Here is a 115,343-nt window from a genome sequence, read left to right on the forward strand (position 1 = left end):
ACTTTGATAACTCCATAAGAATTAAAAGCTAACTTCGGTTCCGTTCAACAGGCTTTCATCTCATGCCCTCCGGGCTAGACGAAAGCTTAGTTATTAGCCGTAGTTTTTTATTTCACTATCAATTTGAATTATTTTATTTACTATATATTGTCCGAACTCTGGTGTTAATTTAAGTTTGTCAGCACCTCTCATTAAGCTACCAAAACTATTTTTCCCACTTGGAGTTATGTCAAATAGTACTTTGTCTAAGACTTCATTTTTTTGATTTGTAATTGTTATATTTTGTTTACTCCAATTTTGTCCGTAAAAAGGTGTGAGGTTTTCTCCAATAACATAAAATGGCCATCTATCATTTTCAATTTCAGTATTTTTAATTTCTGATTTAACTCTGTAAATTGATAAAATGTTTAAGTGTCCAACTGCGTATGTAATTAAAATATCATTTTTTTTCACTCCTTTTGGTTTAAGTTTAGAGAAATGCAAATCGCTATCTACTTCATCAAATACTCTGTCTATTGAAATTAAGTCATTACTTACTCCAATTGGTTTTAGCCAAAATGTTGCATTATTTTGTATTTGAAATGGATTATTTTTAATTACAAGGTTCTTACTTAAATTCAAGTTTGGTAAGTTATTTCCAACTTTTGGCAAAGGATTTTCTTGAAGTATTTTTAGAAAATCATCTACTTGATTTTTGCTGATAGGTATATGAATTACTTTTCCAATAATACCGATTTCAATTTGGTTTATTGTTTCAATATCTTCAATTGTTGTTCCCCATTCATTATTTAGTCGTAACCCATTATTAGTGAAATTTGCAGAAGTAATAATTGCTTTTGCACTTTTATCTGAATATTTTGAAATATATATTTTTCCGTGCAGTGAATTTTCAATTAAAATAATTAATTCAATATTTTGAGTTTCAAATTTTGTAAATAGCTCTTTAAAAAAAGGGACTTTAGTATATTGGTCTAAATCATTAGGTTTTAACGTAGTTACAATTGTAAGTTTTTGAAGATTTTTTATCTTATCAAAAGGGAAAAAATTTGTGGAGTTTGAAATAAATGGACTGATTATAACCACTTCGACAGCATTTTCAAAATTGTTATTCAATTCAGAAAAATGATTGTTTCGCGTCAAATTGTTTACTATTCGGTTTGTCTTCATAAAATTACGGCTAACGTTTTGGGTATTGCTGAAGGGCGGAATTTCGAAGCACTTCAGTTCAGCTAAAGTACAAAAGTTGATAGAAGTACACAAGTTCAAATTATAACTTCAAACCCGCCTTTTAGCAATACCTTGTTACCAGCAGCGCCTTTTTCCGCCCAATAGGTTCAGTTTTCCAATAAATTCGGTCATTTTTTCATTTTAAATTCACAATTTTCCATTATTTAGTTTTGTTAAATTCGGAAATTTTTCAAAGTTAAAATTCAGTGTTAAATGTCCAATATTCAGAACGCTATTTTATTCAGAATTTTGTCAAATTCGAGTGTTTTTAGGTTCGATTTAGTCAATTTTCGTCATAAAAGTAGAGTAGATGTTGTCAAAATCGTTACCGAAATTGTCATTGATGAATTTTCGTTAGTTCAACGTTTTGAAATTTAGTTCAGTTTTTTTTCATTCCAATAGAAAATGAATTCAGACCTTTTGCGCAAAGAAAGTTAGGTCTGGATTTAGTTTCTTTTAAGCGTCAAATTTGTTCAATTCAGAGTCGTTAATGTATGCGGAGTCGTCAATGGCAGTTGCTGGTAACGTTATTATATGTGCAATATAGTCAATTTTATTAAATTTAAAAACAACAATATAAACCATTAAATAACAACGTATTAAATAATTTTTCAGATATGCGTATTTTGTGTTATCTTTAATATATAATAAGTATCTATAATACAAAATGCGTATGTTTTATTTGGCCAATTATCAATTTAGTTTTGGTGTACATCGTAATAGAAATATAATTTTTATTCGTTTTCCAAAAAATCAAGAACTTATTACTGATTTAAAAAATTATACGAAATATGTAAAATATAGTAGTACATACAAAATGTGGTATACGCCTTACTCTACTTATTTTTGTAATTTATTTCAATTACCTATTCAAAATTATCAAGGAAAACAGTTATTACAATATATAGATGCTATAAACCAAGAACAATTAACCTTATATATTCAAGAGCTAAGATTACGGGCTTATAGCGAAAATACAATTAGAACGTATACGATTGAGTTTGCGCAATTATTATATTTTATAAAAGATGAACCCATAGAAAATGTAACACCTCAACAATTAAGAAGTTATTTATTGTATTGTTTTAAAGTACTTGGTATTTCAGAAAATCAAATGCATAGTCGTTTAAATGCTCTTAAATTTTATTTTGAAAAAGTACTAAAACAGCCTTCCTTCTTTTTTGATATTCCTCGTCCTAAAAAACCTTCAAAATTACCAAAAATTTTATCACAACAAGATGTTATAAAATTATTTGAAGTGACTGATAATTTAAAACATTTGATGATTTTAAAATTGTGTTATGGTTTAGGATTACGGGTTAGCGAAATTGTGAACATAAAAATTACTGATATAGATAGCAAAACAATGATGGTTCATATACAAGCTGCCAAAGGTAAAAAAGATCGTTATGTACCCTTACCAAATTCTATTTTAGACGAACTTCGCGAATATTATTCTACCTATAAACCACAATTGTATTTGTTTGAGGGGATTTATAATTCAGCGTATGCAATTCGTAGTGCACAAGCCGTTTTTAAAAATGCTTTGAAAAAAGCTAAAATCAATAAACCAATTGGTATACATGGTTTACGTCACAGTTACGCTACTCATTTGTTAGAATATGGTACGGATATGAGTTTTATTCAAAAATTATTGGGCCATAATAATATTAAAACAACCCAAATTTATGCAAAAATAACCAATACTTTTTTAAGTAAAGTTATAAGTCCGTTGGACGAATTAAACTCAAAAAAATAGAAAATTAATCCAACAAGCACTTCTCTCCTACTTATACCAACTGCTGTACATCAAATAATTATTCGCAATACGCGCTATCTCGCCTTCTTTTAAACTTTGCGGAACATCTTTTATTTTTTTTGCAGGAATACCAGCCCATAATTCACCTTCTTTTACATGCGTTCCTTTGGTTAAAATAGCACCAGCAGCTATCAACGAATTAGATTCGACAATGCAATCATCCATCACAATTGCGCCCATACCAACCAACACATTATCGTGTATTGTACAACCATGCACAATCGCATTATGCCCTATCGACACGTTATTACCAATTATTGTTGGTGATTTTTGATACGTTGCATGAATTGTTGCATTATCCTGAATATTTACTTTATTTCCCATTTTTATAAAATGTACATCTCCTCGCACCACTGCCGAAAACCAAATCGAACAATCATCGCCCATTTCTACCTCACCTACAACTACTGCATTATCAGCTAAAAAACAGTTATTCCCAAACTTCGGAGCGTGTCCATTTAATTCCTTTATAATCGCCATAACAAAATCTATAATTCTAATGATAAAGATACATATATATACCTTATTTTTGTAGAATTATGAGAGTACACGAAGAAATTACACCTAATAATAATGTGATGAAGTTCGTTTGTGACGTAACTTTAACACAAGGAGGCGTAGAATTTGACAAAGATTCTACAGCTTCAGAATCTCCTTTAGCACAAGTTTTATTAACTATACCATTTATCAATAAAATCTTTATTACAGCTAATTTTGTAGCTATTGAGAAGATTGATTCAATTGATTGGGCTGATGTTGTAGACGATTTAAAAGAGATTATTAACGATCATTTAGAAGAAGATGCGATTCTTGCGCCGATGAAAAAAGCGCCAATTTCTATCTATGCCGAAATGACGCCAAATCCTGCTGCAATGAAATTTGTATCAACTACAATGCTTGCGCCAGAAATTATCGAAATAAAATCGAAAGACAAAGCTGCTGGTGTGCCATTGGCTGTTGCTATTTACAAAGAATATCCATTTATAGAAGAAATTTTTATCGTAGATAATTACATTTCTTTAACTAAAAATGATTCAGAAGATTGGTCTTTATGGGCAATGGACGTGCGTTCTTTTATTACACATTACATACAAGCTGGCGGACCTATTTTCGAAGAATTTTACGAATTTACGACTGAAGTTCCAGAGCATGTTACAATAAAACCACAAGAAGAATTTTCATCTGTAGAGCAACAAATTAAAGCTATTTTGGACGAATATGTTCAGCCTGCTGTTGCAAATGATGGTGGAAATATAGAGTTAATCGAGTTTGATGAAGAAACGCGTACAGCAAAAATGTTGTTACAAGGTGCTTGTTCGGGATGTCCTTCATCTACGGCAACACTTAAAAACGGTATCGAAGGTATTTTAAAACAAATGCTTCCTGATGTTGTTGACAATGTAGAAGCTGTAAATGGTTAAAAAAATTATTTAATTAATAGTATAAAAAATCGCGGCAATTGCCGCGCTTTTTTATTGAATATCTTGTATTGTTTTATACTAGTATAGCTTATTTTATTTTGGTCATAAAAGTTCCTTTTCCTCTAAAATAAGTTGTATCCTGTTTATTTGAAATATTCATGGTATAAAAATATAATCGTCCAAAAATACTATCGCCTACTTTATAATTAGCTTTATTAAGACGCAATTCTTGTTTCAGTACAATGCTTTTTACCTTCTCTTTATTTTTACTTACATCGGCATGATAAAATGGTTTTGTTGTAAATTTTTCTTTATTTACATCAATCAATAAACCATCAGCAGAAACTAAATTTCGATATTCAATTGTAATTGTTAAACTATCTGGATGATGCAAATTTGCTTTGCAATTAAAAATAGTGTCCTTATATGATTTCGAAAAATCTTCGGAATCACTGGTATAAAAATCAATAATTACAGATCGTTTTGCTGTTGTATCTTTTTCATCCTGAATGTCTAAAATTTCTGGTTCATGAATCATTCTATCATAAATCTCATTTTTATTAAGATAAGGAACAACTTTTACATCTGTCCAAACAATCTCATTCTTTGTATCTACGTTTGAATTTTCTTTTTTGCTTTGACAAGAAAAAAGAAACGTAATTAAAGTAAATGTATATAGTAGGTAATTTTTCATAGAAAGAAACGAAATAATATTAATTACTTAATAAGTAGATATAAAATAACATTTGTTACTAAATTTATTGTTTTTTATTCGTTAAAAAAATCAATGGAACGACGATAATTGTACAATAAATGTCTGCGACGCGCTTCTAAATCATTTACTCGAATAGACGAAATATCATCAATCTGAAAATACAACGATCCTTCGTCAGTACCTTCAGAACCAATGCATTTTAATTCGAAATCATCTTCGGTAACATTGCGAATAAAGCCCGAAAATCGACTATCATTATTTAGTTGAATACGCGAAACATAATCAGCCTCACCATCCAATTCATTCAAAATTTGAGTCATCCAATTTTCTTCGCTTGTGGCAGTTAATTGTATCTTTTTTTCTTCGTCTAACTCGTGATAATGCTCTTTTAAATAATTCAAACATTTGCAATAATCATCCACATCAATACGATTTATCTTGAAAAATGGCTCCATCAAAATTCCATCTTTGTGTCCATATTTCGAAATATGTTGCATTGTAAAATATTCTTCATTAAAATCAAGAATATAACCTGCCCAAAAATTATCTCCGCCCGCATCATTATATATCGCAATGATAGATTGATTGGCCTTTGATTGTTCTAATATTTTATAAAAATTTGAATTCATATTATCGTTGATAAGAGATTGAAATTACAACACTTTTGGGACAAAAAAAAGGTTCTTGTTTTTTTCAAGAACCTTATATTGTGTATTAATTTGCTTTTCTGTAAATAGTTGCTTCGTAAGTAAATGATTGCCAATCACCTTTCTGCAAATTGTCTAGTTTTATTTTTTTATAGACATTTTCTTCACTTGCAATTGTCATGGTAAATTGATTGCGATCCATAATATTTTTCTCTGATAAGGAATAACTTACATTAAACTTCTTTTTTGTTAATTTTTCTACAATCGGACGTAAATATGCATCTACAGCTTCTACGTTTTTGAATTGTTCATTCTTTGGAAATTGTACTTCAAAATAACCTTCGTACGTAAAATCTGGTTCATCAATAATCAAATTATAAGGATCAGCAAATAAGGCTTGACGCTGTTTTTGATATTCTTTTTCAGTTTTGAATTGACGTTTATCTTCTGAAAAAATCAATGGATATTTATCTGCAATTACAGCCAATTTATCTGCATCGTATGTGTAAGCAACGCCGTCTCTAAAAACATTATAAAACATTGGATTGATTAACCATTGATCCACAATTTTTTTATCTTTTACCATATAAACCATAAATCCGTTGTCTTGCGCCTGCATGTTAGAAGACTGATAACCGTACTCTAACAACGGTTTTGCGAATTGTATAGCTGTAGAATTTTCTAAACTAAAATTGTATTTATTATATGTTTTTGCTTCATCTGATAAAGAAGCCATACCATAAACTTTGGTTGATGCGTCTACATTTTTAGCATCAATCATAGATGTAACTTGCGCTGTAGCAAATGAAGAACAAGCGATTGTAATTGTAAGTAATAATTGTTTTATCATGAGTTATTTTTTCTTTTTATAAAATTCTGCTTCCAAATTTATTGATAAATTTCGATAGTTACCTTCCCCGATGCCGTAATACTTCCGCGATACATTCCTGCCGTATTAAAAGGAAAACTTGCTTGACCATTTTTATCTAAAATAATCATTCCGCCGTCACCGCCCATTTCACCTATTTTTTTGATAACTTCTATCCCTGCTTCTGCAGAAGAAATTTGCTTGTATTTGATAAGCGCCGCAACATCATAAGCCGCAATAGCTTTTATAAAATATTCGCCCCAACCTGTGCATGATATTCCAACTTCGTTGTTAGCATAAGTTCCTGCACCAATAATTGGAGAATCTCCTACTCTACCAAAACGTTTATTTGTCATTCCGCCAGTTGAAGTTCCTGCAGAAATATTTCCTTTATTATCTAATGCAACTGCTCCAACAGTTCCAAATTTTTCGTCTACAAAATTAAACGGAACATACGCTTGCGAATTTTTAGCATCATGATCTAATTCCATTTTTTCTTTGTCTTTTTCTAAAACTTTTTGCAAAGAATTCCAACGATCTTCTGTTTTAAAATAACTTGGATCTACAATTTCTAAACCTTGTTTTGTTGCAAATTCTTCCGCGCCTTTTCCCATCATCATAACATGATCCGAATTGGTAAGTACAGCTTTTGCAGCTAATATTGGATTTTTAACCGTTGTAACACCTGCAACTGCGCCCGCTTCTAATGTTTTACCAATCATCAACGAGGCATCCATTTCGTTTTTACCTTCATGTGTAAAAACTGCACCTTTACCTGCATTAAACAAAGGTGAATTTTCCATTACTTTTATAGCTTCAATAACGGCATCTTCGCTTTGTCCACCATTTTTTATCACGGCGTAACCTTTTTGTAGAGATTCTGTCAACGCATCGGTATAAGCTTTTTCTTTTTCGGCAGTCATGTTCTTTTTCAGAATTGTACCAGCACCACCGTGAATTACCAATACCACTTTATCTTGTTTCTGGGCGTTAACAAACATAGTAAAACACAACAATGTTAAACCAACTATTTTTTTCATGTGTAAAATTTTAATCAACAGTTAAAATTAGAAAAGAAAAAGCAATAATATTGTATATTAATAAAAGTTTAAAAAATCTTGAAAACCAATCATTTTTAGCATTGATTTTGATTAATCAATTTTAACACTCAATAAACTATAATAAAAACCTATGAATACGAACAAACATTATATTTCGAACAACGTGCTTCTGCAAATTGCTTTTATCCTGATTATTTTAATTGTTTTTGGATTAATTACCAATAATTTATTAAGTTTTTTTCCTGGATTTTTAGGAGCAATCTGTTTATATGTACTGCTTTATAATCCACTACAATGGATGTTAAAAACAAAAAAATGGAACAAATTAGGAAGTGTTATTTTACTAATGGTTGGTAGCGCAGTTTTTATAATTGGCCCATTGTATCTCTTAATTAAGATGTTAACAAATAAAGTTTTAGTCTTGTTAAATGATACTGCACAAATAAAAACGGACGTCAATAAAATAATAGAAATGTTGCAAACAAAATTTCATATTGATGTTTTTAGCGCAACAAATATTGAAAAAATAACACAAGTTGGAGGTAAATTATTAGAAAAAACCCTAAATGCGTCTATGGATATGACGGTACAATTAGGTGTTGCTTTTTTGATTTTGTACTTTATGTTAATGAATCATCAAAATCTAGAAAATTGGTTTTATAAAAATATTCCTATTCGTACCAATAATCTAAAAAGAATGAACAAAGATTTGAGAGATTTAGTGATTTCTAATGCAGTTGGTATGCCATTAACAGCCTTTATACAAGCAATTATTGCCTACATTGGTTATTTAATTTTTGGTGTAGATGATGCTTTTACTTGGTTTATATTAACAATATTTGCGGCCATGTTACCTGTTGTTGGTGCAGCTTTAATTTATGTTCCATTAGGTTTATTTCTTTTAGCAAAAGGCGATACAGGAAGCGCGGTTGGCTTACTAATTTACTGCTTTGTGGTAGTTGGTTTATCAGACAATGTAATTCGTTTAGTTTTACAAAAAAAGATGGCAGATGTACATCCTTTGGTAACAATTTTTGGTGTTATTGTTGGACTTAATTTATTCGGATTTATCGGAATTATATTTGGACCAATCTTATTTTCTGTCTTTTTCTGGTTGATAAAATTATACAAATACGAATTTATTGATCCAAATCCCGAAGATTAACAATAAACCCTTTTTTAAAATGAGTATAGAAAATTTCAAATTCTTCAAACCATTAGAACTTCGTTGGAACGATCTTGATCCTATTGGTCATGTAAACAATGTTTTTTATTTTGAGTATTTCCAAATCGGACGTGCTTATTATATGTTAGACGCAAGTAAACAGTGGGATTGGACAAAACATATGTTTGTGATTGCACATATGGAATGTGATTATCAAAAAGAATTAACCTTAACTGCAATTAACCCAAAAGTAGGTTTACGTGTTACAAAATTTGGAACAAAAAGTTTCGAGTTTGAGTACATTATTACAAGTACAAACAGAAAAGGTGAAAACGTTATTCACGCCATCGGAAAAAGTACACAAGTAATGATTGACATGCAGCAAGGAAAATCAATAGAATTACCCGAATGGTTAGTTGAAGATTTTAAACAATACGAGCCAAATATATAATTGTACCTGATAAAATATAGTTGCAGTAGTTAATTTTTTTGAGCAATTTTCATTAAATTTAACTACTGTTTTTTTATTATTAAAATTACTGCTTTATGAAAAATCTATTTTTAATGCGTCATGCAAAAAGTCGTTGGGACGAAAATGTTTCGGATCAATTTCGCTCAATTACAGAAAATGGAGTTCATAAAACAGAAAAAGTAGCTCACTTTCTCCAAAATAATTACGATTTACAATTTGATAAAATCTACTGCAGCAAAGCTGTTCGTGCAAAAGAAACGTCAGAAATTGTTCGTCCAATTCTTTTTCCAACTCAAAAAATAGAAATCGAAGAAGATCTTTACACCTTTTCTCATTATTTATTGGATAATTGGATCAGAAAATTAGATAATCAATTGCAAAATGTTCTTATTTTTGGACACAATCCTGCTTTTACAGATATCATAAACCAATTAGGAAACGAGATGATTTACAACCTATCCACTTCTGGATTTGCTTGGATACAATTTGATTCGACGAATTGGAAAACTATCGAAAAAGGCAAAACCATGAAAATAATATTACCGAAAGAAATCGAATGAAAAAATATATAAATAGAGAGATTAGTTGGTTATCATTTAATGCACGCGTTTTACAAGAAGCCTCTGACGAAACTGTTCCACTGATTGACAGAATCCGTTTTTTAGGAATTTATTCTAACAATTTAGACGAGTTTTACTCTGTTCGCTATTCAGCCATTTTACGCTCAATTCAATTAAAAGATATCGAAAAAGTATATCAAAATATCGTTCCAGAACAAACTGACGAAGAATTAATTGAAGAAATAAATGAAATTGTTCGTCAACAGCGCGAACAATATGATGAATTGCACAATCAACTATTTAAGGAATTAGAATTGTATAAAATATTTGTTGTAGACAATCAATCTCTTCCCGATATTTTTGTAGAATTTATTTCCGAATATTTTTACAACGAATTTATACATACTGTTGGAGTTTTTATTTTAGATGATATCAAAAAAGCACCTCCATTACGCGATGGTTCGTTTTATTTGGCTGTAAAAATGCAGTTAAAAGAAAAAATACAATATGCATTATTGATTGTGCCTACGCATCTTTTTCCACGTTTTATTATCTTACCAAACAAAGACGGAAACACGTATGTAATGTATCTCGAAGATATTATTCGTTATCATTTAAAAGATATTTTTAAGATGTTTGACTTCGAAAAAATTGAAGCACATTCTATAAAAATCACACGTGATAGTGAATTAGATTTTGACAACGATTTAGAACATAGCTTATTAGAAAAAGTGATAAATGGTTTAGAAAATCGTAAAAAAGGTGTTCCGGTTCGTTTAGTTTACGATTCTGAAATTGCGCCAGATACTCTAAAATTTTTCCTTAAAAAACTACGCTTAGACGACTACGATAGTATCAATCCTGGTGGAAAATACCACAATAAACGAGATTTGATGAGTTTCCCAAATTTTGATATTGCTGGCTTAACTTACGAAAAAATTAAGCCGATTATGTTAAAAGGTCCATTTAAGTACAAAAGTTATTTTCAAGCTTTTACAGAAAAAGAGGAAATGATGATGGCGCCTTATCATGATTATTCGTTGTTATTAAAATTTTTACGCGAAGCTGCTATTGATCCTAAAGTAACCAAAATTAAAATTACGATTTACCGTGTTGCAAAAGATTCGCAAGTCATGCATTCCTTGATAAATGCGGCAATGAACGGTAAAGAAGTAACAGCAGTTTTAGAACTTCGTGCACGTTTTGATGAATCAAATAATGCCATGTGGTCGAGAAAATTACAAGAAGCAGGCGTTAATGTTATTTTTGGAGTTCCGGGTTTAAAAGTCCATTCAAAAATTGGTTATATAGAACGTAAACCTGAAGGAAATCTTGCCGAAAAATATGTTTTTGTAAGTACAGGAAATTTTCATGCAGGTACAGCAAAAATTTATACAGATTACACATATTTCACAACAAATCCCGGCATTACAAAGGAAGTTGAGCAAATATTTAAGTTTTTTGGAGCAAATTATTTAAACCAAAGTTACAGTCATCTTTTAGTTTCACCTTACGGAACGCGACGTAAAATTGTCAAAATGATTAAGAAAGAAATTAAAAATCATCTTGCTGGTTTACCTGCCGAAATCAACCTAAAATTGAATAGTTTTAGTGATAAACAAATTATTGATTTACTGTATAAAGCATCTCAAAAAGGTGTAAAAGTAAGATTGGTAATTCGCGGTATAAATTCGTTAATTCCAGGTGTAAAAGGCTTATCCGAAAATATTGAATGTGTTAGTGTGATTGATAAATTTTTAGAACATCCGCGTATTTACTGGTTTAAGAATGCTGGCGACGACAAAGTTTACATTTCTTCGGCTGATATGATGGAACGTAATTTGGACAGTCGCGTAGAAGTTGCTTGTCCTATTTATGATCATAATTTACGAAAAATAGTAATGGATACATTCGATTTAAGTTTTAATGACAATGTAAAAGGCCGCCAAATAACTGCTAAATCAGCCTTAGAATATAAAAGAAACAACCAACCACCAAATAGGTCGCAGTATACGACGTATGATTATTTTAAGAAATTAAACGACGAAGATAATGAAGATTAGAAAATTGGGTGCAATAGATATAGGTTCTAACGCCATGCGATTATTGATTAATTATGTGTACGAAGAAGAAGGAAAAGCACCAATATTTAATAAAACAAGTATTGTGCGCATGCCAATTCGACTGGGACATGATGTGTTTATAGATGGTGAAGTCTGCGAAAATAATGTAGAGCGAATTTGTGATGCCATGCAGTCGTATGCACTAATGATGAAGGTTTATGACATCGAAATTTACAAAGCTTATGCAACCTCAGCCATGCGCGAAGCAATAAATGGAAAAGAGGTTGTAAAAAGAGTTAAGAAAAGATCAGGAATAACAATTGAAGTTATTGATGGTAAAACGGAAGCCGAATTATTATTCAATACCGAATTAGGTGATTTTATAAAAGACGGAAAAACATATTTATATGTTGATGTTGGCGGTGGTAGTACCGAACTTACTTTGCTAAAAGACAGTAAAGTTTTTACATCAAAATCCTTTGAAGTAGGAACTGTTCGTTTACTCGAAAATAAAGTTGAGCCGCATACATTTGATGAAATGAAAAAATGGTTGCAAGATAATATTGGAACTGAAGAAATAGAACTTATTGGTTCGGGCGGAAATATTAACCATGTTTACAAATATTCGGGCGTAAAATTAGGTTTGCCTTTGAGTAGTTTATATGTTAAAAAACAATATCAAATTATGCAAACCATGACTGCCGAAGAACGTATGCAAAATTTTAACATGAAACCCGATCGCGCTGATGTGGTAGTTTATGCTTTAGAAATTTACAACAATGTATTAAAATGGTCGCATGCCAAAAAAATACATGTTCCTAAAATTGGATTATCTGATGGTATTATCCGAAAAATTTACAAGGATTTAGAGAAATAAAAAAGAAGCTTAATTGCTGATTTGGTCAGAAGAAATTCTGACCTTTTTTATACTTAATTGATAGGTTAAAACTATTTAGCAAATTCATTTTATTTTTAATATCCAACTTTTTTCTTCAAAATCTATTTTCTACTTTAGTTAAATAATTAACACTATATTTAAAATGAAGAAAAATTTAACGCTGATATTTTCTGCGTTTGTTTTGTCTATGTATGCGCATGCCCAAACAGCAGAGCAAATTGTAGACAACTACGAAACACAGGCAATAGCAAGCAATGTTGAGTATAAATTTGCTCAAACGATTGATGATGATGCTACGCAAAGAGTTTACACTCAAAGAACATTTCAAGGAATTCCGATTTACAATAGCTACTCTACCTATGTAATCAAAAACAAACAAGTTATTTCTAAAACTGCGTCAGAAAATTTTAATATTTCATTAAAAAATGCTGCCGTTTCTCCTGCTCTTAGTTTTGATCAAGTTATAAATAAAATTGCTCAAGCTGAGGGATTAAAAGTTATTGCTGATACAAAAGTTAATCAAAACGGAGTTTATATTTCGAAAGATGACGCTGCTGAAATAGTTTACTATATTAATAACGAAAATCAAGCTATTTTAAGTTACGCTTTTAGTTATCAGTTAGTAAAAGAAAACCAAAACGATATCATTCATGTTGTTATTGATGCAATAAATGGTTCAGTTTTAGAAAAACACAACAATACATTAAGTTGTGGTCATAATCACGGATCATTTCACAACGAAAATTTAGCTACTTTTAATAAAGCTGACTGGGATTGGTTATATGATGATGCCGTAAATACTGCATCGCCACAATACAATGTATATCAATTACCTTTAGAAGCGCCTAATCGCGGAGCAAGAACATTTGCAGACCAAGCTGTATCTAACACAACTGCATCTCCAAATGGTTGGCACAATACCGCTGAAGGATCAGTAAAAACAAGAACAGAAGGAAATAATACAAGAACAGCTAGAGATCATGAATCTAAAGGATATCAGACTTATAGTTCAAGTACAAATACTGTAACAATTAAAGATACTGATTATGCTGATGGCGGAAGTGCTTTAAATTTTGATTTTCCAATAGATTTAACTAATCATCCATATACAAACTGGGAAGCTGCAACTACAAATTTGTTCTACATGAACAACATGATGCACGATATTTTCTATAATTACGGCTTTACAGAAGCTAATGGGAATTTCCAAAAAATTAACTTTGACAAAGGTGGTACAGGAAATGATGATGTTGTTGCACTAGCACAAACAGGATTAGCATTAGGCGCAGTTAATAATGCAACTTTTGCAACACCTGCAGATGGTAAATCTCCTCGTATGGCGATGTATTTATGGAACAAAACACCAGAACCACTTATCATAAATAGTCCTTCTAACATTGCTGGTAATTACCAAGCAACAATTCCTACTTGGGGCGGAACATTAACTTCTACTCCATTAACAAAAGATTTTGTTCTAATCTTAAAAAGTGAAACAACTGGAACACCATACGATGGTTGTGGAACTTTTACAAATACTGCAGAAATAAACGATAAAATTGCAATAATCTATCGTGGAGATTGTCCTTTTGCAACAAAAGTTAAAAATGCACAAAATGCAGGTGCAAAAGCAGCTATAATTGTAAATAATGTCGACGGAATGATCAATATGTCTGGTGACGATACAACAATTACTATTCCTGCATTATCAATTAGTAAAGCAGACGGAGATAAAATAGTTAAAGAATTACAAAATAAAGTAATCGTTAATGGTTCTTTAGTTAAAACTGAAGTTTCTTACATTGATGGAAGTTTAGATAACGGTATTATCGCGCACGAATATGGACATGGAATTTCTAATCGTTTAACAGGTCCTATTACAAACGCAAACTGTTTAAATAACCTTGAACAAATGGGAGAAGGTTGGTCAGATTTCTTCGGATTAATGATTACACAACTTCCAACAGATAAAAGCACTACAAAAAGAGGTATTGGTACTTTCGCAACTAATGATGCTATAGATGGATCAGGAATTCGCGCTACTGCATATTCTACAGATATGACGGTTAATCCTGCCAGATATGGTTTCTTAAAAACTTATGGAAACTCAGATTCGCCTCATAATACAGGATACGTTTGGGCTTCTATGGTTTGGGATTTAAACTGGAAAATGATTGACAAATATGGTTTCTCTCCAGATTTATACAATGGTAAAGCGGGTAACAACATGGCATTACAATTAGTAATGACTGGTCTTAAATTACAGCCTTGTTCTCCTGGTTTTGTTAGTGGTCGTGATGCAATTATTATGGCTGATGAACAATTAAACGAAGGTGCTAATAAATGTGATATTTGGTCTGTTTTTGCTCGTAGAGGTTTAGGTTATAGTGCTCTTCAAGGAAGTACAAACAGTAGAACTGATGGTACTGAAGCTTTTGATATGCCTCCAGTTGAGGTTTTAAACTGTGAATTATCTACAAGTGAATTAAAAGATTCAACTTTCCAAATCTACCCAAATCCAACAAAAGATGTGGTTTATATTGTGGACAAAACAATCAAAAATGATATCAAAGTAGATATTATTGATATGGTTGGAAAAGTAGTTTCTACACAAACTGTTAAGTTTGATGGGCAAAAAGGTAGTTTAACAACTAACAATTTACCTAAAGGTATTTACATCTTAAAATTCAAAACGGATAATGGTACAATTACTAAAAAATTAATTAAAAACTAATATTTAATTAAGTCATATAAAAAAAGGGATTTCGTAAGAAATCCCTTTTTGTTTTAATCATTTATTAATGTTGATGATTTGTATGATCTTCTTCCTTTTTTGGAGAAGTTTCAGTTACATGTTCACCTTCTTCCTCGTCGCGCTCATACAAACAACAAGAGTGTAAATTATCATATACTTTATCGTCAGCACGTTTATCATTTGTATCGTGACCAGCGGCTACAACTGCATTTTCTACAGCATCAACCTTATTTTTTGTTTCATTCAAAACAATGTGTAAGTTATGCGAATCCACATCCCAAGTTGCCACTTTTACACCTTTTACAGCATAAGCAGCTTTCTCAATACGCTCTTTACATTGTTCGCAATTTCCTTTTACATGTAAATCATGTTTTGCGTTTTTATTTTGTGCTTGTGCGCTTATTCCCAAAGTCGCTACCAAAGCAAAAGCTAATAAATTTTTCATTCTATTATTCTTTATGGTTTTTATTTTAAACTAAATCTTAATCCTGCATAATACATCTGTCCAAAAATTGGTGCATAAACGATAGAACTATCGAAATTTGATCCAAAAGGATCATCTGCACCTAAAATTACACGATGTTGTTGATAATTTGATACATTTTCTCCTCCAACATAAACTTCAAATCTTTTTGAGAAAACACGCGTAATCTGAAAATTAATTGTTCCGAATGGATTCGAATATTCTTGTAATTGATTTTCGGGTAAATTATCCGAAGTATTTGGTAAACGTTGCTTTCCAATCCAATTATACGTTACATCAAAACGCCAATTTCTGCCATTTTTCTCATGTGTTTCGTACTCTAAATTCGTAAAAAAACGATGTTTTGCTTGTAATGGACGTTCTAATTTTCCGTTTTCATAATCAGTTTCTATATCATAATGTTTGTATGATGCTCTAATTTTGAAATGCTCAAACGGATTATAATTAAAGTCAAATTGAAACGAATTTGCGTAAGAATCTCCCTCTAAATTATAAAATCTAACCTGACGAGCAGAATAATCAATATCTGTTACAATTTGATTTTCGAAAGATGTTCTATAAAAATCTGCTGTTACATCTGCTTTTTTACCGAATAATTTAAATTCTTGCGTAACACTGAAACCATAATTCAAAGCAATTTCTGGATCTAAACCATACGTTTCTCCGCCATTCCCGATGATATTAAACTGTCGTGAAGACGCAAATAAATTTTGATTTTCTGCAAAAATATTGTTGATACGCTTACCACGTCCAACCGAAGCTTTTATCGTAGTTCCATTCCAAGGCGTGTAACGTGTATGTAAACGCGGCGTTAAAAAGAAGCCCATTCGGTTGTGATAATCCGCGCGTAAACCAGCTATCATATTAAAATTCTTTGAATTATCGAATGTATATTCAAAAAAAGCACCAGCAGAATTGTCAACTCTATTGTAATTTGCATCAGTTGGCAAGGCTACAAATTCTTTAAATTTATCATAAGTAAAACTTGCTCCTGTCGAAAATTTATTCTTTGTATTACTTATAATTGAGCTAAAAATATAGTTTGCATAAAAACTTTGTTGCTCGATATCATATTGATTTAATCCGAAATACGAATCTTGTTTATGGTAACTAAAAGCCGTTTGTAAACCCATACTTTGATATGGCATTTCTGGAAAAACATACCCTATTTTAGAAGATAAATCGACACGATTTGTATTAATTTCTGATCCCCAATAATTTTTTGTTAATTTATCTCGGTCTTTATCAAAATCGATTTGACCAGCTTGTTTTTGGTCATTTAAATAACGTGCAGAGAAAAATCCAACCAATCCTTTTTCTAAATTTTGGTATTGCCAACGATTCATCACATTAACTTGATGACCTAGCGGATTGTCTAAAAATCCATCATCATTCATATCATTTTTAGCTACACGAGCGTTTCCATGTAAAAAAAGTGATGAACTCCATTTGTCGTTCAATTTCTTATTTAAATGTACATTTCCTTCGAAACGAGAATCTGTCGAACCATAAAGATTGACAAACAAAGGCACATCATTCGCAGGTTTTATAAGCTCTGTATTAATTTGTCCCGAAATACTTTCGTATCCATTAATAACCGTCCCCGCTCCTTTTGTTACCTGAATACTCTCTACCCAAGTTCCTGGCGTAAAACTAAGCCCAAAAGCTTGAGAAGCTCCACGAACAGACGGTATATTTTCTTCCGCAATCAATATATAAGGCGATGTAAGTCCCAACATTTTGATTTGTTTATTTCCTGTTACAGCGTCCGAAAAATTAACATCAATAGAAGGATTTGTTTCGAATGATTCGGCAAGATTACAACAAGCTGCCTTCAATAACTCTTTTCCAGTCATTGTCGTCATGTTGGTTGCTAGCTTCGATTTTTTTAAAGAACTACTTCTATCTTTTACAACAACTTCGCCCAATGCTGTGTCTCCAAAATTATCTTTTACTTGAATCGTAATATTCTGAAATTCGTTTTTTAACTCGGTAAAAGTTGTTGTTTCATTTTCATAAAACACACCCAAAGTTGATGTAGTTTGATAATTTTCGATCTCAAAATCACCTTTTTCATCTGTTATTACAGAAATATCTGTTGATTGCCAAAAGACTTCTGCACCAATAATTGGTTGATTATTTTGATCTGTAATTTTTCCTTTTAAAGTAGATTGCGCGTATGTTAACGCTGCACTTAGTATAAATACTGAAGTGAATATTTTTTTCATTTTTACGATATAATTTTAAACAATAACATTTTGGTTCTGATTGATTTAATCAAAATAAAACGGTTATTATCCTTCGTAAAAAGTTAACTGAGAATTAAATATATAATTTGGTGGAGCATTAGACTCGACATAAGAATCTAATAAAAAAAGTGTTTCCTCAACCTTAAAATCTAAGATAGGAGTTTTAAGCTGTAAAACCTCAACAGCCAAAAAATCTATCGGAACAAGTTTTAAAACTTTTACAACTTGTTTCTCTGCAATTTTATCAGAATATGAAACATCTTTACAACAATCGTCTTGTTGTTTTGATTCGCCATCTGCAATTTCGCAATGATTTTTTTCTGACTTCGGAGGACAACAAGAAGTTGCTGTCTCTATTTCGCATGATTTATTATCAAGATGATTCATCTTAATTTCTTCCATCGCGCCTTGACAAAAATGCATAGAAAATGCCACGCTAAGATTCGAAAAAATCAAAATCAGCGATAAAACATATCTTATGTATTGTTGCATTTTCATTGGCTACAAAAATAAACAAAAAAAGAGAAGTACAAAATGACTTCTCTTTTATATTAAACTTTTAACTATTTAATTTTATAAAATTACTTTCTTCATTAACTCTTTTCCTTCTTTTGTTTTTGCTTTCAAAACATATACTCCTTTTGGTAAATCTGTTGGAATTACAAATTCTTTTGTTGACATCTTATATGTTTTTACTTTCTGACCACCAATTGAATATAAATTAATTTCGGTCATCAAATCAGTACTTAAAACAACATTTTCGTGATTTCTTTTTACGATATTAAAAGTTGATTTCACAACTTCTGTTGTTGCTAGTTTATCGCCTATAATGATTGTATAATCTTCAATTTCTCCAAAATCTTCGTCCTCACAAATTGCATCATACGTAATATCTGGCTGATCACTACCTGTTGCACGTATACGCAAACGCATTCTTGTTGCTCCATTTAATGCATCTTCTGGAATTACAATTTCATTTTTAAGTTCAGCTGTTAAACCATTATTACTATTTGATGGATAAACATGAGTTCCTATTAATGTAAATTCGTTTTCTGTAAAAACACCATCTTGGTTATAATCAATCCACGCAGCTACAGATTCGTATTTCCAACCACTACCGATAACAACAGAAATAGGATACGATTTTCCTTTTTGTACTTGTGTAGATTGAGTTGTATAATCAGAAATTCCACCTTCTTCGCATGTTGATGAATTATTTATTGTACCAAAAGTTACTTTATGTATCGCATCATCATCATCGCACATAATATCAACTGGCGCGCAATATGTTATTTCTTGTTGCTTTGTAATGTTTACTAAATAATCTTCTACCTCGCCAAAAGGCCATCTAAATTCTACTTGTCCTTCATCATCCCAAAAATATACATCGCACGAAAAACTCGGATCTTCGTCTAATCCATCCAGAATCTTAACTCGCATTCTGTATTGACCTTCTTCTACAGTTGATGGCAAATTAATCGCTTTAGAAATTGTTTTGGTTTCTCCAGTTCCATAATCTTCGAACTCGGCAGCACCAATCAAAAAATATTCGTTTGCATCAAAAATATTGTTCTTATTAAAATCAATCCAAACCATTACAGTTTCTTCATAATTTCCGTTTTCTACTGTAATATCAAATTGATTAGTACCTCCAGCCTTCAATTCAAAAGGCATTACAGAAGTTGTATAATCCTGATAACCATCGTTCGAACAATCAGAAGTATTTTCTAAATTATTGATTTTTACATTTGTTAATTTATCTCCAAATTCACAAAACAAAGGTTCTGGTATACAATATTGTGCATTTACTTGGAAACCCGAAATACCCAAACATAATACGAACATACCTTTTAAAAAAGTAGAGTTTTTCTTCATAATCTAATCTATTTGTGTTAATTATTTTAAATCTACAATAATACTTTGGCTTATAAAAAAAGAGAAGCCTAAAAAAGCTTCTCTTTTATCAAATTATCTTAATTATATTCTAATATTTATCGTTTCGCTTGTTTATTCGTCGGAATATTGATAATTCCTGAACCATCTACAAATGTTTTATTATTTTCGTTTACCACTTTTACAGCAACTTCAAAATCTGCCCAATCAATTCCAGAAAGAGTTACAAATCCATTTTTTTCGTCAATAGATTTTATTTTAAAACCTTTATCCGGATAATCTTGTCCATCGATAATTGGATCAAAATCTAAACCAACTTCTGGCTCAGCTTTATTCGCAGAATCAATAATTGTTTTGTATCGATCTTTAAATTGTTGAGTAACAAATTTATTTTTCTTGACAAATTCATCATCCGAAATTTTTCCAATTGTATCGCTTATATAATCAACATAATTATTCATGAAATTTACAGCAATTGTATAATCCGTCTTGGTTTCAGCGATTTTTGATTGATTATTTTCGATCGTTTTTTTATTTTCTACTTCATTTTTTGAACTTGTATTACAACTGCACAAAACAATTGGTATAAGCAAAGCATAAATTATTTTCATCGTTATTTTAGATTAGATTATTAACTAATTTAATAAAATCACGCGATAATTGTCTGTTTTTATCAAAATATACCTTTTTAGTCGTCAAAAATCATTAAAATTGCACTTTAAAATAGAACACAAATTATTATGTCAGAAGATATTTTCAAGAAAGTAATTTCGCATGCAAAAGAATATGGATTCATTTTCCAATCGAGTGAGATTTATGATGGATTATCAGCCGTTTATGATTACGGTCAAAACGGAGCTGAGCTAAAAAATAACATCAAACAATATTGGTGGAAAGCAATGGTACAGATGAATGAAAACATTGTCGGCATTGATTCTGCTATTTTTATGCACCCAACTACTTGGAAAGCTTCTGGACACGTTGATGCGTTTAATGATCCATTAATCGATAATAAAGATTCTAAAAAACGTTACCGCGCTGATGTTTTAATCGAAGATTATTGTGCTAAAATTGAGTCTAAAATTGATAAAGAAGTAGAAAAAGCGGCAAAACGTTTTGGAGAAGCTTTTGATAAAAAAGAGTTTTTAGCTACAAATGGTCGTGTGGTAGAATATCAACAAAAAATTGATGCAATTTTACACCGCATGGGTCAATCTTTAGAAAAAGAGGATTTGGAGGATGTAAAAGCTTTGATTGAAGAATTGGAGATTGCGGATCCTGTAACTGGTTCTAAAAATTGGACAGATGTTCGTCAATTCAATCTAATGTTCGGAACAAAATTAGGTGCAACTGCCGATCAAGCAATGGATCTATATTTACGCCCAGAAACTGCGCAAGGTATTTTCTTAAATTACCTAAATGTGCAAAAAACAGGACGTATGAAATTGCCTTTTGGAATTGCTCAAATTGGTAAAGCTTTCCGTAATGAGATTGTTGCGCGTCAGTTTATTTTCCGTCAACGTGAGTTTGAACAAATGGAAATGCAATTTTTTGTAAAACCAGGAACTGAGTTAGATTGGTATGCAAAATGGAAAGAAACACGTTTACGTTGGCACCAAACTTTAGGTTTAGGAAATGACAACTATCGTTTTCATGACCACGAAAAATTAGCGCATTATGCAAATGCTGCGGCTGATATTGAGTTTAAATTTCCTTTCGGATTTAAAGAATTAGAAGGAATTCATTCTCGTACAGATTTCGATTTAAAAGCACACGAAAAATTTTCTGGTAAAAAATTACAATATTTCGATAACGAAACTAACGAATCTTACACGCCTTATGTTGTAGAAACTTCTGTAGGTTTAGATCGTATGTTTTTATCTGTTTTCTCAAACTCTTTGAAAGAAGAAAAATTAGAAGATGGTTCTGAACGTATAGTTTTAGCTTTACCACCAGCTTTAGCACCAATAAAAGTTGCTATTTTACCTTTGGTTAAAAAAGATGGTTTACCTGAATTTGCTGAAAAAATTGTTAAAAAATTACGTTTAGATTACAATGTAATTTACGAAGAAAAAGATTCTATCGGAAAACGTTACCGTCGTATGGATGCAATTGGTACACCTTTTTGTGTAACTGTTGACCACGATTCTTTAGACGATAATTCGGTTACTTTACGTCACCGTGATACAATGGAGCAAAAACGTGTAAACATTGACGAATTAGCTGCAATCATCGATTTAGAAGTTAATATGAAATACCTTTTCGAGAAATTATAATCGAAAAAATAATATAATTTTAAAAGCTCAGATATGTTCTGGGCTTTTTTATTGCCCTATTTTAGGCTATTTCAAAAAAAAATCAATATTAATAGCGCAAAAAACATAATTTGGCAAAGCTTTTGTATTTCTTAATTTAATTAACAATTAAAAATATAAATTATGAGCTTTATTATTAATCTTTTAGTATCAGCATTAGTCGTTTTTGGATTAGCTAATATTTTACCAGGTGTATCTATTAAGGGTTATGGATCTGCAATTATTGTAGCATTAGTAATCGGATTATTAAACGCTGTTGTAAAACCAGTTTTATCATTCATCAGCATACCTGTAACAATCTTAACTTTAGGTTTATTTTCATTTGTAATAACGGCTATCATTATTTTATTAGCCAGTGCAATAATGGGCGATAGCTTTCATGTAGATGGCTTTTGGTACGCATTGATATTTGGTGTTGTTTTAGCAATTGTAAATTCTATAATTGGTGGAATGTTAGGAGACTAATTTTCTACTTAGATCATAAAAATAAAAAGCGTTTCTAGTGAAACGCTTTTATTTTTGTCCGTACTTAGAATATATTTTTATTGCATTCTCTAATCTTCTTTTGATATTTCTTTTCAAAATTCTTGGCGCAAGTATTTCTATTTCTTCTCCAAAACCTAAAATTTCGCGTTCTAATTCATAATTATGCACAACATCTATCGTAAACAATGTTCCATTTTCGTTAATTTCAATTACTTTTTGACTCGCATGAATTGGTTTTGTAATTACATAAGGTGCTAATTTTTTTGTGACACGAAAAACCACACGTTGTTCTCTATCTTTTTGCGTTTTAGTAACACCCAAAACATTATCATAATAATGTTCAAAATTTATTTCCGAAGCATCTACAAAAGGTTCATTTGCTAATTCATAAAAATCTACAATACGATCCAAAGCTAGTGTATAAAGCACTTTATCTTTTTTGGCTTTACACAACAAAAACCATCTGTTTCGGTATTCTTTTAATAAATACGGGTAATAAATGCCTTGTTTTGGCTCATTTGTTTTATTATTAAAAGATAAATAACCAATTAACAAAGGTTGTTTTTTGACAATTATTTGATACAAACGATTCAAATGCTCTAAACCTTTTAACAACGGATTTTCTTCGAACTGAATATAATTGGGTTGTTGATGATTTTGCTTGGATAAATTATTTTCAAGTCGCGTAATAATCTCATTCATATCATCAAAATAATTGAAACCATTTAACTGTTTCATGACCGAAATTACTTCTTTCATTTTATCTAAATCAGCCGAAGAAACGGGCGAATTATTAATTGAATAATCTTTTTCCTCGTATTCATAATACTTTCTGTCAACCACAATTATTGGCGCATTATACCCCAACTTATCACTTCGCATTACCTGAATATCGCCTTGTATTGTTCGTTTAGAAATACCCGAAGTTATTCCTTCATATTCATACAAAGCTTCAGAAACCTTTTCAATTAAATCCTCTAACGTCCATTTTCTGAAATGATTTTGCAAACATTTATCAATTGTTTGATAACGAATTAACGCAATTTTATTGGTTGACATAGTATTTTCTTTGCTTTAAAATACAAATTTCATTTATAACTACGCAATCTATTTGCGCATAAAAATGATATTTAAAAATAAATGAAAAATAATTACAAATCAAAATAATGATTATCAATTAAATAAAATAAGTTTTATAAATATTTTAAACTACGCAGATTACACGCGCACTACTACTCCAACTTTGTCAAAGGTTTAACAACCAAACGGTTTTAAAGTTCCTTGACAAATGTTTCAGTATAGCATTGTAGTAGAAAATGTATCATTACTTCTATTCTGAATTTTAAAATCTTTAATTGATGGGTCGTGGGTTCGAATCCCACTTTCAACCAAAAGTTGAAATAACTCAGTGGGTAGAGTAATCAAAATTATCAGACTTTAAATCTGTATTAAGACGCCTTCGGGCAAAAACAAAAAAAGCTAAGAAGTTTTCTTTTCTAATGATTCGTTTATTTCTCTGGAGTAAATGAAAAATGAAATCAAAAACTGGCTTAAAACCTGAATTTAAAACTTTAAAAGATGATTGATTTTCAAGTTTAATACTTCATTTCAAAATTAAAAGAATTGATTAAATAAGAATCTCAAAATAAGCTTTTCAAACTTCAAATTCCGTTTTAAAAAAGGAAAATGATTTAGCTTTTTTATTAAAGTAAAAAATATCATTCTGAATTGATTTTCAGAATAAAATATAAATAAGATGAGATGTTGAAACAAACTCAACATTGCAACAAAAAATTCCGTCATTCTGAACTTGTTTCAGAATCGCATAAAAAATATAAAAACCTAAAAAAAGACAATAAAATGAAAAAATTAGCAATAAATAACCAAGAAGTTGGAGTATCAATCAAAAATAACGAAGTAAATAAAATTTACACAAAAGGTAATTATTGGATTTTCTTCAATAAACAAACTACAATTTTTAATGTCAACGAAATTATTGATGAAAAATGCCATTCAATTATTTTAGAAAATGAAACATTAAAATCAATGGTAGAATTTATCGAAGTTTTACATAATGAAGTTTTAATTGTTTACAAAAACAATCAGTTTCATCAATCATTTGTAAACAAAAATGTGATGATTTGGAAAAATACAACTCAATTAAAAACGTCTAAATTCGATTTAAACGCAACAGATTTAATTACAAATTTGTCAAAACGAGATTTAGAAATTTTGAAAAAAGTTAGTGCTTTAAAAACAATTTCGATTGCGCCATATTTCGAAGGAATTTTGTTTAAAGACAATCAATTTGATCAAGTTTTAAAAGCAGGTGATTATATTTTTTATAACAACGAAACTAAAACTTCGGTTGTAACATTTGATATGCGTCCGCAAACAATTGAGATTTCTGGACAAGAAATTTTAACAAAAGATAAAGCACAATTACGTATCAATTTTATGGTTCAATATCAAATTATTGATTTAATAAACGCATATCAATCAAATAAAGATTTTGAAAAAATGATTTATCAAGCGATACAACTTGGTTTGCGCGAATTTATTGGAAATATGAATTTTGATGATTTGATGTCGGATAAAAATTCGGTTTCGGATTATATCATTCAAAAATATCAAACTGAATTTGCAAAAATCGGTTTAAACTTGAAACAAGCCGGAATGAAAGATATTATTCTTCCAGGTGAAATTCGCGAAATTATGAATCGCGTTTTGATTGCAGAAAAAACTGCACAAGCCAACTCAATTATGCGCCGCGAAGAAACAGCTTCGACAAGAAGTTTGTTAAACACAGCGAAATTGATGGAAGAAAATGAAACTTTATGGAAATTGAAAGAGATGGAATACATCGAAAAAATTGCCGATAAAGTTGGAGATATTAGTATTTCTGGAGGATCAAACGTATTAAATGAACTAAAAACAATGTTTACAAAATGAAACCAATCATCCTAAATAAATTAAAACAAATAGAAAACGATTATAATATTGAAATTCTTTTTGCTGTAGAATCTGGAAGTCGCGCTTGGGGCTTCCCTTCTACAGACAGTGATTACGATATTCGTTTTATTTACAAACGAAAATTAAATGATTATTTAAGAATTGAATCTTCTGATGATTTTCTTGATTTTGAAGTGCAAAACGAATTGGATTTTAAAGGTTGGGATATACAAAAAGTTTTACGATTAATGTTAAAATCAAACTCTAGCATTAATGAATATTTACAATCGCCTATCCATTATATTGAAAATAAAAATTTCGAAAATGATTTATTGAACTTAGTTATTTCTCAATTTAATCCATCTAAAGTTGCGATGCATTATTTAGGAATTACGACAAAAAGACTCATTGAATTAGAAAATGTAAATCAAATAAAACTTAAAAGTTTATTTTATGCTTTACGCTCAGTTTTATCTGCAAAATGGATTGTTGAAACACAAACAATTCCTCCGATGGAGTTTAAGAAATTAATTCATTTGATTGATGACAAATCAATTGCTAAACAAATAGAAAAGTATAGATTACTAAAAGAAACTGTTGATGAAAAGTTCTTAATTACAAAAGATGATAAAATATTCAATTGGATTTTAGATTTAAAGGAAAGCTTAAAATCAAGAACAAACGAACTTTCAAAAGTTGAATTTAATAAAGAAAAAATCAATGATTTCTTCATAAAAACAATAAAATAATATGTTAACAATAGAAATACTAAAAAAAGAAAATTTAATTCTTTTTGAGTGCATCAGCGGAAGCAAGGCTTATAATTTAGCTACAGAAAATTCTGATACAGATATTCGTGGAGTATTTTATTTACCAAAAAATAATTTTTATGGATTAGAATATCAAGCACAAATTAGTAACGAAACCAATGATATTGTGTATTATGAAATTGGACGATTTATAGAATTATTACTAAAAAACAATCCATCTTGTTTAGAACTTCTTGCGACTCCAGAAGAATTTATACAATATAAATCGCCGTTGTTAATGGAATTAAATTATACCGATTTTATATCAAAAGATATTGAAAAAACTTTTGTTGGATATGCTTTAAGTCAAATTAAAAAAGCAAAAGGGCTAAACAAAAAATTTCTAAATCCAATTGATAAAAAACGAAAAACTGTTCTTGATTTTTGTTACTGTATTGAACACGGAAAAACAATAAAATTAAGCGATTGGTTGGACAAAAATAACTTGAAACAAGAGTTTTGTGGGCTAACAAAAATTGCACATGCAAAAGATTTATTTGCTTTATATTATAGTCACAACAACGCATATAGTGGTATTGTAAAAGATGAAACAAATGATGATATTAGACTAAGCAAAGTCCCTAAAACAGAGAAACCTATTGTTTTATTAACTTTTCTAAAAGACGAATATTCTAACTATTGTAAACAGTACAAAGAATATTGGGAATGGATAAATTTGAGAAATGAAAATCGTTATACTACAAATTTAGATCACGGAAAAAATTACGATAGTAAAAATATGATGCACACAATTCGTTTGCTAAAAGTTGCAAAAGAATTATTAGAAACAAGTGTGCTAAATATCAAAAGGATTGATGATAGAGCAGAATTATTAGCTATCAAAAATGGTAAATATTCTTATGAAGAAATTATTAAAATGGTTGATATTCTTCAAAAAGATATTGAAAAATTATCTCACAACAATAAATTACCAGCCACTATCAATCAAGCTAAAGCGTTACAATTTTTAATCAATTTAAGAACTAAACTTTATGAATAATATAAACAACAAACCAATAAATGGAAATGACTTAATTACTTTAGGTTATCCAGAAAATGAAATATTAGGTATTGCCCTAAAAATCAATAAAAAAAGAACAGGTTACACAAAAACTGAAATGCTTGAAAAATATACTCAACTATTAACTTCGCCACAAGATTTTATCGAGGATAAAGTTTTCAAAATACTTGCCGAAGCTTTTGCAAAAGGTGTTCATTTACCAAAAGAAGGAGAAACAATTATTCCTTTAAATGAAGAAATAAAAGCATTTAAAATTTATGGTGCAGAAAAAATTGAAGACGGCGCGTTAGAACAAATGAAAGTTGCCATGCAATTACCCGTTACAGTTGCTGGCGCTTTGATGCCCGATGCGCACCAAGGTTATGGCTTACCAATTGGAGGTGTTTTGGCTACAAAAAATGCGATAATTCCGTATGGTGTTGGTGTGGATATTGGCTGTAGAATGGCTTTGTCTGTATATGATTTGCCTTCGACTCATTATTTCGAAAATCACGATTTATTAAAAAATATTTTAATGAAGAACACAAAATTTGGAGCTGGACATGGATTTCATGGAAAATATAAAGCAGAGCATCAGGTTTTAGATGATTCAAAGTTTGAGACAAACTCATTCATTCAAAATCTAAAAGACAAGGCTTGGTCGCAATTAGGTTCTTCTGGTGGTGGAAATCATTTTGTAGAATTTGGTTTAATTGATTTTAAAGAAAATGATGATAAACTAAACATCAAAAAAGGCACTTATTTGGCATTATTGACACATTCTGGTTCACGAGGTTTTGGCGCTACAATTGCGGGTCATTACACACAAATTGCAAAAGATATTTGTAAACTTCCGTACAAAGCAAAAAACTTAGCATATTTAGATTTGAACTCGGAGGCTGGACAAGAATATTGGCTTGCCATGAATTTGGCTGGAGAATATGCGTCGGCTTGTCACGAAATTATTCATCAAAAAATAGCGAAAGAATTGGGTGCAGAAATTTTAGCTAAAATAGAAAACCATCATAATTTTGCGTGGAAAGAAATCTATAATAATGAAGAAGTTATTGTGCATAGAAAAGGTGCAACGCCGGCTTCTAAAGATTTGATGGGAATTATTCCGGGATCTATGACTGCCCCAGGTTTTTTGGTTAGAGGAAAAGGTGAAGAAAATGCAATAAATTCGGCTTCGCACGGTGCTGGTAGACAAATGAGCAGAACGCAAGCGATAAAATCGTTGTCACAAAATAAGATAAATGATTACTTAAATGATTTTGGAATTACGTTGATTGGTGGTGGAAAAGATGAGGCACCAATGGCTTATAAAAACATTCACGAAGTGATGAATGCGCAACAAGATTTAGTAGATGTTGTAGCTACTTTTACACCAAAAATGGTTAGAATGGCTGATGATGGATCTAAAGAAGATTAAAAAATCCTCTGTTCTGATGAACGGAGGATTTTTTAAATTAATATACTAAGTGATTAATACTTTTATTTATAACAAAAGGTAAGTGAAAATATATTGATGTATTATTTCCATCTTTATCGATTGAAGGAATAATTTTTTTCTTCTTTTTATTTAAGGAATTTAGATATTTAATAAATGCTTCATTCACTAATTCTTTTGAAAAATTATTTCCTATAACTTCAAATTTATCAAATTGACCATTAGCATCAATATTAAATTTTATTTCAGAGGAAAGTTCTATTTGTCCTATTTTCTTCTTTTCCAACACAAATAATGATTCATTTCCTAACTCTTCAATTATCTTTTTTATAAAGCAATCTTTTAATTTATCATTTCCTTTTTTCTCGAATTTTTCACATCCAGGATAAATCATCATTTTAGCTTGTTCCTTTTCTTGCGCAAAAAGTATAAAAGGAAATAATATTAAAAGTAGGTTTTTCATTATTTATTTAATTGTAACAAAAATATAGATTTATAAAACACTAAATTATAATCATTAACTATCAATAAATCATAACTAATCAAAATAATCTATATAATTAGACTTTTATATTTTCTTATCACAAACAATTAAAACACTAAATATCAATAAAATAATTAATAAAAATATTTAAATCATTGTTTATTTATTCATTCCAATAGTTTGCATAAAAAGTTATCAACAATATTATTCACAAATCAAATCTTTACCTACATTTGCAGAACATTTATAACTAAATAGTACAAAAAGATGTCACAAAACGGTATACCATCAGTTAATTTAGCAGATTTTTTATCTGATGATCCAGCAAGAAAACAAAAATTTGTCAACGAAATTGGAAAAGCTTACGAAGAAATTGGATTTGTTGCCTTAAAAGGACATTTCTTATCGGATGAGTTAGTTGATAATTTATACAACAGCGTTCGCCAATTTTACGCTTTACCTACAGAAACTAAACAAAGTTATATTGTAGAAGGTATTGGTGGTCAACGTGGTTACACAGCTTTCGGAAATGAGCATGCAAAAGGTAGCAAAGTTGGTGATTTAAAAGAATTTTGGCATTTTGGACAATATGTTTCGGAAGAAGACAAAGCAAAATACAATTATCCTGAAAATATTTCGGTAACAGAAGTACCAGCTTTTACAGAATATGGTGAAGAAACATACAAACAATTAGAAAAAACTGGCGTTTACGTTTTACGTGCTTTAGCAATTTTCTTAGGTTTAGATGAATTTTATTTTGATGATAAAGTGAAAAATGGTAATTCTATTTTAAGAGCTATTCACTATCCACCGATTACAGAAGAACCTAAAGAAGGTGCTGTACGTGCAGGTGCGCATGGCGATATCAATTTAATTACTTTATTAATGGGTGCGCAAGGTCGCGGATTACAAGTACAACGTCATGACGGAACTTGGGTTGATGCAATTGCAGAAGAAGATGAATTAGTGATTAATGTTGGAGATATGTTATCTCGTCATACAAATAATCGTTTAAAATCGACTATTCACCGTGTTGTTAATCCAGATCGTGAATTATGGGGATCTTCTCGTTTTTCTATTCCTTTCTTTATGCATCCAGTGTCTGAAATGGATTTATCTGTTTTAGAAGATTGTATTGATGATAAAAATCCAAAACAATACGAAGATATTACAGCCGGAGATTTCTTAACACAACGTTTAAGAGAAATCGGGTTAATTAAATAAGACTATTTAATCTATTATTTCAATAAAAAAAGAGGGTTGATTTTTATAATCAATCCTCTTTTTCTTTACATGCCTTTTACGTACATGTTATAATTAAAAATATCTAAACAAAGCAATGTATACTTATAATCGCTCTTATTTATATTAACTTCTAAAATAGGTTCTGAATTATAAAAACGTATTTTTAAATTGTCATTTTTGTCTAATAATAAATAGATTGAAGAAATTGTTGGTCTAATTTCGCTCATCCAATTTCTTAACGAGTCCGAAGAATCTTTTATCAACTGAAAACGCTGAAAATAATCTTCAAAAAACTTTTCCATTCGTTGCACTTGCGTCAACCGATCTAGTTCACGATACAAATCTATAAAAACGCATAATTTTTCGCGTTTCGGACAAACACAAGGAAAAGGATGTTCTTCGTTATAAAACCATTTCTGCCACTTTTTACACGTTGTTTCATCAATCGCTTGCTTAAACTGGTCTTCATACTTTAGCAGCCACCAATTCATGCGACAAATTCTAAGATTACCTTTAGATAGTTGTAAAAGTTCGTCAATATAAGAACCTACATTTAGCATTGATGATAAAAATTAATAGTTAATCGTATTACGCTAATTTACAAAATTATAACGGAAGATTATGGTTTTAAAAATAATTTTTCGAATTTAATAATCTTAAATTTTTCATCAATCGCAAACTGATAAAAATAAAATTGCTCTTTCATTATCTTATCCTTCATGCGCACATTACGAACTGGAATTAACAAGCTAAATTGAAATGATTTTGGTTGCTCAAAGTGATTAACCGCCGAATAATAAATAAGATTATACCATTGATCTATTGGCGCATAAATACCATAAAAATCTGGATACAAACCATCTTCGTGGTTTTTATAAACATTGGTTAACGTAAAACGATCAATCTCTATTTTTTCGACACATTTAAACGGAGAAGATTTACCACAAAACTTAAAATCTTTTTCGTATTTCACCGAATCTAATTTTAATCCAAATTCATCCATCTTATAATCCTGAAATTTATTTATCGTAGGATCTATCACAATTTGTTTGTTTGGATAAGCTAAATTTTGCTTGTAAATATCTTTCAGAATTGTATCATAAATTTTTACACGAATTTCATTTGGATTAACTTTCTGCGCATCAACACATAAAGAAGCAACAATAAAAAAAATACTTAATAAATACTTCATTTCAATAAATTTGGTTCAAAGTTTGTAAATATATAAAACAACTTTAAATTAATTATCGTTCAGAATTCACTTTTAAACCTATAAAATTCAACTTAAAACAATTTTTGAGTTTATTACATTGTTAACCTTATGTTAAAGTAAGGTTTTTAATAATATTCTGAAACGGATTATTGTTTCATTTCAATAATCTAAAAATCAATCACATAAACGAATACAAATAATTACGATAGATTTTAACTATTATAGTAATAGATAAAACCTTTTATCATTTCTTCATTTCAGACAAAAAAGTTGGACATTTGCAGTGTCAAATAATTTATTCATAGATAGTAATACAGAGTACAAACGAGTGAAGTGAAATGGATCATGAAGTTGAATTAACTCGCACTCTTGTTTACTTTTTAGAGTTTTTTATAGTAGTTTAGGTTGGTTAGTAATCCGTTCTTTTTAGAACGGATTATTTTTTTATAAACTATTTATAAAATCTTTCAACAAGTTAAAAACTTTTGGCGAATAATCCAAATTTAAATTTTCTACTTTATCATTTGGATCATGATAATAGCCCTTTCCTCCCAACGTATATATAAAAAACGACGGAACGCCTTTCATATAAAAAGGACAATGATCAGAATTACACGATTCTCCTCTAATCTTTATTTCTTTTAAATCTTTATTTTGAGAATTTAAGTCAACCAAACGATTAAATTGTTTACGATAAACACTTCCATTTACCACTTGTAAACCCTGATCTCCAGCTCCCATAATATCTAAATTAACTAAAAATTTAATTTTGGATAACGGAAATAATGGATTATTTACATAATAATCTGCACCCAAAATTCCTGCTTCTTCTGCTGCAAAAGCCATAAAAACTATTTTATATTTTGGTTGATTTTTGACATAATATTTCATCAAATTTAATAACATCGCTGTTCCGCTCGCATTATCGCTAGCGCCAGGAAAAACGACATTTGATACTTTTCCTAAATGATCGTAATGCGCAGAAATAACAACAACGCTGTCATTATTTTTACCATTTATAGCGCCAATTATATTTTTTGCTTCAAAATTTGGATTAAGCTCTGCTTCAACCGAATAATTATTAATTTTTAAATGATTTGTATAATATTTTGCATCAATTACAAACTCTGTAATAGTAGATTGACGTTGACTTAAACTCGAAATTAATTTATCAGATGTAAACCGAAATATAGCTCTACTTTGCGTTTCGTCTTTCTCATAATTATTCGCCCATTGCTTGTAATATTGTGCGATAGAATCAACCTTTGTATCAAGCGGCGGAAGTATAATATTTTTACCTTGTTGCAATTTTGTATCATTTATTACAAAATCTCGTGTTTTATTTTTTGACTGAAAAGATTCGATATAAGTTTTTGTATCAAAAACGTAAAAAGGCAATTTAGAATTTACAATTGATTTAGAACTTGGTTTTACAATAAAATCTGTTCCATATTTCAATTCTTTTCCATTAATTGTTAATCGTGCATTTTTGATAATATTAATCGGAAACTGAAATTTTTGTTCATAATTGCTTGCATAAGGTTTCGCTCCATTCTTTATAAATTCATTTTGCAAATAATTTGCAGCTTTATCCATGCCTTGCTCCACATAACCTCTGCCTGCCATAGAATTTGACGTTAATGTATCCAAAACTTCTTTAAAATACTTTTTATCAAATATTTGTGCCTGAGCAACTAAAATTCCTATCAACCAAAAACTTACAAATAATTTTGTTTTCATCTTCAACATTTTTCCGTTATCATCATTTTAAAAATGAATGATTCAAATATAATTATCATTTTGATAAAAAAAATCAATTATCTATATATAGAATGCAATAAAATTAAATATTCATTAAAAACTAGGTTTAATTAGCACATTCATATTTTTTATATCTTGCATTTTAAGAAAATTATAAAACTACAAATCACAATTAAATGAAAGAAGTCGTTATTGTTTCAGCTGTTCGTACAGCAATGGGATCATTTTTAGGAAGCTTATCTACTGTTCCTGCTACAGATTTAGGTGCTACAGCTATAAAAGGTGCTTTAGATAAAATTAACCTAGATGCGTCTTTGGTTGATGAAGTATATATGGGTAACGTTTTACAGGCTGGTACTGGTCAGGCTCCTGCAAAACAAGCAATGATAAAAGCTGGTATTCCAAATACGGTTCCTGCTACTACAGTTAACAAAGTATGTGCTTCGGGTATGAAAGCTGTTATGTTTGCTACGCAAGCTATTCGTTTAGGCGATGCTGATGTTGTGGTTGCTGGTGGAATGGAAAACATGTCTATGGTTCCTTTTTATTCTCCAAACATGAGAACTGGTAATAAATACGGAAATACAGTTTTGTTAGACGGAATTGTAAATGACGGTTTACAAGATTATTATAGCAAAGAAATGATGGGTACTTTTGGTGATTTATGCGCAAAAGAAAACAACATTTCTCGTGAAGAGCAAGATGAATTCGCTATCAACTCATACAAAAAATCTGCTGCTGCATGGCAAGCTGGTAAATTTGATAATGAAGTAGTTCCTGTAGAAATTCCTCAACGCAAAGGTGATCCAATCATTTTTAAAGAAGATGAAGAATACAAAAACGTAAACTTTGATAAAGTTCCAGGTTTAAGAGCTGTTTTTACAAAAGACGGTACTGTAACTGCTGCAAATGCATCTACTATTAATGATGGTGCTTCTGCTTTAGTTTTAATGTCTTTAGACAAAGCAAACGAATTAGGTTTAAAACCACTTGCAAAAATCGTTGCTTACGCTGATGCTGCTCACGAACCAGAAAGATTTACAACTGCACCAACAAAAGCAGTAGAAAAAGTACTAGAAAAAGCAAATATTGCTGGTACTGATGTAGATTTCTGGGAATTTAACGAGGCATTTTCTGTTGTCGGAATCGTAAATACAAAATTATTAAACTTAGACCCTAATAAAATTAACGTAAACGGTGGTGCTGTTTCTATTGGTCATCCACTAGGAAATTCTGGATCAAGAATTTTAGTAACGTTATTGAATGTTTTAGAGCAAAATGGCGCTAAAATTGGTGGTGCAGCTATCTGTAATGGTGGTGGTGGTGCATCTGCAATGATTATCGAAAAAATGTAATTCAATTCAGAATATAATAAAACGTCTATTCTTTGGATAGACGTTTTTTAGCTTTTGAAATCAAATTAATTGGAAAAAATCTGAAAAACATTCGACATTTATTATAATTGGCTTAAAAACCTTTTCTATATTTGTTGGATTGAACAAACACTTTTGTATGGAATATTTAGAATTTGAACAACCTATCAAAAATTTAGAAGAACAGTTACAAAGCTGTCAAATAGTTGGCGAAGGAAGCGGAGTTAATATCAAACAAGCTTGTGTTGAAATTGAAATTGCAATTGAAAATAAAAAGAAGGAAATCTATGGTAGTTTAACTCCATGGCAACGTGTACAACTATCTCGTCACCCTTCTCGCCCTTATACTTTAGATTATGCTTACGCAATCACAGATAATACGTTCATCGAAATACATGGTGACAGAACATTTGCTGATGATAAAGCAATGGTTGGTGGTATAGGAAAAATCAATGGTCAATCTTTTATGATTATTGGTCAACAAAAAGGAAAAAACACGAAAGAAAGACAATATCGTCGTTTCGGAATGTCTAATCCAGACGGTTACCGCAAAGCTTTACGTCTAATGAAATTAGCCGAAAAATTTAACATTCCTGTCTTAACTTTAGTCGACACTCCTGGTGCATATCCTGGTTTAGAAGCAGAAGAACGTGGACAAGGTGAAGCAATTGCAAAAAACATCTACGAAATGCTAAAACTAACTGTTCCTATTATCACTATTGTTATTGGTGAAGGAGCTTCTGGTGGTGCATTAGGAATTGGTGTTGGTAACAAAGTTTTTATGTTAGAAAATACGTGGTACTCTGTAATTTCGCCAGAAAACTGTTCGACAATTTTATGGAGAAGTTGGGATTACAAAGAACAAGCAGCTTCGCAAATGAAATTAACTGGTCTTGACATGTTAGAGTTAGGATTGATTGAAGACATTATTAAAGAACCGCTTGGAGGAGCGCATTACAAACCAGAAGTTGCGTACACTAATCTTAAAAATAAAGTGTTAGAAACGTACAATGAATTGAAAAAATTATCTCCAAAAGAATTACAAACACAACGTCAAGAACGTTTCATTAATTTCGGAGAATATTCAGGATAATACCATTTTTACAACAATAGTTATTGTAGAATATAGCAAAATAAAACGAGATATAAAATTACTTATATCTCGTTTTTTTATCCTAATTTTGAACCTCTTATGGAACAGGCAAATTATAATCCCGAACAATCAGCTAACATGCGCAATGTCATTGGTTTAGAGAAAGGAAAACTTCCTCCTCAAGCTGTTGATTTAGAGCAAGCTGTACTTGGTGCGATGATGATTGACAAAAAAGGTTTAGATGAAGTAATCGACATTTTAACACCTCAAGTTTTTTATCGTCCAGAACACCAAGCGATTTATACTGTTATTCAAAAATTATTTAATGATTCAGAACCAATTGATTTATTAACGGTTTCGAATGAATTAAAAAGTGAAGGAAAACTAGATCGTGTTGGTGGAGATTATTACTTGATTCAATTAACGCAGAAAATATCTTCTTCTGCTCATATCGAATATTATGCACGTGTAATACAAGAAAAATATATTTTACGTCGATTAATCGAAATATCAAACCAAGTTATCGAAAAATCTTACGATGATACGGCAGATGTTTTTGATTTATTAGACTATTCAGAAAGTAAATTATTCGAAATTACCGAAGGCGGAATAAAACGTAGTTATTCCGAAGCAAAAACTTTGGTAACCGAAGCCATCGATAAAATTAAAGCACAGTCTACCAAAGAAGGTATGAGTGGTTTAGCTTCTGGTTTTACGGAAATTGATAAAATTACAGCTGGTTGGCAAGAATCCGATTTGATTATTTTAGCCGCTCGTCCTGGTATGGGAAAAACAGCGTTTATCTTATCTATGGCAAAAAATATGGCTGTAGATCGTGATATTCCTGTTGCGGTATTTTCGTTAGAGATGTCTTCTGTTCAGCTAATTACACGTATGATTTCGGGTGAAACCGGAATTCCTGGTGAAAAATTGCGTAAAGCGAAATTAGCCGATCACGAATGGAAACAACTTTATACAAAGGTAAAAGGTTTAGAAAATGCACCATTATATATTGACGACACGCCTGCCCTATCAATTTTTGATTTAAGAGCAAAAGCACGTCGTTTAGTTTCTCAGCATGGTGTAAAAATGATTTTGATTGACTACTTGCAGTTAATGACTGCGGGTGGAAAAGCAAATGGTAATCGTGAACAAGAAATCTCGATGATTTCGCGATCATTAAAAGCAATCGCAAAAGAATTAAGCATTCCCGTTATTGCATTATCGCAGCTATCTCGTTCGGTAGAAACACGTGGAGGAAGCAAAAGACCTTTACTTTCGGATTTACGTGAATCTGGAGCCATTGAACAAGATGCAGATATCGTTTCATTTATTTATCGTCCAGAATATTATAAATTAGAATATTGGGACGATGACAACATACCATGTGCTGGTCAAGCAGAATTTATTATTGCAAAACACCGTAATGGTGCGTTAGAAAATGTACGATTACGCTTTATTAACGAACAAGCAAAATTTACAGATTTAGAACCAACTTACGGAAGCGATTTTGAAATTCAAAGTTCGATGAATAATGGTCAAAACAACCAAAATTCTCCAAGTGAAATTAGTAGTTCTATGAATTTAGCTGCAATAAATCCTTCGGATGCGTTTGGAGATATGGGCGAATTTACAAGTGCAATGAACAATGATGATGATAATCTTCCATTCTAATCAAATAAATTTTATTTAAAATATATCAAAAAAGGAATTGAACGCTCAATTCCTTTTTTTTATCTCTAATTATCTAAACAATCAATCAATTCTTCAATTAAGATTAGTTTTATTTATATCAAAAGCTTTTTTAGGAACAAGAATTGCTACAAATTTGTAATATAAAATATAAGTCAAAAATGGCAAGTTCAATCAGAACATTAAATCCTGCTACAGGAAAAATAGAAAAAGAATTTCAAGCCTATACAAGCGAAGAAATTAATCAATATATAGACGACGCACACAATTTATATCAATCTTGGAGATTTGAATCTTTCGAAAATCGTAAAGCCGTAATGAAACGTGTTGCAAACGAAATGCGCAAACAAAAAGCGCGTTTAGCAGCATTAATTACAACGGAAATGGGAAAACCATTACACGAAAGCGAAATCGAAATTGAATACAGTGCAAATATCATCGATTATTATGCAGACAATGCCGAAGAATTTTTGGCTGATGTTACCTTAGATACAGAGAAAGGAACGGCTTATGTGGTTTCGGAACCAATTGGTGTTTTATTAGGTGTTATGCCTTGGAATTTTCCTTTTTCTCAAATCGCTCGTTTTGCTGGACCGCACATTATGGCTGGTAATACAGTTGTTTTAAAAACGGCTTCTAATATTCCTCAATGCGGTATTGCATTCGAAGAAATGTTTATCGCAGCAGGCGCGCCAAAAGGTGTTTACAAAAACTTATTGGTTGCTGGTAAAGACACCGATTCTATCGTAGAAAATCCAAAAATTGTAGGTGTTTCTTTAACTGGTTCTGAAGCCGCAGGTGCTTTAGTGGCAAGTTTAGCTGGAAAAAATATAAAACCTTCTGTTTTAGAATTAGGTGGATCAGATCCGATGATTGTTTTAGACGATGCTGATATCGAAAAAGTAATGAATGGTACAATTAATGGTCGTTTACGCAATGCTGGACAAGCATGTACTTCATCTAAACGTATTATTGTACAAGAAGGTATTTACGATGAATATTTAAAGCAAATTACGGCTTATGTAAATAACATGAAAGTTGGTGATCCTACGCAAGCAGATACAAATATGGGACCTGTAAGTTCGGAAAGTGCTTTAGAAAAATTACTTGATCAAATTAATCAATCAGTAGAAAAAGGAGCGGAAATTATTTCTGGAGGAAAACGTATTGATCGTGATGGTTTCTTTTTAGAACCAACAATTTTAACAGAAATAGAACCAGGAATGAAAGCCTATGACGAAGAAATTTTTGGTCCAGTTGTTTGTATTTGGAAAGTTAAAGATGCCGAAGAAGCATTAAAAATTGCAAATGACACGCCTTTTGGTTTAGGTGCATCTATTTATACTGAAAATGTAGAATATGCGCAAAAATTGGCTCGTAGAGTAGATTCGGGAATGGTTTATGTGAACAAACAAGTTTCATCTAGCCCAGAATTGCCTTTCGGAGGAACAAAACATTCTGGTTACGGACGAGAACTTTCTAAAGCTGGAATTTTAGAGTTTTTAAATAAAAAATTAGTGATGATTGCAAAATAAATGATTGCAATTAAGTCAAGAAATATTTCCAATAAAAAAGTGCAACTAAATTAGTTGCACTTTTTTATTGAATAATTCGTTTATTTTGATCCATTTGATCGATTTTGAAAAGAATCAAATCGCGCATAATTTTTGCTCTATTTTTAGCTTCTTTCGCTATTTCTCCTTCAAAATTTTCATCAATAATACCATTCCATAATTCAATCCAACGATCAAAATGATGTGGCATTAACTTTTCTTTTTTACTTAAATTAAGATGTTTTCGCATTGGCCAACCTTCAAAAGTTGCTTTACCTAACAAGACCGTTTCCCAAAACTGAATCATGTGTGGTAAATGTTCGTTCCAATTTACATTTGCAACATCCGAAAAGAAATAACCAATTACATCATCTTTTTGCACTTTATCGTAAAATGTATTTACCAATAATGCAACATCTTGTGAAGTTTCGATATCTTTTTTCATCCAAGCAAATTTACAAAGAACTTAATTCAAAAAATCAATGTTTTTAATCACGAAAAAATGCAGTAATTTTACAGACTTAATAAATTAATAAAATTTTGGATAGCAATAGACAACAAAAAGTAAGTAAATTATTTCAAGAAGAATTAGCCGAAGCTTTTAGAAAATGGGGAGTTAAAGAGTTTCCTGGAAATTTGATTAGTGTAACAGAAGTTAAAGTAACACCAGATTTAGGAGTTTCTAAAGTTTATGTAAGTATTTTTCCAAGTACAAGAAAAGACGAAATTTTTAAGGAGATTAGAGTTAATACACCATTATTTAGAGGAATTTTATCAAAAAGTGCTTCAAAACAAATGCGTATTACACCAGAATTAGTTTTTATTTTGGACAATTCTTTAGATGAAATTGATAAAATAGACAAAGCTTTAAAAGGCGAAGGAAATAATCCTATTTTGTAATGAAAAACATTTCTCTTTACATTGCTAAACGCTACATTTTTTCTAAAACAAACACAAATGCTGTAAATATTATTACATCTATTGCGGTTTGTGCAATTTTAGTAGCAACTGCCGCATTATTTATTATTCTGTCGGTTTTTTCGGGTTTAGAAAAAATGAACCTGAAATATTATAGCAATGTAAATCCTGAAATTAAAATATCGCCTGCAAAAGGTAAAGTTTTAGACAGCACGACTTTTATCGTAGATGTTTTAAAACAACAAAAAGATGTAAAAGCTTTTTCTAAAGTTATTGAAGAAAAAGTCTATATCGATTATCGCGGAAAGCAAGATATTGCCTATTTAAAAGGTGTTGACGAGAACTTTACAAAAGTTACACGTTTAGACACTGTGATTTATGGTGGACAATATTTAGATTTTAATCGTGATGATAATTTTATCGTTTCGAACGGAATTGCAGAACGTTTACAATTGTACATTGACCCAATTACGCCAGCAGATTTGATGATGCCAAAAGCAGGAACTGGTCTGATAAAGCAAGAAAGCGATGCTTTTACGCAAAAAGATGCGTATAGTATTGGTGTTTTTATGTTGAATGAACAATATGATAAACATATTTTTACGACTTTAAATTTAGCACAAGAATTACTTCAGTTAAAAGACAATCAATCTTATTCGATTGAGGTAAAAACAACTGGAAAAAAATCGTTAAATGAAGTTAAAAACGAACTAAAAAAAGCACTTGGTAATCAGTATAAAATAGAAACGCGTCAAGATTTAGATTCAGCTTTTTTGAAAGTGATGAATATGGAAAATTTGATTAGTTATCTTATTTTTACATTGGTTATTATCATTGCTTGTTTCAATTTGGCAGGAACTATAATTGTTATCATTTTAGATAAAACGAAAGAAATACAAACGATGAAAAGTTTTGGTTTAACACGTCAAAACATCAGAAATATATTCTTTTTTACAGGTTTAATTATTACAAGTATTGCCATGTTTACGGGCTTATTAATAGCTTCTGTAATTGGTTTATTACAAATGAATTTTGGTTTGGTAATGGCTTCAGAAACCATTCCATTTCCGTTTTTATTCTCTATAGAGAATTTTATAACCGTTATTTTAACCGTTTTAGGACTTGGTGCTTTTGTATCGTGGTTAATGTCGAGACAAGTAAAATAGTAAAAAATATAGCATAAAAAAGCCTCACAAATTGTGAGGCTTTTTTATGTTTAATCCCAGCGATTCCAACGAATATAAGTTGGTTTACTAAAATCAAAATCCATCATTTGATAATCGCGGTTATCTATTAAATTCGTTTTTATCATATTATCTCCATTACCCGGAATAGTTGGATAATAAGACAACGAGAAACGTATATTGTTAAATACAAAATAATCATTCGTTAACATTACACCCAAGCTAAAACGTGTATAAACAGGATTACTATTAAAAATAAACTTCTTATTATCTCCAATAATTCCGACCATTGTATTCAGAAATGGAGAAATACGGAAACCTAAAAATTTGTAAGGTGTATAAGATTGCAATTGATACTCAAACATTAATTTTTGCTCACCAATTAAACTTCTATCCGAGCGAAAACCAGCCATTCCTAAATAATCATGTTCATGAAGTGATAATTGATCAGCAGGCGAATCCAAGCGATCATGGCCTAATAAATAGTTCATTTTTGCAAAATTTCTGAAATGCCAACTTCCCAAAGTTATCAATTTTGACATGTATTGCGCTTCTACAGAAAGTGTTTTTTGTTCGAATTTACTTTTATTAAAAAATCCTCCAAACTCTGTACTAAGTCCCCAAAAACCAGTGTTTATAAAACCACCAATAGATGCTTTTCCGCCTACATAATAGCGATTACTTTGCCTGATATGTTGTTGACCAAAAGTTAATCCGAATGATTTTCCTATCGCAATATCTTCGTCAATATCATAATTAAAAATATATCTTGTTTTGACATAACGTCGCGACGAAATACCAATTCCGACCATATAATTTGTTTGATCTGAGAAAAAATGAACGGGATCATTTTCTTCTGTTGGCGTTTCTTTATAAGTACGATCATAAAAACGCGCAGAAACTATAAAATTTGTAATATTTTCTGAGCGATGATCGTCAATTCTAAAAGCTCGTGCCAACCAATAATCTTGGTAATTGTACTTAAAATTATTATTAACCAAAATAGGTTTTTGAAAGTCTAACGAATCTCTAAAAAAGACTTGTCCAACCGAAACTCCTCCAGCATAATGCGCCAAAGGCGAATAAAAAGGACGTATAAAACTAATTGACTTTGTATAATGATCGTCTTCATTTTTAAAATAACGAACATTTCCTTGAATACGAGATTTTAAAATATTTGGAACAGTGTAACTAAATTGATACAACGAATTTCCGGTTTGATAATTATGACGATAACGGTTATCCATCACATGCCCAATACCTAGAAAATTTCGTTCTCTGACGCGCAAACCAATCTTAGAACTAGATGCGGAACCAGTAATATACATACTCCACGAATCAATCGAATTAACATATAAATCAATAGAATCATTGCCAACGGGCTGACCAACAATTTCTACTCGACGAATAGAACGATTGGTACGAATTAAACGTTCGGACTCCGAAACCTTAACCGAATCGTATCGATCACCTGATTTAAAAAGTACATTTTGACGAAGCACAAATGGTTTCGATTTTCCGTGCAATGTATTACCCGCACGCTCAATCCATTTTTCTGGTTTCTGCGTAGTATCATTTAATGAATAACCAAAAGGATCTTGTGTTTTGTAATGAATATTTCTGATAATTTTTCCTTCAAAAAGATCTTCTTGGCGAGAACTTGTCTGTATTGGAAAAGTTGTTTTCTTTTTTTTGAAGAGAATTCGTTCATAAAATTTCCTGAAATTAGTATGCTCTTTCGACTTAATTTTAATCGTGTCAATTTTAACACTATCAATTTGAGCACTTAAGGATGTTGGTGTACTTAAAAAAAAGACACCGAAAAAAAATAATATGAATATTTTAGTTGCTTGCACGCTTCAATTTATAAAAGTCTTACGGCTTTTACAAATCTAGTTTTCCAATAATTTTCATCAAGCGACGAAATCATCACTCCTTTTGAGGTTGAAGAATGTATAAAATTGATTGAGCCATTGTTGTTTATGCTCTCTACAATCCCTACGTGCGATATTGAATTACCTGAAGTATTAAAAAAAATTAAATCTCCAATTTTAACATTTTCCACTTTAATTTCTGATCCATAACCAGCTTGATCGCTTGATTTACGTGGCAATTCTAAATTAAGTTCTTTAAAACTGACATAAACCAATCCCGAACAATCGAAACCTGTATTGGTTGTTCCGCCATATTTGTATGGTGTTCCTAAATATGATTTTGCTGTTTTTACCATTTTATTGACATCACGAGAAGCCGTCATATCTGTATTTTTAGAATGGTAAACCTCCGAAGTATCATTAGATTTTGCTTTGTGAGATGAAGTGTAGACTTTTTTTGAGCCAACTTTTTTATAAGATGATACTTTGTTACTGCCACAAGAAGTTAACAATAAACCGCCTACCAAAATTACTGCTGTATAAAAATTTGTCTTCATTTGTACTCGATTTGAAAAGCTCTACAGTTTTTTAACGCTTAAAATTACTAAATATTATTTTGCATAATCTCCATTAACAATTGTTTGGCACGTAACAAGCGAACTTTAACATTTGGAAGAGTTAAATTAAGTTCTTCTGCAATCTCTTTATACGTTTTATCTTCGATATAACGCAACTCAATAATCTTTTGATAAGGATCTCTCAACTTCGCAATTGCTTTGTTAAGCTTATCATTATCTTGCTTTAAAATCAAATATTCTTCTGGCGAAGGTTGATCCTCTAAAATTTCTAGTAAATTAGTTTCATCATCAATAGAAATGCTAAGTTTTGGCGATTTCCTGATATGATCAATCATTGTATTGTGTGCGATAGAAATAACCCAAGTTGTAAAATCAAAATCTTCGTTATACAATTTTAGTTTTGTAAAAACCTTTGTAAACGTTTCTATGGCTACATCTTCTGCTTCTTCTTCGTTTCTTATTTTTCCATAAACATAATTATATACTTTGTTCCACAAAAGCTCTATCACTGCATTCTGAGCATTTCGTTTTCCTTTTCTAGCTTCTAAAATTATGTTTTCTAATGTCATTTTATAACTCACTTACTATAAATATAGCAAATTAATACATATAAAAAAAGCTTCAATATAACTATTGAAGCTTAAAATCGTAGACCCACAGGGATTCGAACCCCGACTGACGGCACCAAAAACCGATGTGCTACCGTTACACCATGAGTCTGTCCATGATTTATATAAATTGAAAGAAAAAAATTGTAGACCCACAGGGATTCGAACCCCGACTGACGGCACCAAAAACCGATGTGCTACCGTTACACCATGAGTCTGACTAAATTTTTATTTCAATTGCAACATTATCATTTCAGATAAATAGATTTAATAATTACTTATTAAAAATTAAGACTTTTTGTAGACCCACAGGGATTCGAACCCCGACTGACGGCACCAAAAACCGATGTGCTACCGTTACACCATGAGTCTTTGCCTTAATTGCTGTGCAAATATAGAAAGGTTTTTTTATTCTCCAAAACTATTTTTACAAGTTTTTAGCTAAAACAGACGTCTATTTAGATAAAGGATTGAAAATGAATTTTAAAAAAAGATTAAATTTCTTAAAAAAAATGAATTTAGATCTTCATTCTTATAATTTCGCTCTTAAATTTACGTTTTAAATCTTGTCCGCAATCATAAACCATTTGTTCATTTGATGGAAATGGCGCTGTTTTTCTGTCTAACATATTTATATAATTTCGATCTAGTGAACGACGATCTCCAGAAAAACGTCCATACGAATCCGAAAAAACAAATTGGCTAACCAAGTTTTTAGATTCTATTGCTTGCTCTTTTTGATTATCAATCAAAAAATATTGCGCTGTTATTGCCGCTTCTTTTATACGTTGCGTTTCCTCAAATCTACTTTTTACTTTTATATAACGGTCAACCATCACAGGTTTTCCATCTTTATCTTTTACAACAACTCCATTTTGCACTAATTCTTCTTTGCCGTCTACAATTTGTTTCTCAAAATTATGAACTTCTATTTTTTCTCTTTCGGGAGAAACATTTATCGTTTCAAAACTTAGTTGAATCACATAATCGTACGATTTATTTACTTTTCCGGTATAAAATTCTGTCCATTTAGAATCCAATCCATACGAATTAAAATCTAACAAATCTTTCTCTAACATTTTCGGAATAATCGTTTCGGTATTATTTACTAATTGAACCAAAACCTTGTACATTCCTTTTGTTTGAGCAGAACTCATTAACGATTTTGTATTTTTATAATTCGGATAAATTGACTCTAATGTCACAAAACGATCGTAAGCCGTTTGTGCATTTATTTTACCATCTTGATTTAGAAATGAATTGGCTTCATTGTATAAAAATCCTGCATATTTTTCTTGAATCGAGTTATAAGCTTGCGAATAATCTTTGATTTTGAATGAATATTTTGTACCATTTACAACGCGTCCATCCAATCCTTGAATTGCTTTTTGACGATTTTGTAAAGTTGTAATCAATTGATAAGCTTCTTTGTATTTTGATGGATTGCTTAAATTTTCAATCTCTTTCAACCGTATTTCATCAGCTTGTTGACCTTTATTATATGCCTCGTAAATTAACGGAACATATTTTATTCCATTTTTTTCCGAAGGATTTTTGATATAAGCTTGATAAGATTGCTCAAAAGCTTGTTGAAAGTTACCAGAAATTAACGCTGCATTTGCTTCTTTATATGTATTGCAATTTGCTAAAAGTAATAATATAAATGATAAAGTAAGTAGTTTTAGTTTCATTCAAATAGAGTTTATATTCTGTGGCAAATAAACAAAAAGAAAGCCAAATAAATTTGGCTTTTCGTTTCTATTCTTCAAATTTGATTAAATCGTTTCCTAAAGTTTTCACTCTAACCAACGACTCAACTCTAATATTTTCGTTTAATAAACGATCGCGTCCTTCTTGAAAAGATTTTTCGATAATAAATCCCATTCCCAAAAGATTTGCTCCAGCTTGATCAATTAAGTTTTTAACACCCAAAGCTGCATTTCCGTTGGCTAAAAAATCATCAATAAAAATAACGTTATCATTTTCATTTAAAAATTTATTGCTCACACAAACATCGTACGTACGGTCTTTTGTAAACGAATATACTTGTGTCGCCAACATATCCGACATTGTTTTAGGTTTCGCTTTTTTAACAAAAACAACAGGCAATTCTAATTCCAAACCAACCATAATTGCAGGTGCAATTCCGCTGGCTTCTATGGTTACAATTTTATTGATGTTTAAATCGGAAAAACGTTTTACAAATTCCGACGCAATTGCTTTCATTAATATCGGATCCATTTGATGATTGATAAAACTATCTACCTTCAAAATTCCTCCATCGAAACTTTTTCCGTCCTTCAGAATTCTTTCTTTTAAAAGTTCCATTTATCTATTTAGTTTTTAAAGTTTACAAAGAAAAAAGCCAGCACTTAGGCTGACTTTATATATTTTTTTAGTTTATTCCCACTCGATAGTTGCAGGTGGTTTTGAACTGATATCGTAAGCTACACGGTTAATTCCTTTCACTTCGTTGATGATTCTATTCGAAACTAATTCTAAAAATTCGTATGGTAATTTTGACCAAGTTGCAGTCATAAAATCAATTGTATTTGCAGATCGTACAACCGCAGTATATTCGTACGTACGCTCGTCTCCCATTACACCAACTGATTTTACAGGTAATAAAACTACGAATGCTTGCGAAACTTCGTCGTATAAATTATGTGCATATAACTCATCAATAAAAATTTGATCAGCTTCTTGTAAAATTTTCACTTTTTCTTCGTCAACTTCCCCTAAAATACGGATTCCTAATCCTGGTCCTGGGAAAGGATGACGGTAAACTAATTCGCGTGGAATACCTAATTCTACTCCAACTTTACGAACTTCGTCTTTAAATAATTCGCGTAAAGGTTCTAGCAATTGCAACTTCATATCGTCTGGTAAACCACCAACATTATGATGCGATTTGATTGTTGCAGAAGGTCCTTTTACTGATTGCGACTCGATAACATCAGGATAAATAGTTCCTTGCGCTAAGAAAGCAGCGTCGTCAAAAGTCTTAGATTCTTCATCAAAAACAGCTACGAAATCTTTACCAATAGCTTTACGTTTTGCTTCTGGCTCGTCGATACCTTTTAAACTTGTTAAAAAACGATCACCAGCATCAACCATTTTGATGTTCATGTTGAAGTGTTTTCCGTAATTTTCCATTACTTTTTTTCCTTCATCTTTTCTCAACAAACCTGTATCAACAAAAATACAATTCAATTGATCTCCAATTGCACGGTGAATTAAAACTGCAGCAACAGAAGAATCTACTCCTCCCGAAAGACCTAAAATTACTTTTTTGTCTCCAACTACACTTTTAATACGCGCTATTTCTGTATCAATAAAATCAGAAAGCACCCAATTTTTTTCTGCATTACAAATTCCAAAAACAAAGTTTTCTAACATTACAGATCCAAACTCAGTATGTGTAACTTCTGGATGAAACTGAACTGCGTAAATCTTACTTTCTTCGTTTGCTAAAGCTGCTATATCAATATTTGATTTTCCTGAAACTGTGAAACCAGTTGGCACCGTCATTACTTCATCAAAGTGACTCATCCAAACTGTTGATGTTTCTGGAACACCTGTAAATAAACTGTTTTGTGTTAAAACTGTTAATTCTGATTTTCCATATTCACCTTTTTCACCTTTTTTTACTTCTCCTCCTAATAAGTGAGAAATCAACTGCATTCCGTAGCATATTCCTAAAACAGGAACGCCTAACTCAAACAATTCTTTATCAACTAAAGCTGCCTCATCTCCAAAAACTGAAGAAGGACCACCTGATAAAATAATTCCTTTTGGATTGTGTTTTTTAATTTCTTCGATTGAAGTATTGAAGGGAATAATTTCTGTGTAAACTCCAAATTCTCGAATTCGACGCGCAATTAACTGGTTATACTGCGAGCCAAAATCTAAAATAATAATTCCTTGCGTCATTGTGTTTGTCTTTGTGCAAAATTAATAGGAATTCGGCTTTAATCCAATTTTATTGCAACCAAAATTTATCATGCTTAAAATCCTTCGGTAAAAATCATCAATTCGCCTCAAATCTTAATTTTAAAGTCACTTTTAATTGAGATTTTAACGTTATTTTCGAAAATCAAATATATCACATGAAAAAAATTATATTTACCATCTTAACCACTTTTACATTAACAACTATGGCAAATGCTCAAAAAATAATTGCACATCGCGGACATTGGAATACAGAAAATAATGCGCAAAACTCAATAAAATCACTAAAATCTGCGCAAGAAATAAATGCGCATGGTTCTGAATTTGATGTTTTGATTAGTGCTGATGATGTTTTGATGATTAATCATGATGATCATTACCAAGGTCATACAATTGAGAAATCTACGGTTGCTATTTTAAAGGAATTGAAATTACCAAATGGTGAAAACATGCCGACTTTAGACGATTATTTTGCCCAAGGAAAAAAAAATCCTGATGTAAAATTGATTTTAGAACTAAAACCACATAGTTCTAAAATAAATGAAGATCGCGCAGTAAAAAAAGTGATTGAAACTATTGCTAAAAATGATATTCATAACCAAATTGAAATTATATCGTTTAGCCAAAATATTTGTAATCAATTTACAGCTTTAGCTCCTCAATTTCATGTTTCATATTTAGCTGGAGATTTGTCGCCAAAAGAAGTGAAAGAAAAAGGTTGGAACGGAATTGATTATCATTATAGTGTATTTCAAAAAAATCCGAGTTGGGTAAAAGAAGCCAAAGAATTAGGTCTTTTAGTAAATGTTTGGACGGTAAATGAGCCAAAAGTAATGCAAGAAATGATTGATTTACAAGTTGATTATATTACAACAGATAAACCTTTACTGTTAAAAGAAATTTTAGATGAAAAAAATTAGTACATTTCATAAATATTAAAAATTATTTAATGTCCTATAACAATTCGTTCGAAATTTATTCTTTCACGCAATTAAATGAAATACATAAACAATCTATCTATAAGCTTTGGAACGCAGAATATCCAGAAAAATTAGGCTTTAAAAATGATGATGAATTAAATAATTATTTGAGAAATTTAATCAATCCTATGCATTTTTTTATGGTTGATGAAAAAAGCCAAATACAAGGTTGGTCCGTAATTTTTGAAAGAGATTATGAGAAATGGTTTGCTATAATTATTAACAGCGATTATCATAAAATTGGTTTAGGTAAAAAGATGTTAGACCGCTTGAAAATATATACGAACGAACTAAATGGTTGGGTTATTGACCATCAAAATGAAGTAAAATTAAACGGTGAAATTTATAATTCTCCGTTAAATTTTTATCTGAAAAATAATTTTAAAGAAATCACCGAAAATCGATTAGAATTGGATAAAATTTCTGCCGTTAAGATAAATTGGAAAGAATTACAACAATAAAAAAAGAGAAGCTGATTAGCTTCTCTTTTCTATTTTATTCTCCAATTACTTTTTCTAAATCTGCACTACCTTGTATATTTCGCATTTGTCTTTCGATATGACTCGCGCGTTTACTGATAAAAGGTGAAGGTGGATTTACATTATATTTTCGAGGAAGTGGCAAAGCCGCCGCAATACGAGCCGCTTCGTTCTTCGTTAAATCTTTTGCTGGTTTATTAAAATAATATTCGGAAGCTGCTTCTACTCCAAAAACACCAATTCCCATTTCAGATGTATTTAAATACATTTCTAAAATGCGTTGTTTTCCCCAAATTTTTTCAATCATAAATGTAAAATAGACTTCTAAACCTTTTCTTAGCCAAGAGCGACCTTGCCATAAAAAGACATTTTTAGCTACTTGTTGAGAAATTGTAGAACCTCCACGCAATTTTTTTCCTTCCTTATTTTTCTCAATTGCTTCTTGTATTCCATCTATATCAAAACCATTGTGAACCGGGAATTTTTGATCTTCGGAACCAATTACAGCCAATTTTATATTTCGTCCCATTTCGTTATACGAAATATAATCTCGGTTAAATTTACCTTGTTCGACCATTTGTTGAACTTGTGTAATTGTAAAAGGTGGATTAATCCATTTTAAAACAACTATATATAATAGATGTGCTACAAAAAGATAAAGAATTACTTTACGAATAAATTTAAACATTATTTGATCTTAAATTGAAAGCAAAGTTAGCGGAAAATCTGAATTCTTAAAATAAAAAATGAAGTGTTTTTAGATTCTTAAATGTAATAAAATTATTTATTCCGCTTAAATTATTTCATAAAAAAAGCAGCCAATTGGCTGCTTTTAATGTATATTATTTTTATTAAAAATTAGTTTCTCAATAAAGCTCTTTCTCTTACTTCAACCAAAACTTGTTCTGCTGTTTTACCAATATAGCTACCTTCTTCTACGATAGGATATAATTGATCGTAAGCCATAACTTTTGTATTATCGATACGTAAATTAACGTGCGCACGGTTAAAATCACGGTGAGATTTTACACCCGTAGCAGAAATTAATTCAGATAAAATATGCATTGTTTTCTTGTGGAAATTATACATACGAACAGATTTATCTTGTACATCTAAACCTTTCATCAAATCACGATCTTGTGTTGCCACACCAACCGGACACGTATTTGTGTTACACTGTAAAGCTTGAATACAACCAACAGCCATCATCATAGCACGAGCAGAATAAACTAAATCTGCACCAATTGCCATAGAACGCGCAATATGGAAAGATGAAATAATTTTACCTGAAGCCACAACACGAATATCTTTTTTTAGATTATAACCACGTAATGTGTCAACAGCAAATGCTAAACCATCTAATAAAGGCATTCCTAATGAGTTCGAAAATTCTACAGGAGCTGCTCCTGTTCCTCCTTCACCACCATCAATTGCGATATAATCTGGTTTGATCCCCGTTTTTATCATTGCTTCACATATCTCTATAAACTCACGCTTGATACCGATACATAATTTAAAACCAACTGGTTTTCCTCCTGATAATTCTCTTAATCGCTTAATAAAATGTAACATACCCTCTGCATCAGAAAAAGCTGAGTGAGATGGAGGCGAATCTACAGTTGTATATGGTTCTACAGCACGAATTGCTGCAATTTCTGGTGTATTTTTATTTGCTGGCAAAATTCCTCCGTGACCTGGTTTTGCACCTTGAGAAATTTTTAATTCAATCATTTTTACATTTGGTAAACTTGCACGTTCTACATATTTATCTGGATCAAAACCACCATCGGCAGCACGACATCCAAAATAACCTGTACCAATTTGCCAAATTAAATCTCCACCTGGCTCTAAGTGATAAGGAGAAATTCCTCCTTCACCCGTATTGTGTGCAAAGTTCCCCATTTTAGCACCTTTGTTCATTGCTAAAACTGCATTTTCACTTAAAGAACCAAATGACATTGCAGAAATATTTAATAAACTTGCTAAATAAGGTTGTTTACATTCGCTACCACCAACTTTTACACGAGGATCATCAGCATGTTTGATTTTTCCTGCATACATAGAGTGATTCAACCATTCGTAACCTGGTTGATAAACGTCCAATTGTGTACCAAATGGAACAGTGTCGATTACATTTTTTGCACGACGATACACCATACTACGCATCAAACGATCAATAGGTTTACCTTCAGTATCCGTTTCTACGAAATACTGCATAATTTCTGGACGAATGCTTTCTAACAAATAACGTCCATGCCCTACAACAGGAAAATTTCTTCTAATTGCATGTTTTGTTTGCGTCATATCCGCAATACCTAATCCAATTACAGGAAGAACTATGATTAACGACCATAAAATGCCTGGCCAATAATAAGCAATTACACCTATTGCAATAAGGGTAATAATAGATCCTACTACGAAAAGTTGTCTTACTTTCATGAGTAAAAATTTAAATGATTTTGATTAAAAATTTGGTTTCAAATATATCTAAAAAAACTTGGTTTAAGCCTTTAATTTTGAAAATAATTTCTTTTAATATCTTGATTTCAAACGTTAGAGAAATAGATCGATTTTAGATTAAATAACAATTATCTAATGTCGTGAAATAAAATGAAATTTAACACGATTTTCTTTAAAAGATGCTCAACATTTTAACGAGAACTTTAAACGAATCATTCTTTATAAACTCTCGTCAAATCCAATAATTTGATTGGTCCCATCGAAAAATTCTTTACATTTTTATTCAAAAATAACGTTGTTTGATCATAAAATAAAGGTAAAATTGGTGCAGTCTGCATCATTATCTCATCCATTTGTTGATAAGTAGCTGCTCGTTCGTCAGGATTATTGATTAAAAATGATTTTTCGTACAACTGATCAAACACTACATTTTTGAAATGTGAGTAATTTGGACCTTCTGGCGCAAAGTTTTTACTATAATATAAAGACAAAAAGTTTTCGGCATCCGGATAATCTGCACCCCAATTGGCTCTAAATAATGTAAATTTACCAGTCGCTTTACCATCGCGCATAGTTGGTCCAGGCACAACATTTACCTGTATTGGCAAACCAAGTTTTGCCATTTCTGCTGCAATATATTCGCAAATATCTACATATTCTTGCACAGTTGTCAATTCAATCGGTTCAATTTTTCCTTTAGCTTTTTTATAGCTATTGATTAACTCGCGTGCTTTTTCGGGATTAAATGGATAACCACTTTTAGCTGAATAACCTGGTAAGCCTTTCGGAATAAATCCGCCATCCGCAGGAAAAGCTTGTCCTTTCATCATATACTTGATAATTTTGTCTTTATTAATGCCATAATTTAACGCTTGACGCAATTTTAAATCTATTGCATTTGGTGCATCAAGGTAAAAACATAAATAAACTGTACTTAGATATGGAACTTTCTGAATGATTAAACGATCTGCATATTTTGGATTAAGATCTCCAATTGGATTTAGAATTTCGTCTTTGTACGATGGATCTAAATCTGCCATCATATCAAGATTTCCTTTAATTAATTCTAAAAATTCTGAATTTTTTTCGGGTAAAAAAGTCAAATTAACAGCTTCTAAATATGGTAAACGTTGTCCTTTTTCGTCATATTCAAAATACAACGGATTTTTTCTGAAAACCATTTTTACATTGTCCTCCCAAATTTTAAACTGAAAAGGTCCAGTTCCGATTGGATGATTTAGAAATTCTTTATTTCCGTTTTTAAATAATTCTTTTGGTACAACCGAAGCATATTTCATCGATACTAATCCAAGAAATGGAGGAAAAGCTTCTTTTAATTTTATCTCAAAAATTGTATCATTTACAGCTTTATACGAATCTATATTATTCATAATCCATCCGCCAGAACCTCCAGCTTTTGGATCTTTTAATCGATCAAAACTAAAAACAAAATCATTTGCATTGACAAGTCGCGTAGAATCTTTTCCGAAAATTGGATGTTTGTGAAAGTAAATATCATTGCGAAGTGTAAAAGAATATGTTTTTCCATCTTCCGAAATTTCCCATGATTTGGCTAAATCTGGTTGAATTTCTAATTGATTATCAATTTTAACTAAACTATTGTAAATCAAATTACAAGCCCAACTATTGGCTTGCGTACGCGCATTGATAGGATCGAGCGACGAAATATTATCGTAACGATTTAATTTAAATACTTTTTTCTCATCAATTTCGATTTTCTTAGAACACGAAAAAGCGGTAAACATTAAGAGGATGTAAATAAAGTATTTAGTCATGATGAAAAGCTGATTTTTTTATGTTTCAAAACTATGGATAATTTCTTAAATTTGCAGCTATGAATAATCAAACTAAAACAGTTGCATTTCATACTTTAGGATGCAAACTTAATTTTTCTGAAACCTCGACGATTGCAAGAAATCTAAAAGATAGTGGTTATCAGAAGGTTGAGTTTACGGATCCTGCAAATGTATATGTTATCAACACATGTTCGGTAACTGCTAATGCAGACAAAGAATGTAGAACAATTGTAAAAAATGCCATGAAAGCAAATCCAGAAGGATTTGTGGTGATAGTTGGTTGTTATGCGCAATTGAAACCGCAAGAAATTGCGGAAATGGAAGGAGTAGATTTAGTTTTGGGTGCTGCAGAAAAATTTAATATTGCAGAATACTTAGACGATTTAAATAAAAAAGAAGAAACAATTGTACATTCTTGTGAAATTGAAGAAGCTGATTTTTACGTTGGTTCTTACTCAATTGGCGATCGTACGCGTGCTTTTCTTAAAGTGCAAGATGGTTGCGATTACAAATGTACATATTGTACAATTCCTTTGGCACGCGGAATTTCGCGTTCGGACACAGTAGAAAATGTGATAAAAAATGCAAACGAAATTGCAGAAAGAGGAATTAAAGAAATTGTTTTGACTGGTGTAAATATTGGTGATTATGGAAAAGGTGAATTCGGAAATAAAAAACACGAACATACTTTTTTTGAATTAGTACAAGAATTGGATCAAGTTGAAGCAATAGAACGTATTCGTATTTCGTCAATTGAGCCAAATTTATTGAAGAATGAAACAATAGATTTTGTTTCGAAAAGTAATCGATTTGTTCCACATTTTCATATTCCATTACAATCTGGTAACGATGAAATTTTGAAGAAAATGAAACGTCGTTATTTATCTAATCTTTATTTAGATCGTGTTTCAAAAATTCGCGAAGTAATGCCACACGCTTGTATTGGTGTTGATGTAATTGTTGGTTTTCCTGGAGAAACAGAAGAATTGTTTATGGAAACATATAATTTTATCAACGAATTACCAATTAGTTATTTACACGTTTTTACTTATTCGGAACGTGATAATACAGAAGCTATCGATTTTGAAGGTGTTGTAGACCAAGGCGAACGTAAACGTAGAAATAAAATGTTGCGTATTTTATCTGAGAAAAAACGTCAAGCATTTTATCAATCTCAATTAGGTTCTACGCAAAAAGTATTGTGGGAACATGATAATAAGGATGGAAAAATGTTTGGTTTTACAGAAAATTATGTAAAAGTTCAAACCGAATTTAATGCAGAATTTGTCAATCAAACACATTTAGTTGATTTGGTTAGAATCAATCATAACGGAATAGTTGAAGTTAAAATAAACGAATTAGAATTAGCAAAATAATTTGTAAATAATAGTTAAAAGAAGCCCAACATAATTGGGCTTCTTTTTTTTGTACTAACTTTACATTTAGGAATAATTTTTGTAGATTTAATAAAAAAATTAATAGTCATGAAAATCGTACATTTTGCTTTTATAGTTTTACTGTCCTTATTTGTAACAAGCTGTAGTACAGTACAAGTAAGCACAGATTATGATAGATCAGCTAATTTTTCAACTTATAAAACATATTCATACCACGAAAAAGGTTTGGATAAATTAAAAGTGAATGATTTAGATAAAAGACGTTTGCTAACTGCAATTGATACACAAATGGCTGCAAAAGGATTTACAAAAGTTTCTTCTGATGCAGATTTAGTTGTCAATGTATTAACAAGCACAAAAGAAAAAATATCGGTATCTAATAATAATTGGGGTTACGGACCTTACGGTTATTACGGTGGATATTATGGCGGAACAAATGTTTCGCAATATCAAGCTGGTACAATTGTTATTGATATAATTGATGATAAAAAGAATGTATTAGTTTGGCAAGGCGTTGGTGCTGATCTTAATTTGAGTAATATTAGCGCAAAAGCTGAAAGAATACCAAAAGCAGTGGAAGAAATTTTAGCTAAATTTCCACCGCAACCAAAAAAATAAATAACATAATAATTATATAAAAGCTCTTCAGATTGAAGGGCTTTTTTTACGGAATGAAATTTGTATTAAAAAAATCTTTAATTTTGTTAAAGAAAATACAACAACTTATGAAAAATATGAAAACCAACATTTTTAGTCTAATCTTTTTAGGATTATCTACATTGTCTTTTGCCCAATTAGAATTTGGTGTAAAAGGAGGCGTAGGAATAAGTAATACAACTATTGTACATGGTGTTTCGAAAGAACGTATCGGTTTTTTAGCAGGTGCAGTTGCTAAATATCCATTAACAACTAGAAATGAAAATCATTATATACAAGCCGAAGTTTTATACACAAACCAAGGAGAATATTCTTTACCAAAAGAAAATGGACATAAATACAAAGCCTTTTTAAATTATATTAATATTCCTATCATGTATAAGTATTACTTTGATGATCAAGGGAAAGATTTCTTTTTAGAAGCTGGACCACAACTTGGTTTTAAAGTTTCAGAAAAATTTGATGAAGGAGAACCAGAAATAGAAAATAATATTCCTAAATCTTTTGATTTAGCTTTTAATATTGGTGGAGGTTATTCTATAGATCGTAAATTTGAAATTAATTTAAGATATCAATATGGCTTAATTGACACATACGATTATGTAAAATGGGATAATAAAACTAACAGAACATCATTACTATCATTAGGAGTTACCTATTTCTTTAAATAATATATGAAACCGCTTTTTAGCGGTTTTTTTATTATCTTAACTGAAAATACATTTGCATGATTTTCAAAACTTTTTTGTCGATTCTACTTACTACTTTCTGTTCGGTTATTTTTGCTCAGAATATCATTAAGGGTTCTGTTTTAGACGAGTTTTCGAAACCTATTGTTAATGCTACTATTTATGTAGATGGTTCTACAATTAAAACGACTACTAATCAAGAAGGTGTATTTGAAGTAAGTCTTCCAAGTGGACAATATAATCTAATTGCAAAAGCAAATAATTTTGAGAATTTCATTTTATCAATCAATACAAATGATAAAAAGATATATAAAATTGTTTTAGATTCAGAAATAATTGCTTTACAAGAAACCGTTGTGCAAGCAATGTCTAAAGATGATTGGAAATATTATTACGAAATGTTTCTTAAATTATTCTTGGGAAATAATGAAGCCGCAACCAAATGTAAAATTGAAAACTCTAAAGATTTACGTTTTCATTACGATAAAAATTCTAGAATTTTAACCGCTTCATCACGAAATCCATTAATCATTACAAACAATTATTTGGGCTATAAAATAGAATATGATTTGGTTGATTTTAATGTCAATTATCAAACAAATTATGTATTAACATTAGGCACAGCTTTGTTTACAAAACTTGATGCAAATAATGCTAAAACCAAAAAATGGAAGGAAAATAGAAAATCGTCTTATTTAGGAAGTGTAACACATTTTATGAAAGCTATTTTTGATAAAAAATTAGACGAAGAAGGTTATGATGTAAAACGTCTTATTCGAAAAACGAATCCTGCGTATCAAAAATTTAAAGATGAAATGTTAATCGGTGGACAAATTTCTGGGAAAGTTCCACCTAAAATAATTACTTATTTAGTGAATCAAAAAGTACCGTACGATAGTTTAAAAATAGTTGATGGCAAGAATCAATTTCTAAATTTTAAAGGTTTGTATTCTGTCGAATATAAAAAAGAAAAAGAAGATATTATTTATTCTAAACAAAATGGATCCAACTATACATCTAATCAATTATCAATTTTTGCTATAAAAAGTGATTTGTTAAAGATTGAAGAAAATGGTACGTATTATCATCCCGCACATTTGATTGTTGAAGGTTATTGGAGCTGGGAAAAAATTGCGAATATGGTTCCGATTGATTATAAAATAGAGTAAAAAGTTCTTATAAATTTCGAATAAATCGTGATGGTCTACAACCTGTATGCTCTAAAAATGCATCCGAAAACGTTTTTCGAGAGTTAAAACCAACTTCTTCTGCCAACGCATCAATTGTATATTTTTTAAGCGTAGGCTCGTTCATTAAGCGATTTACAGCATAATTAATTCTCAATTCATTGATATATTGGTTGAAGTTTTTATTTCTTGAAGAATTTATATAATTTGAAACAATTGTTCGATTTGATTTTAATTCTTTCACCAAATCATTCAACGTAAATGTCGGATTTAAGTATAATTGACACGCCTCAAATGTAGATAAACTTGCCTCTAACCTATCGTCGAAAATGCTTTTTCCTTTTTCCTTTTTTACCGATTTTGCTCTCAGAGATAAAGTACTTCCTTTTAACTTTGTTATATCTCCTAATAATTTATTTATCCTGTTTTTATGCTTTTTCTGATAAAAATAATAAACACAAAAACTGCATAAAACCACTAATACAATAAAACCTATCACCGAATATTTTAGTCTATTATTTGATTTTTCTAAGTTATTTCGTTCAAATTTTAACTTTGTATTCTCGTATTTTTCTAGATTTGGTTTTGCAATCAAATTATCTGTTGCATAATACAAACTATCAAACGACAACAAATCATTAATCGCTAAAATTTGTTCATTTTTATTTCCTTTCAACTCATTATAAGCAATTAACCTTTCGTAAGACAAACGTAATTCATCATTCACAATTTTCTTTTGTTTAGACAGTTTCACAACATTTCTAAAATAATTAATTGCTTCATCAACTCTATTTTCTTTGTACAAAATCTCGCCCAAATATTGTTCGGTAATTATATACCACGTAAAATCTTGCTGTTTCAGAAATACTTTTTGTGATTCTTTTAATTCAGAAAAGGCACTTTTATAATCTTTTTTATAAAAATTAATTATTCCTTTATTCTTAATTGCGTAATGATAATTTAGTGTATCAACGGTATTTTTTAACTCTAAATCATTGTAAAACACACTTTTTTCTAGATTATTTGCTTTAATATTCAAATACGATAATTGCCCAAGCGTATTCAAATATTTTTTGAAATGTTTACTGTCTTCTTTATTCTGATTAAAATAAGTTAAACACCTTTCAAAAATAGAAATTGCTTCTTTTGTTTCGTTTAATTGTGCTTTTGTCGTAGCAATTCCAAATAAAGTAGTATAATACAAATAATCATCTTTTACACTTAAAGACAAATCATTAGCCGTTTTATAATTTTTTAAAGCTTCATTATAATTACGTTGTTCATAAATATATACAGCTTTCGAAATATAAGCATCTGTCAAAATTTTCTTATCCTCTAATTGATACGCCAATACAATTGCCGAATCTATATTTCTAAGATTTTCCTGATAAGTTTCGCTTCGGTTATTTAATAAAGAATCTATCTTTTTTAACTCATTCTGTCCTTTTACAATAGTCGTTAAACTTATAAAAAGAAGTATAAAAATGATTTTTGTAAAATCATTTACCGAATTTTTAAAATACAAATAATTAATTTTCAACAGTTTAAATAATTATCGTGAATAATGATCATTCCTTACGAACAAATAAATTATGGTTTAAAAATATCAATTAAAATTGTATAATCAAAACGCTTTATTTATTCAACTCAATATAAAACAAACAAATACACCTTTTTATTATGAAGTTTCTACAACTTATTTTCCTCTTATTTGGTTCTATTCTTTTTGCGCAAAATTTATATTCGCTAAATGGCAAACTTGTCAATCAAGAAAATCAACCAATAAACCTTTCAGAAATTTATCTTTATGATGAAAAACGTAATTTAATAAACAGTCAAATTTCCGAAAACTCTACTTTTGAATTTATTAATTTGCCTGCACAAAAATATTATTTAACCGTTATTACAACAGATTCTACGGAAGAAATACCATTATTTTTATTGGACGAAAATAAAAATATAACCTATACAATTCATGAAAATCCGATTGCGATTGATGAAGTTTTAATCAATGCAAAAAAGAAAACGTTTAAGATGGAAAATGGTAATTTAACGATCGATGTTGCAAATTCTATCTTCAATAAAAGTACAAATCCGACAGATTTATTTTCAAAATTACCTTCGGTTATGCTCGGTGCAGACAGAGAATCGCTTACAATTATCGGAAAAGGAAATCCTTTGCTTTATATTGGGAATCAAAAAGTTGATTTTAACGCAATTAATACGCTTTCTGTTGATGATATAAAATCCATAGAAATCATCAAAAATCCAACTGCGCAATATGAAGCTGAAGGAAAATCTGTTATTAAAATTACTTTAAAAAACATTAAAAAAGATGGTTTTAAAGTGAATTTACAAGAAACATTATCTTTTAAAAAGAAGTTTAATAATTATTTTAATTCAAACTTTCAATTTCGAAAAAACAAAAGCGAATTTAAGATTAATGCGGCTTATAATACAAGACAAGCTTGGGAAAGTAATGGTTTTGATTATTTGGTATCTGAAAAAAACATCCAATCAAACTATATTATAAAATCACAAACTAAGCAACCAAATTTTATTTTAGGAACAAGTTTTTTTCAAGAATTAAACACAGATGGAGATTATTTGACATTAAGTTTAAACGGAAATTTCAAAAATGATAAAGGCTTAATTGACACAAATACAAATTACAGCGATGACAATAAAAATGAGCACATTTTAACGCTTAACAAAAATGATAATCAGCGAAATTACACCAATTCTCTTTTTAATTACAACAAAGTTATTAAATCAATAAATGCAACACTTTTAACTGGATTTCAGTTTACAAATTTTAGTAAATCGACTAATTATATCTTTTCAAATAACATTAACGATACTGGTTTTGAATATAATCAAACTCGGAATCAAAAATATCAAATTAACGCTTATGCAGGTCGATTAGATTTTGAGAAAACTTTTGATGAAAAAACCAAGATAGAATTGGGTGGAAGTTTTACAAAAGCTGCTGCAAAAACCAATAATAAAACAGAATTTGCAATTGCTACGCCAACACAATTTCTGAAATATAAATTTGATGAATTAAACACAGCGTTATATTCTCAGTTTTCAAGCGAGATTAAAAAAATCAATTATAAAGTAGGTTTACGTCTTGAAACAACAAATTCTGATGGTTTTAATGAAATTTTAGCACAAAAAGACATTAATAAAAACTATGTAGATTGGTTTCCGAATGCGCAAATAAGTTATCAAATAGACGATAAAAAAGTGTTTTCTTTGTCTTACAATCGTACAATTGATCGTCCAGATTATGGTTCTATTTCTTCGGGAAATCTGTACGGAAGTCCCTACGTAGAATATGGTGGAAATTTTAATATTTTACCAACATATACCAATACTGTAACTGGAAATATTGCCTTAAATAAATGGGCAATAAATGCATCATTTTATCAAAGTAAAAACCCGATGGGATATACATTAGTTTATGATGACAAGCGTGATATTTCTACTTTTACAGCTGTTAACTTTGAAAAAGAGAGTGGTTATTCGGTTGGTTTAGATGTTCCTTTTGAATGGGAAATATGGTCATCTCAAAATAGTTTTTCTGTCAATTATAATAAAACGCAAGACAGCACGGCTATACTTAGAAAATCTACTCCGTATTTGTATTTTTACAGCAATAATACCTTCAAAATTGCAAAGGATTTTAATTTTATAATAAATGGATATTGGCTAACAAAACGAACAGAAGGAATTTATGAACGAAACGCTCAAATAATTGCAAATCTTGGATTAACAAAAAAAATAAAAGATTTTGATTTGACTTTAAATTACAATGATCTTTTTAAACAATTAGAATTTAGAGAGGTTTTAGCTTATGGAAAAATTAGTTCTAAAAATGTATTTTTTGTTGATAGTCCTGAATTTTCTATCAGTTTAAAGTATAATTTTGGTAAAATATCTACATCAAATTACAAAGAAAATAAAGTGAATGAGGATGAAAATAGAATCAAATAAACCTCAACACAAACAATAAAAAAAGCCACTCAAAACGAGTGGCTTTTATATTTATGGATTTGTTAGAATTGTATTGTATTATAATTCTAAAGCTTTTTTAGCATCACCTCCCATTAATAAATTTAATGGATCTTCAATTGCTTCTTTAACCGCAACTAAGAATCCTACAGATTCGCGTCCGTCAATAACACGGTGATCGTAAGATAATGCAATGTACATCATTGGAGCAATAACAATTTGTCCGTTTTTAACAACTGGACGCTCAACGATATTGTGCATTCCTAAGATACCTGATTGTGGTGGGTTGATGATTGGCGTAGACATCATAGATCCAAATACACCACCATTTGTGATTGTAAATGTACCTCCTGTCATTTCGTCAACAGAAATTTTACCGTCACGTACTTTGATTGCTAAATCTTTGATAGATTGCTCAACACCACGGAAAGTTAAGTTTTCTGCATTACGAACTACTGGTACCATTAAACCTTTTGGTCCTGATACAGCAACAGAAATATCTTGGAAATCAAATTTTACTTGGTAATCTCCATCAATCATAGAGTTTACGTCTGGGTATAACTCTAATCCGCGTGTAACCGCTTTTGTAAAGAAAGACATAAATCCTAATCCAACACCATGTTTAGCTTTAAATTCGTCTTTATATTGATTACGTAATGCAAAGATTGCAGACATGTCAACTTCATTAAAAGTAGTTAACATTGCAGTTTCATTTTTAACAGAAACTAAACGTTGTGCAATTTTACGACGTAATACTGACATTTTTTTCTCAGATTGTGCACGATTTCCAGAAACTGGAGCCGTACCCATTGCTGGAGTAAAACGTACTGCATCTTCTTGTGTAATGCGTCCGTCGCGTCCTGATCCTTTTACTTGAGAAGCATCAATACCTTTTTCATCTAAAACTTTTTTAGCAGTTGGAGATGGAGTACCTGTAGCGTAAGTAGCGGCTGGTGCAGCAGGAGCTGGCGCAGCTTTAGGTGCTTCTTCTTTTTTAGGTTCTTCTTTTACCTCAGCTTTTGGTGCCTCAGCAGCAGCTCCACCTTCTGGTTTTGCTGCTGATGTATCAATAAGACAAACAACTTGTCCTACTTCTACAACATCACCTTCTTCAGCTTTTAAAGTGATAATTCCACTTTCTTCTGCTGGTAATTCTAATGTTGCTTTATCAGAATCAACTTCAGCAATAGCTTGATCTTTTTCTACGTAATCACCATCTTTAACTAACCACGTAGCAATCTCTACTTCTGTGATTGATTCCCCTGGTGATGGGACTTTCATTTCTAACATATCTATTAGCTTTATTTTTTTATTTAAATACTTTATTAATCACCTCTTCAAAAATAGCAGCCCAACGTTTACTAGAACCTGGCGCTGTTGCAGCACTTTCTGCTGGAGAAATTACGTCGAATGGATATTTTCTTAATTTGCGTAAGATATATGACCATGCTCCCATATTTTCTGGCTCTTCTTGTGCCCAAACTAATTCTGCATTACCATATTGAGAGATAATTGCATCAACTTTTTCTTCGTTTAAAGGATATAATTGCTCTAAACGAACGATAGCAGTTTCTTTATCACCTAATTCTTGACGTTTTTTGTCTAATTCGTAATAAATTTTTCCTGAACAGAAAACTACTTTTTTAACTTGTTTCGCATCTACAGTTACATCGTCAATAATCTCTTGGAATGCTCCGTTAGAGAAATCTTCTAATTTTGAAACTGCTGCTGGATGACGTAATAACGATTTTGGAGACATTACAATTAATGGCTTACGGTAATCTGTTACAACTTGTCTTCTTAGCGCATGGAAAAAGTTTGCAGGAGTTGTAATGTTAGCAACAAACATATTGTTACCAGCACACATTTGTAAGAAACGCTCTAATTTAGCTGACGAGTGCTCTGCTCCTTGCCCTTCGTATCCGTGAGGCAATAACATTACTAAACCGTTTTGTAATTTCCACTTATCTTCTGCTGCTGTAATATATTGGTCGATTACAATTTGAGCACCATTTACGAAATCTCCAAATTGAGCTTCCCAAATTGTTAATGCTTTTGGATTTGCCATTGCATATCCGTAATCAAAACCTAAAACTGCATATTCAGATAATAATGAGTTGTAAATTCTTAATTTACCTTGGTTATCATCAATATGGTTTAATAAGATAATTTCTTCTTCTGTATCTTCAGTTTTTACAACTGCATGACGGTGAGAGAAAGTACCACGCTCTACATCTTCTCCAGATAAACGCACGTTACGTCCATCTGTTAAAATAGATCCGTATGCTAAAGCTTCTCCTAATCCCCAGTCGATTTTATCATCCTCAATCATTTTTCCACGTCCTTCTATTAAACGAGAAACTTTTTTGATTAATTTTTTACCTTCTGGTACTGTAGATACAGCTTTTGCAATTTCTTTTAATTTATCTGCTGGATAAGCTGTATCTGCCGTAGCTAATACTTTTTCTTCTGTAGCAATTGTAAATCCTTCCCATTCTTCTGGAATAAAAGGAAAAATATGGTTGCGTTCAATTTCTTTAGAAGCTTCAAAATTAACTTCTAATAAAGCTTTAAACTCAGCCTCTTTTTGTTTTACAATTTCTTCTCCAATAACACCTTCTTTTAATAATTTATCCTTGTAAATTTCACGAGGATTTGGGTGTTTAGCAATTAAATTATATAATTTTGGTTGTGTAAATTTTGGTTCATCACCTTCGTTATGACCATATTTACGGTATCCTAATAAATCAATAAAAACATCAGAACCGAATTGTGCGCGGTAATCTGCGGCAAAACGGAATGCATGTACAACAGCTTCTACATCGTCAGAATTTACGTGCATTACCGGAGATAAAGTTACTTTAGCAACATCTGTACAATATGTAGATGTACGTGCGTCTAAGTAATTTGTTGTAAAACCAATTTGGTTATTTACAACAACGTGTACTGTACCACCAGTTGTATATCCATCTAATCCTGCCATCTGAACAACTTCGTAAACGATACCTTGTCCTGCTACAGCAGCATCACCATGAATTAAAATCGGAATGATTTTAGAATAATCCTCGTTATAATCTTCTTCAGCCTTCGCACGTGCAATACCTTCTACAACTGCATCTACAGTTTCTAGGTGAGATGGATTTGGTGCTAAATTGATTAAGATATCTTTTCCGTTTAATGCTTTGATTTTGTTTGATGACCCCATGTGATATTTAACATCACCAGCCATTAAGTCAGAATCAAAAGCTTTTCCTTCAAACTCAGAAAAGATTTGAGAATATGATTTACCAAAAATATTAGCCAAAACGTTAAGACGTCCACGGTGTGCCATACCAACAATAACTTCTTCAACTCCATGCTCTGCAGATTTGTTGATTAAAGTATCTAATGCCGGAATTAAAGACTCATTTCCTTCTACAGAAAAACGCTTTTGTCCAACATATTTAGTATGCATAAAGTTTTCGAAAGCAGTTGCTTCGTTCAACTTTGCTAATACTCTTTCTTTTTCCTCTTTAGATAATTTTGGCTGATTTAAGTTTTGGTTTAACCAATTCTGAATCCAGTTAATTTTCTGAGGTTCTCTTACATACATATACTCGATTCCGATAGATTCGCAGTACATGTTCTCTAGGTGACCAATAATTTCACGTAATGTGATTGGTCCTCCAATACCTAATATTTCTCCAGCATTAAAAGTTAAACCTAAATCTGCATCTGTCAAACCGAAGTTCTTGATGTCTAACGAAGGTTCAAACTTCCTACGCTCCCTTACAGGGTTTGTCTTAGTAAATAAGTGTCCACGCGTACGGTAAGCATCAATCAAATTGATTACTTTAAATTCTTTCTGTACATTTTCGGGAACTTGAGATACTACAGTTGGGTTAACAACAGCTTGTGCTGCTTGACTACCTCTGTTTGAAGCTGATTGTGGTGCTGGTGCAAATAATGGTTCTCCATCATATGTTGCATTCGCAAAATCATATCCTTGGAAAAAAGCTTTCCAACTTGGTTCAATACTGTCCGGATATTGGACATATTGATCATATAAGTCGCCTATGAACTCTATATGAGCGGCGTTTAAAAACGAAAAACGATCCATAAAATTTACTCTCTATGAGATTTAGCTACAAAAATAAACTATTTACACCTTTAAAAAAAATTACTTTCATCATATTTATCATATCACGCCATAAAAATATATTATAATCAAATAATTATTACATTTGATATAAATTTAAGAAAGATTTTACATTTAGATGAGAAATTTTCTAACAAAAAAATTAAATAAACGCTGGATTGGGTTCATTATTATATTTGCCATTTTTGTCGTAACCGTATGGTCTAGTAATAAGATTGTACAAGAATTAAAGCGCGAAGAACATAAACGAGTAGAAAATTATGCGAAATCGTTAGAGTTAATCAGTTCTTCAGAATTTTTAGACTCGAGAACGCAAGACTTTCTTTTTAAACTAATTGAAGACAACAAAACAATTCCTGTTGCTTTGATTGATGATAAAGGAAATATTTCGGATACCAAAAATATTGATGAATCGATTACAAATAATGAATCGCAGCTAAAAAAATATGTTTTAGCGATGAAACGTGATGATCAAATTATCGAGGTTGATTTGCCCGAAGGTAAAAATTACGTTTATTTCAAAAACTCAAAACTACTTAATCAACTGCAATATTATCCTTTAATTATTATCCTATTAATTCTGCTATTTTTTGGGTTTGCATATTGGTATTTTAAAACTGTGCGCGATACCGAAAAAAGTTATTTATGGGCTGGTATGGCAAAAGAAACGGCACATCAAATTGGTACGCCACTTTCGTCGTTAATGGGTTGGGTTGAATTGTTGAAATTAGAAGATATTGACCAAATGTCTGTTATAGAAATAGAAAAAGATGTGGATCGTTTGAAACATATTGCCGATCGTTTTTCTAAAATTGGTTCGACTTCAGAATTAAAACAAAATGATTTAATTGCGACAACAAAGCAAACGGTTACTTATATTTCGCAGCGAATTTCGAAAGGAATTGAAGTTAATTTTACCGCAGATGTAGATGAATGTATCATCAATCTTAATGCTTCTTTATACAGTTGGGTTATCGAAAATTTGATGAAAAATGCGACCGATGCCATGCAAAATAAAGGTGTTTTAGATATTTCTATTCACACAAAAGGTAAGTTTGTCGAAATTTTAGTTTCGGATACCGGTTCTGGAATTCCAACAAAATTACAACGTAAAATTTTTGAACCTGGTTTTACAACTAAAAAACGTGGTTGGGGATTAGGATTATCGCTCGCAAAACGTATTATTGAAGAATATCACAAAGGGAAAATATTTGTAGCAAAATCATCCAAAGAAACTGGAACTCAGTTTAAGATTTTGTTGAAGAAATAATTGTAAAAAAAATGATGTCATTCAGATGACATCATTTTTTATATTTTTTAATCTTTTATTCCGATATAAATTTCGATTTCGGCATCAGCAGGATTCTGCGCTTTTTCTGTGTACAATTCGTAATCATATAAATAGGTACGATTAAGATTTGCATCATCGTTCCAAATTTGTTGCCACGTTTCGCCAACAGCTTGATGAAGTTCACCTTTTGCAAGATATTGTTTGAATGTTTGTGGCTGAAACTCACGACCAACCATTCCGTCCGGAATATTATCTAACGAAGAAACTTCTAATCCAATAATCGTTGTATATTTTCCTTTAAAATCACTTTCGTAATCGGTATAAATTGCATAAATATTTGGACTGATTGTGTTTGGTATCTTCTGAAGAATATTTTCTCCAAAAAATTGATGCCACAATTTTCCTAAATCTTCTATTGCTTGATTATCGTTATTAGATGTTACAGTTGAAATTCCTATTATTTTTAAACTTTTCATTTCTTTTGTATTCATGTTAAACACTTCGAATTATTATCTAAAATCCTAAAATTAATTTCGCGATAGAAAAATAAATCAACAACCCAAAAATATCATTACTTGTCGTAATAAATGGACCTGTTGCAATTGCTGGATCTACACCATATTTATTTAACATAATTGGAATAAAAGTACCAATTAAACTTGCCAAAATCATGACGATAACTAATGCCAAAACAATTGTAGAAGAAATTTCGTAACTCGTACTCATTAAAAAATGTGTCGCTATTAACAGAATTAAGGCTAATAATGTACTATTTAATAAGGCTAAAATCATTTCTTTTCCTAATCTTTTCCAAATAGAACCTGATATGTTGTTATTCGCCAAACCTTGCACAATAATCGCAGAAGATTGTACGCCAACATTACCTGCCATTGCGGCTACAAGCGGCGTAAAGAAGAATAATTGTGGATACAAATTCATCGCATTACTAAAACCTTGCGAAATATTAACCGCAATAAAACTCCCAACCAAAGCCAACAAAAGCCATGGAAAACGGGCTTTGGTTAGTTTCCAAATATTATCATCCGAATCTACATTTTGTGTAATACCGGCAGCTAATTGATAATTTTCTTCGGCTTCTTCTCTAATCACATCAAGCACATCATCCACCGTAATTACACCAACCAAACGCATTAATTCGTCTACAACAGGAACTTCGTACAAATCGTATTTTTCCATCACTTTCGCAACTTCCAAATCACTTGTATATGTTTTTACATATTGTACTTTATCGTTGTAAACATCGCCTACTTTTGTGTTTGCAGAAGTTGTTAGCAATCTTTTTAAACTTAGTATTCCTAATAATTTATCATCATCATCAACTACATAAATAGAAAAAACTTCTTCTAATTCTTCTGCCTGTTTACGCATTTGTTTTACGGCTGTAATTACCGTCCAATCTTTGTAAACTTTTATCAACTCTTTTCCCATCAAACCACCTGCCGTGTCTTCGTCGTAGCGCAAAAGGTCTACAATTTCTTTGGCATGTTCTTGGTCTTCTAACTGCGCAATTACCGCATCTTTCTTTTCTTCCGAAAGTTCATTAATAACGTCTACCGCATCATCGGTATCCATTTCATTAATTACATCTTCGGCAATTTCTTTGGCAGTTAAAGTTTTAAGGAAATTACGTCGATCATCTTCTTCTAACTCAAGAAGAATATCAGCAGAAATTTCATTATCGAGTAAATCAATTACAAAAGATTGTTCTTTGGTCGAAAGTTCATCAAACAATTCGGCAATATCGGCAGGATGCAGGTCTTGCAACATTTCCTTTACCTCTTTTGCGTTTTGTTGTTTAATTCTTTCCGTTAAGATTTCAATAAAATCTTTTGTAATTTTCAATTCCATAGTCTATTGCATTCTTTTTGTTAATTCAATAAAATCTTCGACAGATAATTGTTCTGCGCGCAAGCTCATAAATTCGTGATCTTGTAAATCTTCTGGAATTCCCATTGCTTTTAACGAATTACGAAGCGTTTTTCTTCTTTGTCCAAATCCGGCTTTTACAACCTGAAAAAACTTTGATTTACTTACACCTTCTATTTCAGTTCTGTAACGACGCATCAAAATAACGCCCGATTTTACGCGTGGCGGTGGTGTAAATACGTGTTCTGGAACTGTAAATAAATAATCGCATTTATAATAAGCCTGTGTTAATACAGAAAGTATACCATAATCTTTTGTTCCTTTTTTAGAAGCGATGCGTTCTGCAACTTCTTTCTGAAACATACCACATAATTCTGGTACCATTTCGCGATCTTCTAATGCTTTGAATACGATTTGCGATGATATATTATACGGAAAATTTCCTAGAATTGCAATTTGCTCATCAAATTTTGATTTAAAATCCATTTTCAAGAAATCTTCTGAATGAATTTTAAACCCTGGATAAAAGGGTTGATAATTTTCTTTTAAATACTCTACCGACTCTGTATCGATCTCTACAACTTCAATATTTTTCTTAGCTTGTAAAATATATTTTGTCAACACTCCCATTCCTGGGCCAATCTCCAATACACGATCGTATCCTTCCCAAGTCAATCCTTCGGCAATATCACGTGCAATATTTTCATCATTCAAAAAATGTTGACCTAAATGTTTTTTAGCTTTTACTTTCAAATCTTATAAATTTAAGTTTTCTTTAACCAACTTATCGCAGAATATATATCGGAATAAGTTTCCTGCGAAATAAGTTTTTTTTATCTTAGCCCCAAAATTAACCCAAATGTCAAAAACGAACGATAAATTTGAGAAAAAAAGACTACGTTCTTCTAACATCACTGTTGTGATTAGTATAGCGCTAGTTTTATTTCTGTTAGGTATTTTCGGCTTAATTGTCATTAATGCACAAAGTTACGCAGAACATCTAAAAAGAGAATTAAAAATTGAAGCTTATTTTAAAGATGTTGAAGATCCAAAATTAAAAGATAAAGAGCTTGATAATCAGAAAGCTTACATCGATTCGTTAAAAGTAAAATATCCTTTTGTTGAGGCTACACAGTATATCAGCAAAGAAGATGCGGCTAAAATTGCGAAAAAAGATTTAGGAACTGATGGTAGCGATTTCTTTGAAGAAAGTATATTTCCTGCATCTGTACAAATCACGCTAAATCCTGCATTAATACAATCTGTAGAACAAATTGATTCTATTAATAAGGTATTGGCTAAAAATCCAATCGTAGACGAAGTAAAAAGTGATAAAGAAGCAATGGTAACAATTTACCACAGCATCAATAAAATTACTTTCTGGATTATGATTTTTGCAGTTATCTTCCTAGTTATAGTTGTTGTTTTAATTAATAACTCTATTCGACTTAAAATTTATGCAAAACGTTTTAGCATAAAAACAATGCAATTGGTTGGTGCAAGAAGACGTTTTATTATGAAACCATTCTTGATAGAAGGTGCAATTTTAGGCTTTTTTGCAGCAGTTATATCTGTTGTAGGACTTAGTATTTTATGGTATTTATTGGCAACAAAAGTTGGCTTGGTATTATGGAATCCTAATTATACAATGCTAATTATTATCTTATTAAGCATTGGTGTTATAATTGCAGTATTTAGTACTTTATTTGCAGCTTGGCGTTATTTAAGATTAAAAACGGATCAACTTTACTAAAATGAAATCAAATACAATCAATACAACTAATAAATCAGCATCTTCTCAAGATGCTGGTTTTAGTTTTTTATTCGGAAAAAGAAATTACATCTTTATGGCAATTGGTGTAGCATTAATTGGTCTTGGATTTTTATTAATGACAGGACACGATGCCAACACAAGACCAGACGGAACGTGGGATGCAAATTATTGGAACAACGAAATCTACTCTTGGAGAAGAATTAGATTAGCGCCATTTTTAGTATTAGTAGGTTTTGCAGTCGAAATTTATGCCATTTTAATCAATCCGAATAAAGAAAAATAATGACAATTTTACAAGCAATTATTATTGCTATTATTGAAGGTTTGACCGAATATTTACCTATTTCGTCAACAGCCCACATGGGATTTACAGCCGCTTTAATGGGAATGCCCGAAAGCGAATTTCTAAAAATGTTTCAAGTTTCAATTCAATTTGGAGCAATTTTATCAATTGTAGTTTTATATTGGAAAAAATTCTTCAATTTCAAAAACTTTGATTTCAGTTTTTACATCAAATTGGCTTGTGCCGTAATACCAGCATTGGTTTTAGGAAAATTATTTGATGATAAAATCGAAGCCGTTTTAGGAAATCAAGTTGCCATATCAGCCATGTTAGTTTTTGGTGGAGTTATTTTACTATTTGTAGATAAATGGTTTAAAAATCCAACTATTACCGACGAAAAACAAATTACACTTAAAAAAGCTGTGATCATAGGTTTTTGGCAATGTTTAGCAATGATGCCAGGTACATCTCGCTCTGCTGCCTCTATTATTGGTGGTATGACGCAAGGTTTATCCCGCAAAGCTGCGGCAGAATTTTCTTTCTTTTTAGCCGTTCCTACCATGTTAGCCGTTACAGTTTATTCTGTTTTTGTAAAAACTTGGGGCGAAAATACAGCTACTCCAATGAAAGGTTATGAAATGATTTTACAAGATCAACAACATATTACATTATTCATAATCGGAAATGTTGTGGCTTTTATCGTTGCATTAATCGCTGTAAAAACTTTTATTTCTGTATTAACTAAATATGGATTTAAACTTTGGGGTTGGTACAGAATTATCATCGGAATAATTTTATTGGTTTATTTTTGGAACAATCCAACACAGCCTGTAAAAGAAAACACTTCGTCAGTAGAAACGACAATGATTGAGCATAAATAAAATGAATACAGAAAAAATTCAGGAAGGTCATGTCTTTTTGATTGACAAACCGTTGGATTGGACATCTTTTGATGTGGTAAATAAAATCCGTTGGAATATCAGAAAAGCATACAATCTTAAAAAAATAAAAGTTGGTCATGCGGGTACTTTAGACCCAAAAGCAACTGGTTTATTACTGATTTGCACAGGTAAATTGACAAAGCAGATTGACGAATATCAAGCACAAGAAAAAACATATACCGGAACTATAAAAATTGGCGTTACGACACCAACTTATGATATGGAATCGGAGGAAAATGAAACTTTTCCGACAGAACATATTACGGAAGAAATGATTCACGAAGCGACAAAACAATTTGTTGGCGAAATAGAACAATTTCCACCAATGCATTCGGCCATTAAAGTTGACGGAAAACGTCTATACGAGCTAGCGCGTGTAGGAAAAGAAATAGAGCGTAAAGCTAGAACAATTACCATTCACAATTTTAAAATCACAAAAATAGACTTACCTTTTATTGATTTTGAAGTAAATTGTAGCAAAGGAACTTACATTCGTTCTTTGGCTTTTGATTTTGGTAAAGCTTTAAATTCGGGTGGATATTTAACTGCGTTACGCAGAACAAAAATTGGAGATTTTGATGTCATCAATTCCGATAATTCTTCTTTTGAGAGAAGTTATTTCGAGGAAAATCAAGAAAATAATTAATCAAAATATAAAATGCTTTAGAAAATTCTAAAGCATTTTTGTTTTATATAACATTTATAATGTTGTCAGAATTTTATTAATTTCTGCACTTACTAATTTCGGTTTTTGCATCACCATAATATGCGTTCCGCCTTCTATTTGTATAGCATCTTTTATATTTGTTATCGGAAAAACAATATCTTTTGTACCGTGTAAATGTGTTATATTTTGCTCGTTATAAGCTAAAGAATGATCCCAATTAACAATTTTATGAATAGACCATCTTAAATATTCAGCATCTTTAAACTCAAAAATATCATCTAGCCCATCTCGTTCTCTATTGGTGTAATACAATTTTCTTAACATCATGTACGAAAAAACGTGATCCGAAGTTAGGAAACTCATCGGTATAATTTTGTGCGCATTAATAGAAGAAGAAAATTTAAAAAGTTTCGGAATTTCTGTTCTATTCTTAACAGTCGAAACTAAAATGGTGTGTTTTGGATTGATAAATCGATTCATTTCTTGCACGATTATACCTCCAAAAGACAATCCCATCAAAAGAAAATCTTCTGTGGGATTTATATTATCCAACATTCGTTCGGCATAATGAGCGAGTGTTTCGTCTTTTTCGGGATTGAGCCAAGGAACATAAACTTGCTCAAAACCATCTTCCAAGCGTAGATTTTTGAACGCATTTTTATTTGCACCTAATCCACTAACTTGATATATTTTCATACGTTATAAAATGTCTTTTTTCTTTGAATAATCTGTTGGACGAACGCCAATTACTTTCTGAAAAGTGTTACTAAATGTTGGCAAACTATTGTATCCAACCATTGTAGATATTTCGCTGATAGAATAACTTCCGTCAATCAATAATTGTAAAGCTCTTAACATTCTTAGAATTGTAAAATATTGTACGAATGTCATGCTCAAATCTTTTTGAAATAAACGAGATAATGAGCGTTCTGAGAATCCAAATTCAGCGGTGATTTTTTTCATTGTAATCGAGCTGTCCATATTGTCATCTAAAAACTGTACAATTTTTTTCAATCGTTCGTCGTGTGCTAAAGGTAAAGCTAATCGTAAACTATTTTTACTAACTTTTGGTAAAATTTCCTTAAAAGCTTGTGCTATAACATATTCACTTCTATTTTCCGAAACTATATCTCCTTTCCATTGATTAGAGAATAATAAAAGTTCTAATAATAAACCGTCTGTAGGATAAATTCCTACTTTTTTGTAAAAAGCGTGATCTCCTTCGTTAATAGGAAAGTAGAGATTTCGCATAATTACCTCTGGTGTATTTGGGTGTATACTGTGTTCTGTGTGCGGAGGAATCCACATATAATGTCTGGCAGGTAAATAAAATGTGTCTTTTCCTATTTTTACATAGACAATACCGCCTTCGCAATACAAAAATTGAGCTTTGTTGTGCTTATGCTCAACCACGTACGCTTCCGAGATTTCTTTGTGATAACAAAAGATAGATGTTGGTGTTTTGTCAATCTCTGTCAAATAATATCGTGTATCGAATTTATTATCCAAGTGTATATTCATAGTTTCTTTAATCTGCGAACTAATATAATAATTAATTTGATATAATGTATAATGTACACAAATAAATATGTCTGTATTAGATAATTATTTGGCTTTTTTTAATATTGACAATCTATTATTTTTTGCAAAATTTGTAATTCCCTCTATTAAGAAGGTATAATAATTGAAAAGTATTAGAAAATAAGTTGCATTATGTTAGATAGAATAAAATTAACTGACTTACAATCAAAGGTAATGACGGCAGAAGAATCTGCCAATTTTTTTGAAGATGGAATGACTGTAGGTTCTAGTGGTTTTACAAGAGGAGGCGATTCAAAAGTTGTATTAAAAGCTGTTGCGGAGCGTGCCAAATCTGAGAATTTAAAAATCACTTTAGTAACCGGAGCTTCTTTAGGTCACGGAACAGATGCTGCATTAGTAGAAAGTGGTGCGTTAAAAAAACGTTTACCATTTCAGGTAGATACTGTTATGCGAAAAAATATTAATGCAGGTAATGTATTATTTATAGATCAACATTTAGGTGAAACTGCTGAACATATATTAGATGGCCAATTTAAAATTAATTTAGGTGTTTTAGAAGTTGCCGAAATTTTAGAAGATGGTTCTTTAGTGCCTACAACTTCTGTTGGTAACAATGCTGTAATTGCAGCAAATGCAGATAAATTAATTATTGAAATCAATACAGCAATTCCTACAAATATTAAAGGTATCCACGATATTTATAGTGTTGAGGAATATGGAAAAAGAACAGCTGTTAATATTACTGAATGTGATACTTTAATCGGAACGGAAACTATAAAAGTAGATCCTTCTAAAATTATAGCTATCGTTTTTCATGATATTACAGATGCTCCTGGAGATATACAACCAGCTGATGACGCAACTGCGGCAATTGCTCAAAATATTGTAAGCTTCTTCGAAAATGAAGTTGAAGAAGGTCGTTTAACAAAATCATTAATGCCATTACAATGTGGTATTGGTAAAGTTGCAAATGCAGTTTTAGGTGGATTAGAGCATTCTGATTTCGAAGATTTAGTGATGTATTCTGAAGTATTACAAGATTCTACATTTGATTTGATTGATTCTGGTAAAATGAAATTTGCTTCGGCATCTTCTATGACGGTTTCTCAAGAATGTTACGATCGCGTAATTGGAAATATCGACAGCTACAAAGGTAAAATTGTATTGCGTCCGCAAGCTATTTCTAACTCAGCCGAAGTTATTCGTCGTTTAGGAATCATCGGAATCAATACATCTTTAGAGTGTGATATTTACGGTAACGTAAACTCAACACACGTTTCTGGTACACACATGATGAATGGTATTGGAGGTTCTGGAGATTTTGCGCGTAACGCTTATATCTCAATCTTCGTAACGGCTTCTGTTGCAAAAAATGGTAATATTTCGTCAATTGTTCCTATGGTTTCTCACGTAGATCATACAGAACATGATGTTGATATTATTGTTACAGAGCAAGGTTTAGCAGATTTAAGAGGTTTAGCACCACGAGAAAGAGCTATCGAAATTATCAACAATTGTGTTCACCCAGATTATAAAGCAGAATTATTGTCTTATTTTGAAAGAGCTTGTGCAGAAAGAGGTGGACAAACACCACATATCTTAGAAGAAGCATTTTCTTGGCATTCTCGTTTAAGAGAAAAAGGATCAATGAAAAAAGAAGAATTATTAATGGTTAACTAAAAATAGTACCATCATTATACTCTTATAAAAGCATAATTCGATTTGTCGGATTATGCTTTTCTTTTTAAATAATGTAACTTTGTTATAAGTCTAGAATAAATGAAAAAAATAATATTACTTACAATAACCTTGACAACATTTTTTGCATGTCAATCTGGTAATAATAAAGAACAAAATTTAGAACAAATCGATAAAAAATCTGCGCGCGAAGTCGTTTTATCAACCAAAACTGTTGGCGATTCTGTTTTACACATCACCAATCAAAAAATTTGGGCAAATGATCTTTTAATCGGCGAAAAAGTAGACACATTAATTACGCACAAACAATTTTCTCCGTCCGATTCTACATCTACACCAATATATGTTACAATTCAATAAACCTTTTCCGATGAATAAAAAAGAAAGAAGAGCAAGCAAAGTCGTAACATTGGTTTTAATTTCTTCGGTACTTAGTTCATGTGTACAAAAAGAAGCTGCGCCTGTTGCTAACAATACTCAAAAAGTATATATGCGTGCCGATTCTACTGCACCATACACCGATGTTTCCGAAAATTACACGAGTAATAACAACAACGGTAGTCATGTTGGTGGTATGGGAACTTCTCTGCTTTGGTTTATGGCTTTTCGTAGCTTAACTGGTGGTATGGGCTATGCAAGTCCAGGTTTGCATCAACAATCAAATGTTGGTACTAATTCTGCAAAAGCAACTGCACTAAAAAGTCAAACAATACGTGGTGGTTTTGGTAAATCAGGCTCATCAAAATCAGTTTCATCTTAATTATAAATCATGCAAATCAAACGATTACAAAAAGATTCTAATTGGCAAGAACGATTAGAAAATATTGGATTTGGCTATCATACAGATGAAAAAAATCAAACGTATTGGGTAGAAGATTATTATTATTCGATTACCGAAAAAGAAGCAGATCAAGTTTTTGAAGCGACAAACGAATTATGGGAAATGTGCTTAAAAGCAGTGGAACATGTTATTCAAAATAATCGTTTAGATGAGTTTAAAATTCCAAAATTTATACAACCTTATTTAATTGATACGTGGGAAAATGATGCGCCAAGTATTTATGGACGTTTTGATTTTGCGTATGATAAAAATAATCAAATTAAGTTATTAGAATTCAATGCAGATACGCCCACTTCTTTGTTTGAATGCGGTGTCGTACAATGGCTTTGGATGGAAAATTATTTTGGAGATACAAAAGACCAATTTAATTCGGTACACGATAAATTAATTGAAACTTGGAAAATGTTGAAACCATATTTAAAAGGTGATACACTTCATTTTTCTTGTGTTAGAGAGTCTTTAGAAGATTTAACGAATATAGAATATCTACGCGATTGTGCTATACAAGCTGGTATAAACACAAAATTAATTTATGTTGATGAAATTGGCTGGAATAATGTAAATTTTGTTGATTTAGAAGAACAACCAATTACAGATATTTTTAAATTATATCCGTGGGAATGGATGGTGAATGAGCTATTTGCATACAACATCAAAAACGATGAAACCAATGCAAATTGGATAGAACCAGCTTGGAAAATGATTTTATCAAACAAAGCTATTTTGGCTGTTTTATGGGAAATGTATCCAAATCATCCGTTATTATTAGAAACCTATTTTGATACACCAAATGAGATGAAAAACTTTGTTAAAAAACCGCTTTTATCTCGCGAAGGTGCAAATATAGAAGTTGTTAGAGATGGTAAAATTACCGAACAAACAACTGGCGAATATGGCGACGAAGGCTTTATTTATCAAGCTTTAGCAGAATTACATCACGAAGAAACAGGTTATTCTATTATCGGAAGTTGGTTAATTGGTCAAGAAGCTTGTGGAATTACTTTTCGAGAAAGTGATCAATTTATTACAACCGACAAAAGTCGATTTGTACCACATATTATTGAGTAAATATTTAGATATAAAATATAAAAAAGCTTCGCTATTTGCGAAGCTTTTTTTATGTCATTTAGAGAAACGAGGAATCTCTATTTTATGTAGATTCTTCACTTCGTGCCAAATAAAATTTTAAAGGTTTTTAAATTGATTAATTAAAAGACATTCAAATATTTATCCTATTAATTACAGATAATTCAAAAAATAATTGCTTTTATATGATTTTTTTCATAAATTTTAGAAAGATTCCGTAAAAGAACTATTTTTTATTAAATAATTAAGTCATAATTCCTTATAAAAAATATTCTTCAAAAACTGAATCAAAACCAACTATAAAAAACCAAAAATTAAGTAATTATGGACTTTCTTGATGATTTATTAAATTCCTCAACACTTCCTACAGAACGAATCTCGCAAATGTTGGACGAGGATTTATTTTGGCAAATTATTGAAAATTCTTTGATTGATGCAGATAATTTACATGATCAAGAAAAATATCTTTCGAAAGAATTAGAAAATTTAGTTGCCGAAGATATTATTGGTTTTCAATTACGATTAGAGTATAATTTATATTTGTTACATACGCCCGAAGCGTGGTGTGCAGCGTGTATCATGAATGATGATACGGATGTTCATCATTTTTTCTACTTCAAAAGTTGGGTTATTTCACAAGGACAAGAAATGTTTGAAAAAACTATTTTACATCCCGATAATTTAGCCGAATATTTTGATGAAGGTTTTAATGACGATGATTTATATGAGTTCGAAAATTTTAATATGATTGCAGATAATGTTTTTTATGAGAAATTTGAACATAAAATTATCGATTTTATCGACAAAAACTTTTTTCAGTATCTAACTCAAAATTCTCCAAAGCCCGAATTTGATTGGGATGACGAAAATTTGGCAAGTTTACAAGCCATTTGCCCTACTCTTTTTCAGATTTTTGTTGAAGATTATTCTCCCGAAGACGAAGATTATGATGATGAGGAAGATGAAGATTTTGATGATGAATAAATTTACTACTGTATTTATTCCATTAGAATCAGACAATAATTTATGGAAATACCTGACAATAACCTCTTTAACAATTTATTTTTTTATCGTTTTAATTGGGTATAGTTTTTTAAATTTCTTTTTATTATCTGGTCTAATCATTGTTCAACTCTACTTTATTATTTCTAAACAAACTGAATCTTACGAATTCAAAAACAATCAATTTATTTATACTTTTTTATTTTACACAAAAACGGTAACTTTTACAAGTTTTAGCATAAAAAGTGGAGAATACAAAGATTCTTATAAGAGAGTTACTAATGGACGAGTAATAGAATTGTACAATGAAAACAAAGTTGTATGCTCAATAAAAGATATACATAATAAATATGTGTTTGATGAGATTTTATCTTTTTTGAAAAAAAATCACATTGAAATTACTAATGATAATGAATTTAAGCTTAATTATCTTGACAAAAAAATTTCTATAATCGGAATATTAGTTTCTACTTCTTTATTAATTTTCTTTTTTTCATTTTTTATTGAGAATTACAACCCAAATAAATTACAAGAATATAAAACAATACAAGGACATATTGCTTATAATCCACATATAGATAAGGTTGGAAAAAAGAATAGGAAAAAACATATTTTAGTATTTAATTTAAAGGAATATCCAAGCACTCGTTTTATTTTACAGAATGATAATTTAAATAAAATGAATGGAAATGAATTTATAAAATCTGATCATATAAATAATTCTATTGAATTTAATATCTATAAAGAAGATGATGAGTATAAAATTAAGAAATTAACACAACCTTACTTTTTATCTCATTTTAATAATAAAAATGGAGTAACAATACAATCAATAAAATACAAAAATCTTGATTTAATTACTATTGATACGCTCGATAAGAATAATGAAGGTGTACTATATTTATCAAGCTTTATACTTATATTTTTAAGTGTTTATTTAGGTTACTGTTTATACTACATATTTAAAATTTTAAACTAAAAAAGGAGAACCAATTGGTTCTCCTTTCATATATAAACTAAATTTTATTAATTATCCTAATACTTTAGCAACAGTAGCTCCGATATCAGCTGGCGATGCAACAACGTGAATTCCACATTCTTCCATAATAGCCATTTTAGCTTGTGCTGTATCATCAGCTCCACCAACTATAGCACCTGCATGTCCCATTGTTCTACCTTTTGGTGCAGTTTGTCCTGCGATAAAACCAACAACTGGTTTAGTTCCATTTTCTTTAATCCAACGAGCAGCTTCAGCTTCTAATTGACCTCCAATTTCACCAATCATTACGATACACTCCGTTTCTGGATCATTCATAAATAATTCAACAGCTTCTTTTGTTGTAGTTCCAATAATTGGATCTCCACCAATACCAATAGCTGTAGAAATTCCGTAACCAGCTTTTACAACTTGGTCAGCAGCTTCGTAAGTTAAAGTTCCTGATTTAGAAACGATACCAACTTTACCTTTTTTGAAGATAAATCCTGGCATAATACCAACTTTAGCTTCTCCTGAAGTAATAACACCTGGACAGTTTGGCCCGATTAAAGTTACATCTCTTTGATCTACATAAGCTTGTACTTTAACCATATCTTCTACTGGAATACCTTCTGTAATACAAATAATTACTTTGATACCAGCTTCAGCAGCCTCCATTACAGCATCAGCAGCAAATGCTGGTGGAACGAAGATAATAGTAACGTCAGCTCCGGCTTGATCAACAGCATCTTTAACAGTGTTGAAGATTGGTAAACCTAAATGAGTTTGACCACCTTTACCTGGAGTTACACCTCCTACTACTTGAGTTCCGTACTCAATCATTTGTTCAGCATGAAAAGTTCCTTCTTTCCCTGTGAATCCTTGAACGATTATTTTTGAATCTTTGTTTACTAATACAGACATTGTGATTTTTAATTTACACAAATATAAAATCTCTTTCCCGTTTTAAAAAATATTCGTTGTAAAAAATACGCTAAACATTTATTTATTCGCGTCTAATTCGCATAAGATATTTGTCATAAAAAAAGTCAACCAATTGGTTGACTTCATTCTTTATTTATTTTTTCTGTATTCTTTTACCATTAATTGGGTCGTTGCGAGTTTTTTATACAACGAACGTGCTTCTTCTGCTGGTGTACCAAAATAGGCTTTTCCACCTTCCAAAGACTTACTTACACCTGCTTGTGCAAGTAACACTGCTTTTGTACCAATTGTTACACCACTTGTAATACCAACTTGTCCCCAAATAGAAACTTCGTCTTCTACAATTACGCAACCTGCAATACCAACTTGCGATGCTAACAAACATTTTTTACCAATAATTGTATCGTGTCCAATTTGTATTAAATTATCCATGATTGTTCCTTCTCCAATTATTGTAGATGCAGAAACTCCTCTATCTATCGTACAATTAGCACCAATTTCTACATTATTTTCGATAATTACATTTCCCACAGATTTTAAACGATCAAATCCTGATGGACGAGTTTTATAGTAAAAAGCATCTGCTCCTAAAACTGTTCCTGAACGAATAATTACATTATCACCAATTATTGCATGATCGTTAATTGTAACATTTGCGTGTATCAAACAATTTTTACCAATTTTTACATCGTTTCCAACAAAAGCGCCTGGCTGTATAATTGTGCCTTCGCCTATTTCTGCTGTATCCGAAATATGTTTTGTTGCCGGCTGAAATGGTAAAAAATATTGTCCAATTTTCACAAAATCACGAAATGGATCATCAGAAATTAATAATGCTTTTCCTTCTGGACATTCTACTTCTTTATTAATTAAAATAATAGTTGCCGCAGATTCTAATGCTTTATCATAATATTTTGGATGATCTACAAATACAATATCACCAGCTTCTACGCGATGAATTTCATTAATTCCTTCTACAGGATAATTTTCGTCACCAATATATTTTGCATCAATTATAGCTGCAATATCTTTTAATTTATGTGTTTTTGGAAATTTCATACTTTCAACTTCTTAATGTGTACAAATATAAAAAGAAAAAGCCGCCTACAATGAGACAGCTTTTATGATTTTTATGATTGAATGATTATTTTTTCTTGAAAACCATTGTTTTAACATCATTTGCATATAAAACTAATTTCCCGTTTTGGATTTCGTATTTATTTACATTGTTAAAACGTTCGCCAAAAGCATCAGAATCTACACCTTGACATGCCATACGAGTTGTTGCAATATTTTTAACTGTTAACGAGTTGCCTACCGCTACAAAACCACCTGTTAAGTTGTTACAACCGTCATTTCCAGATACTAAATTGTTTTGAAAAGTAAGTGTTGGTTTTTGATTTGGAAAACGATCATCTAAAGATTTTGCACTTCTATCTCTACCAATAAATTCTTCTAATTCCCATGTACCAGCTAAAGTACCAGCGCGTTTAAATCTCATAATTGCGATATCTCCTTGTATCAAAGTCATTGTATCTCCATCAACAGCATAACTTAATTTACCTTGTAATTTCGATTTAAAATTAGTGTCTTGCACGCCTTCACAAGCTTTCATTGTAGACATCATGTTACCAAAAGTAATTTGATTACCTTCTATTGTTATTCCACCTCCCATTGTGTTACAACCATCCGAAGCATTAAGCATTTTGTTCGAAACAAAATCTAAATAAGGCACTCCCATTGGATAAGCATCTGACAAAGATTTACCTCCTTCTGTCATTATATAATCTAATTCCCATCTACCTAAAACACTATCTTTAGAAGTTTGGTTATTTGATATAGGATTAGTTACTGTAGAACATGACGATAAAAATCCTGTAGCTAAAATGGCTGCGAAAGATATTTTTAAAATAGATGATTTCATAATTATTAATTTCAAGTTTCGAGAGTATATACGAATACCGTACCAATTTTAACATTTAACCTAAAATTGTTATTAACACAGCTTATTAAATAGGGACAAATAAAAGGGATGTGAATAAATTATCTTAATTTTGAATAATTAATTATCATTTCTAAATTCCTTAAAAATACTCAATTTGATTTCTCAAAGAACCATAGATATTATTTTTGAAACTGCTCGTGTAGAAGAAGTTGTTGGCGATTTTGTAGTTCTAAAACGTGCAGGATCTAGCATGAAAGGTTTATCGCCTTTTGGTAACGAAAAGACGCCGTCATTTGTTGTTTCGCCTGTAAAACAAATTTGGAAAGATTTTTCTTCTGGTAAAGGTGGAAATGTTGTGACATTTTTGATGGAAGTAGAACAATTTACTTATCCAGAAGCGTTGCGTTGGCTTGCCAAACGATATAATATCGAAATTGAGGAAGATGCAGAAGCATCAATGGAGCAAAAACAGGAAGAAAAAGAGCGCGAAAGTTTATTTACTTTGACTGAATTTGCGAAGAAATTTTTCATCAATCAATTGCATAATTCCGAAGAAGGAAATCTTATTGGTTTAAGTTATTTTAGAGAAAGAGGTTACACAAAAGAAATAATTGAAAAGTTTGAGTTAGGTTATTCTCCTAAACAATGGGACGTTTTTGCAGAGTATGCCCTAAAAAACGGTTATACAAAAGAACTTTTAGAAGAATCTGGATTAGTTAATTTTAAGGAAGACAATAAAAAATATGATAAATTTAGGGAACGTGTTATGTTTCCTATTTATAGTTTTTCGGGGCGTGCACTAGGTTTCGGAGGTCGTATTTTACAAAATAATGTAAAAGCACCAAAATATCTAAACTCGCCCGAGAATATGATTTACCATAAAAGTAAAACGCTCTATGGTTTATTTCAGGCAAAGCAACATATTACCAAAAAAGATCATTGTTTTTTGGTCGAAGGTTATACCGATGTTTTATCGTTGTATCAGGCAGGTGTGCAAAATGTTGTGGCAAGTTCGGGTACAGCTTTAACTGTTGAACAAATTCGTTTGATAAAACGTTTGACAGAAAATATTACCGTAATGTACGATGGCGATTCTGCCGGTATTAAAGCTTCTTTTAGAGGAATTGATATGATTTTGGAGCAAGAACTTAATGTTAAAGTTCTTTTATTACCAGAAGGCGAAGATCCAGATTCGTTTGCTAAAAAACATTCTGCCACGGAAATTGAAGAATATATAAAGGATAATGCAACCGATTTTATCCGTTTTAAAGTAAATGTTTTATTGGACGAAGCAAAAGATGATCCAATCAAAAAAGCAGCTTTAATACGAGAAATTGTAAAATCGATTTCCTTAATTCCGAATATTATTAAGCGTGAAGTTTATGTAACCGAAACCTCGAAATTATTACAGATTAGAGAAGAAGTTTTATTTAAAGAACTTGCTCAACTTCAGAAATCTGGTGATAAATACCACGAAAATTCGAATGATAATTTTTCGGAAGGAAAATCAAAAAATAAACCCACTATTTCTGTCGTTTCTCCTACAAAAGAGATTATAAACGTACAGCAAACCGTTGAAGATGAAATTATAAAACTAATTTTTCAATATGGTGATTTAGAAGTTGATTTAAAAAACGAGAACAACGAGCTATATAAAACTACTGTTATACAAGAAATAATTTCTCAGTTTGACGAAAATGAATTGCGTTTATCAAATCCACTTTATCAATCTATTTTAGATGATGTAAAAGTTGGATTAGAAAAAGATGAATTGCGCACTGGTACTTATTTTTCGCGTTTAACAAGTTCTGAAATCGTTAATCTTGCTTCGGAAATGATGTTAGAAAAACATAGTTTAAGCGAAAATTGGACGTTAAAACAAGGTATTCATATACGTAAAAGAGAAGAATTTGTTTCGAAAGATTTATTTGATGTTTTATTGCGTTACAAAATTCTATACATCGATAATTTGATTAAAGATTTAATGAATCAAACTAAAAATCCAGAAATTAAAGCTGAAGAAACAAGTCAAATTTTGCAACAAATTATGCATTTTACGGGTTTGAAAAATATTCTGAATCAACATTTAAATCGTGTGATATAATTTCTTGATTATTCTTAAATGTATAAATAATTAAAATTCAGTTATTTAACTTTATTTTCACATATTCTCTTAAAAAAATTAGTAAGTTGATTATTTTTTAACTTATAGTTAACAAATAGCTTTAACTCTACTGAACATAAAGCTTTAGAAGTATTTGAAACCTTGTAAATCATCACTATAAACTATGCACGTGTAGATAAAGTCTATTATGTGTTATTTTAGTATTACGATTCAGAAAAAGCTAAAGAATGACAAAGAATTTTTTAACATTATTAGTAATGCTGATGATGATCTCAGTAGCTCAGGCCAAAGGAAAATCAAGTTTTTCGACAGAAAACCCATTACCGTTACCGGTTTCATTATATGCTAAGAAAATAGTTAATTCTAATTTATTAGGTAAAATGGCAAGTATTACCAAAACAGATACAACTGTAGCGGAAATTGTAGAAAAAGCAGGAAATAAAATAAGTGGAATAGTATCTTGGTATGCTGATAAATTTCACGGTAAAAAAACTTCGAGCGGCGAATTATATGACAAAAATAATCTTACAGCTGCACACAAAACTTTACCTTTTGGTACAAAAGTAAAAGTTACTAACACAAAAAACGGAAAATCTGTTATTGTAAAAATTAATGATAGAGGCCCGCACACAAAATCAAGATTATTAGATTTGAGTAAAGCAGCATTTACATCTATTGGTTCTACTAATTCGGGTACACTGAATGTAGATATGGAAGTAGTAGATTAATTGCATTTTTAGATATGAAAGAAAAAAGGTTTGAACATTGTTCAAACCTTTTTTTGATTTAATCATCGTGGTGTTTACGGTGATTTTTATCTTTCTTATAATACTTATTTACTTTTTTCTTTTGTTGCCCTGGCGCATATCGTTTTGCAGATTTATCGCCATGTACTTTTTTGTGTTGTCCGGGCGGTAAACTTCTGTGATTGTCATATCTCGTATCGTATCGAGGATATTTTTTATACTTTTTTTGTTTTTTATTACGGTGCTCTATCCCGTAAACTGTTGTAGATCCATCACAAGAAGTTAAGAACAACGCAGCAAGTGCAAAAATTGCAACAAGATTAAATTTTCTTAAGATTGTTTTCATATTCATCATTCATTAATACTCGTTTTGTAAGACAATAACCTTACCAAAAATCAAGTATAGTTAACTTTCTGAAATTTATATTGGAATAGTATTTGAGTCAATTAGTTAAACGAAACAATTATGAAAGAAAAAATACAATATCGATACAAAGCAACTGCTGAAGCTTTGAATGAATTGAAAGAATTGGGTTATACAATTGATTATAATATCGAGAAAGAGCAAATAAAAGCTGAACCAGCAAACTTTGACATTACATATATTTATCGTTACGAAGGAAATTCTGATCCTGATGATGAATCTTCTGTTTATGGAATTGTAAACAACAAATCAAACGAAAAAGGTGTTTATGTTGTGGGTAATCTTAGTACTGATGACGATGTAGATCACTTTTTGGTTGATTTAGAAATTAAACGAAGAACAGTAGAATAGTTTATAAATTATTAGTAAAAATAAAAAAAGCTCGATACAAATTGTATCGAGCTTTTTAAGTTTTATTCTAAACTTTCTACTAGAAAGGATATTCATAAATTTTTGATTCGTGAAAGTAAGGGTGACCTTTAGCTTCTAAGTTTAATTTAGAAACTGCGTTCATTACTACGAAAGTAAATAAACCTGCTACCGCTACTAAAGCTCCTAACTCCATGAATCCGAAGTTATGGAAAGGTCCAACTGCTGCTGGCATAATTTGATTGTAAAAATCCCAGTAGTGTCCTACAACGATTAAGAATCCCATTCCGAATACAAACGCATAACGACGTTTCATGCTTGAACTGATCAAGATTAAGAATGGTAAAACTAAGTTTACGATTAACATCCAGAAGTAGTAAGGATACTGATCAATACGTTGTTGGAAGTATTGAACTTCTTCAGGTATGTTTGCGTACCATTGTAATAAGAACTGACAGAACCATAAGTATGACCATAATAATGAGAAACCGAACATGTATTTTGTTAAATCATGTAAGTGGTTATCATTAAATAATGGTAAAGATCCTTTTCTTTTTAAGTAAATCGAAATGATTGCCATAATAGATACAGCAGATACTAGGTAAGATACCATTCCGTACCACATAAATAAAGAAGAGAACCAGTGTGGATCTAATGACATAATGAAATCCCAAGAAAAAGCTGCAGAACAAATCGCAAAAATTACGATGTAAATTACGGCTCTTGTGTATAATTGAGAGTAAACTTTTAAGTCTCCATTTGTTTCATCTAATTTACGTGTTGTATTCTTAATAACGAATACCATTAATGATAATACAACTAAATAGATAATAATACGGATAGTCCAAAATGGTACGTTTAACCATAGTTTAGCCTTATTCGCCATAAATATATCATATTTAGGGCTATTAGGATCTAATAAACTTGTATCCATCCAGTGGTACAAATGGTTAAAATGAGCTGCAGATGCTAAAGCTACAATACCTACTAAGATTGCTCCTACTGGTAAAAAACTAGCGATTGCTTCCATAACACGAGATACAACCATAGACCAACCTGCATTTGCAGCAAATTGAATACATAAGAAGAACATTGCAGAAGCTGCGATACCAAACGATAAATATGCTGGCACATAAAAAGCAGCCCAAGGTCTGTTTTTCAACAAATTCACTAAATGTTCCATATGACCTGCATGATCAGTATTCATCGATGCATATGAATCCGAAATATAGTCACCGTAGAATTGAGTTGGGTGTGCTTCAATTAAACCGTTGATATATTCAGTTGAATTAGCAACATCTGATTGATGTAAGAAAAATCCTATCCCGTAAAGTACTACACCTACCACAATCATGATAAGTGAAGTCATTTTTAATTTTGGGGAAAATGTATATTGCATAATAATTAACTTATTTTATTATTTTTTAGTTGCTGTTTCAGCTGTTACAGGCGCTGCTTCAACTTTTGCTGCGTCTGCAGCAGGTGCTGCTTCGGCAGTAGCTGTTGCGCTACCTTGTTTCAAACTCATTACATATTCAGCAACTCTCCAACGGTCTGCAGGAATCATTTGAGAGGCATAAGAACCCATCGCATTTTTTCCGTACATAATAACGTGATAAACAGAACCTACTGTAACATCTCTTTCGCTATAATTAGGTACACCTGAATATGCTTTAGATTTTACGATTGATCCTTGTCCGTCTCCAGAATCTCCGTGACAAACTGCACAGTTTTGGTGAAATAACAATTTACCTCTTTCTAAATCTGCTGCTTTATTAGCTGCATTTAATGGAGATGTTGTTACTGCCTTAGCTTGTGCATAACCAGCGTTATTGTTTTTAAAAGTCCATGGTAAAATATCACCATCTGTTCTTGCTACAGCACCTTCTACAGATTCTAAAGCAGACATATTGTGATTTTTACTAAATAAAGGAACTTCTGAATTCTCTTCGTCATGTGGGTAACCAAAGGTTGCCTTTTCGTAAGGATCGTATGCAATCGGATAATACATATCTGGCATATATACGATACTAGAATGACGTTTCTTATCTGAACAAGAAGTAATAAGCATACTTCCTAATCCTATAAATAATGCGATCTTTTTCATTATGCTTCTTGTACTAAATTATTAACATTTGATTGAACGAAATCACCTTTTACAGTTACTTCTTCAGCACCAGTTTCTACAAACACATTTTTGATTTTCTCTACATCAGATGTTTTAATCTCAATTAAGAATTTATCATCTGTTGTACGTGGATCTGGATTTTTTGCTGCTGCACCTGGATACATTTTATTACGTATTAAATACGTAATAACCATAAAGTGTGCTGCACAGAATACTGTCAACTCGAACATAATAGGAACGAAAGCTGGCATATTCTCACCCCAAGTAAAAGATGGTTTACCACCAATATCTTGTGCCCAATCGTGATTCATGACAAACCAAGTCATCAAAGATGCCAAGGTTGTACCAAATAAACCGTAGAAAAAAGCAAGATCTGAAATACGTGTTTTCTTAAGCCCTAATGCTTTGTCTAGTCCGTGTACAGGGAAAGGTGTATATACTTCATCTATCGTAATACCTTGTTTACGAATAGATTTTACTGCTTTTAATAAATCATCGTCGTCTCCGTAAAGACCATAAACGATTTTAGTGTTCGTGATGCTCATCTTCAGTATGATGTTTTTTATAGCTTTCGCCTGATGATTTCAAAATAGTTTTTAATTCAGATTGTGAAATTACTGGGAATGTACGTGCGTACAATAAGTATAACACAAAGAAGAATCCATTAGTACCAATAAAGATACCTACGTCTACCCATGATGGCATAAACATTGTCCAGCTTGATGGTAAGTAATCGCGAGATAAGTTGATAACGATAATATCAAAACGCTCAAACCACATACCAACGTTTACTACAATAGAGATAACGAATGTCCAGAAGAATGATCTTCTAACTCTACGGAACCATAATAATCCTGGTACTAAAACATTACAGATAATTAATGCCCAGAATGCCCACCAATAAGGTCCTGTTGCTGCACCTGGAGAGAAATATGTAAAATCTTCGTAACGAGATCCTGAATACCAAGCAATCCATAACTCTGTTAAGTAAGCTACTGCTACCATACCACCTGTTACAACGATTACAATATTCATGTATTCGATGTGTTTACGTGTAATATAGTCTTCATAATGCAATACTTTACGCATTACACTTAATAATGTTTGTACCATTGCGAAACCAGAGAAAATTGCTCCAGCTACGAAATATGGTGGATATACTGTCGAGTGCCATCCTTTAATTACAGATGTCGCGAAATCGAAAGATACAATTGTGTGTACCGAGAATACTAATGGTGTACATAAACCAGCTAATACTAAAGATAATTCTTCAAAACGTTGCCAGTGTTTTGCACCACCTCCCCATCCGAAAGCTAAGATTCCGTAGATTTTCTTAGCAAATGGTTTAGTTGCACGGTCACGGATCATAGCGAAATCAGGAATTAATCCCATCAACCAGAAAACTGTTGATACAGAGAAATACGTAGAAATCGCGAATACGTCCCATAATAATGGTGAGTTAAAGTTTGGCCATAATGAACCAAATTGGTTAGGAATTGGGAATACCCAATACATTAACCATGGACGACCCATGTGAATTACAGGAAATAACGCTGCCTGTACAACGGCGAAGATAGTCATGGCTTCCGCAGAACGGTTAACCGACATTCTCCATTTTTGGCGGAATAATAATAAAACGGCTGAGATTAATGTACCAGCGTGACCGATACCTACCCACCATACGAAGTTGGTGATATCCCATCCCCAGTTAATCGTTCTATTTAATCCCCAAACACCGATACCTGTTCCAATTGTATACGCAATCGCTCCAACACCAAAGATGAAAGCAACCATTGCGATACTGAAACATATCCACCACAATTTTCCAGACTTATTCTCGATAGGACGAGCAATGTCTTCTGTGATATCGTGGTAGGTTTTATGTCCTAAAATAAGGGGTTCTCTTACCTGTGATTCGTAATGTGACATATTTGTTTACCTTATTGATTCTTTAATAAATAAATTAAGCTTGTTCTTTTCTGTTTCTAACTTTTACTTGATAGATAACATTTGGTTTTGTTCCAATCTCTTCTAATAAAACATAAGAACGGTTATCTTTCGATACTTTTCTTACTTCTGATTTATCATCGTTGATATCTCCAAATTTCATTGCACCTGTTCCACAAGCACCAGCACATGCAGCAGCATTTAAAAACTCATCGTCTTTAACAGCTCTGTTCTCTTTCTTAGCAGTTAAAATAACAGCTTGAGTTTGTTGAATACAGAATGAACATTTCTCAATTACACCTCTTGTACGTACAACCACATCAGGGTTTAAAACCATACGACCTAAATCGTTGTTCATATGGAAGTCATACTTATCGTTGTTTGCCCAGTTAAACCAGTTGAAACGACGAACTTTGTAAGGACAGTTATTTGCACAGTAACGTGTACCAACACAACGGTTATACGCCATCATGTTTTGACCTTGACGACCATGAGATGTGGCAGCTACTGGACAAACAGTCTCACAAGGAGCATGGTTACAGTGTTGACACATTAATGGTTGGAAGATTACGTCTGGGTTTTCTGCCTCAGGTTTAATTAAACGTTTGTATTGTTGAGGCTCATTATCAGGATCTGTTTCGATCGCAACTTTTTGAGTTAATTTACCTGCAGGATCTTGGTAAGTTACATCAGAGTAGTAACGGTCAATTCTTAACCAATACATATCTCTCGACATACGCATTTGCTCTTTACCTACAGTTGCAACGTTGTTTTCTGCTTGACAAGCAATAACACAAGCACCACATCCTGTACAAGAATTCATATCAATTGTTAAATTGAAGTGAGGTCCTGTTGTACGATCAAATCCAGCCCATAAATCAACTTCTCCCATAGGAGAATCACCTCTCCAAGTTGGCATTTTAGCAACTGGATTCCACTCTTGACGATCTGTGTTAATAAAATCTGCTAAAGAAACTTCTCTTGCGATTTCGTAACGTCCCATTAAAGTAGGTTGTTGTTGCATATTTGCAAACTCGTGTTTGTCTGTACGAGAAGATTTTTCTATCTTAACGTTAGACGCTCCAACATTACCAGCGTACAATGTAAAGGCGTTAACACCTACATTATTTGCAACTTTACCAGCTTTAGATCGACCGTAACCGAATGCTAAACCTACAGTACCTATTGCTTGACCTGGTTGGATGAATACTGGTACATTTTCTAAAGTAGTTCCATTAACCGTTAAGTTAACAAACTCTCCATCAAATTGCATTCTTCCGTTTGTAACGTTGTAGTTATCCTGAATTTTGATTCCTAATTTTTCTGCATCATTAGGATTAACTGTTAAATAGTTATCCCATGAGTTTCTTGTAATTGGATCTGGTAGCTCTTGTAACCAAGGGTTATTAGCTTGTGTACCGTCTCCTAAACCAGTTTTAGAATAGAATTGGATTTCCCATTCTGATGCTCTACCAGCAGCTAATTTAGTTGCAGCGGCTGCAGCAACAGCTGTATTAGCAGCAAATGTAGTTACCTCTGTCGATTCATTATAACCATTGTATAATGCTTTGTTGAAGTCTACACCTACTTTTGGTAAAATAGCTGTTTCCCAGTTTTGTTTTACATATAAGTAGAATGGAGAAACTTTTTGTCTTGTAGCTGAAACCGCCATCACCATAATTGGATCATTTGGATCTTCTGCTTCTACAACTTTAGTTTGTCCTGTCATCCATGCGATTAATGAATCTTGGAATTGACGAGAATCAAAAATACGTGCGATTGTTGGTTGCTGTAATGAGTAAACACCTGTTATTGGGTTAAAATCATTCCAAGACTCTAAACCATGAGTCACAGGAGCAATAACATCCATAACAGAAGCTGTTTCATCTAATTTCTCAACTAAACCAACTTTTAATCCGATGTTTTTGAATGCTGCTTCAATTTCTTTTGAATTTTTCGCATTGTAAATAGGATTTGTTTGGAAGTTTAATAAAACACCTACTTGTCCTGCTTTAGCATCTGCTACAAATTGATTGAATACAGTATTGTTTGATTCTTTTAATAAGACAGCTTTACCATTTAATGCAGCTGAAGCTAATAATTGGTTGATTGCAAATGCGATTGTGTATGCTTCTTTAGAACCATCAGCCATCACAACTGCTTTAGAACCTTTTGCTTTTAACTCTGCAACGATAGATTGAGCTTCTTTAGATACAGATCCACCTTGTAAACCGTTGTAAACTTCGGCTAATAATTTTTCTGTATCAGTAGATTTTAATGGAATACGTGTATCCGCGTTAGCACCTGTTAATGATAAAACAGATTCTACTTGGATATGACGTAACATAGTTGCTCCTGGTTTACGAGCAATACCATAGTCACCTTCCATTCCACCACCATTATAGTCTGCTAAGAAATCAGCGTTGAAAGCAACTACTAATTCTGTCTTAGTTAAATCATAAAATGGTAATTCTCTTTTTCCGTAAACTTCTTGTGCTGCGTCTAATGCGTTTGAATAAGAAACGGCATCATACACTACGTGTTGAGTTGTTGGATATTTTGTTGCAAATTCTGCAATCAACTTTTTAGTTGTTGGTGAAGGTAAAGATGGTGTTAAGATAACAACTTTTTTACCTGCCACGTTTGCTAATGCTTTAGCTACACGTGCATCAACTTCTTTCCAAGATGTTGCTTTAAAATTATCGCCACCATTAGTTAATGGTGTTTTTATTTTATCTGAATCGTATAATGATAATACAGATGCTTGAACTCTTGCATTTGTAGAACCAAAATATTTTGCTCCTTTATTTGCATCAATACGGATAGGACGACCTTCTCTTGTTCTTACTAGAACATTTGCGTAATCGTATCCATCAAATACTGTAGATGCATAATATGTAGGTACACCCGGCATGATATTCTCCGGTTTTACTACGTAAGGAACAGATTTTACGATTGGAGCTTCACAAGCTGCTAATGTAACAGCGGCTGTACTGAACCCTAAAATCTTCAAAAAGTCACGTCGTGAAGTTTGACTATTCTCCATGGCGTTATCATTCCCTAAGAAATTATCTACAGGAATTTCTTCTGCAAATTCATTGGTAGTTAACTTATCGTTTAACGTATTGTCAGTTAACTCCTCAAAACTTTTCCAGTAATTTTTCTTCGAAGCCATTTATACTCCTCTCTTTTTTATATTAATAATGACATTTACCACACTCTAAACCTCCGATCGCGTCAACTGTAATCTTAGTTGCGTCACCGTATTGTTTTTTCAGTTTTTCGTGTAGCTCTGCGTAATATTCCTTGTTATACTCGTTGTCCATATCTACTTCTGTAGTTCTGTGACACTCTATACACCATCCCATTGTGAAATCATTCGCCATTTTAACTTCGTTCATTTCATCTACACGTCCGTGACATGCGAAACAAACTTGTTCTCCTGAACCAATGTTTAATTCTTTCGAATTTGGAATAGTACCGTCTTTAATTGCTTTTTTGATTGCTTTTTCTCCAGCTACAACGTGTTGTGCGTGGCTAAAGAATACGAAATCTGGCATGTTGTGAATACGAACCCATTCGATTGGTTTTTGTGGACCATCGTATTTGTTTGTTTCAGGATTCCATCCTATCGCTTTATACATTTTTTGGATTTCTCCTGTATAGAACGCTTTTACGCCTTCTTCGTCTGCGAATTTACCAGAAGTAATTAATTCTTCTTCAAAGTAATCTCCTTTGTATTCTTTGATTGTTTTGTGACAGTTCATACATACGTTAGGTGAAGGAATTCCCGACACTTTACCGTATTTCGCTGAGCTGTGACAGTATTGACAATCGATACTTTGTATACCTGCGTGTACTTTGTGAGAGAAATAAATTGGTTGTTCTGGCTCGTAACCTTTATCAACACCAATTCCCATTAATCCCCAGTAAACGTTGTATAATGCTAAGAAAGCTAAAACGGCTACAAGTACACTACCAACTTTTTTGTATTTCTCGAATACTTGTGATAATGATACAGCTGCTTTTTCTTTATCTGCATTCAACTCTTCTGTTGCTGTAGCTTTTACTAATGCATTAACGCGAACCAAAATCCACAATAATAATGCTGCTAAAACAACAAAACCTACGGCGATAACACCCGAATTAGCTCCTCCGCCTTGACCAGCTTGAGCAGCTTTTGCAGCAGCAGCTTCTTTCTTTTTAGCAGCTTTTGCTTCTTCAAATGCTTTTAGACCACCATCAGGGTCTGCAGTATATGCTAAGATATTATCAATATCACCGTCTGATAAACCTGGAAAGGCTAACATCTCAGTGTTATTGTACTCAGCAAAAATTTTGTTTGCATATGCGTCTCCAGACTCGCGTAACGCTTTGTTGTCCTTAATCCACGCATGCAACCATTCTTTACCTAGTCCAGCTTCGTCTTTTACACGCTTCTCGACATTACGTAATTCTGGCCCAATTAACTTACCATCTATCTGGTGACAAGTTGTACAGTTGGCTTCGAACAATTCATAACCTTTACCTGCATCTTGGGCATTTGCTAAGGAGAACGTCGACATTATAATCGCGCAGCTCCATAAACGTATTCTTTTTAGAAATCTTGCCTTCATTTACTTAAAATAATCTCAGTTCGTTGTTTCTTTTAACTAGTTTTTATTTGAACACTTAACTAACAGCAAAAATAGTTTCAATACTTAATAAAATCATAAAGTTTACATACTGAACTTTATCATTCAGCTTAATTTAAAACAATTCTAAATTAATTGTTAAAAAATATCGCCTTATAAATATAATCTATTCTAGTTAATCAACCCAAAAAATATTGACTTTAACTAAGTGAACCAAAAATTAATAGATATACTTATCAAATACAGACAAAATCTATAATTTCAATCATTTTTATAAATTTAAGTTGAATTCATTTTTTTGGAACAATATTAGTAGAAAGAGAATAAAGTGGATTTTATAGTTTCTTAACTTAATTCTTAGAAGTATATTTGCACAAATTAATTCATCCTATGAAAAAATTTATCGTTTTATTCTTATTTATATTTTCAGCTTCGGCATTTGCTCAAGAAAAAATTGATACCGTACAAATTATCAACAATGGTACGCTTAATATGGAAATTGATAGTAGAATAAATAATGTAATAAAGGCAAAAGAAGATGCCGTTTGTACATACACTGCACCAACTAAAAAACCTGTTGATAAAAAGCCTGTTGTTGTAAAATCGAATGATCCTTGTGCTGGAATGCCTCAAGTTAGTGGTTTTAAAATTCAGATTTATTATTCGAAAAACAGAGCTGATGCGGACAAAGTAAGAGCAGAATTTAATAAAACTTATCCTGATATGTCGGCGCAAGTAGTTTATTATTCGCCAGATTATCGTGTTTTAGTTGGAGATTATTTTTCTAAAAGCTCGGCTTCTAGAGATATTCGTCGATTAAAATCAAATTACAACAGTGCGTTTTCTATTCCTTACAAAGTTTTGTGTAGAAAAGCGAAATAAGATAAAATTATATCACATAAAAAAGCGTTATCAAGTTTTAATTTGGTAACGCTTTTATTTTTTAATGGTAATATCTAGTAGTTGACTCATTTGATGATTATTTTAGTTGTTTTGAAAGGTTGCCCGACCTTCAATTTCTAACTGAATCAAAATGCTTGCTAAGTTACTTTGCGCTAATCCTAAATTACCTGCAACTAAAACACCTTTTTCTCCTGTCGAAATTTTCTCAATTCCATACACTGTCGATTCGTCATCTGGATTAGAATTTCCTTCGTAACGATAAATATAAATAATTCTGAAATCGTATGGATGATCCATCAATTCTCTTTCAAGTAAATTAAAATCTTCTTGATATCCTTTTTCTGCTAACTCGCGAAGCGCAATGCTCGAAGTTTCGTAATTATACTGTCTTCTTTCAAACATAATTGTTTATAGTTTTTGATTGTTTATCTAAACTAACTAATTGTAAGACACTATTTTGTTAAACTTTAGTTAATCATTTATCGTATCATAAATTTTAACTTTGCTAATCATTTATTGTATAAAAATATTGTTCGTATTTTTGATGAAATTTTAAAAAATGATACTAGAAAAATTAAATAATAACGAAATAATTTTTGCAGATGTACTTGCTTTTATCGATGATAATTATAACTACACTCCTACCGCTTTTACAAATGGAAATCAGGAAAATGCAATCGATCAAAATCAAGGAAGTGCTAAAGTTTTGGCTTTTGCAAAGTTGAATGATTATACTGAAAATGATACGTTAAAATTATTTGCAGAGCATTATAAAGCTGTAATTAAAACGCCAAATGGAACAGATCATAACAATATTCGCCAATTTATGCAAAATGGTTGGAATGGTGTTTCGTTTGAAAACGATGTTTTGACTAAAAAATAACAAAAAAGCCTCACAAATTTGTGAGGCTTTTTTGTTGTGCAATATTTAATATCTAAAAAGGAGCCATAAAACTTATGACATAATCGTCGATTGATTTTCCTTTCGCTTCTTTTATTTCTAAATCGACCGGAACTTTATAAGAAGTCAAGTCTTTTTTGGGAATTTTAATTTTGATTAAACCTTGTTTCAATTCGCCTTGCTTCACAATAATATATTGATTTGGCTCGTTCAAAATCTCTGTTTTACCATCTTTAAATGATTTTACATTAACCGTTAATTTATAAGATTGATTGGTTTTATTCATCAAATTATATTGCAATGTATTCGTAATATAATCACCTTCTATCACAAAATCTTTCCCAGGAACTTGTAAAAATTTCACTTCAACATCGCTCCTATTCATTAAAAAAACATTCATTGCAAGTATCATCGCAACCAAAATCGTGGTAAAAGCAATTAATCGTCCATTTACTTTAAAAGGTTTTCCTTCAATAATATTTTCTTCTGACGCATATTTTATCAAGCCTTTTGGCAAATCAATTTTCGTCATAATATCATCGCAAGCATCCATACAAGCCGTGCAATTTACACATTCTAACTGCGAACCATTTCTAATATCAATTCCCGTCGGACAAACAGCAACACATTGACCACAATCAATACAATCACCTTTTCCTTCAGCTTTTCTATCTTCGGCTTTTCTAAATTTAGAACGACCATTTTCTCCTTCTCCACGTCGAAAATCATACGCAACTTGAATTGTTTTTTTATCGATTAACACACCTTGAAAACGACCGTAAGGACAAACCAACGTACAAGCTTGCTCGCGAAACCAAGCAAACACAAAATAAAACAACCAACTAAAAATGATAATTCCGATTAACATTCCGCTATGTTCCGAAGGTCCTTCTATTATCATTTTTTCTAGAGCATCGACTCCAACCAAATAAGCCACAAAAATATTTGTCACAAAAAACGAAACTAAATAAAAGACAAACCACTTTATTCCTCTTTTCAGTATTTTTTCTTCGTTCCAATCTTGTTTATCTAATCTAATTTGTTTGCTACGATCACCTTCTATTAAAAATTCTATTTTACGAAAAACAAATTCTAAAAATATGGTTTGAGGGCATAACCAACCACAAAACAATCGACCATAAACGGTTGTAAATAATATGATAAAAACAACGCTAATAATCATTCCAAAAGCCAATAAAAAGAAATCTGTCGTAAAAAAAGGAAAACCAAATAAAATGAAGTTGGTATTAAAAACATCAAATTTGAACAAAGGATTTCCATTAGGTAATTTGATAAACGGCAAAACAACCAGCAAAACCAATAATAATGTTGACGTTATGGAACGATAATTTGTGTATTTACCCGAAGGCTTTTTAGCATAAACCCACTTCCGAGTTCCATTTCTTTCCATTGTTGCAACCTCAGTTTTAAACTTCTCATTTTCATCTGCAACATTAAACTGAATCGTATTTTGATCAAAATCACTCATACCTTATCTAATTAGTGAGCAAAATTAACGCCGAAGCATTCCAAAACTTTGGCACTATTTATGTTTTCTATGGTATTATTTATGGATTGATAAAAATCATTAATTCATAAAATAACAACCAACCATAACCTATTTAAAATAAATTGACATGAAAAAATTCGCCTTTCTATTACTCCTTAGTATTTGCAATTTGTGTTTTTCGCAAGAAACTTATAATGTAAAAACTGTTGATCAATTCGCTATTTATCCAACTTGTAAAGATTCTATTGATAAATTTGCAGAATGTTTTGATCAAAAACTAAATGAAGATTTACAAACTAAACTTTCTAAAATAAAGCTTGATAAAATTTTGAAAACGCAAGGTGAATATTTTGCGAAATTAAATTTTGTAGTTGATGAAGAAGGAAATTTTACGAATATAAGAATTTCTGGAAATGATGTTTTAGGAAGAATTTCGAAAGAAGTTTTACTCAAAATAAACAATGAACAAATTGATAATGAAACCAAAATAAGTCCAGCACTTTTAAACGGAAATCCGGTAAAAATAAATTATGCTGTTCCTGTAAAATACGTGATAAAATAACGTAATTAAATGCTTAAATATAATATTGTTTTCGAAATTGTTCGGGTGTAAAATTGGTGTATTTCTTGAAAAATTTCACGAAATAAGAAGCATCTTGAAAATTTAATTCATAAGCAATTTCGCTTACAGACAATTCTTTGTTTACCAACAAACGTTTTGCCTCTAAAACAACACGACTTCTAATTAATTCTCCTGCCGAAATCCCACCTAAATCTTTACACAAAGCATTCAAATGATTTGGTGTAATGTAGAGCATTTCGGCGTAATCTTTCGGTAATTTTTTAACTTTAAAATGCTGATCGATTAAGCTTTGGAAATTATTTAAAAGAACAGATTTATAATCATTAACAGCGTTAGAATCTGCAAAATAGTTGCGTTCTATTAATATAAATAATTCTAATAATTGTGAGCCAATTTTTAAGTTTGTAAACTGATCATTCAATAAATTTTCATTGATAATATTTTCGAATAAAGGTGAAATTATGGCTTGTAATTCTTTATTCAATTCTATCACATGATCGGTAATTTTTATGGATTGTAAAAACGAGAATTTTTGTAACAAAGACGAATTAATTCCAATCCAATCAAAAAAATTACTCGAAAAATTAACAACAAATCCATCATATTTCTCTTTAAAATACCATTGATGCACTTGTCCAGGCTTCATAAAATACATCATACCCGTTTTTACAGGAAATTTTTCGAAGTCAATTAAATGCTCTCCGCTTCCTTCTGTAAAATAAACCAAATGGTAATAATTATGGTTGTGCACTTGTTGCAAATGCGGATTGCTTTCCACATAACCTCTAAAACGATCAACAGAAAGTAATTCGTTTATATTTTTAGGCGTATTTAAATTACAAATATCAAATGTCGGAAATTGTTGTTTATCCATCTCAAAATCTATGAAAGACAAAAGTACAAACTATAATTTCGAATAAAATCATTCTTTTTTATGATTTGAAAAGTTTAACTTTATTGCTGTAAGCGATTATAAAAATGGAGTTTAAAGAGAAAAAAATTATTCTACTTTCTTTGGATGGTGGCGGAATACGAGGAATTATTTCTTGTGTAATCCTAAAATATATCGAGGATAAACTAAAAGAACAAGATTGCGAAGACGCAAAAATTGGCGATTATGTAGATTTTATTGCTGGCACAAGTACGGGCGCTTTAATTGCTTCTTTGTTGCTTTTACCATCTGATGAGCATCCAAAAAAAGCAAAACATTCAATTACTGACGCCTTGAATATTTATTTGGGCGAAGGGAAAAATATTTTCTCTAAAACCTTTTGGACCATTTTAAATAATCCTTTAGCCGTTTTTAAAGATAATTTTTCTACTGTTGTTCTCGAAAGTCAATTGGAATTGGTTTTTAAAAAAACCGAACTTAAGAATCTTATTCGTCCGTGTGCGTTGGTTGCTTATGATACGGAACATCAGAAACCTAAAATATTCAATTCGATAGATGGAATTTCTCCTTTCCGAAATTTTTACATTAAAGACGTTTGTCGTGCTTCATCTGCTGCACCAACTTATTTTGAACCTGCTAAAATAAAATCGTTTGCTGAGCAAGAATTTTCTTGTATTGATGGTGGTGTTTTTGCTAATAATCCTACTTTTTGTGGTTTTATTGAATCTCAAAAAATAAATTTTAGTAAATATTTTAAAGATGCATTAAAATTTGATGGAACTGCGCCTTTGCAAGAATTTGTAACAATTTCGATAGGAAATGGATCGCGTGCAAAATCGTATAAACATAGTGAATTGGCTGGAATCTCAAAATCGAAATGGGTAGATCCTTTGGTTGATATTTTTATTTCGACTGGTGTTAACATGGTTGATATGGAAATGAAAAGTATGTACGATTTATTGAAACCGAAATATCAACACAATTATTATCGTTTTAATCCCGAAATACCCGAATCTTCTATTGATTTAGGAAATGTTTCGAATGCAAATATCAAAACTTTATTAGATGTTGCGAATGATTATGTTGCAAAAAACAAAGAATATTTGGACGAAGTTGTTCAAAAATTAATAATCAATAAAATAGAAATTCAATAATAAAAAAAGGCTTTAATCTGTATCAGAATAAAGCCTTTTTAATGTTTACTTATTTCGAACATATATAAAAATGTCTTGATTTTTATTTAATTGACGATTATCTATAATACTTTCTAAGCATGCATTTGCAGAATCTAAATCTCCAACTTTACTAAAATCTTTGTATTTACCATTAACCTGTGGTACAACATGTCCGTTTAGTTTTTCGGGCGTCAAAGTTTTTCGTTCTCCAATCAAAGTATACACATATTCGTGTCCAGTTTCATCTGTAAAATTATCAACTTTATAAATTTGCTCTAAATCTTTTTCGTGATCAATTATTACAAATAAATAATCTTTGTGGCTGTCTTTTTCAAAAAATACTCTTTTCATAAACCTATGTTTTACTCAAATTTAGTAAAAGAAAAGTATAAAAACCAATGTAAATTGATATAATTTTTCAAAAAAAATAAATTTATTTTTCCGCTATATAACTAGGATACAACAGAAACTGAGTCATTTTAATTAATAAATTTTAAAAAATCACACTACTTTGTTTTGCATAGTAGTGTAATTTACATAGATTTATAGAAATTACATTACTATGAGAAACACACTTCTATTATTAATCTTATTATGCAGCATAAGCATATCAGCTCAAATCAACTTTTCGGGAAAATTAGTTGATGATAAAACGAATTCGCCAATTTCTCTTGGAGAAATTTATTTAGCAAATAATGAAACTGAATTATCTAATTTGACAGACGAAAATGGAAAATTTACTTTTGGTCAAATTCCAGCTGGAATTTACGAAATGGCTGTTCTTATAAATTTTGATACCATCTATAAAGAGAAAATTGAATTGACACAAAATACAGAAAAACAACTTAAAATTTCTTCGTCAAATGTCGATTTAAAAGAAGTTGTTGTTTCTAAAAAAATATTTCAGAAAAAAGCAGATCGATTTGTGTTTGACGTGAGCAATTCGTCTATCGCAAAAGGAAATGATGCGTTTCATCTTTTAAAACAAACGCCGCTTGTTTCTACTACGGACGGAAAAACCTTAAAAATATTGAATAAATCTGATGTGATTATTTACATCAACGGACGAAAATCTAACATGGATAATGAAGCAATTATTGAAATGTTGAAAAATACGCCTTCAGAAAATATTCAAAAAATAGAGATTATTACAGTTCCTGGAAGTGAATTTCAGGTTGAGGCAAATACAGGCGTTATCAATATCGTCATGAAAAAAGAGACAACAAATGGATATAACGGAAGTGTGCGTTTGGTAGATAATCAAGGTTATTACAATAATCCAAGCATGAATGCGAGTCTTAATTTTCGTAAAGATAAATTGGCTATCAACACAGGTATTTATACTGGAATGTACAAATCGCGTGAAGAGATTGATTTATCAAACGGAAATCAAAATTTTATCACAACATCAAAAGGTTATATCGCTGATCCAAATACAAATTTCGGAGGAAATATTGGGTTAGATTACGAATTATCTGCGAATCAAAACATTGGTTTAACGTACAATTATAGATACAATAAAAGTTTTGATGCTGTATTTACATTCGATAATTCGTACAACGGAGTTTTACTAAATCGTACAACAAAAACGGAAGATGCACAAATCAGAAATCATTCGCTTAACCTTAATTATGAGATTAAAACGGATACAATTGGAAGTAAATTAATGACAAACGCATCGGTTTTATTCTACAAAAGAGGAATGGAAAGTATAAACGAAACTTTTCCTTATGACAATAGCGAATATCAAGCATTGAGACAATTTATTCCTCAAAAAATAGATAATATCAGTTTAAATGCAGATTATATTGCAAAAACTAAAAAAGAAAATACTTGGTTATTTGGTGCAAATTACATTTACACAAAAACGGATAACGATACAAAACAAGATAATTTAATTAATGGAAATTTTACGCCAGATGAAGTTTTTACAAATCACTTTTTATACAAAGAAAATATACTTGGATTGTATTTAACTTTTGAAAGAAAGCTGTCAGAAAAATTAAGTGGAAAAATAGGAACTCGCGTCGAAATTACAAAAACAGAAGGTGATATTATAGGAAAAAATAACTCATTCAAAAATGATTACACAAACTTTTTACCTTATCTAACATTAAATTACGACATCAATAAAAGCAATAATTTAAGTTATACATTTTCTAGCCGCGTAAAAAGACCTGCGTTTTGGGAGTTAAATCCTGCGCGTACTTATTTAACGCCAACCAATTATTTACAAAATAATCCATTCATGTCAAGTTCAAAATATTATAAACAAGAATTGAATTATCTTTTGAAAGGAACTTATTTTCTTAATGTTGATTTTGAATATGTGCAAGACGCATCTGGACAAATTCCATTACAAGGAACGGTTAAAAATTTAGCAACTGGAGAAACTACCGAATTTTTACGTTACATCCGCATGAATTATGGTGACAAGAAAACAGTAAATGCAACAATTGGTCTTAATAAAGAACTTTATAACGGAATTTGGAACATGAGTTATTCAGCAACATTTATGTACCAAAATTATAGTGGAGTTGTAAAATCTGATCCAACTTATATTGCGCAACCAGGCTTAGAAGAAACATTATATCCGTATGTTTTAAATTCTTCGTCTACAAGTGCGCACTTAAAATTTGACAATAATATTCGTTTATCAGCAAACAAAGATTGGTTTTTAGGTGTTAATTACTGGTATTTATCGTCTTTTGAATTAGAATTAGGAAAATTAGGACAACAACATAGTTTTGATATAAATCTGAAAAAGATTTGGACAAACTGGACAGTTTTGTTTGAAGCAGAAAATATTTTTGACACTGCAAATGTTCAAATCACGAATAACGAACCAAATGGAAACTTTAATAATCTTTATCAAAAAAATTATAGACGACAATTTACATTAAGTGTTTCGTACAAATTCGGAAATCAAAAAATTAAAAAATCGAGAGATATTAACGAAGCAAATAGCACAATCAAATCAAGATTATAAATTAGTAAAACAAACAATATATCACCACAAACGCCCAATATTTGGGCGTTTTGTATTTCTATAAAAATCCATTTCAAACAAATTTTACTTTATAACTGAATAAATACGTTATTTTTGAATACTTAATTTAGCATTTTACAGAAACTAATTTATCATGAAAAAAAATAAAATATCAACCTTAATTTTTGGATTATTCTTAACGAGTTTTTTAGCAATTAATGAAACCACATACGCGCAACAAACTATTGAGAAAACAACAAATAAAACAAGTATTTCGACTAAAGTTTTAAATGAAATTCTCGAAAAAAATAGAGCATTGTACAAGGACGGAAAAGTTGCCGATTATATTCCCGAATTAGGAAAAATGAACGCCAAAGCAATTGCTTTTTCTGTGGTTGATGAAAATGGTAAAATAATAAATGTTGGCGATGTTAGTCAAAAATTTACGATTCAAAGTATTTCTAAAATCATTTCGTTAATGATTGCAGTTAACGAAAAAGGAGAGAAAAATATTTTTGATAAAATAGGTTATTTCGGAACTGATAAACCGTTTAATTATTTTGCAAATTTAGATAACTCGGGAAAACCTTTAAATCCGATGATGAATGCTGGTGCAATTTTAACAACTTCTTTGATTGATGGTGAAGGCGAAATTCCGTTTCAAAAAATTTTAGAAATGGTTCGGTTTATCACAAAAAATCCTTCTATCGATTATAATAAATCTGTTTACAATTCCGAAAAAGATACCGGAAATCGTAACAGAGGAATGTTTTATGTAATGAAAAATACAGGTTTAATAGATGGTGATGAAGAAAAATTAAATAATTATTTCAAACAATGTTCTATAGAAATAACGGCAGAAGATTTGGCTAAAATAGGTTACTTTTTTGCACATCATTGCACACGTTTTGATGGCGATAAAACGTATCAAAATCCAGAATTAGCAAAACTTATACAAGCGCAAATGATGGTTGCTGGTATGTACGAATTTAGCGGAGAATACGCGCGCACAGTTGGTTTGCCAAGTAAATCTGGTGTTGGAGGCGGAATTTCTGTTTCTGTTCCAGGAAAAATAGGAATCGGTACGTTTAGTCCTTCTTTAGATTCTCACGGAAATTCTTTGGCTGGTTATCACATGATTTTAGATTTAGTAAATCGTTACAAATTAGGTTTATTTGATTGAGAATAAAGGGAAGTTATCTTCTCTTTTTTTAGTTTATTTAAAGATTATCGCCTATTTTGGTATTATCCTTGTAGACAAAAACAGACTAAAACACTAAGCCACAACGAAAAACTTAAATCTTTTGAAATTCAACCTAAAAAAAACGATTAAATATTTATCAATCACACTACTAACAATTATTTTATTGTTGATTGGTTTAGTTTTCAGTTTAAAAATACCTGCTGTTCAAAATTATGTAAAAGGACATTTAATTGATTATTTGGAAGATAAAATCCAAACAAAAGTAAGTCTCGAAAAAGTTTATGTCGATTTTCCTACTAGTTTGGTTATGCAAGATTTATATCTGCAAGGTCAAGACGTTGATACTTTATTGTATGTTCAGAAATTTGATGTTGGTTTAGATATTTGGCAGTTGCTAAAAAGTAAAGCTGACATAAAATCAATTGATTTGGAAGGCGTAAATGCAAATGTTGTTCGTAAACAAGACGGAACTTTCAATTTTGATTATATCATCAACGCATTTGCAACAAAGGATGAAGAGGAAAGTGAGTCGAAGCCATTTATTATTTCTTTGGATAAAATAAAATTGAAAAATATTGCGGTTTCATTTATAGATAAACAATCAGGAAATAATATAAAAGTTGCTTTTAATGAATTTGATACGCGTGTAAAAACGTTTGATTTAGATAAAAATTCGTACGCTATTGGTGATATTTTGATGGATGGTTTAAAGCTAAAACTGAAGCAAGATTTAGTAAAAGAAGTTGCTAAAAATGTGGAAGAAAAAGTAGATTCTTTAAATCAGCAAAAACCATTAAAACTTGAATTAAATGGCATTAAATTAACCAATTTTGATATTGATTATGGCGATGATAACGCTCAATTATTCGCAAAATTAAACTTTAAATCATTTCAAACAAAAATCAAAAATTTAGATTTAGATAAAAATTCGTACGCCGTTGGAGATATAAATTTGAGTGGTTTAAATTTAAAATTCGAGCAAAAAAACAGTAAAAATATCATCCAAAATAATTCAAATAATGTTGATGTAAAATCTAATCAAACACCTTTACAATTCGATTTAAACAAAATAAATTTAGCTGATATTAACGTTGATTATCGTGATGATAATTCAAAAATGTATGCAAAAGTTGGTCTAAAAGATTTTGAAACAATCATTAAAAAAATAGATTTAGCAAGTAATTCATACAACATTGGTGATATAAATTTGGATGGATTAGATTTAAATTATACTCAAAAAACGACTCCAATTCAATCAAAAAATAATGTTGAAAATACATCAAATCAATCGCCTTTACAACTTGGTTTAAACAAAATAAATTTAACAAATATTAAAGTTGATTATAATGACGAAAATTCTAAAACTTTCGCAAAAGTTAACTTGAATGATTTAAAATCTAAAATAAATAAACTTGATCTAAAAAATGCCATTTATGATGTTGACCATATCATTTTAAAAGGTACAAACGTCAATGCAAATTTACATTTAGCTACGAATTCTAAAACTTCCAAATCGTCTACAGAAGCCTCTGCTCCTATCAATTTGGCATTAAATAAATTGATTTTAGACAATGTAAAAGTGGTTTACAACAATACTGCTGTTGCGCATACAAAACAAGGAATGGATTACAATCATCTTAATTTTTCGAAATTAAATGTTGATGTAGAAAATTTTAAAATGTTTAACGGAGCTATTTCAGGATCGGTTAAAAAAGGAGAAATTAAAGAAACTAGAGGTTTGAATATTTTACGTTTAAATACCGATTTTCTTTACGGAGAAAAACAAGCTTATTTAAAAAATTTATATCTACAAACACCTAAAACATTGCTTCGCGATGAAGTTTATTTGACATATAATTCAATCAATCAGCTGACTTCAAATCCAGGAAATGTTATTGTAAATGCAAAAATCAGAAAATCAAAAATTGGTTTTGCAGATATTTTAAATCTCGTTCCGACGCTAAAAAACACAACACCTTTCGATAAATATCCAAATGCAATTCTTAACATTGATACGCAACTTAAAGGAAAAGTAAATGATTTAACGATACAGAATTTAGCTTTATCTGGTTTAGATGATTTAGCGATTTTGGCTTCTGGACGCGTTATAAATGCGATGAATCCAGATAAATTATATTATGATTTATCAATTCAGAATTTTTCTACTTCGTCCAAAACAATTTATAATCTTGTTCCGAAAAACACAATTCCGAGCAACATTAGAATTCCGTCAAAATTAATCGTTAAAGGAAAAGCAAAAGGAACAACGCAAAATGTAAATACGCAGCTTTATTTGACTTCTACGCTTGGAAATGCGAACATTGACGCCAAGGTTGATATGCAGAAAAAAGATGCTGAGAAATACGATGTAAAAGCTGATTTACAGAATTTGGATATTGGTACATTAATTAGCAATAAAGATATTGGTAAAATAACTGCAAAAATAAATGCAAAAGGACAAAGCTTTAATCCCGAAAAAGCAGATGCAGACATTAATGGAACGATAATTTCTGCTAATTATAACAACTATGTTTATAAAAATATTGATTTAAAAGCCAAAGTAAACAATGGTATTTTTGATGCACATTTACTTTCAAAAGATCCAAATGCAAATCTTAATTTAACCGCTTCGGGTGTTTACAAAAAAGATTTATCTGACGTAAAAATAAATGGTAAAATAGATAAATTAGACCTTAATAAATTAGGTTTTTATGCAACACCTATGATTATTGTTGGTGGTATAAATGCAGATTTTTCTACTCTAAATCCAGATGAATTAAACGGATCTTTACAGCTTACAAATTTTGCAATTTCGGATACAAAAGAAATTTTCCCCGTTCAAGAAATGAGTTTAACTGCCATTTCCACGAAAGATTCTAATCAAATTAATTTAAATTCACAAATTGCGGATGCCGAATTAAAGGGAAAATTTAAACTCACACAAATTTTTAGCGCGCTATCTGCAACTATAAATGAATATTATAATTTTCAAGAAAAAGATCAAAAAATAACGATTGATCCGCATCAATATTTTACGTTAAATGCAAAAATAAAAGATGATGATTTGATTAGAAAGTTTGTTCCTGATTTAAAAAATTTCGAAACCATTACTTTAAATGCAACGTACGAAGCCGATTCGCAAAAGATTTTAGTAAATGGTGAAATTCCGAATTTAACTTATGGTAAAAATACAATTGATGCCGGAAAACTTCAGATTTCCAATAACAATAATGCGTTGCAATATGATTTAAATATTGGCGGATTAAAAAGTGAAAGTTTTCAGCTCAAAAAAATTAATATCAACGGAGATATTGCGCAAAATATAATCAACTATAATGTTTCGACAAAAGATGATAAAGATGCTACACAATTTTTGATTGCTGGAAATGTAAAAGCACTGAATGATATTACCGAAATTAGCCTAAATCCAAATGGTTTAGTTTTAAATTACGACCAATGGCAAGTTGGAAATGACAACAGTATTCAGCTTAAAAAAGATGGAATTGTTGCAAATAATTTTAGAATTTCTAAAGATGGAAGTGAAATTTTGTTACAATCTGAAAACGAAAATGGATCAAGTCCTTTAAATATTCAAATCAAAGATTTTAAAATTGAAACGATTACAGAATTAATCAAAAAAGACGATTTACCAGCCGCTGGAACAATAAACGGAACGGCGCAAATAAGAGATTTAAACAAAGAAATGACGTTTACATCTGATCTTACAATTTCAGATTTACAAGCATTCGGAAATCCAATTGGTAATTTAACTGCTAAAGTTCAAAACACATCGCCAACTATTATTAATGCTGACATTGCATTAACTGGAAACAATAATGATTTAAAAATTACAGGTGATTATAATACCAAAGAAAGCGCGTTTGACTTGCTGTTGGCAATAAATCGTTTGGAAATGAAATCTATTCAAGGTTTTTCAATTAATGCGATAAAAGACACGGAAGGATTTATTTCTGGTAATTTAAATGTAACTGGAACTACAGATAAACCTTCAATTTTAGGTAAAATTCAGTTTAATGAAGTTGGATTAATAGTTGCCGAAACGGGAAGTAATTTCAGAAAAATAAACGATGCAATTGATTTTACAAATAAAGGAATTGAATTAAATCGTTTCAAAATAAATGATGCGGACGGAAATTCTTTAACTGTAAATGGTGAAGTCTTAACGCAAAATTACCAAGATTTTGCATTCAATTTAACTGCAAATGCACGCGATTTTAAAGTTGTTAATTCAGAAAAATCAAACGATGCATTGATGTACGGAATTTTAGCGATTAACGCGAATTTACAAATAAAAGGAGATTTAGATTTACCAATTGTTAGTGGACAATTAAAAGTAACGGAAGACACAAAATTTACGTTTGTTTTACCTCAATCTTCGCCTTCATTGCAAGCGCGTGATGGTATTGTAGAGTTTATCGATCAAGATCAAGTTGCTTTACAACAAACCATCAAAACTGATGAAATTAGCAGCGATACAAAAATAAAAGGATTTGATGTTAACGTTAATATTGAGATTGACAAAGACGCTAAAACTTCTCTTATTATTGATAAAGCAAATGGCGATTTTGTAGAAATACAAGGTGAAGCGCAATTGACGGGCGGTATGGATCCTTCTGGAAAAGTGACTTTGGTCGGAATTTATCAAGTAGAAAAAGGTGCGTACGAAATGTCTGTTAGTTTATTAAAACGAAAATTTGATATTCAGAAAGGGAGTACAATCACTTGGACAGGCGAACCAACAACAGCAACTTTAGACATTACGGCCGCTTATACAACAGAAGCTGCTCCGATTGACTTGATAGAACAACAAATTTCGGGACTATCTTCTTCTGAAATGAATATGTACAAACAGCGTATTCCTTTTAATACATTGCTGAAATTAAATGGCGAATTATTGAAACCAGAAATTACTTTTGATATTACCTTAAACGAAGAAAATCCGTCTGTTGCAACAACGGTTTTAGATAATACAAAAGCAAAATTAGATCAGTTAAGAAATGATGAAGCAGAAATGAATAAACAAGTTTTTGCATTGTTGTTATTAAATCGTTTTATTGGCGAAAATCCGTTCCAAAGTCAATCTGGTGTTTCTGCGGAAACCATGGCAAAGCAAAGTGTTAGTAATATTTTATCGCAACAATTAAATAATTTGGCAGCCGATTTAATCAAAGGTGTTGACATTGATTTTGGTTTAGATACACAAGATGATTATTCGACGGGTTCTAAAAATACACGAACAGATTTGAATGTTGCAGTGAGCAAACGTTTGCTGAATGATCGTTTAAAAGTATCAATCGGAAGTGATTTTGGTTTAGATGGTCAAGCACGAGAAAACGAAAACATGACTAATATTGCAGGTGATATTACGGTAGATTATAGTTTATCGCGCGACGGACGATACATGTTAAGAGCATATCGTAAAAACGAATATCAAGTTGCTTTACAAGGTCAAATTGTAGAAACTGGTGTCGGTTTTATCATTACAATTGATTACAATAAATTCCGAGAAATTTTCGAGAAAAGAAAACAGAACAGATCGTATAAGAAAACACAAAGAACCGAAACTAAATAATGAAAAAAAATCACAAAATAGCAGTCAAACTACTTGTAACTATTGGTGCAATTCTAGTGGTTTCATCTTGTAGCAATACTCGTTTTTTAGAAGAAGGACAACAACTATATACAGGTTCTAAACTAAGTGTAGAAGGTGATTCTTTGTCTAAAAAAGAAAAATCTGATTTAAAAAGTCAATTAGAAAGTACAATTATTCCAAAACCTAATTCAAGTTTTTTAGGATTAAGACCTCGATTATATATTTACAACATTGCAAAAGAACCTAAAAAAGAAAAAGGACTTTGGTATTGGTTAAAATATAAAGTGGGCGAAAAACCTGTTTTATTGGGCGATGTTGATATAGAATTTAACAAAGATATTTTGGTTAATTATTCCGAAAACAGAGGATATTTTAATGCAAAAGCTGCGAGTGATACAATTTCTAAAAATAAAAAAACAGAAGTTCGTTACAATTTAAAACCAAATGCACGCTACTATATAAGTCAAATTAATTTCCCATCAGACACAAGCGCAATTGTCAATCAAGAAATTGTAAAAACAAAAGATAAAACATTATTAAAACCAAATCAACCTTTTGATTTAGATGTCATAAAATCGGAACGAGAACGCATTGACACTCGTCTGAAGGAAAAAGGATTTTACTATTTTCATCCAGATAATATCATCATTCAAGCAGATAGTACAGTTAGTAAAAATCATAAAGTTGAGCTTTTTGTTAAGTTAAAAAATAACACACCACAAGAAGCTAAAGAACAATTTACAATAGAAAATGTAATTGTTTTTCCGAATTACAACATTCGAAATTCGAGAAAAGAATCCATTCAAATACCTATGAAAACCGATTCTTTGACAAAATATGCCTACAAAGATTATTTTGTTATTGATCCTAAAAAAACGTTTAAACCATCGATTTTTGATCGTGCGTTGTATTTCGAAAAAGGAGATTTATATAACCGCGCAGATCATAATTTAAGCCTAAATCGATTAATTAATTTGGGTGTTTTTAAATTCGTTAAAAATAATTTTGTTCTGACAGATTCCATCAACCATAAATTTGATGCCTATTATTTGTTGACGCCAAGAGATTTTCAATCGTTACGATTCGAAGTTTTAGGACGCACAAATTCGGCAAATTATGGTGGAGGCGAATTGAATTTGAATTGGACAAATCGTAATATTTTTAAAGGAGCTGAACAGCTAAAAATGGCTTTATATGGTGCTTTTGATGTACAATTAGGCGGACCAAAAAATGCAAATAATATTTTTAGAGCCGGATTTAATTCTCAGTTATCAATTCCGAGAATTATTGCGCCTTTCCGTTTCAATTCTTCGAGTGCTTTTGTACCGCGTACCAATGTCAATATTGGGTATGAATATCAAAATCGAACAAAATTATATACGCTGCATAATTTTAATACTTCGTTTGGTTATACTTGGAAAGAAAACGCGAAGAAAGAGCATGATTTAAAAATATTTGATGCGACTTTAGTTTTTCCTGAAAAAGTAACAGACGAATATAACGAGCAAATTTATTTTCCCGATGGATCAATCAAAAATCCAAGTTTAAAGCGAGTTGTAGACAAACAATTAATTTTTGGTCCAACTTATTCTTACACTTATACCACGACAATGTTGCCTAAAAAAAATACATTCTATTACCGTGGAATGGTCGATTTAGCTGCAAATATTACGGGATTAATTTCTGGTGCAAACGTAAAGAAAGACAATCAAAAAGAAATTTTTAAAATACCATATAGTCAATATGCAAAAATGGAACACGATTTCCGTTTTTACCATAAAATCTCAGAAAAATCGAGCTTTGCAACCCGTTTTATCGGCGGAATAGCTTATCCGTATGGTAATTCGGAATTTGTTCCGTTTTCTAAACAATTTTTTGTTGGCGGAAGTAATAGTATTCGAGCTTTCCGAGCGCGTACGTTAGGACCTGGAAGTTATGATCCGAGAACGCAAGATGCAAGTTTTTACTTTGATCAATCTGGAGATATCAAGCTAGAATTGAATGCAGAATATCGTGCAAATTTATTCAGTTTTCTAAATTTAGCAGTTTTTGCAGATGCAGGAAATATTTGGTTGGTAAACGATGATCCAGATAAACCAGGTGGTAAATTTTCGAAAGATTTTATGAGCGAAATTGCTGTTGGAGCCGGAATTGGTTTACGTTTCGATTTCTCGATTATGGTACTTCGTTTAGATTTGGCAATGCCGCTTCGTGTTCCTTATTACGAAAAAGGTGATCGTTGGGCATTTGATAAAATTGATTTTAGCGACAAAGATTGGAGAAAAGATAATTTGATTCTTAACATTGCAATTGGATATCCTTTTTAATAAGATTATTTATAAAATCAAGCCTTCAAGTTTTAAAACTTGAAGGCTTTTTTATTATTAATTACAATTAGTTAAACCAAAAAAGGAGACAAATAAATTTGTCTCCTTTTTTATGTATTTATATTATTTCAAGATTATTTTACATCAAAACGATCTGCATTCATTATTTTATTCCAAGCTGCAACAAAATCTTTTACAAATTTTGGTTGTCCATCAGCACTTCCGTAAACTTCTGCAACTGCTCTTAACTCAGAATTAGAACCAAATACTAAATCAGCACGAGAACCTGTCCATTTAGGTGCTCCCGTTTTACGGTCTGTTCCTAAATAAACTTCGCTACGATCATCCATCGCTTTCCATTTTGTATTCATATCCAATAAATTCACAAAGAAATCATTTGTTAATTTACCTGGTTTATCTGTAAAAACACCATGTTTAGAACCATCAAAATTTGTGTTTAATACACGCATTCCTCCAATTAAAACTGTTAATTCTGGTGCAGTTAATGTTAATAATTGTGCTTTATCAATTAATAATTCTTCTGTAGAAACTGCTCTGTTCTTCGATTTTCTATAATTTCTAAATCCGTCTGCAGCTGGCTCTAAATAAGCAATAGATTCTACATCTGTTTGTTCTTGCGATGCATCTTCTCGTCCAGGTGTAAATGGAACTGTAATTGCTTGACCTGCATCTTTAGCTGCTTTTTCTACAGCTGCCGATCCTCCTAAAACAATTAAATCTGCTAAAGAAACATGTTTTCCAGTTGCTTCAAATTTAGCTTTAACATCTTCTAAAACAGTTAAAACTTTGTTTAATTGTACCGGATTATTTACTTCCCAACTGCGTTGTGGCTCTAGACGAACACGCGCACCATTTGCACCTCCACGTTTATCAGAACCTCTGAAAGTTGAAGCAGAAGCCCAAGCTGTTGAAACTAATTCTGAAATTGATAAACCTGTATTTAATAATTCTGCTTTTAAATCTGCAATATCAGATTCAGAAATTACTACTGAATTAGTTGCTGGAATTGGATCTTGCCAAACAAATTCTTCTTTTGGTACATCTGCACCTAAATAACGGCTACGAGGTCCCATATCACGGTGTGTTAATTTAAACCACGCCTTTGCAAAAGCATCTGCAAATTGATCTGGATTCTCTAAAAATCGTTTACTTATTTTATAATATTCTGGATCTTCGCGTAAAGCAATATCCGAAGTTAACATTGTTGGTTTATGTTTTTTACTAGGATCGTGTGCATCAGGAATAATTGCTCCTGTTTCTTTTGCTTGCCATTGATGAGCACCTGCAGGAGATTTTGTCAATTCCCAATCAAAACCTAA

100 protein-coding genes and 3 tRNA genes (1 of these 103 running past the window's edge) are annotated in these 115,343 nt (G+C 31.1%); 51 read left to right on the top strand and 52 right to left on the bottom strand.

Annotated elements, in window-relative coordinates; translation table 11 throughout:
• Positions 1-93: 93 nt before the first annotated feature.
• Positions 94-1,167: a restriction endonuclease PLD domain-containing protein gene (locus BM072_RS07605; protein ID WP_092908070.1), complete on the bottom strand. Its 1,074-nt coding sequence runs from the start codon at positions 1,165-1,167 to the stop codon at positions 94-96.
• 273 nt (positions 1,168-1,440) lie between these two features.
• Here BM072_RS07605 and BM072_RS15475 point away from each other — a divergent pair, with 273 nt between their 5' ends.
• Positions 1,441-1,605: a hypothetical protein gene (locus BM072_RS15475; RefSeq protein WP_177190277.1), complete on the top strand. Its 165-nt coding sequence runs from the start codon at positions 1,441-1,443 to the stop codon at positions 1,603-1,605.
• Positions 1,606-1,894: 289 nt separating this feature from the next.
• Positions 1,895-2,986 carry a tyrosine-type recombinase/integrase gene (locus BM072_RS07610; RefSeq protein ID WP_245752081.1) on the top strand — a complete coding sequence of 364 codons (1,092 nt, stop codon included), beginning with the start codon at positions 1,895-1,897 and terminating at the stop codon, positions 2,984-2,986.
• A gap of 27 nt (positions 2,987-3,013) precedes the next feature.
• Here the strand turns inward: BM072_RS07610 and BM072_RS07615 are convergent, their stop codons facing one another.
• Complete coding sequence (locus BM072_RS07615) at positions 3,014-3,526, bottom strand: gamma carbonic anhydrase family protein (RefSeq protein WP_092908071.1); 513 nt, start codon at positions 3,524-3,526, stop codon at positions 3,014-3,016.
• A 56-nt stretch (positions 3,527-3,582) separates the two neighbouring features.
• Here BM072_RS07615 and BM072_RS07620 point away from each other — a divergent pair, with 56 nt between their 5' ends.
• Entirely contained in the window at positions 3,583-4,467 is an 885-nt protein-coding gene (locus BM072_RS07620; protein ID WP_407927131.1) for a NifU family protein, read from the top strand.
• 88 nt (positions 4,468-4,555) lie between these two features.
• Here BM072_RS07620 and BM072_RS07625 read toward each other — a convergent pair whose 3' ends face one another.
• The 4 genes from BM072_RS07625 to BM072_RS07640 form a co-directional block, all read right to left on the bottom strand.
• Positions 4,556-5,161, bottom strand: a complete 606-nt coding sequence (locus BM072_RS07625; protein WP_092908073.1) for a hypothetical protein — start codon at positions 5,159-5,161, stop codon at positions 4,556-4,558.
• A 74-nt stretch (positions 5,162-5,235) separates the two neighbouring features.
• Positions 5,236-5,811, bottom strand: a complete 576-nt coding sequence (locus tag BM072_RS07630) for a hypothetical protein (RefSeq protein WP_092908074.1) — start codon at positions 5,809-5,811, stop codon at positions 5,236-5,238.
• A gap of 85 nt (positions 5,812-5,896) precedes the next feature.
• Positions 5,897-6,679, bottom strand: coding sequence for a hypothetical protein (locus BM072_RS07635; protein WP_092908075.1), 783 nt, complete (start codon positions 6,677-6,679; stop codon positions 5,897-5,899).
• Between the two features lie 38 nt (positions 6,680-6,717).
• Entirely contained in the window at positions 6,718-7,737 is a 1,020-nt protein-coding gene (locus BM072_RS07640) for an isoaspartyl peptidase/L-asparaginase family protein (RefSeq protein ID WP_092908076.1), read from the bottom strand.
• A gap of 151 nt (positions 7,738-7,888) precedes the next feature.
• Here BM072_RS07640 and BM072_RS07645 point away from each other — a divergent pair, with 151 nt between their 5' ends.
• The 6 genes from BM072_RS07645 (at position 7,889) to BM072_RS07670 (ending at position 15,647) form a co-directional block, all read left to right on the top strand.
• Complete coding sequence (locus BM072_RS07645) at positions 7,889-8,923, top strand: AI-2E family transporter (RefSeq protein ID WP_092908077.1); 1,035 nt, start codon at positions 7,889-7,891, stop codon at positions 8,921-8,923.
• A gap of 19 nt (positions 8,924-8,942) precedes the next feature.
• Entirely contained in the window at positions 8,943-9,374 is a 432-nt protein-coding gene (locus tag BM072_RS07650) for an acyl-CoA thioesterase (protein WP_092908078.1), read from the top strand.
• A gap of 95 nt (positions 9,375-9,469) precedes the next feature.
• Complete coding sequence (locus tag BM072_RS07655; RefSeq protein ID WP_092908079.1) at positions 9,470-9,955, top strand: SixA phosphatase family protein; 486 nt, start codon at positions 9,470-9,472, stop codon at positions 9,953-9,955.
• Positions 9,952-12,018 carry a polyphosphate kinase 1 gene (gene ppk1 / locus BM072_RS07660; RefSeq protein ID WP_092908080.1) on the top strand — a complete coding sequence of 689 codons (2,067 nt, stop codon included), beginning with the start codon at positions 9,952-9,954 and terminating at the stop codon, positions 12,016-12,018. The genes BM072_RS07655 and ppk1 overlap by 4 nt, the downstream gene beginning before the upstream one ends.
• Positions 12,008-12,895 carry a Ppx/GppA phosphatase family protein gene (locus BM072_RS07665; RefSeq protein WP_092908081.1) on the top strand — a complete coding sequence of 296 codons (888 nt, stop codon included), beginning with the start codon at positions 12,008-12,010 and terminating at the stop codon, positions 12,893-12,895. The genes ppk1 and BM072_RS07665 overlap by 11 nt, the downstream gene beginning before the upstream one ends.
• 163 nt (positions 12,896-13,058) lie before the next feature.
• Complete coding sequence (locus BM072_RS07670) at positions 13,059-15,647, top strand: M36 family metallopeptidase (protein WP_177190278.1); 2,589 nt, start codon at positions 13,059-13,061, stop codon at positions 15,645-15,647.
• Between the two features lie 64 nt (positions 15,648-15,711).
• Here the strand turns inward: BM072_RS07670 and BM072_RS07675 are convergent, their stop codons facing one another.
• The 5 genes from BM072_RS07675 to BM072_RS07695 all read right to left on the bottom strand — a co-directional run bounded on the left by BM072_RS07675 (position 15,712) and on the right by BM072_RS07695 (position 20,905).
• Positions 15,712-16,113 carry a heavy-metal-associated domain-containing protein gene (locus BM072_RS07675; protein WP_092908082.1) on the bottom strand — a complete coding sequence of 134 codons (402 nt, stop codon included), beginning with the start codon at positions 16,111-16,113 and terminating at the stop codon, positions 15,712-15,714.
• Between the two features lie 20 nt (positions 16,114-16,133).
• Positions 16,134-18,380 (bottom strand): TonB-dependent receptor, encoded by a 2,247-nt coding sequence (locus tag BM072_RS07680; protein ID WP_092908083.1) that lies wholly within the window; start codon positions 18,378-18,380, stop codon positions 16,134-16,136.
• A gap of 66 nt (positions 18,381-18,446) precedes the next feature.
• Entirely contained in the window at positions 18,447-18,893 is a 447-nt protein-coding gene (locus BM072_RS07685) for an HYC_CC_PP family protein (protein WP_125113339.1), read from the bottom strand.
• A gap of 81 nt (positions 18,894-18,974) precedes the next feature.
• The gene (locus tag BM072_RS07690; protein WP_092908085.1) at positions 18,975-20,276 is read right to left on the bottom strand and encodes a GEVED domain-containing protein; all 1,302 of its coding nucleotides are present in this window, start codon (positions 20,274-20,276) and stop codon (positions 18,975-18,977) included.
• 116 nt (positions 20,277-20,392) lie between these two features.
• Positions 20,393-20,905: a YqhG/Tai3 family protein gene (locus tag BM072_RS07695; RefSeq protein WP_092908086.1), complete on the bottom strand. Its 513-nt coding sequence runs from the start codon at positions 20,903-20,905 to the stop codon at positions 20,393-20,395.
• A gap of 129 nt (positions 20,906-21,034) precedes the next feature.
• On the opposite strand from BM072_RS07695, the gene BM072_RS07700 reads away from it, so the two are divergent.
• Together BM072_RS07700 and BM072_RS07705 are read left to right on the top strand one after the other, a co-directional pair.
• Positions 21,035-22,570, top strand: a complete 1,536-nt coding sequence (locus tag BM072_RS07700) for a glycine--tRNA ligase (protein ID WP_420836353.1) — start codon at positions 21,035-21,037, stop codon at positions 22,568-22,570.
• Between the two features lie 162 nt (positions 22,571-22,732).
• Positions 22,733-23,074: a phage holin family protein gene (locus BM072_RS07705; RefSeq protein ID WP_092908088.1), complete on the top strand. Its 342-nt coding sequence runs from the start codon at positions 22,733-22,735 to the stop codon at positions 23,072-23,074.
• Positions 23,075-23,122: 48 nt separating this feature from the next.
• Here the strand turns inward: BM072_RS07705 and BM072_RS07710 are convergent, their stop codons facing one another.
• Positions 23,123-24,154 (bottom strand): helix-turn-helix transcriptional regulator, encoded by a 1,032-nt coding sequence (locus tag BM072_RS07710; protein ID WP_092908089.1) that lies wholly within the window; start codon positions 24,152-24,154, stop codon positions 23,123-23,125.
• An 801-nt stretch (positions 24,155-24,955) separates the two neighbouring features.
• Between BM072_RS07710 and BM072_RS07715 the strand changes: the two genes are divergently transcribed.
• From BM072_RS07715 to BM072_RS07730, 4 genes are read left to right on the top strand one after another with little or no spacing between them, the layout of a single operon-like run.
• Positions 24,956-26,047 carry a slipin family protein gene (locus tag BM072_RS07715; RefSeq protein ID WP_092908245.1) on the top strand — a complete coding sequence of 364 codons (1,092 nt, stop codon included), beginning with the start codon at positions 24,956-24,958 and terminating at the stop codon, positions 26,045-26,047.
• A complete protein-coding gene (locus BM072_RS07720) occupies positions 26,044-26,796 on the top strand; it encodes a nucleotidyltransferase domain-containing protein (RefSeq protein WP_092908090.1) in 753 nt (250 codons plus the stop codon). The genes BM072_RS07715 and BM072_RS07720 overlap by 4 nt, the downstream gene beginning before the upstream one ends.
• A 1-nt stretch (position 26,797) precedes the next feature.
• A complete protein-coding gene (locus BM072_RS07725; protein WP_092908091.1) occupies positions 26,798-27,856 on the top strand; it encodes a DNA polymerase beta superfamily protein in 1,059 nt (352 codons plus the stop codon).
• Positions 27,849-29,288 (top strand): RtcB family protein, encoded by a 1,440-nt coding sequence (locus tag BM072_RS07730; protein ID WP_092908092.1) that lies wholly within the window; start codon positions 27,849-27,851, stop codon positions 29,286-29,288. The genes BM072_RS07725 and BM072_RS07730 overlap by 8 nt, the downstream gene beginning before the upstream one ends.
• A 37-nt stretch (positions 29,289-29,325) precedes the next feature.
• Here BM072_RS07730 and BM072_RS07735 read toward each other — a convergent pair whose 3' ends face one another.
• Positions 29,326-29,769 carry a hypothetical protein gene (locus BM072_RS07735; protein ID WP_092908093.1) on the bottom strand — a complete coding sequence of 148 codons (444 nt, stop codon included), beginning with the start codon at positions 29,767-29,769 and terminating at the stop codon, positions 29,326-29,328.
• A gap of 288 nt (positions 29,770-30,057) precedes the next feature.
• Between BM072_RS07735 and BM072_RS07740 the strand changes: the two genes are divergently transcribed.
• Positions 30,058-31,014, top strand: coding sequence for an isopenicillin N synthase family dioxygenase (locus BM072_RS07740; RefSeq protein WP_092908094.1), 957 nt, complete (start codon positions 30,058-30,060; stop codon positions 31,012-31,014).
• A gap of 65 nt (positions 31,015-31,079) precedes the next feature.
• On the opposite strand, the gene BM072_RS07745 is transcribed toward BM072_RS07740, so the two are convergent.
• The 3 genes from BM072_RS07745 to BM072_RS07755 form a co-directional block, all read right to left on the bottom strand.
• Positions 31,080-31,595 (bottom strand): hypothetical protein, encoded by a 516-nt coding sequence (locus BM072_RS07745; RefSeq protein WP_125113337.1) that lies wholly within the window; start codon positions 31,593-31,595, stop codon positions 31,080-31,082.
• A 59-nt stretch (positions 31,596-31,654) separates the two neighbouring features.
• A complete protein-coding gene (locus BM072_RS07750) occupies positions 31,655-32,227 on the bottom strand; it encodes a hypothetical protein (RefSeq protein ID WP_092908096.1) in 573 nt (190 codons plus the stop codon).
• Positions 32,228-32,692: 465 nt separating this feature from the next.
• Positions 32,693-33,988, bottom strand: a complete 1,296-nt coding sequence (locus BM072_RS07755) for a M28 family metallopeptidase (protein WP_177190279.1) — start codon at positions 33,986-33,988, stop codon at positions 32,693-32,695.
• 197 nt (positions 33,989-34,185) lie between these two features.
• Here BM072_RS07755 and BM072_RS07760 point away from each other — a divergent pair, with 197 nt between their 5' ends.
• The 4 genes from BM072_RS07760 (at position 34,186) to BM072_RS07775 (ending at position 39,702) form a co-directional block, all read left to right on the top strand.
• On the top strand, positions 34,186-35,364 hold the full coding sequence (locus tag BM072_RS07760; RefSeq protein ID WP_092908098.1) for a thiolase family protein: 1,179 nt from the start codon (positions 34,186-34,188) through the stop codon (positions 35,362-35,364).
• A gap of 157 nt (positions 35,365-35,521) precedes the next feature.
• A complete protein-coding gene (locus BM072_RS07765) occupies positions 35,522-36,475 on the top strand; it encodes an acetyl-CoA carboxylase carboxyltransferase subunit alpha (protein WP_092908099.1) in 954 nt (317 codons plus the stop codon).
• Between the two features lie 99 nt (positions 36,476-36,574).
• On the top strand, positions 36,575-38,149 hold the full coding sequence (gene dnaB / locus BM072_RS07770) for a replicative DNA helicase (protein WP_092908100.1): 1,575 nt from the start codon (positions 36,575-36,577) through the stop codon (positions 38,147-38,149).
• Between the two features lie 179 nt (positions 38,150-38,328).
• A complete protein-coding gene (locus BM072_RS07775; RefSeq protein ID WP_092908101.1) occupies positions 38,329-39,702 on the top strand; it encodes an NAD-dependent succinate-semialdehyde dehydrogenase in 1,374 nt (457 codons plus the stop codon).
• Positions 39,703-39,766: 64 nt separating this feature from the next.
• On the opposite strand, the gene BM072_RS07780 is transcribed toward BM072_RS07775, so the two are convergent.
• Positions 39,767-40,165 carry a group III truncated hemoglobin gene (locus BM072_RS07780; RefSeq protein ID WP_092908102.1) on the bottom strand — a complete coding sequence of 133 codons (399 nt, stop codon included), beginning with the start codon at positions 40,163-40,165 and terminating at the stop codon, positions 39,767-39,769.
• Positions 40,166-40,260: 95 nt separating this feature from the next.
• Here BM072_RS07780 and rbfA point away from each other — a divergent pair, with 95 nt between their 5' ends.
• A complete protein-coding gene (gene rbfA, locus BM072_RS07785) occupies positions 40,261-40,620 on the top strand; it encodes a 30S ribosome-binding factor RbfA (RefSeq protein ID WP_092908103.1) in 360 nt (119 codons plus the stop codon).
• The gene (locus BM072_RS07790) at positions 40,620-41,804 is read left to right on the top strand and encodes an ABC transporter permease (RefSeq protein ID WP_092908104.1); all 1,185 of its coding nucleotides are present in this window, start codon (positions 40,620-40,622) and stop codon (positions 41,802-41,804) included. The genes rbfA and BM072_RS07790 overlap by 1 nt, the downstream gene beginning before the upstream one ends.
• A 50-nt stretch (positions 41,805-41,854) precedes the next feature.
• On the opposite strand, the gene BM072_RS07795 is transcribed toward BM072_RS07790, so the two are convergent.
• The 9 genes from BM072_RS07795 to guaA all read right to left on the bottom strand — a co-directional run bounded on the left by BM072_RS07795 (position 41,855) and on the right by guaA (position 48,815).
• Entirely contained in the window at positions 41,855-43,678 is a 1,824-nt protein-coding gene (locus tag BM072_RS07795; protein WP_092908105.1) for a BamA/TamA family outer membrane protein, read from the bottom strand.
• 8 nt (positions 43,679-43,686) lie between these two features.
• Positions 43,687-44,253 (bottom strand): C40 family peptidase, encoded by a 567-nt coding sequence (locus tag BM072_RS07800; RefSeq protein ID WP_092908106.1) that lies wholly within the window; start codon positions 44,251-44,253, stop codon positions 43,687-43,689.
• Positions 44,254-44,300: 47 nt separating this feature from the next.
• Positions 44,301-44,843, bottom strand: coding sequence for an RNA polymerase sigma factor (locus BM072_RS07805; protein WP_092908107.1), 543 nt, complete (start codon positions 44,841-44,843; stop codon positions 44,301-44,303).
• Positions 44,844-44,923: 80 nt separating this feature from the next.
• A tRNA-Gln gene (locus tag BM072_RS07810) sits at positions 44,924-44,994 on the bottom strand.
• A gap of 35 nt (positions 44,995-45,029) precedes the next feature.
• A tRNA-Gln gene (locus BM072_RS07815) sits at positions 45,030-45,100 on the bottom strand.
• An 83-nt stretch (positions 45,101-45,183) separates the two neighbouring features.
• Positions 45,184-45,254 (bottom strand) — tRNA-Gln (locus tag BM072_RS07820).
• A gap of 146 nt (positions 45,255-45,400) precedes the next feature.
• The gene (locus BM072_RS07825; protein WP_092908108.1) at positions 45,401-46,573 is read right to left on the bottom strand and encodes a hypothetical protein; all 1,173 of its coding nucleotides are present in this window, start codon (positions 46,571-46,573) and stop codon (positions 45,401-45,403) included.
• A 67-nt stretch (positions 46,574-46,640) separates the two neighbouring features.
• The gene (xpt, locus tag BM072_RS07830) at positions 46,641-47,210 is read right to left on the bottom strand and encodes a xanthine phosphoribosyltransferase (protein ID WP_092908109.1); all 570 of its coding nucleotides are present in this window, start codon (positions 47,208-47,210) and stop codon (positions 46,641-46,643) included.
• A 72-nt stretch (positions 47,211-47,282) separates the two neighbouring features.
• The gene (guaA, locus tag BM072_RS07835; RefSeq protein ID WP_092908110.1) at positions 47,283-48,815 is read right to left on the bottom strand and encodes a glutamine-hydrolyzing GMP synthase; all 1,533 of its coding nucleotides are present in this window, start codon (positions 48,813-48,815) and stop codon (positions 47,283-47,285) included.
• A gap of 176 nt (positions 48,816-48,991) precedes the next feature.
• Between guaA and BM072_RS07840 the strand changes: the two genes are divergently transcribed.
• Together BM072_RS07840 and BM072_RS07845 are read left to right on the top strand one after the other, a co-directional pair.
• A complete protein-coding gene (locus BM072_RS07840; RefSeq protein WP_092908111.1) occupies positions 48,992-49,753 on the top strand; it encodes a glycerophosphodiester phosphodiesterase family protein in 762 nt (253 codons plus the stop codon).
• A 29-nt stretch (positions 49,754-49,782) separates the two neighbouring features.
• On the top strand, positions 49,783-50,274 hold the full coding sequence (locus BM072_RS07845; protein ID WP_092908112.1) for a GNAT family N-acetyltransferase: 492 nt from the start codon (positions 49,783-49,785) through the stop codon (positions 50,272-50,274).
• A gap of 34 nt (positions 50,275-50,308) precedes the next feature.
• Here the strand turns inward: BM072_RS07845 and mtgA are convergent, their stop codons facing one another.
• From mtgA to BM072_RS07860, 3 genes are all read right to left on the bottom strand, one after another.
• Complete coding sequence (gene mtgA / locus BM072_RS07850) at positions 50,309-50,980, bottom strand: monofunctional biosynthetic peptidoglycan transglycosylase (protein ID WP_092908113.1); 672 nt, start codon at positions 50,978-50,980, stop codon at positions 50,309-50,311.
• A gap of 170 nt (positions 50,981-51,150) precedes the next feature.
• Positions 51,151-52,731, bottom strand: coding sequence for an FMN-binding glutamate synthase family protein (locus tag BM072_RS07855; RefSeq protein ID WP_092908114.1), 1,581 nt, complete (start codon positions 52,729-52,731; stop codon positions 51,151-51,153).
• A 233-nt stretch (positions 52,732-52,964) separates the two neighbouring features.
• A complete protein-coding gene (locus tag BM072_RS07860) occupies positions 52,965-54,548 on the bottom strand; it encodes an ABC transporter substrate-binding protein (protein ID WP_092908115.1) in 1,584 nt (527 codons plus the stop codon).
• A gap of 59 nt (positions 54,549-54,607) precedes the next feature.
• On the opposite strand from BM072_RS07860, the gene mtaB reads away from it, so the two are divergent.
• The 4 genes from mtaB to BM072_RS07880 all read left to right on the top strand — a co-directional run bounded on the left by mtaB (position 54,608) and on the right by BM072_RS07880 (position 58,481).
• Positions 54,608-55,945: a tRNA (N(6)-L-threonylcarbamoyladenosine(37)-C(2))-methylthiotransferase MtaB gene (gene mtaB, locus BM072_RS07865; protein WP_092908116.1), complete on the top strand. Its 1,338-nt coding sequence runs from the start codon at positions 54,608-54,610 to the stop codon at positions 55,943-55,945.
• Between the two features lie 108 nt (positions 55,946-56,053).
• A complete protein-coding gene (locus BM072_RS07870) occupies positions 56,054-56,584 on the top strand; it encodes a DUF4136 domain-containing protein (RefSeq protein ID WP_092908117.1) in 531 nt (176 codons plus the stop codon).
• Between the two features lie 116 nt (positions 56,585-56,700).
• Positions 56,701-57,294 (top strand): porin family protein, encoded by a 594-nt coding sequence (locus tag BM072_RS07875; protein WP_245752083.1) that lies wholly within the window; start codon positions 56,701-56,703, stop codon positions 57,292-57,294.
• Positions 57,295-57,350: 56 nt separating this feature from the next.
• Positions 57,351-58,481, top strand: coding sequence for a carboxypeptidase-like regulatory domain-containing protein (locus BM072_RS07880; RefSeq protein ID WP_092908118.1), 1,131 nt, complete (start codon positions 57,351-57,353; stop codon positions 58,479-58,481).
• Between the two features lie 7 nt (positions 58,482-58,488).
• Here the strand turns inward: BM072_RS07880 and BM072_RS07885 are convergent, their stop codons facing one another.
• Entirely contained in the window at positions 58,489-60,039 is a 1,551-nt protein-coding gene (locus BM072_RS07885) for an AraC family transcriptional regulator (protein WP_143080479.1), read from the bottom strand.
• Positions 60,040-60,179: 140 nt separating this feature from the next.
• Between BM072_RS07885 and BM072_RS07890 the strand changes: the two genes are divergently transcribed.
• A complete protein-coding gene (locus tag BM072_RS07890) occupies positions 60,180-62,498 on the top strand; it encodes an outer membrane beta-barrel family protein (protein ID WP_092908120.1) in 2,319 nt (772 codons plus the stop codon).
• Positions 62,499-62,576: 78 nt separating this feature from the next.
• On the opposite strand, the gene odhB is transcribed toward BM072_RS07890, so the two are convergent.
• Complete coding sequence (odhB, locus tag BM072_RS07895; RefSeq protein ID WP_177190280.1) at positions 62,577-63,806, bottom strand: 2-oxoglutarate dehydrogenase complex dihydrolipoyllysine-residue succinyltransferase; 1,230 nt, start codon at positions 63,804-63,806, stop codon at positions 62,577-62,579.
• Positions 63,807-63,825: 19 nt separating this feature from the next.
• Positions 63,826-66,615 (bottom strand): 2-oxoglutarate dehydrogenase E1 component, encoded by a 2,790-nt coding sequence (locus BM072_RS07900; RefSeq protein WP_092908122.1) that lies wholly within the window; start codon positions 66,613-66,615, stop codon positions 63,826-63,828.
• Between the two features lie 157 nt (positions 66,616-66,772).
• On the opposite strand from BM072_RS07900, the gene BM072_RS07905 reads away from it, so the two are divergent.
• Positions 66,773-67,924, top strand: coding sequence for a sensor histidine kinase (locus BM072_RS07905; protein WP_092908123.1), 1,152 nt, complete (start codon positions 66,773-66,775; stop codon positions 67,922-67,924).
• Positions 67,925-67,971: 47 nt separating this feature from the next.
• Here BM072_RS07905 and BM072_RS07910 read toward each other — a convergent pair whose 3' ends face one another.
• From BM072_RS07910 to rsmA, 3 genes are read right to left on the bottom strand one after another with little or no spacing between them, the layout of a single operon-like run.
• Entirely contained in the window at positions 67,972-68,436 is a 465-nt protein-coding gene (locus BM072_RS07910; protein ID WP_420836352.1) for a GyrI-like domain-containing protein, read from the bottom strand.
• 22 nt (positions 68,437-68,458) lie between these two features.
• On the bottom strand, positions 68,459-69,814 hold the full coding sequence (gene mgtE, locus BM072_RS07915; RefSeq protein WP_092908124.1) for a magnesium transporter: 1,356 nt from the start codon (positions 69,812-69,814) through the stop codon (positions 68,459-68,461).
• Between the two features lie 3 nt (positions 69,815-69,817).
• Positions 69,818-70,585 (bottom strand): 16S rRNA (adenine(1518)-N(6)/adenine(1519)-N(6))-dimethyltransferase RsmA, encoded by a 768-nt coding sequence (gene rsmA / locus BM072_RS07920; RefSeq protein ID WP_092908125.1) that lies wholly within the window; start codon positions 70,583-70,585, stop codon positions 69,818-69,820.
• A gap of 106 nt (positions 70,586-70,691) precedes the next feature.
• Between rsmA and BM072_RS07925 the strand changes: the two genes are divergently transcribed.
• The 4 genes from BM072_RS07925 to truB are packed head-to-tail and all read left to right on the top strand — an operon-like array spanning position 70,692 to position 73,476.
• A complete protein-coding gene (locus tag BM072_RS07925; RefSeq protein WP_092908126.1) occupies positions 70,692-71,585 on the top strand; it encodes a cell division protein FtsX in 894 nt (297 codons plus the stop codon).
• 1 nt (position 71,586) lies between these two features.
• The gene (locus BM072_RS07930) at positions 71,587-71,889 is read left to right on the top strand and encodes a DUF3098 domain-containing protein (RefSeq protein WP_092908127.1); all 303 of its coding nucleotides are present in this window, start codon (positions 71,587-71,589) and stop codon (positions 71,887-71,889) included.
• Positions 71,889-72,770 carry an undecaprenyl-diphosphate phosphatase gene (locus tag BM072_RS07935; protein WP_092908128.1) on the top strand — a complete coding sequence of 294 codons (882 nt, stop codon included), beginning with the start codon at positions 71,889-71,891 and terminating at the stop codon, positions 72,768-72,770. The genes BM072_RS07930 and BM072_RS07935 overlap by 1 nt, the downstream gene beginning before the upstream one ends.
• A gap of 1 nt (position 72,771) precedes the next feature.
• Positions 72,772-73,476: a tRNA pseudouridine(55) synthase TruB gene (gene truB, locus BM072_RS07940; protein WP_092908129.1), complete on the top strand. Its 705-nt coding sequence runs from the start codon at positions 72,772-72,774 to the stop codon at positions 73,474-73,476.
• Between the two features lie 54 nt (positions 73,477-73,530).
• Here truB and BM072_RS07945 read toward each other — a convergent pair whose 3' ends face one another.
• Positions 73,531-74,193 (bottom strand): hypothetical protein, encoded by a 663-nt coding sequence (locus BM072_RS07945; RefSeq protein ID WP_092908130.1) that lies wholly within the window; start codon positions 74,191-74,193, stop codon positions 73,531-73,533.
• 3 nt (positions 74,194-74,196) lie between these two features.
• Entirely contained in the window at positions 74,197-75,018 is an 822-nt protein-coding gene (locus tag BM072_RS07950) for an AraC family transcriptional regulator (RefSeq protein WP_177190281.1), read from the bottom strand.
• A gap of 192 nt (positions 75,019-75,210) precedes the next feature.
• On the opposite strand from BM072_RS07950, the gene BM072_RS07955 reads away from it, so the two are divergent.
• The 6 genes from BM072_RS07955 to BM072_RS07980 all read left to right on the top strand — a co-directional run bounded on the left by BM072_RS07955 (position 75,211) and on the right by BM072_RS07980 (position 80,645).
• Positions 75,211-76,719 (top strand): succinate CoA transferase, encoded by a 1,509-nt coding sequence (locus BM072_RS07955; RefSeq protein WP_092908131.1) that lies wholly within the window; start codon positions 75,211-75,213, stop codon positions 76,717-76,719.
• Between the two features lie 99 nt (positions 76,720-76,818).
• Entirely contained in the window at positions 76,819-77,097 is a 279-nt protein-coding gene (locus tag BM072_RS07960; RefSeq protein ID WP_092908132.1) for a hypothetical protein, read from the top strand.
• Positions 77,081-77,497, top strand: coding sequence for a hypothetical protein (locus BM072_RS07965; protein ID WP_245752085.1), 417 nt, complete (start codon positions 77,081-77,083; stop codon positions 77,495-77,497). Before BM072_RS07960 ends, BM072_RS07965 begins: the two co-directional genes overlap by 17 nt.
• Positions 77,498-77,506: 9 nt before the next feature.
• Entirely contained in the window at positions 77,507-78,646 is a 1,140-nt protein-coding gene (locus BM072_RS07970; RefSeq protein WP_092908133.1) for a glutathionylspermidine synthase family protein, read from the top strand.
• Between the two features lie 342 nt (positions 78,647-78,988).
• A complete protein-coding gene (locus BM072_RS07975; protein ID WP_092908134.1) occupies positions 78,989-79,648 on the top strand; it encodes a DUF4240 domain-containing protein in 660 nt (219 codons plus the stop codon).
• Positions 79,641-80,645 (top strand): hypothetical protein, encoded by a 1,005-nt coding sequence (locus tag BM072_RS07980; RefSeq protein ID WP_092908135.1) that lies wholly within the window; start codon positions 79,641-79,643, stop codon positions 80,643-80,645. The genes BM072_RS07975 and BM072_RS07980 overlap by 8 nt, the downstream gene beginning before the upstream one ends.
• A gap of 51 nt (positions 80,646-80,696) precedes the next feature.
• On the opposite strand, the gene sucD is transcribed toward BM072_RS07980, so the two are convergent.
• The 3 genes from sucD to BM072_RS07995 all read right to left on the bottom strand — a co-directional run bounded on the left by sucD (position 80,697) and on the right by BM072_RS07995 (position 83,511).
• Complete coding sequence (gene sucD / locus BM072_RS07985; protein WP_092908136.1) at positions 80,697-81,566, bottom strand: succinate--CoA ligase subunit alpha; 870 nt, start codon at positions 81,564-81,566, stop codon at positions 80,697-80,699.
• 150 nt (positions 81,567-81,716) lie between these two features.
• Complete coding sequence (locus tag BM072_RS07990) at positions 81,717-82,646, bottom strand: UDP-3-O-(3-hydroxymyristoyl)glucosamine N-acyltransferase (protein WP_092908137.1); 930 nt, start codon at positions 82,644-82,646, stop codon at positions 81,717-81,719.
• Positions 82,647-82,731: 85 nt separating this feature from the next.
• Positions 82,732-83,511: an META domain-containing protein gene (locus BM072_RS07995; protein WP_092908138.1), complete on the bottom strand. Its 780-nt coding sequence runs from the start codon at positions 83,509-83,511 to the stop codon at positions 82,732-82,734.
• Between the two features lie 175 nt (positions 83,512-83,686).
• On the opposite strand from BM072_RS07995, the gene dnaG reads away from it, so the two are divergent.
• Positions 83,687-85,636 (top strand): DNA primase, encoded by a 1,950-nt coding sequence (gene dnaG / locus BM072_RS08000; protein ID WP_092908139.1) that lies wholly within the window; start codon positions 83,687-83,689, stop codon positions 85,634-85,636.
• A 248-nt stretch (positions 85,637-85,884) separates the two neighbouring features.
• A complete protein-coding gene (locus BM072_RS08005; protein ID WP_221405169.1) occupies positions 85,885-86,385 on the top strand; it encodes a septal ring lytic transglycosylase RlpA family protein in 501 nt (166 codons plus the stop codon).
• A gap of 58 nt (positions 86,386-86,443) precedes the next feature.
• Here BM072_RS08005 and BM072_RS08010 read toward each other — a convergent pair whose 3' ends face one another.
• Positions 86,444-86,749 carry a hypothetical protein gene (locus BM072_RS08010; RefSeq protein ID WP_245752087.1) on the bottom strand — a complete coding sequence of 102 codons (306 nt, stop codon included), beginning with the start codon at positions 86,747-86,749 and terminating at the stop codon, positions 86,444-86,446.
• A 120-nt stretch (positions 86,750-86,869) separates the two neighbouring features.
• Between BM072_RS08010 and BM072_RS08015 the strand changes: the two genes are divergently transcribed.
• Positions 86,870-87,178, top strand: coding sequence for a hypothetical protein (locus tag BM072_RS08015; protein ID WP_092908141.1), 309 nt, complete (start codon positions 86,870-86,872; stop codon positions 87,176-87,178).
• A gap of 79 nt (positions 87,179-87,257) precedes the next feature.
• Here the strand turns inward: BM072_RS08015 and BM072_RS08020 are convergent, their stop codons facing one another.
• From BM072_RS08020 to BM072_RS08045, 6 genes are read right to left on the bottom strand one after another with little or no spacing between them, the layout of a single operon-like run.
• The gene (locus tag BM072_RS08020) at positions 87,258-88,565 is read right to left on the bottom strand and encodes a hypothetical protein (RefSeq protein WP_245752089.1); all 1,308 of its coding nucleotides are present in this window, start codon (positions 88,563-88,565) and stop codon (positions 87,258-87,260) included.
• A 48-nt stretch (positions 88,566-88,613) separates the two neighbouring features.
• Positions 88,614-89,303 carry a c-type cytochrome gene (locus tag BM072_RS08025; RefSeq protein ID WP_092908142.1) on the bottom strand — a complete coding sequence of 230 codons (690 nt, stop codon included), beginning with the start codon at positions 89,301-89,303 and terminating at the stop codon, positions 88,614-88,616.
• Entirely contained in the window at positions 89,303-89,869 is a 567-nt protein-coding gene (locus tag BM072_RS08030) for a DUF3341 domain-containing protein (protein WP_407927126.1), read from the bottom strand. Before BM072_RS08030 ends, BM072_RS08025 begins: the two co-directional genes overlap by 1 nt.
• Positions 89,850-91,253, bottom strand: a complete 1,404-nt coding sequence (gene nrfD, locus BM072_RS08035; RefSeq protein ID WP_092908143.1) for an NrfD/PsrC family molybdoenzyme membrane anchor subunit — start codon at positions 91,251-91,253, stop codon at positions 89,850-89,852. The genes BM072_RS08030 and nrfD overlap by 20 nt, the downstream gene beginning before the upstream one ends.
• A 34-nt stretch (positions 91,254-91,287) precedes the next feature.
• Entirely contained in the window at positions 91,288-94,446 is a 3,159-nt protein-coding gene (locus BM072_RS08040) for a TAT-variant-translocated molybdopterin oxidoreductase (protein ID WP_092908144.1), read from the bottom strand.
• A 22-nt stretch (positions 94,447-94,468) separates the two neighbouring features.
• On the bottom strand, positions 94,469-95,887 hold the full coding sequence (locus BM072_RS08045; RefSeq protein WP_092908145.1) for a c-type cytochrome: 1,419 nt from the start codon (positions 95,885-95,887) through the stop codon (positions 94,469-94,471).
• A 408-nt stretch (positions 95,888-96,295) separates the two neighbouring features.
• Between BM072_RS08045 and BM072_RS08050 the strand changes: the two genes are divergently transcribed.
• Entirely contained in the window at positions 96,296-96,787 is a 492-nt protein-coding gene (locus BM072_RS08050; RefSeq protein WP_092908146.1) for an SPOR domain-containing protein, read from the top strand.
• A 102-nt stretch (positions 96,788-96,889) separates the two neighbouring features.
• On the opposite strand, the gene BM072_RS08055 is transcribed toward BM072_RS08050, so the two are convergent.
• Positions 96,890-97,210, bottom strand: coding sequence for a hypothetical protein (locus BM072_RS08055; RefSeq protein WP_092908147.1), 321 nt, complete (start codon positions 97,208-97,210; stop codon positions 96,890-96,892).
• 157 nt (positions 97,211-97,367) lie between these two features.
• Here BM072_RS08055 and BM072_RS08060 point away from each other — a divergent pair, with 157 nt between their 5' ends.
• Positions 97,368-97,691, top strand: a complete 324-nt coding sequence (locus BM072_RS08060) for a HopJ type III effector protein (protein ID WP_092908148.1) — start codon at positions 97,368-97,370, stop codon at positions 97,689-97,691.
• 52 nt (positions 97,692-97,743) lie between these two features.
• Here the strand turns inward: BM072_RS08060 and ccoG are convergent, their stop codons facing one another.
• On the bottom strand, positions 97,744-99,198 hold the full coding sequence (ccoG, locus tag BM072_RS08065; RefSeq protein WP_092908149.1) for a cytochrome c oxidase accessory protein CcoG: 1,455 nt from the start codon (positions 99,196-99,198) through the stop codon (positions 97,744-97,746).
• A gap of 148 nt (positions 99,199-99,346) precedes the next feature.
• Between ccoG and BM072_RS08070 the strand changes: the two genes are divergently transcribed.
• Positions 99,347-99,781 carry an energy transducer TonB gene (locus BM072_RS08070; RefSeq protein WP_125113286.1) on the top strand — a complete coding sequence of 145 codons (435 nt, stop codon included), beginning with the start codon at positions 99,347-99,349 and terminating at the stop codon, positions 99,779-99,781.
• Between the two features lie 13 nt (positions 99,782-99,794).
• Here the strand turns inward: BM072_RS08070 and BM072_RS08075 are convergent, their stop codons facing one another.
• Complete coding sequence (locus BM072_RS08075; RefSeq protein WP_092908151.1) at positions 99,795-100,676, bottom strand: AraC family transcriptional regulator; 882 nt, start codon at positions 100,674-100,676, stop codon at positions 99,795-99,797.
• Between the two features lie 104 nt (positions 100,677-100,780).
• On the opposite strand from BM072_RS08075, the gene BM072_RS08080 reads away from it, so the two are divergent.
• Positions 100,781-101,848, top strand: coding sequence for a patatin-like phospholipase family protein (locus BM072_RS08080; RefSeq protein WP_092908152.1), 1,068 nt, complete (start codon positions 100,781-100,783; stop codon positions 101,846-101,848).
• Positions 101,849-101,893: 45 nt separating this feature from the next.
• On the opposite strand, the gene BM072_RS08085 is transcribed toward BM072_RS08080, so the two are convergent.
• On the bottom strand, positions 101,894-102,220 hold the full coding sequence (locus BM072_RS08085; protein WP_092908153.1) for a hypothetical protein: 327 nt from the start codon (positions 102,218-102,220) through the stop codon (positions 101,894-101,896).
• Between the two features lie 211 nt (positions 102,221-102,431).
• Between BM072_RS08085 and BM072_RS08090 the strand changes: the two genes are divergently transcribed.
• The 4 genes from BM072_RS08090 (at position 102,432) to tamL (ending at position 114,003) form a co-directional block, all read left to right on the top strand.
• Positions 102,432-104,858, top strand: coding sequence for an outer membrane beta-barrel family protein (locus BM072_RS08090; protein ID WP_092908154.1), 2,427 nt, complete (start codon positions 102,432-102,434; stop codon positions 104,856-104,858).
• A 154-nt stretch (positions 104,859-105,012) separates the two neighbouring features.
• Positions 105,013-106,041 carry a glutaminase A gene (glsA, locus tag BM072_RS08095; protein ID WP_092908155.1) on the top strand — a complete coding sequence of 343 codons (1,029 nt, stop codon included), beginning with the start codon at positions 105,013-105,015 and terminating at the stop codon, positions 106,039-106,041.
• Positions 106,042-106,162: 121 nt separating this feature from the next.
• On the top strand, positions 106,163-111,655 hold the full coding sequence (locus BM072_RS08100; RefSeq protein WP_125113285.1) for a translocation/assembly module TamB domain-containing protein: 5,493 nt from the start codon (positions 106,163-106,165) through the stop codon (positions 111,653-111,655).
• A complete protein-coding gene (tamL, locus tag BM072_RS08105) occupies positions 111,655-114,003 on the top strand; it encodes a translocation and assembly module lipoprotein TamL (protein WP_092908156.1) in 2,349 nt (782 codons plus the stop codon). The genes BM072_RS08100 and tamL overlap by 1 nt, the downstream gene beginning before the upstream one ends.
• Positions 114,004-114,137: 134 nt before the next feature.
• On the opposite strand, the gene katG is transcribed toward tamL, so the two are convergent.
• On the bottom strand, positions 114,138-115,343 hold the 3' portion of the coding sequence (gene katG / locus BM072_RS08110; protein ID WP_092908157.1) for a catalase/peroxidase HPI. Its footprint extends 1,008 nt past the window's final position; only the last 1,206 of its 2,214 coding nucleotides appear in the window; its start codon lies off the right edge, out of view; its stop codon occupies positions 114,138-114,140.

This window comes from Algoriella xinjiangensis (assembly GCF_900115015.1).
GTDB lineage: Bacteria > Bacteroidota > Bacteroidia > Flavobacteriales > Weeksellaceae > Empedobacter > Empedobacter xinjiangensis.

Bases quoted from the DNA above. Each gene is read 5' to 3' on its own strand.
- BM072_RS08010 (WP_245752087.1), bottom strand. From the start codon at position 86,749: ATGAAAACAATCTTAAGAAAATTTAATCTTGTTGCAATTTTTGCACTT.
- BM072_RS07935 (WP_092908128.1), top strand. From the start codon at position 71,889: ATGACAATTTTACAAGCAATTATTATTGCTATTATTGAAGGTTTGACC.
- BM072_RS07635 (WP_092908075.1), bottom strand. From the start codon at position 6,679: ATGATAAAACAATTATTACTTACAATTACAATCGCTTGTTCTTCATTT.
- BM072_RS07880 (WP_092908118.1), top strand. From the start codon at position 57,351: ATGATTTTCAAAACTTTTTTGTCGATTCTACTTACTACTTTCTGTTCG.
- BM072_RS07870 (WP_092908117.1), top strand. From the start codon at position 56,054: ATGAAAATCGTACATTTTGCTTTTATAGTTTTACTGTCCTTATTTGTA.
- BM072_RS07630 (WP_092908074.1), bottom strand. From the start codon at position 5,811: ATGAATTCAAATTTTTATAAAATATTAGAACAATCAAAGGCCAATCAA.
- BM072_RS07650 (WP_092908078.1), top strand. From the start codon at position 8,943: ATGAGTATAGAAAATTTCAAATTCTTCAAACCATTAGAACTTCGTTGG.
- BM072_RS08005 (WP_221405169.1), top strand. From the start codon at position 85,885: ATGACAAAGAATTTTTTAACATTATTAGTAATGCTGATGATGATCTCA.
- BM072_RS07740 (WP_092908094.1), top strand. From the start codon at position 30,058: ATGTCACAAAACGGTATACCATCAGTTAATTTAGCAGATTTTTTATCT.
- BM072_RS07760 (WP_092908098.1), top strand. From the start codon at position 34,186: ATGAAAGAAGTCGTTATTGTTTCAGCTGTTCGTACAGCAATGGGATCA.
- BM072_RS07705 (WP_092908088.1), top strand. From the start codon at position 22,733: ATGAGCTTTATTATTAATCTTTTAGTATCAGCATTAGTCGTTTTTGGA.
- BM072_RS07960 (WP_092908132.1), top strand. From the start codon at position 76,819: ATGAAAAAAATAATATTACTTACAATAACCTTGACAACATTTTTTGCA.
- BM072_RS08070 (WP_125113286.1), top strand. From the start codon at position 99,347: ATGAAAAAATTCGCCTTTCTATTACTCCTTAGTATTTGCAATTTGTGT.
- BM072_RS07790 (WP_092908104.1), top strand. From the start codon at position 40,620: ATGAAAAACATTTCTCTTTACATTGCTAAACGCTACATTTTTTCTAAA.
- BM072_RS08020 (WP_245752089.1), bottom strand. From the start codon at position 88,565: ATGACTTCACTTATCATGATTGTGGTAGGTGTAGTACTTTACGGGATA.
- BM072_RS07955 (WP_092908131.1), top strand. From the start codon at position 75,211: ATGTTAGATAGAATAAAATTAACTGACTTACAATCAAAGGTAATGACG.
- BM072_RS07925 (WP_092908126.1), top strand. From the start codon at position 70,692: ATGTCAAAAACGAACGATAAATTTGAGAAAAAAAGACTACGTTCTTCT.
- BM072_RS07675 (WP_092908082.1), bottom strand. From the start codon at position 16,113: ATGAAAAATTTATTAGCTTTTGCTTTGGTAGCGACTTTGGGAATAAGC.
- BM072_RS07860 (WP_092908115.1), bottom strand. From the start codon at position 54,548: ATGACTAAATACTTTATTTACATCCTCTTAATGTTTACCGCTTTTTCG.
- BM072_RS07825 (WP_092908108.1), bottom strand. From the start codon at position 46,573: ATGAAACTAAAACTACTTACTTTATCATTTATATTATTACTTTTAGCA.
- BM072_RS08085 (WP_092908153.1), bottom strand. From the start codon at position 102,220: ATGAAAAGAGTATTTTTTGAAAAAGACAGCCACAAAGATTATTTATTT.
- BM072_RS07840 (WP_092908111.1), top strand. From the start codon at position 48,992: ATGAAAAAAATTATATTTACCATCTTAACCACTTTTACATTAACAACT.
- BM072_RS07690 (WP_092908085.1), bottom strand. From the start codon at position 20,276: ATGAAGAAAAACTCTACTTTTTTAAAAGGTATGTTCGTATTATGTTTG.
- BM072_RS07845 (WP_092908112.1), top strand. From the start codon at position 49,783: ATGTCCTATAACAATTCGTTCGAAATTTATTCTTTCACGCAATTAAAT.
- tamL (WP_092908156.1), top strand. From the start codon at position 111,655: ATGAAAAAAAATCACAAAATAGCAGTCAAACTACTTGTAACTATTGGT.
- BM072_RS15475 (WP_177190277.1), top strand. From the start codon at position 1,441: ATGTCCAATATTCAGAACGCTATTTTATTCAGAATTTTGTCAAATTCG.
- BM072_RS07980 (WP_092908135.1), top strand. From the start codon at position 79,641: ATGAATAAATTTACTACTGTATTTATTCCATTAGAATCAGACAATAAT.
- mtaB (WP_092908116.1), top strand. From the start codon at position 54,608: ATGAATAATCAAACTAAAACAGTTGCATTTCATACTTTAGGATGCAAA.
- BM072_RS07625 (WP_092908073.1), bottom strand. From the start codon at position 5,161: ATGAAAAATTACCTACTATATACATTTACTTTAATTACGTTTCTTTTT.
- BM072_RS07945 (WP_092908130.1), bottom strand. From the start codon at position 74,193: ATGAAAATATATCAAGTTAGTGGATTAGGTGCAAATAAAAATGCGTTC.
- BM072_RS07890 (WP_092908120.1), top strand. From the start codon at position 60,180: ATGAAGTTTCTACAACTTATTTTCCTCTTATTTGGTTCTATTCTTTTT.
- BM072_RS07970 (WP_092908133.1), top strand. From the start codon at position 77,507: ATGCAAATCAAACGATTACAAAAAGATTCTAATTGGCAAGAACGATTA.
- BM072_RS08045 (WP_092908145.1), bottom strand. From the start codon at position 95,887: ATGAAGGCAAGATTTCTAAAAAGAATACGTTTATGGAGCTGCGCGATT.
- BM072_RS08055 (WP_092908147.1), bottom strand. From the start codon at position 97,210: ATGTTTGAAAGAAGACAGTATAATTACGAAACTTCGAGCATTGCGCTT.
- BM072_RS08025 (WP_092908142.1), bottom strand. From the start codon at position 89,303: ATGAAAAAGATCGCATTATTTATAGGATTAGGAAGTATGCTTATTACT.
- BM072_RS08090 (WP_092908154.1), top strand. From the start codon at position 102,432: ATGAGAAACACACTTCTATTATTAATCTTATTATGCAGCATAAGCATA.
- BM072_RS07780 (WP_092908102.1), bottom strand. From the start codon at position 40,165: ATGAAAAAAGATATCGAAACTTCACAAGATGTTGCATTATTGGTAAAT.
- BM072_RS07745 (WP_125113337.1), bottom strand. From the start codon at position 31,595: ATGCTAAATGTAGGTTCTTATATTGACGAACTTTTACAACTATCTAAA.
- ppk1 (WP_092908080.1), top strand. From the start codon at position 9,952: ATGAAAAAATATATAAATAGAGAGATTAGTTGGTTATCATTTAATGCA.
- BM072_RS07685 (WP_125113339.1), bottom strand. From the start codon at position 18,893: ATGCAACAATACATAAGATATGTTTTATCGCTGATTTTGATTTTTTCG.
- BM072_RS08040 (WP_092908144.1), bottom strand. From the start codon at position 94,446: ATGGCTTCGAAGAAAAATTACTGGAAAAGTTTTGAGGAGTTAACTGAC.
- BM072_RS07725 (WP_092908091.1), top strand. From the start codon at position 26,798: ATGTTAACAATAGAAATACTAAAAAAAGAAAATTTAATTCTTTTTGAG.
- BM072_RS07670 (WP_177190278.1), top strand. From the start codon at position 13,059: ATGAAGAAAAATTTAACGCTGATATTTTCTGCGTTTGTTTTGTCTATG.
- xpt (WP_092908109.1), bottom strand. From the start codon at position 47,210: ATGGAACTTTTAAAAGAAAGAATTCTGAAGGACGGAAAAAGTTTCGAT.
- BM072_RS07995 (WP_092908138.1), bottom strand. From the start codon at position 83,511: ATGAAATCATCTATTTTAAAAATATCTTTCGCAGCCATTTTAGCTACA.
- sucD (WP_092908136.1), bottom strand. From the start codon at position 81,566: ATGTCTGTATTAGTAAACAAAGATTCAAAAATAATCGTTCAAGGATTC.
- BM072_RS08080 (WP_092908152.1), top strand. From the start codon at position 100,781: ATGGAGTTTAAAGAGAAAAAAATTATTCTACTTTCTTTGGATGGTGGC.
- ccoG (WP_092908149.1), bottom strand. From the start codon at position 99,198: ATGAGTGATTTTGATCAAAATACGATTCAGTTTAATGTTGCAGATGAA.
- BM072_RS07775 (WP_092908101.1), top strand. From the start codon at position 38,329: ATGGCAAGTTCAATCAGAACATTAAATCCTGCTACAGGAAAAATAGAA.
- BM072_RS07735 (WP_092908093.1), bottom strand. From the start codon at position 29,769: ATGAAAAACCTACTTTTAATATTATTTCCTTTTATACTTTTTGCGCAA.
- truB (WP_092908129.1), top strand. From the start codon at position 72,772: ATGAATACAGAAAAAATTCAGGAAGGTCATGTCTTTTTGATTGACAAA.
- BM072_RS07905 (WP_092908123.1), top strand. From the start codon at position 66,773: ATGAGAAATTTTCTAACAAAAAAATTAAATAAACGCTGGATTGGGTTC.
- BM072_RS07680 (WP_092908083.1), bottom strand. From the start codon at position 18,380: ATGAAAAAAATATTCACTTCAGTATTTATACTAAGTGCAGCGTTAACA.
- BM072_RS07720 (WP_092908090.1), top strand. From the start codon at position 26,044: ATGAAACCAATCATCCTAAATAAATTAAAACAAATAGAAAACGATTAT.
- BM072_RS08060 (WP_092908148.1), top strand. From the start codon at position 97,368: ATGATACTAGAAAAATTAAATAATAACGAAATAATTTTTGCAGATGTA.
- BM072_RS08050 (WP_092908146.1), top strand. From the start codon at position 96,296: ATGAAAAAATTTATCGTTTTATTCTTATTTATATTTTCAGCTTCGGCA.
- BM072_RS07765 (WP_092908099.1), top strand. From the start codon at position 35,522: ATGGAATATTTAGAATTTGAACAACCTATCAAAAATTTAGAAGAACAG.
- BM072_RS07930 (WP_092908127.1), top strand. From the start codon at position 71,587: ATGAAATCAAATACAATCAATACAACTAATAAATCAGCATCTTCTCAA.
- BM072_RS07910 (WP_420836352.1), bottom strand. From the start codon at position 68,436: ATGAATACAAAAGAAATGAAAAGTTTAAAAATAATAGGAATTTCAACT.
- BM072_RS07655 (WP_092908079.1), top strand. From the start codon at position 9,470: ATGAAAAATCTATTTTTAATGCGTCATGCAAAAAGTCGTTGGGACGAA.
- BM072_RS07605 (WP_092908070.1), bottom strand. From the start codon at position 1,167: ATGAAGACAAACCGAATAGTAAACAATTTGACGCGAAACAATCATTTT.
- BM072_RS07755 (WP_177190279.1), bottom strand. From the start codon at position 33,988: ATGAAAACAAAATTATTTGTAAGTTTTTGGTTGATAGGAATTTTAGTT.
- dnaB (WP_092908100.1), top strand. From the start codon at position 36,575: ATGGAACAGGCAAATTATAATCCCGAACAATCAGCTAACATGCGCAAT.
- mgtE (WP_092908124.1), bottom strand. From the start codon at position 69,814: ATGGAATTGAAAATTACAAAAGATTTTATTGAAATCTTAACGGAAAGA.
- mtgA (WP_092908113.1), bottom strand. From the start codon at position 50,980: ATGTTTAAATTTATTCGTAAAGTAATTCTTTATCTTTTTGTAGCACAT.
- BM072_RS07965 (WP_245752085.1), top strand. From the start codon at position 77,081: ATGTTACAATTCAATAAACCTTTTCCGATGAATAAAAAAGAAAGAAGA.
- BM072_RS07975 (WP_092908134.1), top strand. From the start codon at position 78,989: ATGGACTTTCTTGATGATTTATTAAATTCCTCAACACTTCCTACAGAA.
- BM072_RS07610 (WP_245752081.1), top strand. From the start codon at position 1,895: ATGCGTATGTTTTATTTGGCCAATTATCAATTTAGTTTTGGTGTACAT.
- odhB (WP_177190280.1), bottom strand. From the start codon at position 63,806: ATGTTAGAAATGAAAGTCCCATCACCAGGGGAATCAATCACAGAAGTA.
- BM072_RS07695 (WP_092908086.1), bottom strand. From the start codon at position 20,905: ATGAAAATAATTTATGCTTTGCTTATACCAATTGTTTTGTGCAGTTGT.
- glsA (WP_092908155.1), top strand. From the start codon at position 105,013: ATGAAAAAAAATAAAATATCAACCTTAATTTTTGGATTATTCTTAACG.
- BM072_RS07665 (WP_092908081.1), top strand. From the start codon at position 12,008: ATGAAGATTAGAAAATTGGGTGCAATAGATATAGGTTCTAACGCCATG.
- BM072_RS07640 (WP_092908076.1), bottom strand. From the start codon at position 7,737: ATGAAAAAAATAGTTGGTTTAACATTGTTGTGTTTTACTATGTTTGTT.
- BM072_RS07875 (WP_245752083.1), top strand. From the start codon at position 56,701: ATGAAAACCAACATTTTTAGTCTAATCTTTTTAGGATTATCTACATTG.
- BM072_RS08075 (WP_092908151.1), bottom strand. From the start codon at position 100,676: ATGGATAAACAACAATTTCCGACATTTGATATTTGTAATTTAAATACG.
- BM072_RS07710 (WP_092908089.1), bottom strand. From the start codon at position 24,154: ATGTCAACCAATAAAATTGCGTTAATTCGTTATCAAACAATTGATAAA.
- BM072_RS07730 (WP_092908092.1), top strand. From the start codon at position 27,849: ATGAATAATATAAACAACAAACCAATAAATGGAAATGACTTAATTACT.
- guaA (WP_092908110.1), bottom strand. From the start codon at position 48,815: ATGACGCAAGGAATTATTATTTTAGATTTTGGCTCGCAGTATAACCAG.
- BM072_RS07645 (WP_092908077.1), top strand. From the start codon at position 7,889: ATGAATACGAACAAACATTATATTTCGAACAACGTGCTTCTGCAAATT.
- BM072_RS07750 (WP_092908096.1), bottom strand. From the start codon at position 32,227: ATGAAGTATTTATTAAGTATTTTTTTTATTGTTGCTTCTTTATGTGTT.
- BM072_RS07900 (WP_092908122.1), bottom strand. From the start codon at position 66,615: ATGGATCGTTTTTCGTTTTTAAACGCCGCTCATATAGAGTTCATAGGC.
- BM072_RS07800 (WP_092908106.1), bottom strand. From the start codon at position 44,253: ATGAAGACAAATTTTTATACAGCAGTAATTTTGGTAGGCGGTTTATTG.
- BM072_RS07855 (WP_092908114.1), bottom strand. From the start codon at position 52,731: ATGAAAGTAAGACAACTTTTCGTAGTAGGATCTATTATTACCCTTATT.
- BM072_RS08030 (WP_407927126.1), bottom strand. From the start codon at position 89,869: ATGAGCATCACGAACACTAAAATCGTTTATGGTCTTTACGGAGACGAC.
- BM072_RS07950 (WP_177190281.1), bottom strand. From the start codon at position 75,018: ATGAATATACACTTGGATAATAAATTCGATACACGATATTATTTGACA.
- BM072_RS07615 (WP_092908071.1), bottom strand. From the start codon at position 3,526: ATGGCGATTATAAAGGAATTAAATGGACACGCTCCGAAGTTTGGGAAT.
- BM072_RS08015 (WP_092908141.1), top strand. From the start codon at position 86,870: ATGAAAGAAAAAATACAATATCGATACAAAGCAACTGCTGAAGCTTTG.
- BM072_RS07990 (WP_092908137.1), bottom strand. From the start codon at position 82,646: ATGAAATTTCCAAAAACACATAAATTAAAAGATATTGCAGCTATAATT.
- BM072_RS07805 (WP_092908107.1), bottom strand. From the start codon at position 44,843: ATGACATTAGAAAACATAATTTTAGAAGCTAGAAAAGGAAAACGAAAT.
- nrfD (WP_092908143.1), bottom strand. From the start codon at position 91,253: ATGTCACATTACGAATCACAGGTAAGAGAACCCCTTATTTTAGGACAT.
- BM072_RS07715 (WP_092908245.1), top strand. From the start codon at position 24,956: ATGAAAAAATTAGCAATAAATAACCAAGAAGTTGGAGTATCAATCAAA.
- BM072_RS07700 (WP_420836353.1), top strand. From the start codon at position 21,035: ATGTCAGAAGATATTTTCAAGAAAGTAATTTCGCATGCAAAAGAATAT.